The following is a 92,718-nucleotide window of genomic DNA, read 5'->3' as shown; positions in this document are numbered from 1 at the left end:
TAGGTGAAAGGAGTCAGTCGAAAGATTGGCTCCTTTTTTTGTTATATACACTAGCCGTTGTGGAGAGGCGGCGTGCCGCATCTTATCCTTTCGAAATGTGCCGGATTTTGGTTAATCCAGCACTAATTTTACGATAGCCCCGTAAGAGGGTACGTTCTTAAAAGCGTCTTGCAAAGGATATTCGCCAGCGTAGACCCGGGCACAAGTCAATACCCCGCCATGCGCGAACAGGCATACCTTTTGCAGCCCGCTTTTGCGAAGCTCATTCAAGAAGTCGCTAACCCGGTCGTATTGATCTTGTAGGGATTCACCATTTGGAGTCGGGTTATTAACCCAATCCTTAAACCAAGCCTCTGAGCGGGGATCGGAGGATAGCTCATTCCATGACTTCATTTCCCACTCCCCGAAATTCACCTCCTTGATACGGTCTTCTCTCTCCGCCTCCGGAAAGCCGCAATAATTAGCTAAGCGCACGCAGCGGGTAAGGGGACTTGTCCAAACCTTATCGAACGTATGATCGCTCAAGCCTTTTTTTACCTCTTCCGCCTCTTCCTCGAAGGTCGGTTTCAATGGAACATCGGTTTGCCCGTAGGCGTAGCCGGCGGGAACATCGACAGAGGTATGTCTGATTAAATAAATCTCCATAATTATATAGTTTGATAGATGATCACGAAACCCATATAGAAGCTTAACTCACTAAGAAGAAAAGTCGCTCCACAGCAGTCTCCCGTATATCCTTGTATCTTTCTCTTCATGAAAGAGGTAAGGAAATACCAAGTGATAACCGGGAATATACCCGCTAGTAAGTAAACAGGTTGGGGAAGCCATAATAATGGTAAGAAAGCACAAATGATGCTAAATACATATTCTCGAGAGGTCATTCGGCTATATACGGTCTTGTTCTTGGCTTCCTCCTCTTTCCTTGCGTAAGGCAGGCGATTGATGATCATGCTGGAGACGCCTTTGCAAAAAGGATCTCCAGCCAGTATGGCACATCCCGCTAGCTCGATCGGGAGACTGCTTACTAGTAGGTAGAATAGTCCGAAGTAGAAAATCAGTCCGATTACCCCATAGCTACCTATATGCGAGTCTTTCATGATCACCAATATGCGTTCCCGGCTCGTGCCGCCGCCGAAACCATCGAAGAAATCCGCCAGCCCGTCCTCATGCAGGCAGCCGGTTATCAGCAATCGGGCAATCATGGCGCATAAGATCGCCACGGATGGCGGAAGAATCAAGGAGGTAGCGTACAATACCAATACCGACAAACCAGCCGTCAGCCAACCGACCAACGCCCAATGGCTCACGATATTCTTGAAACAGGCCGCCGGAACCTCCGCCAACCGCCAGAACGGTAACCGAGTAAAGAATATAAACGCAGCGAGTATCCGCAACATATCAGAAATATTTGGTGATTGCCGCTTGCTTGAAACTATGCATCTCGTTGATCATGCGAACGGCGGAGTCGAGTATCGGGTAAGCGCATACCGAGCCGGAACCTTCTCCCAGCCGTAGCCCTAGATCGAGCAATGCTTTCGCCCCCAAGAAATCCAGTACCCGTTTATGCCCGGCCTCGTCGCCGCAATGCCCGAATACGCAATACGATTGCATTTCCGGATATAAGCGGGAAGCCACCAATACGCAATTCGTCATGATAAAACCATCCACGAGGATAATCATCTTCAGTTCGGCGGCACGCAACATGCCTCCTACAGCCATAACCATCTCATACCCTCCGAAGTAGCGCATTACATCCAAGGCGCTTCCATCCCCTTTGTAATTCTCCAACGAGCGTTTCAGTACGTTGTATTTATGCCGTACGCCCTCGCTGTCCAGTCCACTACCGGCCCCCACACAGTCGATCAATGGGATTTGCGTGAGGCAAGTCATCCACATGCTGGAAGCCGCCGTATTCCCGATACCCATCTCTCCGAAACTGATCACGTTACAGCCTTCGTTGTAACAATCCGTCACGATATCGGCTCCGTATTGAAGGGCTTTCTCCATTTCCTCCACGGTCATGGCCGCCTCGTGAAGAAAGTTACGGGTTCCTCCCTTGCGCACCTTGCGGTCGATAAGTTGGGGGATAACGGGGAAATCGAAATCCACGCCGCCATCCACGATCTTCAACTCAAACCCATGCTGGCGGGCAAGGTAGCAAACTCCCGCTCCTCCGTTCAAGAAATTATGGATCACTTGGCGAGTTACCTCCTTGGGAGATTTGCTTACGCCCTCGTCGGCGATGCCGTGATCCGATGCATAGATTACGTTCACGGGATGACGCAAGACAGGCGATAAGGTTTGCTGGATCAATCCCACTTGCAGGGCGAGCGCCTCGAGCGTTCCCAATGAGCCTTTCGGCTTTGTCAGATTATCGATCTTGTCTTGTAAAGCGGCCTCCAGCCCTTTGTCCGGGGCCTCGATGTGAAATTGTATCATGATAGTAGTATTTTATATAAGTCGTTGTTCTTATTCCTTGATCTTGACGGGGATTCCGCTGACCATCAAGACAACCTCGTCCGCCTTCGAGGCGATGTATTGGTTGAGCCAGCCTTGCATATCGGTAAATTTCCGTTGCACCTCGTCTATCGGCACACCTCCCATACCCAACTCATTTGTCACGAAGATCAGGTAGGCATCTTGTCGGGAGAGTTTATCGAACTCCGCTTTGAGGAGGGAGAGAGATAATTCCACGTCGCTTTGATTGTCGAAGAAGAAATTCGTTCCCCAAAGGGTTACGCAATCGATCACCACGACACGACCGGTAAGATCATGACAACTTAGGTATTTCTCCTCCTCTATATTGGTCCACTCGGGTCCACGGTCTCGCTGGTGGCGTTCCACCCGCTTCCGGAACTCCTCGTCCCAGATTCGGGAGGTAGCTAGGTAAACCGGTTTGGGCGACAGCGATAAGGCGAGCCTCTGTGCGTATCCGCTCTTGCCGGACCGCTGTCCTCCAGTCACTAAGATCACTTTCTTACTCATCGCCTTCGTGATTCCTGTTTTTCCGGTGGGCGGCACGTTTAGCCTTGTTGATCGGATTGTTCTTGCTCGTCTTCCGAAGGGCGGCCGATTTCGGGTTGGCGGCGATCCGCTGCGCCACCGCCGATTTGCTCAGTGCCTTTCCGAACTTGGGGCGTAAGGCATCCCGCAATAACTTCTCCTCGTCGGTAAGCTTGGCGGTCTTGGATTTCCAGCCTCCCTCTTTCTGCGCCTTACGGGCGGCAGCGTATTTATTGAACTTTCCGAACTTCTCCATTTTAGCGCCTTCATGGCCTCCCTTGTTCTCGGGTTTCGCTTTCCGGAGCGTGCCGAGTAATTCTTTTTCTTGCTGCATCTCCTTTTTCTCCTCCTCTTGCAGGCGGATATATTTCTCTACGTTCAAGCGTTCACCGTCCACCAATACGACATCCTCTGCCGTGACCTTCTGGCCTACGTGCGGTTGCTTGCCGTTTACGGTTACCCGTTCCATCTCGATGAAATTGTCCGCTTCCCGGCGTGAGCAAACACCGGCTTCGCTTATCAGTTTGTTTAATCTAATTTCCATATTATTAATATTATATTATTAGTAAAATAAGGGTGACGATCACACCCATCAACAGTTCCGTATTACTATTCACTTGAATGGCGATACGCATATCCTCGGTCGTGAAAGGCCTCGCGTTCGTTCCGATATAAGGCTTCTCCACCGGTTTGCCGAAATAATCGTGCGTCCCCCCGAACTGGCAGTCCAAGACCGCCGCCAAGGCCGCTTCTGGATAACCGGAATTAGGGCTTGCGTGTTCAGGGCCGAAACGCCGTACGAAATCCCTTTTCCCCCAATTATTGGAGACCAGCAACATCAAATAGGCCGTGAGGCGGGCCGGGATGTAATTGGCGATATCGTCGATTTGCGCCGCTATCCGTCCGAACTCAAGGTAACGCTCATTCTTATAACCGATCATCGAGTCCAGTGTATTCACCATCTTGTAAGCCATCATCCCCGGCAACCCCAGCAGGGCAAACCAAAACATCGGGGCGATCACGCCGTCGCTTAAGTTCTCGGACAAGGTCTCCAACGCCGCCGCCCGTATCTCTTGCGGCGACAAGTTCGAGGTATCCCTCCCCACGATCCGTGCCACTTGCCGCCGTCCTTCTTCCGTGCTACGGTCCACGGCCTCGAACACCGCCTTCACTTCCTTGATAAGCGTCTTTCCGGATAGGCAATAAAATACGCCGACAGCCGTCAGCAACCCACTGAACTGCGGATGTATGATCCAAGCCCACGACAATATTCGCTCGCAGATTAAATACACGCCAAGGATAAGCACGACTGCCAGTATGCCGCCTTTTAGGGCCCGCTCGGAGCCTTTATTCAACGCTTTCTCTCCGGCGCTGATCGCTTTGCCAAACCATACGATAGGATGGGGCCAACCTTCCGGGTCTCCCAGCAACCGGTCGGATAACCAACCGCCCAAAAAGGGCACGATCTTGAGTAAATTGATAGAATGATGTAACCAATACATATTGAATGTCATTGAAGGAACAAACTTAGACAAAAAAAAGAACATAAGGAAGCGGTAAGCGATTCTTCATCACACATTAGGCGAAAGAAACCTACATTTAAAGGATTTCGAGCGTAGACTTTCATATTCTATCAGCTGTTGTATGATCATCCACCATCCGTTGCATGATCTTCTAACAGTTGGTGGATGATCATACAACGGATGGTAGAAGATGAATAGGTACGGAGAAAACGGCTAAAGGATGCCTTTAGAAGCCTTAAATCTTCGGGAAGGGAGGGCTTGATATACGGGGGATTTCTTTCAATTTTGTATTTATTAACAAGAAAAGCGTTCTTACGGCCGGTTATTATTACTTTATTTGCTCCCACCGTATCGTGAAAGGAGTTAATCGAGATGACAGATGAAAAATCCATTTTAGAACAATTTGCCGCTGGAAATCATACCGCTTTCCGGGAATTGTTCATGCGTTACCATCTGAAAGTCTATTATTTCGTGCTGGGACTCGTGAAGTCCGAGAGTGATGCCGAGGACTTGACCCAAGAGATTTTCCTAAAGCTTTGGACGCATCGGAGTCGTTTCACGGAAGTGAGGACGTTCGGTTCCTACCTCTATGTGCTGGCGAAGCATACGGCGTTCAATTATATCGAATCCCGCCGGGTGAATCTCGTGAGCTTAGAGAGAGCCGGGGAGGAAGACGGGGAACGAAGTGATACGCCTTACGAGGATTTAGTTGCCAAGGATTTACGGTTGCTAGTGGATATGATCGTGGAGACCATGCCGCCACAGCGGAAGATGATCTACCGGATGAGCCGCGACGAGGGTTTGTCGAACACAGAGATCGCCGAGAATCTACAACTCTCGAAAAAGACCGTGGAAAACCACTTGAACCTAGCGCTAAAGGAATTGCGGAACGCGGTATTGACTTTCCTTCTTGTTATGATGTGTTAATAGCTTGGGGGTAAAGCGGGAAAAGGAGGTCCTATAAACAAGATAAAATAGAAAAGCAGGAATGAGTCCTATAAAAAAGATATTAAAATACTTTTTCCATCATTCGTTCTCCGGGGAGATGGTGGATCGGGTACATCAGCGATTGGCGGAGCCGGGAGACGAGCGGGAAAAGGAAGAGGCTTTACGGGATATCTGGAATGAGATCGGTTTCCCGGAGGCGGATAAGCGGAGCGAGATGGCTTTCGCCCGGTTGGAGAATGCATTGGGGGTGAGGCCCCGCCGCCGTCTGCGTATCCCGGCGTGGGTACGTATCGCCGCTATCTGGCTGATTCCTTTGTTGTCGTTGGGTGTTTCTTATTATCTATACAGGGATGCGCGGGATGTCAAGAAACTGGCTTTTATGGAACAGTTCGTGCCTTCCGGCAAGCGGGAGCGGATCACCTTGCCCGATGGTAGCGAGGTTTGGTTGAATTCCGGTACCTTGCTGCTTTATCCATCTGACTTTATTGGGGATAAGCGGGAGATCTATCTGGTGGGAGAGGGATATTTCAAGGTGCGAAAACGCCCCGAGCAGCCTTTCATCGTGCGGACGAAAGCGATGCGGGTACAAGTGCTGGGCACCGAGTTCAATTTATCCGCCTACCCGGACCAAGAGAAAATAACAACGACCTTGGAGGAAGGTTCCTTGAAGATTCTTCCCGATGATCCCTCGGTGGCTCCATGTATATTGAGGCCTAACGAGCAGCTTGTCTACATCCCTTCCCGGGGAAAGATGGACGTGCGGCAGGTGGTGGCCTCGGATTACTCGGATTGGAAAGAGGGAGGCTTGTTGTTTAACAACGACTCTTTCGAGGAAATCTTGAAAACCTTGGAACGTGTCTACAACGTGAAGGTGCATTTGCGTACTTCCGCTTATCATTCCAACCGGCTTACGATCCATTTCAATAAGCATGAGTCGTTGGAGAACATCATGATGTTGGTCAAGGAGATGATACCCGGCTTGGAGTATCAGATCAAAGAGGATGGGATCTATATTGATTGAGTTAAGGAGATATTAGGCTTTTATAATTCGTTAACGTTTTTCCGTTGGGTGCGCTCCTCGTTTCCCTTGTCCTAATAGCGAGTACGTACTACAAAGGAGATATAAATGTTTAACTAAAAAATCTAATATCGCATGAACAGGAATAAATCTATACGTGTCGCTATTCTTTGCCTGAGCCTCGCTATGGCTGGGAGCTTGCCTATCGATGCGCAGAAAGTGACCTTCCATGAAGGTTCGATCTCATTGAAACAGGCGTTTGAGAAACTAGAGTCAAGCTCTGCTTATAAGATAGCTTATAATGATAGCCAATTGGACGTGTCGAGAAAGGTCTCGATGGATCAGAAAGACATGGAAGTATTGCAGGTCTTATCACAGCTGTTAAAGAATACGGGATACACGTATAAAATAAACGGGAATTATGTGATCATCGTGCCGGAAGAGGTCAAGACTGTCAAGGGGAAAAAGCAAGTATCGGGTGTGATTGTCGATACGAACGGCGATCCTGTGATCGGGGCGAACGTGGTGGAGAAAGGAACTACCAACGGTACGATTACCGATCTCGACGGAAAGTTTACGCTAGAGGTAAATGACAACTCTGTCCTTCAAGTTTCCTATATCGGCTATAATACACAAGAGGTTTCGGCGAACGGAAAGACGAGTTTCTCTATCAAGCTGGGCGAGAATACACAAACATTGGATGAGGTGGTAGTCGTAGGTTACGGAACGATGAAGAAGAGCGACTTGACCGGATCGGTTACCAACGTAAAGGCGGAGAAGCTGTTGAGCAAGCCGGTGGTGAATGTTGGGCAGGCCTTGGCGGGAAAGGCTTCCGGTGTGGAGATCTTTGAGAATGGCGGTACGCCGGACGGGAAAGTACGGGTGCGTATCCGTGGTAATAACTCTATCAACTCATCGAATGAGCCTCTGTATGTGGTAGATGGCGTGATTGGCGTAAGCAATATCAATCTGTTGAATCCTAGTGAGATCGAATCCTTGGAGGTATTGAAGGATGCCTCCGCCACGGCTATCTATGGTGCCCGTGGAGCAAATGGCGTGATCATGATTACGACGAAACGAGGTATCAAGAACGAGAAAGCGCAGATCTCGTACGACGGTTATGTCTCTATCGGTAAAATGGCGAAGAAACTGGACTTGATGAACGCTTCCGAGTGGTGGCAGAATTACAATACCACGATGGATAACGGGCAGAAATATGATCCGGAAGGGTATGCGCAAGGCAAGTACAAGAAAGTGACGCCGGCGGATCTGCCGAATTTGTTCGATGCTAATGGTAACCCATTGTATGATACCGATTGGCAGGATGAGGCTTATCAAACGGCTATCAACCATAATCACCAAGTCAGCATCCGGGGCGGAGCCGATAAGACCTTGTATAGCGTGCATTTGGGATATATGCATAAGGATGCCTTGATGCGTAACGGTTTCCTAGACCGGTATAGCGGTAGGATCAACTTGGATTCCCAGCTTCGGGATTGGTTGAAAATGGGTGCCAATATGTCGTTCAATTATAATAAGGGAAACGATAATTACAAAAGTTATGGAGTAAAGCGTTTGGTACAGGAAGCTATTCCGTTGATTCCCGTAAAATATCCCGATGGCTCTTGGGGAAGCAACCGTGATTTCCCCGGTGCGGTACAGGATACACCTTCCCGGTATCTGGAAGAGATGGTGAACGAGACTTCCAATATCCAGACGATCGCCGACTTATATCTGGATTTCAAGATCACGGACGACTTGAACTTTAAGTCGACTTTCGCCGTAGATGCTAGTAATAGGAAACGTAATTATTATTCGGGTAAGGATCTGATCCAGTTCAGTAAGACGGCGGGAGGTATCGCTACGATAGAGACTTTGAAGGAAATGTATTGGCAGAATGAGAACTACTTTAATTATAATAAGGAGTTTAATAAAAACAATCGTATGAATGTGATGCTTGGAGCAAGCTGGCAGCAGCGAGTTGCCGAGAGCGTGGAAGCTACCTCGCAGAATTTCAGCGATGATTTTTACCAATGGCATAATCTGGGAGCGGGAACGGTGACGATACCGTCGAAATCGGAAGATTACGGTTGGTCTATCAACTCTTATTTCGCGCGTATCAATTATACCTTGAAAGACCGCTATCTATTTACGGCCACAGGCCGTTACGACGGATCGTCCAAATTCGGAAAGAATAATAAATACGCATTCTTCCCCTCTTTCGCCTTTGCGTGGAGAGCCTCGGAGGAAAGCTTCTTGAAAGGTGTCAATTGGCTGAATAATTTAAAGGTACGTACCAGTATCGGCGAGACCGGAAACCAAGAGATCGGCAATTACGCTTTCTACCAGAAGCTAGGCTCGGAGAATACCATTTTTGGTAATGACTATTATACGGCTCTATACCGCAGTACGTTCGGTAACCCGGACTTGAAATGGGAGAAGACCTTGCAATGGGATGCCGGTGTCGATGTGAGTGTATTGAATCAGCGTATCGATCTGTCTTTGGATTATTATTATAAAAAGACGAGCGACTTATTATTGGAGGCCCCGATCCCGGGAACTTCTGGATTGAATACGATCATGCGGAACATCGGCTCCGTGCAGAACCAAGGTTTTGAGTTGACCTTAAATACGCATAATATCCAAACGGATAATTTCAACTGGATGTCTACAGTATTATTTAACGTAAACCGTAATAAGATATTGAACTTAGGCGAGAATGATGAGGATATTTATCCGAAACCCCGCCATGCGCAAGGGGATATGCTGATCCTGCGTGTCGGTGAACCTGTTGGTTCGCTATGGGGATTGCGTCGTCTGGGAACTTGGGGGGAGGACGAGGCCGCTGAAGCGGCTAAATACAACCGCCTTCCGGGAGACGTGAAGTATGAGGACTTGAATGGCGACGGGAAGATCAATAGCGAGGATAATACGATTATCGGCTGTACCTCCCCGGACTGGACCATGACGATCTCTAATACGTTTCTTTATAAGAACTTCGATTTCTCGTTCGATCTCCGCTTCGTGTTCGGGAATGATGTCGTGAATTGCGCTACTCATAATGCTGAAGACCGGTCGGGTGTAGCGAATGGCTTCAAGTCGAATTTGAACGCTTGGACTCCGCAAAACCAGCATACGATGGTCGCCCAGCGTCGTCCGATGAAATCGTACTATGATTCTTATCCGGATTCACATTGGATGCAGAACGGTTCTTTCGTTCGGGGGCAGAACTTCGTCTTGGGATATACTTTCAGCAAGAGCTTGCTCCAGAAGATAAAGTTACAGGATTTGAGAATCTACGCGAGTGCTCAGAACTTGTTCTGTATTACGAAGTACAAAGGCTATGATCCGGAGGTTACGACCTATGAGGATGCTGCTTTCGGACAAGGTATCGACGACTTCAGCGAGCCTAAAGCACGTACTTTTACTTTCGGTTTAAATGTTAAATTCTAATGCGATTGAGTTATGAAAATAAATAAAATCTATATCGTCTCATTATGTGCGTTATTCTTGTCTTCTTGTAATAATTTCTTGGACGAGCAGCCTACCGGTACAATGACTACCGATTCAAAGTTGACAAGTAAGGAGTCCGCTTTGGCCTTGACGAATTCGGCTTATTTGAAGAATACGGTCTTTAATAAGATGACCCCGGGTTGGGGATGTAATACGATCTTATTGCTCGAATATATGACTGGCAAAGCTACTTCCGAGAATTCCCAATCGAATTATAAGGACTTTCAGGATCTACTGGTGAGTGATCGTTCTTTATATATCGAGGACTGGTGGCAAGATTGTTATGCAGGTATAGCGAACTGTAACCTCGCGCTTCAAAAACTCGGAGAGTTCGAGAATCTGGATGCTTCCTTGGTTAATGGCTACATGGCCGAGGTGAAGTTTATGAGGGCTTTGTATTATTTCTATTTGGTACGTATCTTTGGTGATGTCCCTAAGATTACGACCGTACAGTCGGAGTTGGGAGAGCTGCAAGTATCTCGTGCCCCGGTAAAGGAAATCTATGATGAGATCATTATTCCGGATTTGTTGGAGGCCGAGCAATCGGATCTGGCTTTTAGCGATCATACAGGGCGTGTCTCGATGGGAGCGGTGAAAGCGCTTCTTGCGGATGTCTATCTTACGTATGCCGGTTATCCTTTGCAAGGAGGTAAATCTTATTACGCGGAATCGGCTAAACGTTCATTGGAGGTTATAAAATCGAATGAGTATACGCTCTTCACGGATTATGAGAGCCTACGGCTTCCGTCGCAGAATAATAAGGGAGAGTTTATTTATCAAGTTCAGTTCTCCTTGAACAAGCGGCATAACGAGTCGGTACGTATCTTTTTACCTTCTCGTTCCGGCATTTCCGCCTACGATTTGGAATATGGTAGCCTGATCCCTACCAAAGAATTCGTGGAAAGCTTTGAGAAAGGAGATAAGCGTACGGAAGAGAAGCAATATTTCTTTACAAACTACAAGGGGCATCCGAGTAAGTTCTCTCCGGGAGCGGCAGAGTTGGAGTTTATGGATTTGAATGGCTATTATATCTATAAGTTTTTTGATCAAGTGGCTATTGATAATACGGCGAAGTCAGACTTGAACTGGAGTGTATATCGTTACACGGATGTATTATTAATGTATGCGGAAGCGCAAGTGAATGCGGATGGTACTCCGAACCAGCAATCCATCGATATCGTGAACCAAATACGAGGAAGGGCCGGATTAGCGCCGTTTAAGCAGACCAACGCAAGCGCATTCTTGGAGGAAGTCTGGGACCAACGTTACTTTGACCTATGTTATGAGAATAAGATGTGGTTTGATATGCTACGCACCCGTAAGATCCGGGATGATAAATCCGGGGAATATGTGGACTTTATCGGCTATAAGACGAATTGGGGTAAGGTGTATACGGAAACCCAGCTATTGTTCCCGATTCCATTAAGCGAACGGCAGGCGAATCCGAACCTGACTCAGAATCAAGGTTATTAACGAATAGAAAATAATATATGAAGATCAAGTTGTCTTTATTAGCCACCGGTTTACTATATGTGCCGGTGGTGTTCGCCCAAAAGCAACCCAATGTCGTGATCATTTTGGCGGATGATATGGGTTACGGGGATGTTGGATGCAATAATCCATATGCTAGGGTACGTACACCGGCCATCGATCAATTGGCCCGGAACGGTATCCGTTTTACGGATGCCCATTCTGCGGGTGCGTTGAGTGGGCCTTCACGCTACGGTTTAGTGACAGGACGTTATTTTTTCCGTACGCCGAAGAAGTCCGAGTATTGGGGGTACTTGTCTCCATATATCGAACCAGAGCGTTTGACGATCGGTTCCTTGATGCGTAATGCCGGCTATACGACCGCTTGTGTCGGGAAATGGCATCTAGGGCTCGACTGGCAGTTGAAAGATGACTCGAAACCACAGATTCTTACCCCTAAGAAATTTGGTTATACGAATACGGATTTCTCCGCCCCTGTAAAAAGAGGCCCTACGGAATTAGGGTTTGACTATTCTTTCATCCTTCCGGCTTCTTTGGATATGCCGCCTTATGCGTTCGTGCGTAATGACCGTGTCGTGGACCCGGATGTCATCTTGACGGCGGACGCTTATCCGAAGAAACAGGATGAGACGGTTTACGCTTGGGATCGTAAACATACGAACGAGAATGATATTTATTGGGAACGGGGCGTTTGGTGGCGTAACGGAGAGATGTCGCGCTCCTTTAAGTTTGAGGAATGTTTCCCGACAATCGTAGATGAGGGTATCGCTTTTATCGATCGGGAAGGACGAAAGGACAAGCCATTCTTTTTATATATGCCGTTAACCGGTCCGCATACCCCATGGCTGCCCACCGTTCAGTTTAAGGGATCTACTGAGTTAGGTACCTATGGCGATTTTATGGGCGATATCGATAATGTCGTGGCTCGGGTGAATGCCAAACTAAAGGAATTAGGTCTGGAGAAGAATACGATTGTCATTTTCGCCAGTGATAACGGAGGCGCATGGGAAGAGGAGGATATCCAGCAATACGGACATCAAAGTAACTGGAGCCGCCGTGGGCAGAAAGGTGATGCGTGGGACGGCGGTCATCATGTTCCGCTGATTGTTCATTGGCCGGATCATATCAAGCGCCCTGGGGTTTGTTCCCAAACGGTTGGCTTGGTAGATATATTGGCTACATTTGCGGATTTAACCGGGCAATCCCTTCCTAAAGGACAGGCAGAGGATAGCTTTAGCTTTAAGAAAGTATTGGATGGTGATATGAATGCCTCGACGAGAGACCAGATCATGTACTTGTCCGGCTCCGGCAAATTAGCGATCAAGAAGGGAGATTGGAAATATATCGATTGTCTGGGCTCCGGTGGTTTTACGGCTCCCGCCCGTTTATCCCCGGTGAAGAATGGACCGAAAGGCCAACTTTATAATATGCGGACCGATTCTTTGGAGAGTAATAATCTCTTCTTGCGTGAGAAAGGCATTGCGAATGAGCTTTCCGCGTTGTTGAAGAAATTGTTGGATCAAGGATATAGCCGTCCGCAATAAAGGTAATCTTGATTAGGCAAAAAGTTGAATCGAATGACAAAGTTAGGCGTATTGTTTAGTGTTTTGGGAGTGGGGGCCGGTTGTATTCCGGCCTTCGCTCAAAAACAGCTCCCCAATATCATCGTAATGTTATCGGATGACCAAGGTTGGGGCGATTTGGGCTTCACGGGGAATACCTTCGTGCAAACTCCTAATATAGATCGTATCGCTCATGAGGGAACGATCTTGGAGAATTTTTATGTCTGTCCGGTGTCATCCCCGACGAGGGCAGAGTTCTTGACCGGACGCTATCATGTACGGAGTGGCGTTAATTCTACGACCGGGGGAGGCGAGCGCTTTAATCTGGGAGAGAAAACGATCGCGGAATATTTCCGGGAGGCCGGATACGCTACCTCTCTATTTGGAAAATGGCATAGTGGTACGCAATATCCCTACCATCCGAACGCAAGGGGCTTTGAGGAATTCTATGGTTTTTGTTCCGGGCATTGGGGGAATTATTGGAACCCAGTGTTGGAGCATAACGGAGAGATTATTTCGGGCGAGGGCTTTATCATAGATGATCTGACCGATAAAGCCTTGGATTATATACGTGATCATAAAGAACATCCATTCTTTATGTTCTTGTCTTATAATACACCTCATAGTCCGATGCAAGTCCCGGATAGTTGGTGGAACCGTGTAAAAGATCGTACCTTGTCGCAGCGAGCTACTTTCCCGGAGCAAGAAGATACTACGTTTACGAAAGCGGCTTTAGCCTTGGCCGAGAATTTAGATTGGAATATCGGACGTGTATTGTCTTTGTTACATTCATTGGATTTGGAACAAGAGACGATTGTTATTTATTTCTCGGATAACGGCCCGAATAGTTTCCGGTGGAATGGTGGGATGAAAGGGCGAAAAGGCTCTACGGATGAAGGGGGTGTTCGTTCGCCGTTTTGTATCCGTTGGCCGGGACACATAAGGAAAGGGGCCGTGGAAACCCAGTTGTCCGGGGCTATAGACTTAATCCCTACTTTATTAGGTTTGGCGGGAATAGAATATACCCCGTTAAGGAAACTGGACGGAATCGATTGGGGACAGCGATTGCTGGATGAGAAAGCTCCTGCTATGGATCGGGTTTTATATAGTTATTGGGGAGGTAAGACGAGTGTGCGTATCCCATATTATCTATTGGATGCGGAAGGTTATTTATATAAAACGGATATAGATCGTGAGCAACGGAAGGATGTATCGGATAAAGAACCCGAGATATATGAGCGGATGAAGCGTTATTCGAATTGGTTTAAGGATGAGTTACTGGCGGATTTCCCGAAGAAGGATACCCGTCCGTTTATAATCGGTCATCCGCAGGAAACCTATTCAAAGCTACCGGCCCGGGATGCGAGGATATCTGGCCCGATCGAACGCTCCAACCGTTATCCGAATTGTTCTTATTTTACGAATTGGAAAAGCCCGGAAGCGGAGATAAGCTGGAATGTGGAGGTTGAGGAATCCGGCTTGTTCGAGGCTTTTATCTATTATACTTGCGATAAACGAAATATAGGCTCTACTTTTGAACTTCGTACGGACCGGGATGCCGAGAATCTTGTATTTACATTGGATCAAGTAAATGACCAACCCATGCTCGGTGCGGATTTGGATAGGGTTCTCCGGGAGGAGTCTTATGTGAAAGGATTTGCTCCTTGCTCTGTCGGTACGATTCCTCTATCGAAAGGTACGGCCACTTTATCCTTGCAAGCGAAAACGATCCGAAATGAGGAAGCCATGAATTTTTGGATGTTGGTGCTAAAACGAGTGAAATGAGTCTGAGATTGAAAAAAGTTGTATAACTATTTGCCAGTTATCAAATAATCACTACCTTTGCACCGCAAAATTTTTTATTAATCAATATTAAACAGCGTTTTATGAACAATTACGAAACCGTTTTCATTTTGACTCCCGTTTTGTCTGACGCTCAGATGAAGGAAGCGGTAGAGAAATTCACGAACCTTCTGAAAGCTCAAGGAGCTGAGATCGTGAATGAAGAGAACTGGGGCTTGCGCAAGTTAGCTTATCCTATCGACAAGAAGACAACAGGCTTCTACCAGTTGGTTGAATTCAAGGCAGATCCTAGTGTTATCGCTACGTTGGAGTTGAACTTCCGTCGTGACGAGCGTGTGATCCGCTTCTTGACTTTCCGTCAAGACAAGTATGCCGCAGAATATGCAGCTAAGAGAAGAAATCTGAAATCATCTAAAGAAACAGTAAAGGAGAATAATTAATTATGGCAGCAACTCAATCAGAAATCAGATATTTAACTCCGCCTTCAGTAGACGTTAAGAAGAAAAAATATTGCCGTTTCAAAAAGAACGGTATCAAGTATATCGATTATAAGGATCCTGAATTCTTGAAGAAATTCTTGAACGAGCAAGGTAAGATCCTTCCGCGTCGTATCACTGGTACTTCCTTGAAGTTCCAACGTCGTGTAGCTCAGGCTGTAAAGCGTGCTCGTCACTTGGCTTTGCTTCCTTACGTAACCGATTTGATGAAATAATTAATTAAGAGGAGACAGAATATGCAAGTTATTTTGAAAGAAGATGTAGTGAATTTAGGCTACAAAGACGATATCGTAACAGTAAAAGACGGTTACGGACGTAACTTTCTAATCCCCACGGGTAAGGCAGTGATCGCTTCAGAGTCTGCTAAGAAAGTATTGGCTGAGAACTTGAAGCAACGTGCCCACAAATTGGCTAAGATCAAGGAAGACGCTCAGACTTTGGCCGCTAAGTTAGAGGGTGTAGCTTTGACGATTGGTGCTAAGACTAGCTCTACAGGTACGATCTTCGGTTCTGTAACGAATATCCAAGTTGCTGAGGCTTTGGCTAAGGCTGGTTTCGAGAATATCGATCGTAAGATTATCTATATCAAGGAGTCTGTTAAGGAAGTAGGTAGCTATAAGGCTGTTTTGAAACTTCACAAAGAGGTTTCCGTTGAGGTTCCTTTCGAGGTTGTTTCTGAATAATAGATACTTTAATATATCATAAAAGAGGGTAGTTTCGAAACTGCCCTCTTTTTTTGTTTTAATTATAAAAAAAGACATCTGTCAATCAGCAAAAAAGCGCTACATTTGTTCCCGAATTTGCAATAATTTTAGAAAGTGAGCAAAAAGTCTTTTCTATATATTAACTTGCTATTTGCGTTGTTTTTTTTCTTGCCCGGACTTCAGGCGAGAGAAAAGACTTTTACGGTCGTGATCGATGCCGGGCATGGCGGTAAGGACCCGGGAGCTAGAGGGGCGAATATTAATGAGAAGGAGATAAATCTCGCTGTCGCCTTAAAATTGGGTCGATTGATAGAGAATAATGCGGAGGATGTGCGTGTGATCTATACTCGTAAGACGGATCGTTTTATCGAGTTGGACGAACGTGCGAATATAGCGAACCGCAATAAGGCGGATCTTTTCGTGTCTATCCATACGAATGCCGTAAAGCGTGGAAGTACCGTGCAAGGTACGGAGACGTATACGCTGGGTTTGGCCCGTAGCGAAGAGAACTTAGAGGTGGCTATGAGCGAGAACTCAGCGATCTTGTTGGAGGATAATTATCAACAACGGTATGAGGGGTTTGACCCGAACTCTTCGGAGTCATATATCATTTTCGAGTTTATGCAGAATAAGCATATGGAGCAAAGTATTAGTCTGGCTTCCGAGATACAGAAATCGTTCGGGGCTTGTAAGCGGGTGGACCGTGGCGTAAGACAGGCTGGTTTTTTGGTGCTTCGCAAAACGAGCATGCCCAGTGTTCTGGTCGAGTTGGGGTATATCTCGAATCGTCAAGAAGAGCAGTTCATGAGAACCGCCGCCGGACAAAATAAATTGGCGGAAGCGTTGTACGATGCTTTTTGCAAATATAAGAAGAATTACGATCGTCGTAAAGGAAATATTTCCGGAGCTGTCGTTGCTCCCGTAGCGAATGAGAAAACTCCGCCTCCGGGGAGCGAGGCTGATATCTTAAATAAAAAACAGCAAGCCACAAGACAGAAAACCTCAGTTTCTTCTACCACTTCCGTGAACAGGAACACGAAAGGAAAGGTTATATATAAGATACAATTCTTGACTTCCAATAAGAAGCTTCCTGCGAACTCCCGGTTATTTAAGGGGTACAAGAACGTGGATTTCTATGTGGAGAAAGGTATCTATAAATATACGTATGGCGAGACTTCGGATTTTAACTCGATTCGGAAGATGCGCCGAACGATCGCGAAGGATTTTAAAGATGCTTTCATCATCGCTTTTAAGGATGGGAAGAAGGTGAAATATTAATGATATAGGAATAAATTATACATTATAAATAAAGGAAATGAAAAGTGTATTCACTAAAGAGGCGAAGATCGGACTTGTGACGATCGTAAGTCTGGCGTTATTGTATTTAGGCATTAATTATCTGAAGGGTATTAACCTGTTTCAACCGGTGAACCATTACTACGTATCATTCAGCAACGTAAAGGGGGTGACGATTTCCAGCCCTGTATTTGTGGATGGTTTTAAGGTGGGATTGGTTCGTGATATTATTTATGACTATGATACGACCGGTAAGATCATCGTTGAGGTTAGTTTGGAAGATAAGATGAGGCTGAATAAGGGAAGTTATATAGCGGTTGTCAATACTTTCTTAAGCGGAGCTGAGTTGCATATCCATTTGAACACTTACGTGGATGACTTTTTGAAGCCGGGTTCTACGCTCGAGGGACGAATGGAAGAGGATATGATGCAATCCGTACAGGAGAAGATCTTGCCAAGCGTTGAGAACCTTTTGCCGAAGATCGACACGATCTTGGGTAGTTTGCAAACCTTGATCGCTCATCCGGCCTTGGCTCAATCCTTGAATCATATCGAAAAAACGACTAGCAACCTAGAGGTGTCTACCCGTCAGTTGAATCAGATGTTGAGTAAGGATGTACCGGGTATCGTGAATAACTTGAAGACGATGACGGATAATTTCTCGGAGGTGAGCGCCAACTTGAAAGAATTGGATTTGGCTACAACGGTCAATTCCATCAATGCGACCTTGGCGAACTTGAAGTTGACTACGGATAAATTGAACTCGACGGATAATAGCATCGGCTTGTTGTTAAACGACAAAGGATTGTATGATAATCTGAACAGCACGATGGACAACGCCTCTAAGCTATTGCTTGATTTGCGGGAGAATCCGAAGAGATACGTGCATTTCTCTGTTTTTTGATTATGTTAAAAAATCATAGCATAAAAGACGTTATTTAGAATCATTCTAATTAGACAAAAAGTTAGGGGACTCCTGCTGATTATACGCATAAGGCCTTTAGGTAAAGTGAGATAGATACTTCCTGAGGCCTTATTCCGTCACCGGACGTCAGCGTTTACGCTTTTGTAGAGGTCTCTAAAATAAAGGGTTTTTGAACGTTGGTCGATCTAAATAGCAGTAAATCAGATAGGTATTAGTAACTATCTGAATCTAAAAGGGATATTGAAAATTCATATTTACCAAACAAAATAGCACTTTTTTTTTCGGAATTAATTTCTAAACTTTGTAGTCCGAATGTAAAAAGTATTAGTGGGAGAGAAAGAAAACATGCAGACTGATTATCAAACATTGTGGAATAAGTGCCTTGCGGTCATAAAGGATATTGTGCCTAAGGCAGCTTTTGACACATGGTTCGTACCTATCGTTCCGTTATCATACGAAGACAAGAAGTTTACCATACAGGTGCCTAGTCAATTCTTCTATGAGTATCTGGAAGAGAAGTATGTTAATGTTTTGAAAGTTACATTGTATCGTGTAATCGGTCAAGGAACCATTCTTAACTACCGTATCATGGTGGATAAGACCACTGGTGGTACGGTTGATTATCCGGCGGAGAATGCTTCCACCGCTGTAAAGAAAGTCACTCCCAAGGACGCTAACAAGGCTCCGAATCCTTTTATGACGACTGCTCCGCAGGATTTGGACCCTCAGTTGAACCCGAAGTATAATTTTGATAATTATTTCGAGGGTACGAGCAATAAGCTGGTTCGTACGGCGGGTGAGGCTGTTGCCCAGAATCCGGGAAAGACTACGTTTAACCCGTTGTTTATTTTTGGTCCGTCAGGAGTGGGTAAAACTCACTTATGCCATGCGATCGGAACCCGTATCCGGGAGTTGCATCCGGAAAAGAAAGTGTTATATGTATCTTCGCATTTGTTCCGGGTACAGTTTACAGATGCTATCCGTAAGAATACGACTAATGACTTCTTGAATTTTTATCAAAATATCGATGTGCTGCTGTTGGATGATATACAGGAGTTGATCGGTATGGATAAGACTCAAAATACATTCTTCCATATTTTCAACCACTTGCACCAGTTAGGTAAGCAGCTTATCTTGACTTCTGATAAACCTCCTGTGGATTTGCAAGGTATGGAAGAGCGCTTGATCACCCGTTTAAAATGGGGATTGACGGCTGAGTTGAGCCGTCCGGATCTGGATCTACGTAAAAAGATACTGAAGAATAAGATCAACCATGACGGAATCATGATTCCGGATGAGGTCTTTAACTTTATCGCTAATAATGTGACGGAGAATGTCCGTGACTTAGAAGGTATTCTCGTCTCTTTAATGGCTAATGCGGTTATCAATAATCGTGAGATCGATCTGCCGTTGACGAAACGTGTGGTTAGCCAAGCGGTTCGGTTGGAGAAGAAACAGATCTCCGTACAGATGATTCAGGAGATCGTTTGCAAGTATTTCAACTTGGAGCAATCGGTTATCCAGACTAATTCCCGTAAACGTGAGATCGTGCAAGCCCGTCAGATCACGATGTATTTGGCGAAGAAATATACGGACTCCTCTTTTTCCCATATTGGAAAGATCGTAGGAAAGAAAGACCATGCGACGGTCTTGCATGCTTGTAAGACGATCAAAGACCAGATTGAGACTAGTAAGTCTTTCCGGTCTTCCGTAGAGGAAATCGAGGTCTTGCTCAAGAACTAAATTAAGAATCCCTATATAGTAGGATAAGGACGTCTCTTTAAAGAGGCGTCCTTCTTTGTTTTGGAAGATCCGTATAAGTGTTAAGTTTTCTTTTTGGAAAACTATTTGATGCTTAGTTTTGTTTAAGTAGTTGAAAATGTGGGGTTGCGAGTTTGGTTTTGGAAAACTTTTCAATAAGTATTCTTTTTAACGTAGGGTAATTTGGATAACTGGTAAAGTATGCGTAAACTTGCAGTCGCAAAATAAATATAATAATTGTGGATCGTAAAACTTACACTTTTGACGAAGCGTTTAAGGCTTCATTGGATTACTTTACCGGTGACGAGCTCGCCGCTAAAGTATGGGTAAATAAATATGCCTTGAAGGATGCGTTTGGAAATATCTATGAGGAATCTCCGAATGATATGCATCATCGCTTGGCAAGTGAGATTGCCCGTGTGGAAAAAAAGTATCCGAATCCGTTGTCGGAACAAGAACTTTTCGACCTGTTTGATCATTTCCGCTACATCGTTCCGCAAGGAAGTCCGATGACGGGAATTGGCAATGATTATCAAATTGCCTCACTCTCTAATTGTTTTGTTATCGGATTGGACGGGCAAGCGGATTCGTATGGTGCGATTATTCGTATTGACGAAGAACAGGTACAATTAATGAAGCGCCGTGGTGGTGTAGGCCATGATCTTTCGCATATTCGCCCGAAAGGTTCTCCGGTTAAGAATTCTGCGTTGACTTCTACCGGGTTGGTTCCGTTTATGGAACGTTATTCGAATTCCACCCGTGAGGTGGCCCAAGATGGCCGTCGTGGAGCTTTGATGCTGAGCGTTTCTATTAAACATCCGGACTCGGAGGCGTTTATCGACGCTAAGATGACGGAAGGTAAGGTTACAGGTGCAAATGTATCTGTGAAGATTGATGATGATTTCATGAATGCCGCGGTTAATGGCGGTACCTATAAGCAACAATATCCAATTGATTCGGATTCTCCCGTTTATGTGAAGGATATCGATGCTTCTGGCTTATGGAAAAAAATTATTCATAACGCTTGGAAATCCGCTGAACCGGGTGTGCTATTCTGGGACACGATCTTACGTGAGTCTGTACCAGACTGCTATGCGGATCTGGGGTTCCGTACGGTTTCCACGAATCCTTGTGGCGAGATACCTCTTTGTCCGTATGATAGTTGCCGTTTGTTAGCGATCAATTTATATTCATATGTGGTAAATCCGTTCACTCCGGACGCTTATTTCGATTATGATTTGTTCAAGAAGCATGTAGGTTTGGCCCAGCGGATTATGGATGATATTATTGATTTAGAGTCGGAGAAGATCGAGATGATCTTGGCTAAGATCGACTCGGATCCGGAATCCATGGAGGTAAGACAAACAGAGCGTCATTTGTGGGAAAAGATCCAACGAAAGACTTTGCAAGGACGCCGTACAGGTGTGGGCATTACGGCGGAAGGCGATATGATTGCCGCTTTAGGTTTGCGTTATGGAACAGAAGAAGCAACCGATTGTGCGGAACTTATACAAAAGACATTAGCTTTGGCCGCTTATCGTTCATCCGTAATGTTGGCGAAAGAACGTGGTGCCTTTGAGATATTCGATGCGAAGCGTGAGGAAAAAAATCCGTTCATCAACCGTTTGCGTGAGGCTGATCCTGTTTTATATGAGGATATGTTGAAATACGGCCGTCGTAATATCGCTTGCTTAACAATCGCTCCGACGGGAACGACTAGCTTGATGACACAGACCACTTCCGGTATAGAGCCGGTATTCTTGCCGGTATATAAGCGCCGCCGCAAAGTAAACCCGAACGATTCCGAGGCTCGTGTGGATTTCGTGGATGAGACAGGCGACGCTTTCGAGGAGTATATCGTATTCCATCATAAGTTTGTAACGTGGATGCAAGCGAATGGTTATTCGGCAAGTAAGAAATATACACAAGAAGAAGTGGAGGAGCTAGTTGCTAAGTCTCCTTATTATAAAGCGACTTCCAATGATGTCGATTGGTTACAAAAAGTCCGTATGCAAGGACGCATTCAGAAATGGGTGGACCATTCTATCAGCGTAACGATCAATTTGCCGAACGATGTAAGTGAGGAGTTGGTAGACTCTTTGTATGTTGAGGCATGGAGATGCGGATGTAAAGGATGTACTGTTTATCGAGATGGTTCTCGTTCCGGTGTCTTGATTGCGACAGATAAAAAGAAGAAAAAAGAGGATTGCAACTGCATGCAACCACCGGTTATCGTATCTACCCGTCCTCGTGAATTGGATGCGGATGTGGTAAAATTCCAGAATAACCGTGAGAAATGGATCGCTTTCGTCGGCTTGTTGAATGGCCGTCCGTATGAGATCTTTACCGGTTTGGCCGATGATGACGAGGGTATCATGTTACCTAAAAACGTTTCTAAAGGTACGATCATCAAGAGCTATGATGAGGATGGTAATAAGCATTACGACTTCCAGTTCAAGAATAAACGCGGTTATAAAATGACAATCGAAGGCTTGGATGGCAAGTTTAATCCGGAATATTGGAACTACGCTAAATTGATTTCCGGTGTGCTCCGTTACGGAATGCCTATCGATCAGGTTATAAAACTGGTACAGGGTATGGAGTTGAATAGCGAGTCTATCAATACTTGGAAGAATGGCGTGGAACGGGCCTTGAAGAAATATTTACCGAACGGCATGGAAGCGAAAGGGCAGAAATGTCCGAACTGTGGGTTGGAGACCTTGATTTATCAAGAAGGTTGTTTGATCTGCACGAATTGCGGAGCCTCTAAATGCGGTTAAATAATTGACTAAATCTATATACCATGAAAGTCACTTTTAATATAAACTTCCATACCGTTTGGGGACAGAAGTTATGTGTAGTGGGCTCCATACCGGAATTAGGCTCTTGGGAACCTGCTTTGGCTAAGGAGATGAATTACTCTGGGGATGGAAACTGGAAACTGGAACTGGATCTTCCACCCGATATAAAAGATATAGAATATAGATATTTCTTAAGTGTTAATGATAAGCAGATCTTTGAGGAGTGGGAGAAGAATCACCGGATTGTATTGGATGGACAATCTGATTCTTACATCCTTTATGATTATTGGCAAATCCGTCCGGATAATCTAGCCTTTTATTCTTCGGCTTTCACCAAAAGTTTATTCGCTCATCCCTGCAATACACATGAGAGGGTCGTTAGAAGTGGAAGAAAATTGGTGATAAAGATATCCGCTCCCCGGGTGGAAAAGAATCAGTGTGTAGCCATTACTGGAAATCAAGAATGCTTAGGTAACTGGCATCCGGACAAGGCTTTATTGCTGAGTTGCGATACTTTCCCGGAATGGCATATTGATTTAGACGCTGCGGAGATACGGTATCCTTTAGAATATAAATTTTTGGTTTGGGATAATGATTCCCGTCAACCTTTGTATTGGGAGAGTGATGAGAATCGTATTCTAAGTCTTGTTCCCCAGAAACAGGGTGAGACCGTTGTTATATCTGGTCTTTACTTCCGGGATAGCTTACCGTTATGGCGTTGTGCCGGCTCGGTTATCCCCGTCTTTTCCTTGCGCTCGGAAAAGAGCTTTGGAGTAGGTGATTTGGGAGATTTACACATGTTGGTGGATTGGGCTAGAAAGACGCACCAACGTATCATTCAAGTATTACCTATGAATGATACGACGATGACCCATACTTGGGTGGATTCCTATCCGTATAGCGCTATTTCTATTTATGCCCTTCATCCCATGTATGTGGATTTATCGGCTTTGGGGACCTTGCAAGATCCGGAGAGAGCTGCTTTTTATGCAGGGAAGCAAAAAGAATTAAACGCAAAAGATACGGTTGATTACGAGGAAGTACTGAAATATAAATTGGGTTATTGTCAAGAATATTTCGCAGGGGAGGGTAAGGCCGTATTAGATACGCCGGAGTTTAAAGAGTTCTTGGCGCAAAATGAGTCATGGTTGATGCCTTACGCTACTTATTGCTTCTTGCGGGAAAGTTATGGGACATCGGATTTCTCTCAATGGCAAGGTAATTCTACTTACAATAAGACACGTGTTCGCGCCCTATGCCGGGAAGATAGTGACGCATGGCCGGAGATCTCGTTCTCTTATTTCTTGCAATATGTATTGCACAACCAGTTCAAGTCGGTATCGGATTATGCCCGTAAGAATGGAGTTGTATTGAAAGGTGATTTACCCATTGGCGTGAGCCGCACTAGTGTAGAGGCTTGGACGGAACCGAAATATTTTAATATGAATGGTCAAGCGGGTGCTCCCCCCGATGACTTTTCCATGAACGGTCAGAACTGGCTGTTCCCGACTTATAACTGGGATGCGATGGAGAAAGATAATTTCTCTTGGTGGAAAAAACGCTTCGCTAAGTTAAGTGATTATTTCGATTGTTTCCGTATAGATCACATCTTGGGATTTTTCCGAATATGGGAGGTTCCTTGTGAATATGTGCAAGGGCTTTGTGGTCATTTCAATCCAGCGTTGCCGTTCTCGAGAGAAGAGATCGAGCAGTATGGATTGAATTTTAACGAGTCTCGTTTCACGACCCCACATATCAATCGACAATTCTTATCGGAATTGTTTGAGGAAAATACAGAAGAGGTGATAGGTGCTTATTTGGCACAATCCTCCTCCCGGCATTATGTGTTAAAACCGTTCTGTGATACGCAAAGGAAGATTGAGGCGTTGTTTGCGGATAAGGCGGATCCTGTTTCCCTACGGATCAAGAATGGCCTGTTTACGATTGCGAATGAGGTATTATTTCTTCGTGACCCAAGAGAGACCGATAAGTTTCATCCCCGGATCTCGGCGAATCAATCCTATATCTATCGGGAATTGAGTGGTTCCGACCGTTATGCGTTCGATCAGTTATACTGGCATTTCTTCTATCATCGCCATAATGATTTTTGGAAGGCGCAAGCGTTTAAGCGTTTGACACCGTTGGTTGCGTCCACGGAGATGTTGGTTTGTGGAGAGGATCTCGGTATGATCCCCGCCTCTGTTCCCGAGGTTATGAATAAGTTGCAAATACTAAGCTTGGAGATTGAGCGTATGCCGAAGAGCCCACAGCGGGAATTTTCCGATATGTTCAATCTGCCTTATCATTCGGTTTGTACGACTTCTACACATGATATGACTCCTCTTCGTAATTGGTGGAAAGAAGATCCGGAGAAGACACAGCGTTATTACAACCATGTATTGCAACGGATCGGTGAGGCCCCGGATGAATGTACGGCTGAAATCGTTGCCCAGATTATTTCTAATCATTTGAAGACTCGTTCCATGCTGACGATTATTCCGTTGCAGGATTGGTTTGCTATGGATGATTCTATCAAGCGGAAGGATATAGAATCCGAGCGTATTAACGTTCCTGCGAATTCAACGCATTATTGGCGCTACCGGATGCATATTACGTTGGAACAGCTTTTACAGGCTGATAACCTGAATAATAAGATAGTCTCGTTGATAAAAGAGGCTGGACGAAAATAAGAAAGACTAAGGGCCGTATCGAAAAGTGCGGCCCTCAGTCTATTTGTCCGCTTTCTTTTTCTCGGAACACATCGAGCAGGCTCCGTTGAACCGTGCGTTTGGTTCGATCTCTAGGGATTGGGTATATATATCTCCCTTGATAATTGCTGTTGATTTTAGAATAAGCTTTGCGCTTACTTTTACGGAGCCATCTACCTCACCGAGAATCTCAGCATTCTCGGATACGATATTGCCTGTTACGCTACCTTTGGGGCCGATAACGATCTTGCCGTTGCAACTGATATCTCCCTCTACTTTTCCATCCAAGCGAAAGTCTGTCTCTGTGATAATATTACCCTTTATCGTTGTCCCCGCAGCCAAGGCGTTGTGTAATCCGCCTGCGGAATTTTCATCTTTTTGTTTTATTCCCATCATAATGTGTTGTTACTTGGTTGACAAATATAAGACTATTTTTTTGCAGGAAGGTTTACTTTCTATACATTTACAGATAAATTAAAAGATTATGACAACAAAGATTGAATTACGAAGGATGACATTCTATGCCTATCATGGCGTGGCACCCCAAGAGACCCGGGTTGGGAATACTTTTATCGTAGATTTGATACTGACAGCTCCGTTGGAGAACGCGGTATGGAGCGACGATTTAAGCGATACGATCAATTACGCCACAGTATATGAAACCGTGAAAGCGGAAATGGCTATCCCCTCGAGACTTCTCGAGCACGCGGCGGGGCGTATCTTGAAGGCTTTGAAAGAGAGATTTCCACAGATCACGGAGGTGGAACTTGTCTTGTCTAAATTAAATCCTCCGTTTGGCGGAGATATTCATAGTGCCTCGATAATTCTTAAAGAAAGCTTTCTTTCTGTTTAGAAACTTTTATTTACCTTCGCGTTTGTAAAGAAGTGATGCGATATACTAAAAGCACAAATACGATAACATTATGGCATTTACCAACAACGTAATGATTGTTCGTCACGGATTGCTGGCGAAGTTAGTAAAGCTCTGGAAAGAAAACCGTCTTCTAGAAGAAATTGATCGCTTGCCGATCGAGTTGAGTCCCCGAAAATCGAAAGTGAGGGGCCGTTGCTGTGTACATAAGGAACGTGCCGTCTGGAAATACAAAACCTTGCCTTTGCTTGGTTTTGATATGCAGGACGAGGAAGATGAGTTGACACCGCTTTCAGAGTATGCGAAGCGTGCCTTGTTCCGCTCGGAGAATAAGAAGGAAAATATCATGTGTGTAGTGGATGAGGCGTGTTCCTCTTGTGTCTCCGTGAATTATGAGATCACGAATCTTTGCCGGGGGTGCGTGGCTCGTAGTTGTTATATGAACTGCCCGAAGGACGCTATCCGATTCAAGAAAAATGGTCAGGCCGAGATTGATCATGAAACTTGTATCAGCTGTGGTAAATGCCACCAAAGCTGTCCGTACCATGCCATCGTTTATATCCCGATCCCTTGCGAGGAAGTTTGTCCGGTTAAGGCGATCAGCAAGGACGAGTATGGGGTGGAGCATATCGACGAGTCTAAATGTATATATTGCGGTAAATGTGTGAATGCTTGTCCGTTCGGTGCTATCTTCGAGATCTCGCAAGTATTCGATATCTTGCAACGCTTGCGGAATAAGGAACAGATGGTAGCGATTGTCGCTCCGTCTATCTTAGCTCAGTTTAGCGCTCCGAAGGAAAAAGTGTATGGCGCTATCAAGTCCTTGGGATTCGAGGAAGTGGTCGAGGTGGCGCAAGGCGCTATGGAAACCACCCGCCATGAGGCGGAAGAATTGATCGAGAAATTGAAAGAAGGACAACCGTTCATGACCACTAGTTGCTGTCCGTCTTACGTGCAATTGGCCGAGAAACATATCCCGGATTTAAAGAAATACATCTCTTCTACCGGATCTCCGATGTATTATACGGCCCGTATCGTGAAGGAAAAATATCCGGATGCGAAGATCGTGTTTGTTGGCCCGTGCGTGGCGAAACGAAAAGAGGTGAAACTAGATCCGTGCGTGGATTTTACACTTACGTTTGAGGAAGTAGGTTCCGTATTGGAGGGATTGGGTATCAAGATCGAGGAGGCCCAGCCTTTCTCCGTATTATTTAACGCTGTCCGTGAGGCGCATGGCTTCGCCCAAAGTGGTGGTGTGATCAACGCCGTTAAGGTTTATTTGAAGGACGAGAACGTAAATGCCGTGCAGGTAGCCAACCTGACAAAGAAAAATGTGGCATTATTACGCGCTTACGCTAAAACCGGAAAGGCTCCCGCGCAGTTTATAGAAGTGATGGCTTGCGAGGGCGGTTGTGTGACCGGTCCTTGTACGCACGCCGATAAGACTGCCGGACAAAAGCAGCTTATTAAGGAGCTTACTAAATTCTAGACAAAATGATTAAAAAATTGGCTTTATTTGTCTCCTTGACGGGAGTTTTTCTATGTACCGCTTCTTGCGGACATAAAGAATTACTGTCGATGGGAGATTATTCCGTACAGGTATTTAATGATACCCGCGTACGTTTCGCTCCGGATGTATATCCCGCCGCTTTTAACGCTCCGGGACCGGACAGTATCTATCATTTGGTGAATGGCCGTATTATCTTGAAGAAGGTAACATTGCCGGAATATAAGCGAAACGTTTCCGTCAAACTCCGGGTTACGGTAGCTTCGAATGGAGATCGCTGGGATAAATCCGGCTCTTGTTTTGTATTGCCAAATGCCTCGGGCATTAATTTGTTGAATATCGCTAAAGGCGAGAAGGAGTTTCCTGCGGTGGATAGCGTGAAACTGGAGAAGATGATCGGTATCATCCACGGGACGGATTATCAACCTACCGTGGAATTGATGCGTTTCATGACTCCGTTCGGAGTAGGGCATTACAGTAGTCCCGAGGATAGCTTGACGAAACATCGTAAACCTGTGTATGTCGACCATTGGGAAGATAGCGTAAGCTGGGAGCAAGACATAACCGATTTGTATCCTCTTCTGGAAGGTGGCGCTTATGTTGGGATCTTTATCGATACATGGACACCGGAAGGATACGTCGCTAGCATGACGATCGATGTGGACGAGTCTGATCTGTCTTGCGACGCTTTGCCGAAGAAACATGTAGAGCCGTTGATGAATACGGTTTATTATATCGGGCAGGAATATCCGGATATATTCGCCCGGAAGGACGTGTCATTGGATTTTGATATTCCTCAAGGCGCACGTGATGTCCGTCTGAAATATATCGTTACGGGACATGGCGGTCATTCCGGTGGTGATGAGTTCGTGGAAAAACAGAATATTGTCTCTGTTGATGGAGTTCCAGTCTTGGATTTTGTTCCTTGGCGTACGGACTGCGCTTCTTTCCGTCGTTTTAATCCGGCTACCGGGGTTTGGTTGAGAAAGCGTCTGGCTGCCTATATCACCGAGAAGGGTTATTCGGAGAAAGAAGTAGAGGAACCCTTGGCGTCTTCGGATCTTTCCCGCTCTAATTGGTGTCCCGGATCGGACGTGATACCGGAAGAGGTGGAGCTGAAGGATATCCAACCCGGCCATCATACGCTGACGGTGAGTATTCCGGAAGCGGCAGAAGTGGATGGGAATAAGCTGAATCATTGGTTGGTCTCAGCCTATTTGGTCTGGGATGAGTAAATAATGTGACAATATGTTATGTACCAATGTGCCAATCATTCTCTCTTCAACTAATTGGCATATTGGCACATTAGCCAATTAAAAAATTATTGATATGGAAGACTTGTTACCTTTCGCCCTATTATGTTTCACTTCGTTTTTTACGTTGACCAATCCACTCGGTACGATGCCGGTTTTCTTGACCATGACCAATGGTATGAATGACCATGAGCGGAAAGCGATTGTCCGAAGGGCCACGATCGTGTCGTTCATCACCTTGATGGTTTTTACTTTCTCCGGTCAGTTCCTGTTTAAGTTCTTTGGTATCTCTTCGAACGGCTTTCGCATAGCTGGCGGCTTTATTATCTTCAAGATCGGGTTTGATATGCTTCAAGCACGCTACTCCAATGCGAAGTTGAAAGAGGAAGAGGTGAAAACCTATGCGGATGATATATCCATTACTCCTCTGGCGATCCCGATGTTGTGTGGTCCGGGAGCGATCGCCAACGCTATCATGCTTATGGATGACGCTTCGACATTCACCTTAAAGGGTACGTTGATCGGAATAATCGCATTGGTCTATTTTATCACATTCTTGATCTTGCAAGCTTCTACCCGGCTGGTACGTATATTGGGAGAGACTGGAAATAACGTGATGATGCGTTTGATGGGATTGATACTGATGGTGATCGCCGTGGAATGTTTCGTAAGCGGATTGAAGCCTATCTTGATCGATATCTTGCGTGAGGCGATGGGCTAACAAATTACCAGACCAGCTTCTTTCTGCGATGGGTGCTAAATATTGGAATAACCTTTTTTTATCCTCATCGCAATCGGAGATATTTGCTTTCCAGATAAGTCGCTCTGCTTGGAACGGGAGATACGATATGATATCATGGGTGTGTGTTGTTCCGTTTGAGATCGTGATCTTCTTGGATTTAGCATACAGGTTCATATCCTTCATTTTTTGCTGTCCTTCAGGTGTCGTATCATGAACTTCTTGTGTGAAATGAAGTCTGTTTATTTTTAACATGGCTAGGTGATCGATCAATTCTTTGAGATTATCCTTCGAGATGAGAGTGAAAGGTGTGTGTATTGCCACGGTCCGATTGCTGTATCGGGGGCCATCTAGTATGGTCATTCCCGGTACGTTCCATTGAATATTCTCTACCTGAGTTTGGTTGTTTATTGCTGGAGGAAGCAGAAAACGTAAGGTTTGCATTGCGTAAAAGAAACCTTTTTGTCCAGATGCTTTTATTAGAATACAAGAGGGGGCTATATTCAGTTTATAATGTTCGGTCGCTAGTTCTCTATCTGTGCGGAATATGATATTGGCTCGTTTGTCTTGTATTTTTATTTCCGGGGTGAATCCGGCGGAAAGCGTGAACAGATCGGTCAACTCCCGAGCGATCATAGCCTGTTTTTCATTTTCTACACTGATGAGAGTTGCCTTATTGAAGGTGAAATCACCTTTGTCTGATACACTTTGCAAGGGGAAAGGAATGATCTCCGGTTTTTCGTCCGGAAGGAAACATTTTACAAGTATCATAACCAAAATAATAAAATATATACCTGTTGTACGTAACATAAGAATAATTTTTAATGATATGCTTTTTTGTTTAATTTTTCACTTGCTGCAAATCTATGCTTTAAGGATATTTTCTTGGGTCCAAAATCGTCCGTGAAAATTCAAAAAACGTTTTTTTATACTCTGCAAGCCTTATATTTCGGACGATTTGGTATTTTTGCCGAACAATGGGTGATATACAACTATGCGAGTATTTTGGAGGTTTTTACAATTATATCTATTGCTGTTTTTTGTGTGTTTAGCGGAGTCTCTTTATGCAGCTCCTAAGTATTATTTTAAACAAATTTCTTTGGAAAACGGATTATCGCAGTCTTCCGTAAAATGTGTACTGGTAGATGAAAGAGGTGTTATGTGGATTGGTACCCGGTTTGGGTTGAATCGTTTCGATAGGGAAAAGATTACCGTTTATCAGGAGGAGAGAGAGAACCTGCATTCTCTTCCTTATAATGATATAGTTTTTTTGGAGGAAGATGCGGAAGGAAATATTTGGGTGGGGACTAGTCGCGGATTGGCATGTTTCGAACGTGATACCCAAAAATTTATGCGTCAGGAAATAGACGGTCAACCTTTGGTCGCTGCTTGTAGCCTCCTCATGCCGGAAGGAATCTATTTTTTAGGGAAGCAAGGTGTTTTTTGTTATTCCTATGCGGAAAAGAAAATGATCCGGTGTAAGTTCAAGGAAAGTCCGTTTGAATTTTCGCCTAATTATGTTTATTTGTATGACGAAAAAGAGAGGAAGGTCATACTGTCTTTTCTGGAAAAAGGGCTTTGGTGGTATTCGCTAGACACCGGAGATATGGAACGTGTGTCGTTTATCCCCAAAGGGAATATCCCCTCCATGTATATAGATTCATTCAAGAGAATATGGGTGGCTATCTATAATAAAGGTGTTTTTTGTTATGATCGAGAGGGGAGATTGCAGGAGCATTTGGAAACCCCGAAGAGATTGACTCATAATATCGTGCAAGATATGTGCGAGAAAGATGGCGAACTTTGGCTGGCGACGGACGGAGGTGGTATCAATATATATAATTACAAAAATAAGACCGTAAGAGCGATTATGCATCTTCCGGGCGATCGCCATTCGTTGCCGGTAAATTCTTTCGCCTGTCTGTATATCGATGATGAGGATAATGTTTGGGCGGGCAGTATCAGGGGAGGATTGATCGGCATCAAACCTGTTTTTATGACGACTTATCGGGATGCTCCTCCCGGGGCTTCTTACGGTTTGAGTTTTCAGTCGGTCACTTCCATGTATGAAGATCGTGATGGGAAAATCTGGGTAGGAACGGATGGGGGAGGTCTTGACTTGTTTGATCCGCAAAAAGAGACTTTCCGGAAATATCCTCAGACTGCGGGGATGAAGGTGGTGTCTATCATGCCGTATAGCGATTCGGAATTGTTGTTATCTTTGTTTGGTGTAGGGCTTTATCATTTTAATAAAAATACAGGAGAATGCCGGGAGTTTTTGTTAAATTGGGGGCATGTGCGAAAGGATTTATTCTTACGAGGTAATTCGATTCGTTTATTTCCTTTAGACGAGGACTGTTTTTGTCTTTTATCCGATAATCATTTGTCTGTGTATAATCGGCGGAAACAACAATTTGAGTCTTTACCGGAAGATCTGTTACCGCAAAGTTTGCTTGCACCCCGTTTCATACAAGGCGATTCTTGTTACATAAGTTCTTCTGCGGCTTTGTATGTGTTGGATATCCCGCATAAGCAACTACGTCCGTTATTTGTGAGGAATGAGGATATCGGTACGATACTTGCGGTAAAACAAGATAAAGATAACCGTTTTTGGTTGGGGACATCTTCCGGTCTATATGTTTATGACCGTCTCTCGGAAAGATTGGACACGGTTGATCAGGATCGTTTTATTGGGGTAACGTCTCTTGCGTTTGATCGTTCTGATCGCCTTTGGATAAGTACTCATGAAGGGTTGTATGCGTATGTACCGGATGAGAAGCGTGTAATCGTTTTTGGGGAATCTGACGGTGTCTTTACACGTGAGTTTCTTCCGGAACCTGCTTTTGAGGCTTCTTCCGGTAATATTTATATTTCTGGGGTGGAAGGGCTGGTTAGGATACGGCCCGACTATGACATTCATGAGGAAGAGGATTTTTCTGTAAGCATGATTAATTTGGCTTTAGATGGGGCTCCGATTCATCCCGATGGTATATCCGGGGAACAGGCTATTTCCATTCCGTGGGATTATGTTTCTTTTGGGTTAAGTGTTATCGTGAAAGAGAAAGATTTGATGCGGAAGAAATTATTCCGTTTTTACATCAAGGGAGACCGTGAGGAGTTGTTGGAGACTTCAAGCCATGCATTTACATTTCCGGCACTTTCTCCGGGCAACTATGAATTATGGGTTTCCTATAGCAAGAAGAATGGAGACTGGAGTGTTCCTTTGAGATTATTGACAGTAGATGTGGAGCCTCCTTTGTGGAGACGCGCTTGGTTCCTGATCGCGATGGGGATGATTGTGTTTGCGGCAATTGGAGGGATGATCTGGTCTGTCATGCGACGCAAAGAAAGGAAACTTGCTTGGGCCATGAAAGAACATGAACGAAAGTTTTATGAGGAAAAAGTCCGTTTCATGGTGAACATCAGCCATGAATTACGTACGCCGCTTACTTTGATCTATGCTCCGCTCAAACGTTTGCTGAAATCCGGAAAGGTGACGGATAAAGATGTATCCCGGCAATTGGATGGTTTGTTGTTGCAAACTTGCCGGATGCGGGAGATCGTCGATATGGTGCTCGATGCCCAGAAGTCTGATACGAACGGCGATGTTATGGATATTCGTTTTTACGATCTTAACGATTGGATACGATCGGTAACGGATGATTTTATCATGGAATTCGAAGCCCGTAGGATTTCTGTGCGGTTCCAGTTGGATGCTTCAGTAGAGAAAGTACCCTTTGATACTTCCAAATGCCGTGTCGTTTTATCTAATTTATTGATAAATGCGATGAAATTCAGCGATCCGGATACCTCATTAGTCATTGGTACGGAGCGTATGGATAAGAATGTGCGGGTTTTCCTTGCGGACCAGGGGATCGGATTGAGACATGTGGATATAAACCGTCTTTTTACCTGTTTTTACCAAGGTGAACACGACCGTAAAGGGAGTGGGATCGGGTTGGCTTATGCCCGGAAACTTATAGAGTTGCATGGCGGAAGTATAGGTGCTTACAATAATGAGGATGGAGGTGCCACTTTCTATTTCGACCTTCCTTTCACGCAAGCGTTTGTTGCCGCGGAACCGGATAGCGTTATCGATTTAAGCGTGAAGGGCACTGACAAGCCGGAAACAGATGTGTGCGGGGTACAGGTAGATACGGAGCTTGCTAAATATACATTGTTGGTGGTTGAAGATGAGATAGAGCTGCGTAACTACTTACTCGGTGTCTTGCAGGCAGAGTTTAAGGAGGTTTTTGTAGCCGGAGACGGGGAAGAGGCTTGGGAAATCTTGGGTCAATGTCAGCCGGATATTGTAATCAGTGATGTCATGATGCCTCGGACTGATGGTTTTGAGCTGTGTTACCGAATCAAGAACGACGTAGCGGTTAGCCATATTCCTGTGGTTCTATTGACCGCTAGGGTGGATCAAGCAAGTTCGGTAGAGGGGTATAAATCAGGGGCGGATATCTATTTGGCGAAGCCGTTTGATATAGATTCCTTGTTGGTGATTCTACGGAATATATTGAGACAGCGAGACCTACTTCGTGTGCGTTATCGTGAGTCCGGTTGTCTATTCTCTCCAAAAGAGGATGCGACAAGCAATGCGGACGAACAATTCATGTGTAAATTGAATACGTTGCTTCGGGAGAACTTGAGTAATCCGGATTTGAATGTGCCTTTTATCGCCTCTGCGATGGCGATGAGTAGAACGACGCTTTATAGCAAGTTCAGTCATTTGTCGGATGTCTCGGTTGGTGATTATGTGATTCGGTTTCGTATGGTCGAGGCTTCTCGGTTGCTTTCATCTCATAAGGATATCAGTATTCAGGAAGTAGCGGACCGTGTCGGTTTTTCCAGCGCTCGTTATTTTAGTACGGCTTTTAAACAAAGCTATGGGGTCACTCCAACCGAATATCGTCGAAATAATTAAGTGTTAGTTGCAGACTATTCTTTTCATAAATTCAATCTTTTTAGCAAAATCTGATAGATATCTCCTATAAACAACTTTTTGGGTGAGTCATATGTTTTAAATAGCTCCTGAATGAGGACATTATGATAGATTTTCTATGATAATTATTATTGTCTACCTATTGACATTTCGGGTTGGCTAGTGTAAAATTGGCTTAAAAAAGTATGGCTACAATAAAAGTAAAGTTTCGTCCATCGACGGTGAGAGGCAAAGCGGGTGTTGTCTGTTACCAACTTTGTCACAGACAGGAGAATAGGCAAATAACTACCGATATGCGGATATTTCCTCATTGGTGGAATGGGGAGAAACGAGAGTTGGTTGTTACGCCTGACAATGAAAAAACTATTTTTTCTTATCAGAAACGAATAAATGCGGACTTAGCTGCGATCCGGAAAATCATTCGGGAATTAGATGCTGTAGGGAATGAATACACCTTGTCCGATGTGATCGGGAGATTTCGATCTCCAAAAACTGAAACCGGAATGTTGGACTATTTGAGAAAAGAGATTGGACTCCTTCATGATAGCGGTCAATTCAGTACTTCCCGTAATTATTTACGAACATTGAACAGCTTTTCCTCTTTTTTAGAGAATTGTGATATACCTCTCACCGCATTAGACTCCGATACGGCTTGCAAATATGAGAAATGGCTATGGGGAAGGAGAGTGAGTAAGAATAGTAGCTCATTTTATATGAGAATCTTGCGTGCCGCTTATAATAAAGCTGTACAAGAGCAACTTGTGGAGCAAGCTTTTCCTTTTCATGAGGTATATACCGGGATCGCCAAGACATCGAAACGTGCCGTTAGTGAAAAGACCATTTTGAAATTGCAGAGACTTGACCTGTCTTATTCATCGGCTTTGGCTCTCTCCCGGGATTTGTTTGTATTCAGCTATAGTACTCGAGGGATGGCGTTTGTGGATATGGCTTATTTGAAAAAAGAAAATATAGGTAAAGGGGTAATTACTTACTGTCGCCATAAGACCGGTCAAAACCTGACGTTGCGTATTGAACCTTGTATAGAGGCGATCTTGAGACGATATCTATCGGACTCTTCGAAAACTCCCTATGTATTTCCAATCATTACCGATGAAAATCCGGATCGGGCTTATTTGCAATACCAAACGGGATTGAATTACCATAATCAGAAATTAAAGCGATTGGGGAAGTTAATCGGTGAGACATTGCCTCTATCTTCATACACTCCCCGCCATAGTTGGGCTACCGCTGCACGCAATCATAATATCCCTGTTGCGGTTATCAGCGCAGGAATGGGACATACCTCCGAGAAAACAACTCTTATTTATTTGGACTCTTTGGATAACTCGTTGATAGACAATGCGAATAATGGGATTTTAAAAGATCTAAATTCTACTGTCTCTTGGTAAGAAATCTTAGAAATACGTCGCAAATGTAATTATAATCTGCAAAACAAAAAAATAAAGGGGGGATTTTTGGATATAAATTGTATCCTCTGTTGATGTAACTCGTTAACAAATAGCGTATATAAATACGTTAATTGTTTTCTTCTCTATTATTCTTTGTCTGGTCTGGAAAATGAGAGTGTATACTTTTTTCGACAACAACCTTATCTTTTTTCGAGTATCAAATTGAGTAAACCGAGTAAAAAAGTAGTTTATATATATATTATATATTTGATAATAAGATAAATAACTATTTGTACTGTTTCTTACCAAGAAACGGTAGAAATATAGGGTTAGGGTTTCCCATTCACTGTAGTCAGGAATGGTCCTCATTTCGGAATTTTATATAAAAATAGCCGGATTAACCTTGATTGCTGTATATCCTTTAATCAAAAAATAAGGAAATACAGGAATGGAAGGTATATCCTCTTTGTACATGAATAAAAACGGTATAATTCATTGAAAACAATAACACTTGACGGCAACCATTGGTTTGCGCTAAAAGTATTTTATAACAAAGTTTTTGAGATCGAGGAATCCCTCAAGAAGGATGATATCGATTGCTATTTCCCTTGTGAGTATGCGGTGGTCATGCGGAATGGAGTAAGAAAGATCATACGTAAACCAATTATCAGTTCAATCCTGTTCTTTCATTCTACGACATTGCGTGCGATGGAGATACAGAGGCAATTCACGGACAAGGTGATCCTGTATACAAGAGATAAGGAATTGAAAAAGGTGCCACTTATCATTCCGGACCGGGAGATGAATATTTTCATGTTGGTCACGTCATCCGGCGAGAAAGGAATGGAATATTTGGGGGCTGACAGTACCAAGTTTTGTCGGGGAGAACGTGTGAGAGTGATTGACGGGAAATTCAAGGGGGCGGAAGGATATATCTGCAGGATCAAGAAAAACAGCCGTTTGGTTGTCGCCATTCAGGGGGTCTGTGCCGTAGCGACCTCCTATATCCCACAAAGCTTTATTCAAAAAATATGAGAACGATAATAGAGACCGGTCTTTTTTTATCAGGTGGTTTTTTGATATCCATTTTACAGGGATTGATACTTATCCCCAATATCTTGTTGATCTCCTATAAGAAACGATTGTTTGATCAGCCCGACGAGCGTAAGGTGCATTCCATACCTGTTCCCCGCTTGGGAGGTATCTCTTTCTTCCCGGCGATACTCGTGTCGCTCTGTTTGATAATCGGTCTGTTCCATTGCGTTGGGATTCCGATAGCTCGTTTGCTAACCGATCGAAGTTTGTTGGAGTTACTGTTTTGGGTCAGTGGTTGTATGCTACTTTATCTCATTGGTGTGGCAGATGATCTGGTGGGTGTCGGTTATCGTTACAAATTTGTTGTTCAGGTTTTTACGGCGATCCTATTGGTGTTGCCGGGGGCATGGATTAACTCGTTAGGCGGTTTGTTCGGAATTTATATGCTTCCTTCGTGGGTGGGTATTCCTTTGACGGTTTTGATAGTCGTTTATATAACCAACGCTATTAACCTGATTGACGGTATAGACGGCTTGGCTTCCGGCTTGAGTTGTATCGCGCTTACCGTATTGGCGGCTATCTGTATATCTAACGGATCTTATTTTTATGCATTGTTGGCGTTAGCTACGTTAGGTATATTGATACCTTTCTGGTTCTATAACGTTTTTGGCAACGCTCAGCGTGGGCACAAACTTTTCATGGGGGATACAGGAAGCTTGACGATCGGTTATATCCTCAGCTTCTTGGTAATACAACTAAGTGTCGTACATTCAGATGGGGAGGTCCGGACAAACCCTTATATGGTTATAGCATTCTCGACGCTCTTGGTTCCTCTTCTTGATGTCTTCCGTGTGGTGTTGCATCGATTACGTAAAGGCAGGAATCCCTTCTTACCGGATAAGAATCACATCCATCATAAGTTGTTGCGGACTGGTATGCGTGTCCGTACGGTATTGGTGACGGTCCTGTTAATCTCCTTCTTTTTCATAGGGATGAATATCCTGCTGTCCCCGGTTTTAAATCTTACTTGGTTATTGGTACTAAATATGTTGTTGTGGGCATTGATACATCTTATCATCAACCGGTGTATCATCCTTTACAAGGAAAAAAGTAGCATCAATGAAATCAATTAATTTTATATCAATAAGAGTTCTCATTATTCGTAACCGTTATGGCTACAAATATGGCTACCATTACGGCTACGCTGGATATACGAAAGAGGAATAAATAGGATGTGGTTTTTCAAAAAGCAGACCAGTCTTGTGGGAAGCGGTATTTTGGAGGGATTTACTGATTACCATTCACATATATTACCCGGGGTGGATGATGGTATACAGACGTTGGGTGAATCTTTGGATACGTTGGATTGTTTGGAGAAACTAGGAGTTAAATCTATTTGGCTTACTCCCCATGTCATGGAAGACATTCCCAACACGAGCGAGAAATTGAGAGAACGTTTCCAGCTTCTTCTTCAATATTATTCCGGAGGTATAGCTCTCCATTTAGCTGCGGAATACATGTTGGATAACTTATTTGAGGAGCGACTGGCCTCGGAAGACTTGTTGCCGATTGGCAAGGCTCAAAAACATTTGCTAGTGGAGACTTCCTATTTTAATCCTCCGATGGGATTAAATAATATTCTGCTTCGGATCAAGGCAAAAGGCTATATACCTGTACTGGCGCATCCCGAACGATATACCTATATGAATGAGAAAGATTATTGGCGATTGAAAGGTATGAACGTGAGGTTCCAATTGAATCTCCTTTCCTTGATTGGTGCATATGGTCCGGAGGTTCGAGGTAAGGAGGAGTGGCTACTGAAAAACGGCTATTATCAACTCTGTGGAACTGATATTCATAGCCTTAAGCTTTGGAAAGAAAGTGTTATGAAGAAAAGAATATCGGGAAATGTCTCTCGAATGTTGCAAGGCATCATAGCGACACATTTCCCGGGATAGTTAATGGAACAAGTAACGATATTCATCGCACGAGAAGCAGGGACAAGCTTTCTTTACGCCGGGCAAGTCACGATGCCCCACGATAAGCGCATGAGGAAAGAGCGTGTGGAGTTTCCACAGGAGTTCCCTCAATTGCTCCTTCTGTTCCGGGGTACGGGTATCGGCGGTTTTGCCGCTTTCATCCAATCCGCCTTCATAACAAATACCTATGCTGCAACGATTGAGTCCACGGACATGGGCACCTACTTCCAGCAGTCGGCGATGCTGTGTCACGATTCCACTCCTGCGGATATAGAAATGATAGCCGATGGTACGGAATCCCCGTACCTTATGGTCACGGAGAAGCTGTTCCACCGTATAGTCACGGTCACTTTGGGTAGCGGAACAATGTATGACGATGAAGCGGACAGAGTCCGCCCCATTCATCATTAATCCGCTTTCCACTTGCGTCAGCAGGGTACGCTCGTTGAGCGTCTCTTCTCCGCCGACAATCATGGGAAATGTTTCTTGCGTCATTGTCACTAGAATTTAGAAGTGAGAAACACAGGAAGATACACCTAATGCCGTTAAGGCTGCGATAATAGCCTGTACGATAGCTTGGACTATTTTCTTCCAATCGATTTTACTTGATTTGCTCATGTCTGTTCAAATTTTGAGGTAAATAATGTATAGTTTATGAAAATCAGATCTCACCGGGGCTTTCGGAATCCCCTTCCTCGGGAGTTACGATAGGTACCCCACCCTTAAAGTCGATTCTCACCAAATTGGTTTTCTCGGGCAGGAGCGCATAACGGAACGTCCCGTTAAGGATCGTATACTCGGCGTTAAACGCCGGTCGGATACTTTTCACCAGCTTGGCTGTCACCTCCTTGGGTGTGCTTACGCTTTTCTCGGTGAGCAACTCGTTGTAGAAGATGCCCAATCCGTCCAGCTTGATCTTGTAACCAAGCGCCATGTGGGTTTGGCAGAAATAAGCGAGACGTTCGATGACCCCGATCACGTCGGCTGGTGTCAAGGCCGACTCTTGTGCGATCTGGGTAGCCACCTGCTTGGTAGTGATTGTACCATAATAATAAGCTTGAGCACTGTAAACAGTTTCTCCCTTACGAGGGCCAATGTTCAAATCGATTTTTCTAGCATAAAAAGGCTGTGCCATAATGTTAAAATTTTAATAGTGAATACTCTGTTATTTTTATCAATGTCATTGACTGATACAAAAGTAAGGAAGTCGAAAACCTCACTTTCCGATGCTTTCGGTTTCATTCCGGTTGTTTCGTTTAAGGCATTTCCGAAGTGAATAACTAATGGCTTGTCAAGTGAATAACTAACGGCTATACCTAGTGAATAACTAGCGGCTCGGGAAGTGAATAACTAATGGCTTCAGTCCCCGCTTACGGTTCACCGAGATACTGTACGATGCCTATTTGCCTAGGTGTAAACGTCTTGTTATAAGTCTTATAGTACGCTCCTTTCAATTCGGCGATCAGGTGGGGGTTATGCTTCATTAAGTTGCGGAGGTTTGCGATGGCAGATTCCTCGTTGACCGTATCCGGAAAATAGAGCCTCGCCAACTCCCTTTTGGAGTACGGGCGGATTCGGAAATTCGTGTTGTTCATATTAAAAAAGAGTTTTAGGTGAAAACTGTTCATTGCTTTTACATCCGGATGATATTGCGAAACTATATAGTTTGTGACAAAGCGTGGAATATCTGCAAAAAATATCTAAACACTTCAAAAACAATCAAGGGGTAATTCTCTCCATATAATATACAATGAATAAAGAAGAATATAAAAAATCACTTCACCGTCATTATCCCGAAGAACCGGACAATGTGTTGGAGTTGGCATGGCATTTCCACGGTATGGAGAAAGCGAAGAAATATATAAAATTGTTGGAGACATGTAATCATAATGCCGATTTAGCGATAAAAGCCATTCGGGCGATGTACGTGTCGTGTGACATAGATGCGGTCAAGGCCGTTAGTGAAAAATTTATTACGGTTTTACTGCCTTTCACTTGTATGGAAAAAACAGCCAAGCCCCATTCCGTGACCTTCCATGTGCGGAAAATGCTGGACGATTGTGATGTAAAGGCTGAGCGTAAAACAGAGGAAGCTCGGTTACGACAAGCCTGTCTTACCCGGCAGCGAGCCAATAGTCCTTCTCGAACTGCGGATGTAACCATACAGATCCGGTTCCAAACAGATAATGAGGATTTGATTCGTCAAATCATGCAGTTGGCTTCGGCAAGTAATGCTGTACTAGTTAAGGTTGAAGAGAGTGATTTGGAAATTGGAGGTAACTATTGCGAATCGACACAGGGTTGGGATGATGCCCAAAATATCTCCATGTCTCTTAATGATTATTATAATGTTTCCCAAGTTTTCGATCCCCCCGGAACTTTAAATTGGTTTCAACTGGAGGGTGCGGCAAAAGATATGCTGGTAACTATCGCCAATCTACGTTCTATCTTTGGAGAAGAAGATCCGGAGGTGGAATACATATCTATATATAAAGGTATAAGAAGTTTGTCACTGAGTCATGCACAAAGATTGGCTGAGTGTGAGATGAGTGGTTGGTAGTCAAATTAGGGCTCAATCATAGTATAATCAGTACAGTGAAGTTACAAGATAAGTAGACTTGGGATTATCTGACGTTTAATTTTTAACATAACACTAGATAGGTACTATAAAAGTGCCTATACATTGGTGTATACTCTAATTTGAGCACTAAACGAAAATGATAAATGTTCTTGTAAATGCCTATGCTGTCAATCCTTATTGGGGCAGCGAACAAGGAATGGGGTGGAATTGGGTTGTCAACATCGCCAGATACTGCAATGTGTATGTGATAACTGAGGGTGAATTTCGGGATAACATAGAGGAGGCTATGATGTCACTTTCTCAAAAGGATCATCTTCATTTTTATTACAATCCACTTCCCACTAAAGTGAGAAAGATGTGTTGGAACCAAGGTGACTGGAGGTTTTACTGGTATTATCGGAACTGGCAAAAACAAACGTTGAAAATAGCGAAACAAATTATAAAAAATAACCGAATAGATATTCTTCATCAACTGAATATGATTGGATTTCGTGAACCAGGTTATTTGTGGAAGATCAAAGAAGTTCCTTTTGTTTGGGGACCCATCGGAGGGATGGAATTGATGCCAATGGAATATCTGCTAGGAGTTCCAATGAAGCAGAGGTTGTTTAATTATCTTAAAAATATAATTAACCAATATCAATACTTATATTCGTCAAGGGTTCATGCAGCCATTCAAAAAGCGGATATATTAATTTCCGCTGTAAAAAGTGTCAGTGATATCCTATCGAATCACTATCAGAAAAACAGTTTACTAATCAATGAAACTGGAATTGACTCCAATTCTACTTTTCGGAGAAAAACAAGTAAATCTGACGAGCCTTTTAAAATTATATGGATAGGAAAATTTGACTTTCGCAAACAACTTCCAATAGCGATTAAATCAATAACAGCCATGAATCAGCGGAATGTGGAACTGCATATTTGTGGTACAGGGAACGATGATGCCGTGAATGAAATGAAACGTATGGCCGAAATTTGTGGAATAGCCTCGAAATGCCACTGGCATGGGAATGTGTCTCATGATAAAATTCTGAAGATGATGGCTTCATCTGATTTGATGTTTTTTACTTCAATCATGGAAGCTACATCCACGGTGGTGCTTGAAGCCATAACGGTAGGATTGCCGATACTGTGTTTTAACACTTGCGGTTTTGGTCCTATAGTAAAAGATTTTGCAGGTATTACAGTTGAATTATCTAATCCTTATAAATCAGTTCAAGATTTTGCTCATGAACTTTCACTATTATATCAAAACCGAGCTGTCTTGAATGACATATCAACCAGAATGTTAGAAAAGAGACAAGAGCTAACATGGGAAGCAAAAGCAAAAAAGTTAGTAAGGCATTATGAGGAAATATTAAAAAAATAATTTCTTCTGACTGATTAAGTTTACTTATTGATTGTACAATAAACCTATTCATTATGTTATTATGAATACATTCTTTAATATCCACTACGAGTTTGACAAACAACGGGTTCATACTTCTATAGCACGGCAGCTGGAAAAATTAGGTTCTGACTATATCTGTGTAGTAGATGGTGTAGTGTTGGGCACAGCGAACAGGAAGTCTGACTATCTGAGAACAGTCAATGGTGGGATGTTCTCCATTTGTGACAGCAGTTACGTCCCGTTGTATATCCATTGGATTTACGGAAAGCGTTATGAGCAATATTGCGGAAGCCAAATCTTTATGGACATCATTCATAGCAGGAAGTACAGGATGATCTTCTTGGGAACATCACGAGCCATATTGAGAGGGTTGCAGAGCAATTTGTCAAAAGAAAACCCGGATGTGGCTGATATGACCTTCTTGGAACTTCCTTATATGTCGGTAGAGGAATTTGATTATGCCAACATAGCCAAAGAAATAGAAACTGACGAGGCTGATATTATTTGGATAGCTTTGGGAGCTCCTAAACAAGAATATTTTATGGATAGATTAAAGCCCCATTTGAAACGAGGGGTCATGATTGCGGTTGGGGCTGTTTTTAAATTCTATAGTGGCGTGGAAGCAAGGCGTGCTCCAAAGTGGATCATCAAATGGCACTTGGAGTTCGTGTACAGAATATTCAGAGAACCCAAGAAGCAATTGAAGCGGTGTGGAATGATTCTATTTACTCTGCCAGAATTGCTACTAAGGGAAATCGAACGAAAACGAAAAACGGGAGTATATAATAACAACTGTTTCTTCAGAGAAAACGATAATGAAACTAACGAAAAGGAATGATAATCCTTAACCCAATTGATTTTATGAAAGTATTTTACCGGAAATTAGACAAGTACCTGCTTGTATTGACATTCTTGTGCTTTTTAGCTTCTTGTTCTTCAAGTAAAAGAATAGCCTATTTTCAAGATTTGAAACCCGGAGAGAGTGAACTTTTCACTTCACTCTCTCCCCACTATATCAAAGTGCTCCCCGGCGATAAGATAACGATTCTGATAAACAGCAGGGAACCTCAGTTGGCTGAATTATTCAATTTGGCAATCACGGCTAAAGCTATTGGCACGACAAGTAATAATTCCGGTATTCTTTCATATACGGTTGATTTGGAGGGGTATATAGAATTTCCGGTATTGGGGGCAATAAATGTAAACGGAAAAACAAGGAAAGAAATCGCCTCATTGATAAAAGAGGAGTTGATTTCCCGCGAATTGTTAAAAGACCCTGTGGTAACAGTCGAGTTCGCCAATCTTTGCATCTCGGTTCTGGGTGAAGTGAAAACGCCGGGGCGCTATAGCATAGACCGGGACAAGGTCACACTGCTTGATGCTATCGGTATGGCCGGAGACTTGACCATCTATGGCAAACGGGACAAAGTATTTGTATTACGAGAGAATGGCGGCACACGGTATTCTTATAGCGTAAATTTATGTTCCGCAGAGGATCTGTTTTCATCCCCAGCTTACTATTTGCAACAGAATGACATTGTTTATGTGGAACCGGGTAATGTCCGTGCCAATCAATCCACGGTCAATGGCAATACGATTCGGAGTACATCTTTCTGGATTTCTGTGACCTCACTTATTGCCTCATTAATATCAATCTTTTTATAATTCGTATTTTATGGAAATTCCTAAAGAAGATAGAATAGACTTTATTAGAATAAAAGATTTTATTTCTCTTTGTATCTTAAATTGGAAATGGTTTGTGGTTTCCATATTGTTGATTACTAGTATGGGAGTAGTATATGTACTAAGATCCCCATCTGTTTTTAGTCGTACCATGACGATACAAATTCAAAGTGACATGCAAGGCAAATCGCTTCCCTCGAATTTCGAATCTTTTGAAGATTTAGGTATCATCCAGCCTAAATCGAATGTCTTGGACGAAATAGTTGCCCTGCAATCTCCTTCCATTATGACCGAAGTTGTGAAGCGGTTGAATCTATACATTCATTATGCCATTCCGGGAAGGTTTCATGGTAAGGAACTATATGGTCCTTTCTTACCCGTCTTGGTATCCATGCCCGATTGGCAGGGTAACGAGTCCGGAGAGTTTACTATGCACCTCCAAGGCAACAAAGTTAAGTTATCAGATTTTATCTGGAAAGGGGATGCGATTTCACTTCCTTCCGACATCAGTGCCACTCTTTCTGATACGATAGCATCTCCATTGGGACGATTGCTCATTGAGCCTACGCCCATATATACGGCCGATAACGAATATGTCCTGCATGTTACGATAGATCCCCTGTTATCTACGATAAGAAATTTCAACAACAAACTTACCGTCACGCAGTACAATGAAAAAAGCTCTATTGTGGAATTGATTTTCAAAGATACCAGCATATCTAGAATAGAAGAAATACTCAACATGTTAGTAGCTGTTTATAACGAGAATTGGATGAAAGACAAAAATCAGATAATGGTGGCCACCTCCATGTTTATCAACGAGCGTATTAATATAATAGAACGTGAGTTGGGAAGCGTGGATGAAAACATATCTTCTTATAAAAGTGAGAACTTGCTTCCGGATGTACAGGCAGCTTCTGACTTATACATATCACAGAACAGTGCTGCTGACGCACAACTCTTATCGTTGAACAACCAATTATATATGACTCGCTATGTTCGGAATTATCTGTTGGACAATGCCAACAAGGAGAAATTGTTACCTGTCAACTCCGGCATTGAGAATATGAGTATCGAAAATCAAATATCGGAATATAATGGGAAATTACTGCAACGTAATGGATTGATGGCCAATAGTAGCACAGTGAATCCGCTGGTTATGGATATGGACGAAGTTCTGGCTGAATTACGTAAAGCCATCATCGCTTCCATAGATAACCAATACCACAAACTTGAGATGCAGATAGGAAGCCTTCAAAAAGACAAAAGTCAGGTTACGGCACATCTTGCGGCAAATCCAAGCCAAGCTAAGTTCCTGCTATCTATTGAACGGCAACAGAAAGTGAAGGAATCTCTCTACCTGTTTTTACTTCAAAAGCGGGAGGAAAACGAACTGGCACAGGCATTCATCACCAACAATACACGTGTCATAACACCTCCTTATGGAAATGATATTCCTGTAGAGCCACAAAAGAGAAAAATTGTTCTGTTCGCATTTGTCCTCTCTTTATTGATACCAGCAACCATTCTTCTCATCAAGAAGAGTTTAGATACGAAAGTACGTGATAAAAAGGATGTGGTGGAACTTTCCTTACCGTTCCTCGGAGAAATTCCGCAGTGGAATTCCAAAAAGAGAAGAAAAAATTACTTTCACGGAAAGAAAACAGATTGGGACTCTCCAGCCATACTTGTTGAGAATGGAAAACGCGACATCATGAATGAGGCTTTCCGTGTATTGCGGACTAATCTGGAATTTATTGTGAATAAGGAACAAAAATCAAGAATAATTATACTGACTTCTTTCGTTCAAGGTTCTGGAAAAACATTTCTTACAATAAATACCGCAATTAGTCTGGCTGTCAAAGGAAGTAAAGTCTTGATTATTGATGGCGATTTGCGTAGGAATGCCGTATCCAAGTTTATTCACTTTCACAAAAAAGGGTTGAGTGATTATCTGGCTGGTGAATTCAATGACATCGAGAAACTTTTCATTTCGAAAATAGAACTGGATGCTGACTCAGAATACACTGATGAGAATGGGAAACGGTTTTTGTCCGATAATCTACATGTCCTTCCGGTAGGTACCATTCCGCCGAACCCGACCGAATTACTTCTCAACGCCCGTTTTGGACAACTGCTGGCGGAGGTGCGTACTCGGTACGATTATATTTTCATTGATTGTCCCCCTGTCAACATCATGGCGGATTCTCAGATCATTGGACAATATGCCGACTACACTATTTTTATAGTTCGGGCAGGTTTTCTGGATCGCGCCATGTTGCCGGAACTGGAAAAAATCTATCGTAAAAATACATATAAAAACATGTCGCTTGTTCTTAACGGGACTGACATGGGGGGTGGACACTATGGTTATAAATATGGATATCATTCTTATAATTACTATACAGATGAGAATTGATTATTGCATACCATAGCGCTTTGTAGATGAGGTTCGTTGCAATGACTGGCAATACGATCAGATAAAGGTTTTGAATATATAACAGGAAAGTAATAGATACTATGTCGACAACGGTCGCACGTGTAATTAGGAATACCGGTTATCTGTATGTTAGGATGGGCATCACTATGTTCATCTCTTTGTACACCACCCGTATCATTCTTCAGGCGTTGGGGGCTTCGGATTTTGGCGTATTTAATATCGTTGGGGGCACCATTGCGATGTTGGGATTCCTAAATATATCCATGGCAAGTGCCACACAACGCTTTATGTCCTACACCGAAGGTTCCGGAAACTATGAGAAGAAAACGGTAATATTCAATGTTAGTATCCTGTTACATTTCATTGTGGCAATTGTTGCGGGAATAGCATTGATAATCAATGGATATATTTTTTTTAACGGGATTCTGAACATACCCATGGAAAGAGCTCATGCCGCCCAAATAGTTTATGGGGGATTAGTGGCTAGTACGATGTTTACGGTCATGACTGTTCCATACGATGCGGTACTTAATTCCCGTGAGAATATGCGCTATTATGCTTTTGTAGGTATTCTGGAATCTGTCTTAAAACTGTTTGTGGCATTTGCCTGTGTATATGCATCGCATGACAGGCTGATAGTTTATGGGGTATTGATGGCATGTATTCCGTTTATCACTCTTTCTATCATGCTATTATATTGCCATAAACATTATGCTGAATGTACCTTGTCCATACAACATTATTTCGATCGGGATACGATGAAAGAAATGGCAAGTTTTTTCGGATGGAATCTGTTGAATACAATGATTGTAATCATTAGTATACAGGGACAAAGCGTTCTTTTGAACCACTTTTTTGGAACGCTTCTGAATGCGGCACAGGGTATCACGACTCAACTGAACGGGCAGCTACAAGCTTTATCATCGGGTATGACTAAAGCTTTGAATCCGGTAATTGGAAAGAGTGCAGGTGCCCATGATGGGAATCTGTTTTTGAAATCTGTAATTTATGGATCCAAATTCTCATCTGCACTATTTTCGATAATTGCGATTCCTGTATTTCTGGAGGCACCCTACATCTTAAAAATATGGCTAAAAGAAGTTCCAGAGTGGACTGTGGTGTTTATCCGTTTTCAGTTGTTGAAGACCTTTGTCGACATTTTGTGTGTAACCGTTCCAAGGGCAATAGAAGCCACTGGTCGTATCAGGCGTTTTAAGATATTAAGCAGTTTTACCAATATCATTCAGCTACCTCTTATATATATAGTTTTCCATATGGGTTTTCAACCTTATTTCATGTATATAATCGCATTGCTTTTTGGTGCGATAATGACTTATTCCATAGCTTTGTATTGCGCAAGAACTGATTGTAACATACCGGCTCGCTATTTTATCCTTAAAGCGATACTACCTGTATCCGCATCCGTCCTGCTCACATTGGTCATTGCATATCCGTGTATGATGGCGATTGCTGTAAATTCCATATCTTCCTTGGTCTTCTCGGTGACATTGACCATGTTAATATTTGCAGTCTCATTCTATTGCATCTGCTGCCAAAAGGAAGAAAGGAGAATCTTGTATAGCCTATTTATTTTGATAAAGACAAATAAAAAGGAATCATGAACTATTGGGAGGTATCATTGATGGACTGTCAGATAAAAATAACCGACAATAAAGCAGTTTGGAAAATTCAGGCAGCATTGGCTCTGATTTTTTTGCTTAACCCTTTTTTGGGGGTACTGTCAACATTGTTTTTTGTTTTTGTTTCAAAAGAAAAATCAATGGCATTCTACTTGGTCATTATTCTTACCTTGTTCATGTGGTGTTTGCAGTCTACACGGTCATTCCATTTAGGAGAGCCGAGTGACTGGGCGGGGAACTATTATTATAATTTTCATAATGCGGCAATAACCGACACACTCACTTATCTTTTTTTCACGACAAAGGAATATGCCTGGCAGGCATTTAATCTGATAGGCTATTATCTGTTTGACGGAGATTTCCTTTCTTATGCGAATTTCATTGTTGCTTTGACCTATATGTTCACATTTGCTGCCATTTATAAATTTTGGAACTATATTCAAGCTGACCCCCGTTTCCTTGTTGCTTCTTTGTGCCTATTTGCTTTTGTGACAGAAGTGAATGGCATCTGCAATAATTTGCTGCGCCAGCAGTTCGCCATGTCAATGATGCTGTATGCCATTATTGAAAGATGCACCAACGGACGTATTCTTTATCCTTTGCTGGTTATCTCTTTTTTCACGCATACTATGACAGGTTTTTTTATTCCATTCTTGTTTATTCGTTTAGGAAAGAAAGCTTCTTTTCGCTTTTACATCTACATCGTCTTGGGATTTGGATTACTTTACATCCTGTTTACCAACCTGTCCATATTTTCCTCCAGTAGCTTTTATGCATTCCAGCGGTTAGCTACCGCTTCAAATGCATATGCATTGAAAGATATTATACAGCCTTCGGCGGTATATCCGTTCTTGGCGGTTACGGTTATTCTTTATGTCAAAGCGTTTTTCTTTGATAGCGAACGGCGAAAGTGCGAACTTTATATTAACAACTTGTTCTTGATTTTGATTTCCATGTGCCTGCTCATGACCTCGATGCCGCTCATGCAGACCCGTTATTTCATCATCCGTTTCTTTTTCATGCCGTTAGTGGTTCCCTATTTCTTTACGGCAAAGGGGAGTTTATGTGACTATTATTTGATAACTGTTCCGCTGTGCTTTGCTTTCCGCTTTTTCAGCACACCATCTATTTGGTTGGCTTCTTCTAACGACATCGTGTATAGAAGTATTTTCGATTACCTGTGACAGATAAATAAACTCATGTACTTATATTGCATTTGTTATATTGCATTGGTGATTCTTGCGGGATTAACTGTTTTCAGACATCGGTGGAATGGAACACAGATATTGTTCAGTCCGTTCAATGTAGACCGAACCCTTTCCCTGCGGGGCATATTGGTTTTGTTAATCGTTTTGCATCATTTGTCCGGTGTCACTTCTTTTCCGGGCTTATCGCCGTCTTTTCGTATGCTTGTCAGTCAGTTTACCTTTTTCGGAGGAGGGGCCGTATCCATGTTCTTTTTCATAAGCGGATATGGTTTGATGGCTTCTTTACATAAGAAAGGGAAAATTTACTTGGACTCATTCTATAAAAAAAGGTTTTTGAAACTGTTACCGCCTTTACTCATTGCGACCTGTATTTTTATCTGTATAAGGATGTGTTTTGAACATCTGTCTGCATGGAATATTTGCTACGAAATGACTTTAGGCAACCCTCCTTTGCCCAATTCATGGTATATGTATGCACTTTTCATTTTATACATCTTTTTTCATGCCGTTTTTTCCATATGCGGAGTGCAAGGTAGAAAAGCGTTGAATTGGATGTGGATTGGCTCTTTTGCCTATATCGCTTGCATTTTATTGTTGGGCTGGGGTTATTGGTGGTATACGTCCGTCTTGTCCTTTAATATTGGTATAGAATATGCCTGTATGAGCCAGGGTGTTCAATCGTTTGTGCGGAAAAAACTGATCTCATTTTTTGTTGGATCAATATTGTTTTTGTTGGTTTTTATATTCATTTATCTCAGATTTGTCTCTGATGGAATGAAAATCGCTTCTCTCATCGCATTAAACGTCACATTGCCCATAGTGATGGTATGGGTGATTCAGGTATTAGGAATTGTAAACTTGACTAGTCTTAAATTTTTAGGAGGAATTTCCTATGAATTATATCTTGTACATGGTATTTTTATTTATTTATCGAAAAACTATTATTCTTATGGAGGTACATTGATAATAGTATGTTATACACTATCCATAGTAACGGCATTCATGCTAAATCGCGGATCGAAGTATATTAATAACAAAATTATAAAAGTAATATGATTTCTATTGTCATTCCTTTGTACAACAAAGCGCATACGATTGTGCATACTTTGAATGCGGTTTTCAAACAGGAGTATCAGGATTTTGAAGTCATTATAGTCGATGACGGATCGACTGACAATGGAGTGGGGATAATCCAGCAACATTTTCACGACAACCGGATACGGATATTTCATCAAGAAAATCAAGGCGTAAGTGTCGCTCGGAATAGGGGGGTAGAAGAAGCTCGCTGTGAATATGTAGCCTTGCTTGATGGCGATGACGAATGGCATCCCGATTATCTGAAAATCATGACCAAACATATTCAAAACAACCCCCGATGCGGATTGTTTCTATGTGCATTTATCGCTCAAGGTGCTTCTCGCTCTATTTATTGTATACCAAAAGGATTTGAGAATTATCAAGGAGAAATTAATCTGTTTCATAATGTTTCTCTGTTTGGGCAGACAAGCGGAACTGTCTTAAAGAAAAGCGTATTTAATCGGACGCATAGGTATATTCCACACATGATTTATCACGAAGATTATCTTCTTATACAAGCTGTTGCTTTGATAGCGCCAGTTTTTTATTGTGGTATTCCTTTAAATAAGTATAGGGGGGATGTGCCAGGTCAAACGACTCAAAACCCCAATACGCCTCAAGCTGAAGAATCCAAATTGATGTATTACAATATCGGTATGGAAGATAGCTTGCGGGTAAGTGAAAAAGGGAATGAATCTTTGAATATTTATCTTAGGTATTTTTTGTTTCATGACTTTAAAAGGAGACTTTCTCTTAAAGATAACGAAGCGTTGCTCCGTTTTATACAACGTCTTTCCTTTGATGTCAAAAAGTTGTTTTATCCTTTTGAGCTCAGCTTGATAGCGCATTATCCAAGAGTCGCTATTCTTTACATAAACCTGACGAAAGTTCGCTGGAGGTTAAGAAGGTATCCTACATGGGGTGATAAATGTGATTTGAATAAAATTAATCCACAATATTTAAATTGGTAAACAAATGACGTACATAGAAACAGTGCTATGGAGGAGCTTGCGTAAAATTTATGGCAAGATGACTGGATTTCAGAAATCAGCCGTCATAGTTGAAGAAACCGATCCTCTGAAAGCTTCGGATGCAATCTATACTTTACTTGATTCCAAGAGGCCTTGCATGATTGCACGCTTCGGAGCTACGGAAATGGCTTGCATTCTCAATTACTTAAGCATTCGCCAAGGAAAACCTCTTCTAAAAAAATATCTGAGAGGTGATGTCTCTGATTGGTGGTGGAACAAGAACGTCATGAACCAAATGCAAAATTGGAGTGGATTCTTCCCTCCTGACATTGAGCATCTTTCCCGGTTTTGCGAAATGATGCTTCAAGACGCTTCTTTGCTGGATATATGTGGGTCTTTTGAGACCGTACAGAGAGGATTACATATTCTCCGACCTTATATGTGCAATCCATTATTTATACCCTTATCTTTCTTTGATCCATTCGTAACATCTCGAGCTTGGTCAAGAGTATTGAAAGGGAAGAAGGTTGTTGTGATTCATCCGTTTGCCGAACTGATCGAAGCGCAATACGCCCGTCGTTCTGATTTGTTTGACAATAAAGATGTTTTGCCGGACTTTGAGCTAAGGACAGTAAAGGCTGTACAAAGTCTGGGTGGCGACAACCAAGGTTTCAAAGATTGGTTTGACGCACTGGAATGGATGAAGCGGGAAATAGGAAAAGCGGATTTTGATATCTGTCTGATAGGATGCGGAGCTTATGGATTTCCTTTGGCTGCACATGTGAAAAAAATAGGCAAACAAGCCGTTCATTTTGGCGGTGGCTTGCAATTGATGTTTGGTATCAAGGGTATTCGTTGGAAAAATCCACAAATTGCACTTGATGTGGGGCTTCCAGAAGATTGCTATTTGAAATATTTTTCTAATCCTGCATGGGTTAGTCCAGACGCATATCGTACGGTACATAGCGATAAAGTAGAAAACAATTGTTATTGGTGATTTATGTATGCTTTACTTCGATTAATCATGAAGACATACAGAAAATATCATTTTCATGTATGGAAGACATTGGTTGTAAACTTTAAGTTGCTTCCTTTCAAGCAAGCTATTCATTTGCCGATTGTCATTTATGGGAAAACGCAATTAATCATAAGTAATTCTTCGGTAAAGCTTCTCTGTTCTCCTCGTTTTGGAATAGTCAAGTTTGCCAAGAATCATGAATATTTTTATCCAACCCCAGCTCCCTCATTATTGTTTATGATAAATGGTACGATGGTACTAGAAGGTGACGTTCAATTCTCTTCAGGCTGTACTTTGCGCATCAATGATGGAATATTGCAACTGGGAGAAAATGTCTGTTTTTCAGGTGGATGTAAAATCTTATGTAACAATCGGATATTTATTCGAGCGTATAGCCAGTTCGCTTTCGATTGTGTTTGTTGTGATACGAACTTTCATTATATACTTCAGAAAGACGGCTTGGTAAAGGATTGTGTGGGAATTATCGAAGTGGGGAATAGGAACTGGATTGGAAATTCTACTACCCTTATGCGGGGTACTCAACTTCCCGACAATACCATTGTGGCAAGTAGGAGTTTTGTGAATAAGAGTTTTTTAGGTTACCATGATGATGGAATACTTATAGCAGGTAGTCCTGGTAAAGTGGTTCGATTAGGGGATCAGCGTGTTTTTTCCGCACAGAAAGAGATGGAAATCAGAGCTTTCTTCAAAAAAAGTAAGATGACTGAAATGTGGTTAGCTGAATCAGATTTTTTCTTTTATGAATGATGAAATGAAGCTGTAGTATATTTATTGAATAATTGTTGATCCACAAAGTAACTAAAAAGTTGTAATTCTATAAGCGATGAAAATATTGCATGTTTTATACGAATTGAAATTTTCTGGGGCTGAGATCATGTATGTTGATGCAGCCGATGAATTTAGAAGCCTTGGGTGTGAATTGTATGTTATAAATTCGGCAGAAAGGTTGGGTAAATATGCCGACATGTTTAAAGATGCAGGTTACAAAGTATATCATCTACCTTGTCCGAGTGGATTGATTACCAGATGGAGTTATTGCCAACAAATAGTCCGGTTGGTGAAAAAAGAAGGAATAGATGTCATTCATACCCATGCATCGAATATGAAATGGGATATGGCTTTGGTTGCATGTCTGGCGGGAATACGTTCTGTCTACACTTTTCATAGTTGCTTTAAGTCCAGACCTATTTCATACCTTTACCATATATGGTTAAGATGGAGTGCAAAGAATTTGTTGAGTTGTAAATTCCAAACGATATCAGATAGTGTGTACGATAATGAACGTTTATATTATCATAATGACACGATAAAAATCTATAATTGGTTTGGGAATAAACGATTCTTTCCGGCTGATAAGGCAGAGAAGCAAGCTGTTAGAAAAGAACTTGGCATCTCAAAAGATAGTTTTGTTATAATTTCCGTAGGAGGTTGTAGTGTTAATAAACGGCATCATGACATTATCAAAGCACTTCCCGATTTGCTAAAAGAAAAAAATAATCTAATGTATCTTCACCTTGGACAAGGAGATACTACCGAAGAAGAAAAAACTTTGGCAAGAAAACTTGGAGTTGAGAACAAAATTCGTTTTATGGGAAATCAAAAAGAGGTGAGAAAATTCCTTATTGTTTCTGATGTATATCTTATGACTTCACACTATGAAGGCATCTCCTTAACTACTATAGAAGCCTTGGCTTGCAAAATTCCGGCAATATTATATGATGTTCCCGGATTGCGGGATTTCAATAAAGAACAGTTGTGCTCTTTATTGATACCAGAGCAATCGACTGAGATCGTAAAAGCAATCAAAAAGCTAAGGACAAACAGTGGTGAAAAGGAAATGATAATCAAGAACGGATATGAAATGGTTATGAGAAAGTTTTTTCTGCCAACAAACGTAAGGCAAATATTCAAGTTATATCAAGGATCTTAAAATGGAACAGATAGAGGCAAACATAGCCGTATTACTGACAGTTCATGACAGGAAGAATAAAACATTGAGATGTTTGGAAAATCTTTATAAACAAGTATTGCCAAATTATTTGCGCCTCGATATTTATCTAACCGATGACGGTTGTACGGACGGAACACCGGAAGCGATTAAAAGGCAATTCCCGAAAGTTCATATTATCAAAGGTGATGGTAACTTATTTTGGAACAGAGGAATGTATAGGGCATGGGAAGAAGCTGCCAAACAAGATTATAATTTTTATCTATGGTTGAATGATGATAGCTATTTATTTGACGGTGCGTTGTTTACTTTGTTAGATAATTCTGCAAAATGCAATCATCAGGCCGTAATAGTAGCACCAATGAGGTTAAGGGAAAAAGGCGTTACTACGTATAGCGGATATGATGGTTCGCAAAAAATAACTCCTAATGGAAAGTTGCAGGAATGTGAAAAGTTTAATGGAAATTGCGTTTTGATACCACAATGTGTTTTTAAAAAGGTTGGCAATCTTGATTGGACTTATCGTCATGCCATTGGAGATATTGATTATGGATATAGGGTACGGAAAGCCGGCTTTAAGAATTATGTTGCTACTGGATATCTAGGCATTTGCGAGAGCAATCCAAAGTTGCCTGCATGGGCAAGAAAAGAGATCCCGTTCATTAGGCGGATAAAAAATCTTTATTCCCCCTTAGGGTATGCAGAACCGATACCTTTTTTCCTTTTTGAAAAAAGGCACATCGGATTTGTGACAGCCGTCAAGCATTTTATTACAATTCATATAAGAGTTTTATTTCCGCAATTATGGAAACAATAAATAAATCCATGTTTGTTTTTCAAACAGATTCGGATATTGTACGTAATGTGTATGATAGCCAACACAACTATCTGATTGAGTATAATGAACAATGTAAGGATAAAACGTATTGTGCTGTCTATTTTTGCAGCAATGATCTATATTATCCAAACGTTGAAGATATTTTCAGGAAAAGGATTGTAGAGAAAAACTTCTTTGAATGGTATAATTTAAGGATAGAAAAAGCGTATAAACATATTTTTGTTCGTGATGTATTCAAGCAGTGGTATTTGTCCGGTATCAACCAAAGCATTGATTCTCCGGAAAGACTAATCGAATTTCTGAAAAATGAAACCGATGGATACCGTACTATCATGTCTGGCAGTTCAGCAGGTGGTTATGCGGCCATTTTGTATGGTTCCATCCTCAAAGTCGAAAGGGTATTTGCTTTCAATCCTCAAGTAGAATTGACATCCCTATTAACAAAGAGTAATGAAAAGACAAATCCGCTAATCTTTAGATTAAAGGATGGTCCTTATAGGAAGTATTTTGATATTGTCCCATTTATTATGCCTATGATGAATATTTATTATTTCTTTTCCAATCAATCCAGATGGGACATCGAGCAGCGGTCATATTTGGGAGACACAAAGGGAATCCATTTACTGCCATTTAGATCAACACATCATGGTATCCCTTTCTTGAAAGTGGCTCTTCCTGTCATATTAAATATGGAAGATATACAATTAAAGAAGTTTGAGAACAAAATTCAGCATCCGCTTATATTCACGATGAGACTTGTGGGATTGAGAAAAACAATCATAGGATTCTTTTCACAGGTATATGCGACATGCAGGAAAAGACGTTAAAAGATAGTTATGAATATAGCAATTGTTGGTACAGGTTATGTCGGATTGGTTTCTGGCACCTGCTTTGCGGAAATGGGTGTTCATGTCACTTGCGTGGACGTGAATCGAGAAAAAATAGAAAACTTACAGAACGGTCGGATTCCTATTTACGAACCCGGATTGGATGAAATGGTGATGCGCAATTTTCGTGAAGGAAGGTTGAGCTTTACGACCCATCTAACGTCTGTCTTGAATGATGTGGACATTGTGTTCTGTGCCGTGGGGACACCTCCCGATGAAGACGGAAGTGCCGATTTACGATATGTATTGGCAGTGGCAAAACAATTTGGTGAGAATATTCAGAAATATACCCTGCTTGTCACCAAATCAACAGTTCCTATAGGGACTGCCCAAAAAGTGAAGGCTGTTATTCAGGCAGAGCTTGATAAACGATGTGTGAATGTTCCCTTTGATGTAGCTTCCAATCCTGAATTTCTAAAAGAAGGAGCAGCCATCAAAGATTTCATGTCGCCAGACAGGGTTGTGGTAGGAGTGGAATCGAAAAGAGCCAAGGAGTTGATGGGTAAACTTTACCGTCCTTTCCTGCTGAACAATTTCCGGGTAATATTTACCGATATACCCAGTGCGGAAATGATAAAATACGCAGCAAACTCTATGCTGGCTACCCGTATCAGCTTCATGAACGATATTGCCAATTTATGCGAATTGGTGGGAGCTGATGTGAATATGGTGCGAAAGGGAATAGGTTCGGACAGCCGTATCGGAAGCAAGTTCCTTTACCCGGGTTGCGGTTATGGCGGTTCGTGTTTCCCGAAGGATGTTAAAGCTTTGATAAAGACCGCAGAGAAGCATGGATATGAAATGAAGGTGCTAAATGCGGTGGAGTCTGTGAATGAAAAGCAAAAGAGTGTACTTTTCAATAAATTGTTCAAGCATTATAAAGGGGCTTTGCAAGGGAAAAAGATTGCTGTTTGGGGACTTGCCTTCAAACCGGAAACAGACGATATGCGTGAGGCGACTTCATTGGTCACTATTGATCGGTTGCTGAGGGAAGGATGCAAAGTACGGGTGTATGATCCTGTGGCAATGGAGGAATGCCGTCGTCGTATGGGCGGGGGTGTGGAATATGCCGCAGACATGTATGATACTGTCTTGGAAGTGGATGCTTTATTGATACAGACTGAGTGGAAACAGTTCCGGCTACCCAATTGGAGCCTATTACTGAAATTGATGAACAATCCGGTCATCATTGATGGGCGGAACATTTATGACGCAGAAGAACTTCAACATTTGGGCTTTGATTATTACTGTATAGGAAGATGAATAAGTTGAAAGCATTAGTCTTTTACCAGTACCTACCTCCATGGAGGATTGATGTGTTTAATGAGATGGGTAAATATTATGACATGACCATCGCATTTACGGATGCTGACAGTGAGGGATTCACCTATAACAGGAAAGAATTGCTGGAAAAACTGGAGAATATTAAGGTCCTTTTCTTGACTAAAGGATTCAGGATTGGAAATAGGCCTGTACGTCTGGGAATTTTCAATTTAATCAAAAAAATAGATCCCGATGTCATTTTCTCCCATGAGTATTCCTATACAAGTATTTTGGTAGCCTTGTATAAGCAAATGGGGCTATTTCACTACAACTATTATCTGACAACATCTGACAACTTGAAAATGGCCGAAATATCTTCCGGATTGAAGGCTAAATCCAGGAGCTATGTATTGACCCACAGCAATGGGATTATAGTCTATGGTGATGCTGTGAAGCAATGGTATCAAAGAAGATTCCCCCGATTGCGGATAGAGGTATGTCCTAATATACAGAATCCTCAAACATTGTTGGCTTATCGCTCACAGTTTCAACCTATCCTTCAAAAATACATTCAACAATATGGTTTGGCAGGGACTTCTGTTATTCTTTACACAGGTAGGTTAGTAAAAGCAAAAGGGTTGGATTTGCTGTTAAATGCGTTTGCAAAAGCACAAATCGTAAATTATAGATTGGTCATTGTAGGTGAGGGGGAACTATCAGAAAGCTTGCAACAACAAGCAAAGCGACTTGGGCTGAAAGACAAAGTGGTTTTTGCCGGATTTCATACCGATGTCGGTTTGTATGCATGGTATGAAATAGCCAATTTTTTTATTCTGCCGAGTAGGTATGAACCCTTTGGCGCTGTTATTAATGAGTCTTTGGTTTACGGATGTCCCGTGGTGGCAAGCAAGTATATCGGTGCCACGGATTTTGTGACCAAAGGCAATGGAATGTTATTTGATCCCATGAATGAAACAGAATTCATTTACATAATAAGGCAAGCCTGTCGGAAATATTCCAATAAGCCTTTATCTAGGGCAAACTTGATGCCATGCTCTTTTGACAATTATGTATCTGCTTTTTATAATATTAATCGAAACAAGTGAAAATAGATTATCATAACATGCCGAAAGGGGCAGGTATGACAACGTTTGCCATACGCTACATAATGAACATTGTTCGAACATGGTATTTATTTCATTTGAAATATCCATGGGTGAAATACAATGGTTTCGTGAGAGTTATGGCTCACACTACTTTTGCCAGAGGCATGAAAATAAGTATTGGTCATAACGTCCAGTTTGGAGAATATTGCAATATCGCTTCTGATGTCGTATTTAAAAATAATATCTTGATAGCCGGACGTGTTTGTTTTGTCGGAAGAAATGATCATCAGTTTGATACTGTGGGTGAACTTATCTGGAATAGTTCAAGAGGGTACAATGGCATAACGATTGTTGAAGATGATGTATGGATAGGGCATAGTGCTACAATCGTGGGCGGTATCACTATCGGCAAAGGGGTGGTAATAGCGGCTGGAGCTGTAGTGACACAAGACATTCCGGACTGTGAAATTTGGGGAGGTGTCCCTGCAAAGAAAATAAAGGATCGGTTCTCGACAATTAGTGAGAAAGAACATCATCTACGATATATTAAAAGGATACAAGACAATAAAAGAAAGAATTAATATTACAATGATAATAAGCGGACTGCTTCACATAAACTTTCAGTATAATGGACTATCAAGATCTATGAATATGAAAAGATAAACATGAAAATAAAATGAGAAAAGTAGCATTAATTACTGGTATTACCGGCCAAGACGGTTCCTTCTTGGCCGAATTCCTTTTGGAGAAAGGATATGATGTACATGGCACCATTCGCCGCTCATCTGTTGATTTCAGGGAACGGATCGCGCATTTGGAAGGCCATCCCGCTTTCCATCTTCACTATGCGGATCTAGGGGATTCCACGAGTCTCTCGCAGGTGGTGAAGAGGGTAAAGCCTACGGAGATTTATAACCTCGCTGCGCAGAGCCATGTGCAAGTCTCTTTTGATTCACCGGAGTTCACGGCTGATGTGGATGCTACCGGGGTATTACGTATTCTAGAGGCGGTAAGGCAAAATGATCTTACGGGTACTTGTCGTATTTACCAAGCCTCTACTTCCGAATTATATGGGAAGGTGGAGGAGGTTCCTCAGAATGAGAAAACGCCTTTTCATCCGTATAGCCCCTATGCGGTGGCGAAGCTGTATGGTTATTGGATCGTAAAGGAGTATCGGGAGGCTTATCATATGTTTTGCTGCTCGGGTATCTTGTTTAACCATGAATCGGAACGACGAGGCGAGACTTTCGTGACTCGTAAGATCACGTTGGCTGCCGCACGTATCGCGCAAGGGAAACAGGACAGGCTTTTATTGGGTAATTTATCGTCGCTTCGTGATTGGGGGTATGCCAAGGATTATGTGGAATGTATGTGGCTGATCCTTCAAAATGAGAAACCGGAGGACTTCGTGATCGCTACGGGTGAGCAACATTCCGTACGGGAGTTTTGCGAATTGGCTTTCCGTTATGTGGGCTTTGAATTGTACTGGCAAGGTGAGGAAGAAAATGAGAAGGGAATCGACCGCAAGACGGGAAAGGTGCTGGTGGAGGTATCTCCCGATTTCTATCGTCCCACCGATGTGGTTAATCTTTGGGGAGATCCATCGAAAGCGAGACGTGAGCTGGGGTGGAATCCGCGAAAGACTTCTTTTGAGCAACTGGTGAAGATAATGGTGGACGCGGATATGGCGAAGGTGGCCGTGGAACGTGCCTCTGCGCATGTTCGTACTAATTTGGCTGAGTATCTAGAGAAGGGCATCGTGAAATGATGGAGAAGAACGCTAAGATATATGTAGCCGGCCATAGAGGATTGGTCGGCTCTGCCATTTGGGAGAATCTGGAAAGAAAGGGATATGAGAATCTGGTAGGACGTACGCATAAAGAGCTGGACTTATTGGATGGCATCGCTGTCAAGCGCTTTTTTGATGAGGAACAGCCGGAGTACGTGATTCTCGCAGCCGCTCATGTAGGGGGGATTATGGCGAATAGTAAGTATAGGGCTGATTTTATCTACCGGAACTTACAGATTCAGCAGAACGTGATTGGTGAGAGCTTTCGCCATGGGGTCAAGAAATTGTTATTTTTAGGTAGCACTTGTATTTATCCACGTGATGCGGAGCAGCCGATGCGAGAGGACGCTTTGCTGACTTCTCCGCTGGAGTACACGAATGAGCCGTATGCGATCGCCAAGATCGCAGGGTTGAAAATGTGCGAGAGTTTTAATCTGCAATATGGTACGAATTATATCGCTGTGATGCCGACTAATTTATATGGCCCGAATGATAATTTTGATTTGGAACGTAGCCATGTATTGCCAGCTATGATACGGAAGATCCATTTGGGCAAGTGTTTGAATGAGGGAGATTGGCAAGGTGTTTGCCGGGATTTAGATGCCCGTCCAGTGGAGGGTATTGATGGACATTGCTCCCAAGAGGAAATTCTTTTGGTTTTGGCTCGTTATGGGATCTCTTCGGATAAGGTGGAGCTATGGGGAACTGGTAAGCCGCTTCGAGAGTTCTTATGGAGTGAGGAAATGGCAGATGCGAGCGTATATATCATGGAACATGTGGATTTTAAGGATACTTATTCGCAAGGAGATACTGATATCCGTAATTGCCATATTAATATAGGTACCGGGAAGGAGATTTCGATCGCTACTTTGGCAGATTTGATCGTGAGAACAACCGGTTATCGAGGTAAGGTAGAGTTCAATCCCACAAAACCGGATGGAACTATGCGTAAATTGACCGATGTGACCAAACTGCATGAGTTGGGATGGCATCACCGGGTGGATATAGAGGATGGCGTGAGAAAAATGTATTATTGGTATCTAAGCGCTGTTATAAGATAAATGATTGCTTATGGATACGCATGTTGTTATTGCCTGAATACCTTGTATTCGGTTTTTATATGTATCTTTGTGAGAAAACAATAGATATATGATAGCTGAAATTAAATTCAAGAATATGTTCTCATTCAGAGATGAGACAGTTCTTAGCTTTGAGGCAGATAAGAGTAAGGATTTGGAGTCATATCATGTTGTTGAGCTGGCTCCGGATGTAAAATTACTTAAGTTAGCTGTCATTTATGGAGCCAATGCCTCAGGAAAAAGTAATATTATTAAGGTTTGCGATTTTATAAGGTCCTTTATAACTTGCACTCCACTTAATAAAGCGGAGCTAATTAAGATTGTTCCGTTCTTGCTAAATAGAACAAGTAAAGAACAAGCATCAGAGTTTTCTGTTTCATTTTATGCCATGAATGGAGACAAGGCTATCAGATATGTCTATTCCGTATTGTTGGAGACTACGCACATTGTCCGGGAAACCTTGATTTATTATCTCAGTCAACAACCGGCCACTGTTTTTGAACGTAGCATGGAAAACAATGTCTCTTCCATCAAATTTGGTCAAAAAGTTAAAATCAGTACGGCTGCAAAAGAGGAAATAACCTTAAAGTGTTTACCTAATATGTCTGTCTTTGCAGCTTACATGCAGGTAAATACCAATATTGCAGAAATGGAAACAGCCCTTCAGTATTTGACTAAACAAATGATGCCTGCGATAGTACCTACATCATCACTTAGCCGCTATGCAGAAGAGGCAATTAAAAAAGAAACTGCCAAAGAATATATCCTAAGGTATTTGCAGGAAGCAGACTTCAATATTTCGAATATTTCTTCAAAAGAGCAGGAGACTAAAAAGGGAGTAGTAAATTATACCATGTATCAGCACAAGGTCTCTTCCGGGTTGGGGGGGAATGATTACTATGAGTTCCCGGAGTTGTATGAATCAGATGGTACCATACGAACATTCGGCTTGGCATCCCAGATACAAAATAGTATTGGAAGCAATGCATTCCTTGCTGTAGATGAAATAGAATCATCTCTTCATCCTAAGTTGATCGAATATATGATTGAACGTTTCTTGAAGGAGTCAAAGCAAGCTCAGTTACTGCTTACTACTCATTATGACGGTCTGTTGGGGGAAGAGGATCTGCTTAGAAAAGATAATATCTGGTTCGCCGAGAAGAACACAGATGGAGCCAGTGTACTATATCCTCTAACTGATTTCAAAGGCTTGAATAGAATAAGCTCTCTACAAAAGGCGTATAAGTTTGGTAAATTTGGGGCAGTTCCTAATCTATAAATACCGGCCTTATGAGAAAAGTTAGAAAGAATATTGCCACTAGACAAGTCATTCATATTGTGGGTGAAGGACTGACTGAATTGTTTTATTTCAGTCATCTTAAAAAGTTTCTAGGCTACAGATACTCTATATCTCCACGTCTGTTTGAGAATAATAGTATCGAGAAGATTGATAAAAAGATAAAGGAGCTTCTAAATGAAGATGTATTTGTAATCTGTGTTTTCGATGCCGATGTTAGCAGACGATCAGATGCTGAAAATAGGAAGATGGCAGCTCTGAAAAAGAAATATGAGAAGAATGGTAATGTTATTCTGTGCGACAGTTTGCAATCAATCGAATATTGGTTCCTTTTGCATTTTGAGGATACTTGCCGTCATTTCCTAGATTCAGCAGCTACAGAAAGGGCTTTGAAGCGCTATCTTCCAACATACGGCAAAACACGTAAATATCTGGAAAAAGATAGCTGGGTAAGGGATATGATTGCAGATGCAAAAATGATTAAAGCTTGTGAACTTGCTGAGAAGTATCAAGGTCGAGATTCATATAGTGAGATTTATAAAGCTATTAAAAAAGTAAAAGAATAGTAATCCATAATCTATTCTCTATCTTATCTCCAAGCTCTCCGGTCTTCTTTTTCTCCTTAGGGGAAGTAAGAAGGCCGGTTTCTTTATCGTCTATCCTTTATCGCTTTGAATGTCCTCTTCCTTTTTAGATAAAATGCCAGAATTAAACTGTCCCGCATAAGTTCCGGGATGGTGCTCAGTGTACTTTTCTCCAGATTCTCTTTACGCTTGGGCGCATATTCCGGCTTCAGCTGGTGATAGGCTTTCCGTGCCTCATAAACCGCTTTCGCATTTTGGATATGACCTTCCATCAGAAACTTAGCGGCGGCGATATAGTCCAGCCAAAAGCGAATGCGCATCACATGCTTTAAATCAGCTTCCCGGGAGTTCTTATAAAGCATCAGCAAACTATTCCGGAAATTGAGGAAGGTCTTGCGGGGACTTTCCGCGTTCAAGGTGGCTCCACCGACGTGGTAAACGATGGATTGTGGGACGCATACCAACCGATATCCCCGTGAACGTAAACGCCAGCACATATCGACTTCTTCTTGATGTGCGAAGAATCCGGCATCTAATCCCCCGACTTCCTTATACGTAGCCGTACGAACGAATAAGCAGGCTCCTGTCGCCCATAAGATATCGGCGGGAGTGTCGTATTGCCCCTCGTCCTTTTCCACGATATGCAAGATTCTCCCCCGACAAAATGGATAGCCGTATTTGTCAATGTATCCTCCGGCCGCACCCGCGTACTCGAAGTATTCTTTATTTCGTTGAGCCCGTATTTTGGGTTGGACACAAGCGATTGACGGATCAGAGTCGAGAGTGGCAATCGGGGCATCTAACCAATTGGGAGTAACTTCTACGTCGCTGTTTAATAAAACGCAATATTCATGGTCGAGCCTTTTGAGCGCTTGATTATATCCTTCGGCAAAACCATAATTCTGGTTGAAGGAGATAATGCCAACGGTCGGGAATTTTGCTTTCAACATCTCGATCGAGTAATCGGTGGAACCGTTATCTGCTACGATAACCTCCGCCCATTCCGGAGAGTTGGATACGACGGAAGGAAGGAATTCCTCCATTAGCTTTCTTCCGTTCCAGTTTAAGATGACAATCGCTACTTTTTTCATCCTTGTTGCTCGTGTTTATGTTTCCAACGTTTATGGGTCCATAGCCAGTAGGCCGGATCACGCAAGATCATTTTCTCTAAAAGTCGTGCGTATCGCTCGGTGATGTAATTCTCCGGAGTCTCTTTTGGATTCTCCGTAATCAGCTTCATGTCTACGGTGTAATATCCTCTTTTTACTTTTTGGGTATCGAGGAAGATCACAGGCAGGTTCAGTTTCCGTGCGATACGCTCCGGACCGGTTAATATGGCTGTATCTTGATGAAGGAACTCGGTCCAATAATGCAGGTTGGCCTTGCTGGGTGTCTGGTCCGCCAAGAAGATGACGACAGATTTGGTTTTGTCTTGTTTTAACTTGATGATATCCCGTATCGTATCGTTTTTCTTGATGCCGAAAGAACCGAACTGTGTCCTGAGATCGGCGAATAGCTTATCAAAGGCCTTGTTGTTTAACGGACGGTATATCTGATAGATGCGTGAGTCCTCGAAACGGGTGGTCGATCCGGAGAACCATTCCCAGTTGCCATAATGCCCCATCGTGAGGATGAAGCAAGTATGGCCTTTCTCCATAAGTTGGTCAACCAATTCCGGGTTCTTCAGATAGGCTCGCTGTTGTATCTCATCCAGAGAGATATGGGCCAATTTAATCGTTTCCACGATATAATCGGCGAAATGATGGTAGAACCGGCGTTCCAACTGACGCCACTCAGCCTTGGATTTATCCGGGAAAGAGGCGGTTATATTACGGCGCACTACTTTTACCCGGTATCCGGCTATCTTATAGATAAGGACATATAGGATGTCTGATAACACGTATAAAGCTCGCATGGGAAGTAAGGCGTGTACTTTTACCCAGCTATAAAGAAAGGCATATTGTATTTTATCCCACATCTTAGTTGACGGTTGATGATTGATTGTTGACTATTAATGCGGTGCGATCCTCATTCCAGCCGCCTAGTACGACTTTGCGGGTCTCATTGACCAAAGCGGCATCATAAGGGATTTCTACCTTTATATAGTTCTCGGTGAAACCGTGCATTTTGCCGTCTTTCTTGGTGTGTTCGAATAAGACATTCGCTTCTTGTCCGATATGGGCCTCATAAAAGGCATGAAGTTTCTGGTCTGAGATATCCAAGAGTTGTTGACTGCGTGCGTGTTTGGTCTTTGGGTCTACTACATAATCGATCTTCAGCGCTTGGGTACCCGGGCGTTCCGAATAACTGAACACGTGCAGTTGGCTTATATCCAAGCTATCGATGAATTGGCGGGCCTCCTCGAAGTACTCGTCTGTCTCGCCACGGGTTCCAACGATTACGTCTACGCCAATGAAAGCATGCGGCATTACTTCCTTGATCTTTTCGATCTTATGACGGAAAAGAGCGGTGTCGTAACGGCGGCGCATTAATTGCAAGACAGCATCGCTACCGCTTTGTAAAGGGATATGGAAATGAGGTGCGAAACGTTTGCTGTGAGCCACGAAGTCTATTGCCTCGTCGGTAATCAGATTCGGCTCGATGGAAGAGATACGATAGCGTACGATTCCCTCTACCTCATCCAAAGCCCGGATTAAGTCGATAAAGGTCTCGTCGGTACTTTTGCCGAAATCCCCGATATTTACCCCTGTCAATACGATCTCCTTTCCTCCTTTACGTGCGACTTCCTGCGCCTGTTCCACCATGCTGGCGATCGTCCCGTTCCGGCTTCTTCCGCGGGCGAAGGGTATGGTGCAATAAGAGCAATAATAATCGCATCCGTCTTGTACTTTCAAGAAATGACGGGTACGGTCGTCCGCCGAGCAGGAAGGGGAGAAGGAACGTATATCCTTGCTTTGTGAGGCGATAACAGTTCCTCCGTGTTCTTTCTTCTCTAGGTTCTCCAGATATTGAAGGATCTCTAATTTCTGTTCGGCGCCAAGAACCAAGTCCACGCCTTCTATATGGGAGACTTCCTCCGGCTTCAACTGTGCGTAGCAACCGGTCACCACGATAAAGGCACCGGGGTGTTGCTTGCTGATCCGGCGGATCGCTTGCCGGCATTTCTTGTCGGCTAGTTCCGTTACGGAGCAAGTATTCACCACGCATATATCCGCTTTTTCCCCGGGACGCACCTTGCGTACCCCTTGTTCGGCTAATAGCTTTCCAATGGTAGAGGTCTCCGCGAAATTTAGTTTGCAACCCAGCGTATAATAAGCGGCCTTTTTATTGTTAAATACGGTCTGATCTATCATTTTCGATTTAGTTAGAGTGCAAAGGTACTAATTAAGCCCGGATTAGTAAAGAGTTCGGATTGAGATGGACTTAAAAACTCTTTACTATTGCATAAATAGTTTTCCGGAAGCCTATCTATTCTTCTTTACTATTGGATATATTCTACAAACCACGTCGTGGTCTGTGCGATTCACGTCGTGGTCTGTATAAACCATGACGTGGTCTGTAAAAACCATGCCGTGAACTAAGGAATAGATACAGTCAAGCAACATTATTTATGAAGACTTGTTATCGAATAGTCCTTGCTGCGGCCTTGTTTTGTTTATTGTGCCGATAGAGGAAATACGGTAACTAGGGCTCCACTAAGATTAATACCGGATTGTTATCATTCTCGGGTTGCTCCCAATCGATTAGGTAACGGTTGTCGTTTGAGATGTATTTGGGAGTGAAATAGGCTTCTTCGGGAAGTTCAAATGAGTTTTCCGGGTATATGAATTGTACATAGGCTAATTGCTTCTCCGCTATATCATAATATAATGTATAGGTATCTTTATCGGAGAAGTTATGCATATAGAGCCGGTCTCCGATTTGCCCGGGTATGACAGGGATCGTCTTTGTCCTGAACAGGTCGTTTTTTATATCGTCTATCGTGATATTATAACGGAGTTCCTCGGGCGTTCGGTATTTACCTAGATCGAGGACGGCATAAGGAGTTAGCTTCATGTCGTTGGAAACTTTAAATATCGTATCGCAGAACAACTCCTTAAATGCGGCAATCTTATTTCCGTCGAAAGGACGGAACTCATAGGTAAATGTCATGACGAAAGGAGGTTCTGTATAAGATTTATAGTAAGGTATGCTATCCGATATGACTGTATCTTGGCAAAAATAGAACCGAATGGGTGCGTTGCCAGAGAGGTTGGGTACGTGACCTAGGATAACGTTCGTCTTAGGGAGTGGATAAAATCCCCGGATGTTCTTATCCGGAATTTGAATGGTTTGGTGGAATTTCCCTTGCCAATCGTATACCTTTATTCGGATGGGGCTATCTTTTATATAAATAAGATGATCATGAGGTTCTAGTCCGGATATACGACTAAACTCATCCGGACCTCCTCCTTGTTTGCCGATATCGTATAAATATTTTCCTGCCAAGTCGAAAACAGAAGCTCTGTTATCATGCTGCACCAATAGCTTATCGCCGTGTTTAATAATGCGGGAGATGTATTTGATCAAGATTGAGTCATTCGTTTGCAGAGGGATGAATTGGATGGATTTCGCCCATTTCTTTAAGGCTACTTCTTGAGGTTGATGGTCAAAAACAGTTGCTAGGTCAATTGTTATACATTCCTCTGATTTCTCGCTTGTGCCGGTACAAGCGGTTAGTAATATCGCAAATATAATAAGCCATTTATTCATAAAAATATCTTTGTCCTAAAGTTAATAGGACAAAGATATTTAATTTATTTCGAAATATTCGTAGTATTATGAAGATTTTGTACTGTTATTTCCAATCCACTAAGGATGATTTAAAATAGTTCCAATCGGCCTTTTCCCATAAGGGGGCTTGCGCGCCAAGTCTTACTTTATATTCGTCCCAATGTGTGTTCTCTACTTTGGACCAACCTTTTTCGGCGACACCTGCCAAACGGGGCATTAACAGGAATTGCAGATCTCTGAAATTGGTGATCGTCTCGCACCAGATAGCGGCTTCTATACCCGCTACATCTTTTTGAGGATTCTCTACAGTTGGGTTGAAGGTCATCGGGTCCCAGTCGTACATTTCTTGGATCGTTTGTTTCTCATAGGCGGCCATACCTAAACGTTCTTGCTCCGCGTTTTGGGTGGAGTCCGCACTTGGTTCCAGATATTTATGGTCCAGATAAACGTAACCGCTCGGCGAGAGAATCACTTTCGCTTTTTTGGATATACCAAGTCCCGGATCTTTTGGTGCCTCTTTCATGAATTCGGCGAATAAGGCCATGATCTCTTTATATTCGGCAGGTATATTATCTTTTTTCTTAGAAGAGTCCTCGCTTTTTTGCTTCAGATAAATCCAGTGCTGGATGACATCGCCTTCCGAGATATCCGCACGGGCGGTTTCTTGCCAGCCGACCATTTTCTTTCCATTCTTCAGTACGATTTCCCGTGTCTTATTTATAAAACGGACGAACTTATCATGGGGTAAGCCGATCGCCTCGTCGCCTCCGATATGAATGTAGTTTCCGGGTGCTAAAGCGGCTAGCTCCGCGATAACATCCTCCGTAAATTGCATCGCTTTCGGATCGTCTACATCGAGGGCATTGAAGGCCTGCCCCGGGATGTTAACCTTGGTCTTGAATTTAACCGCGTTCTTGAAATCCGGATAGGCGGCGAATACGGCAGCTGTATGCCCCGGGATATCCACTTCCGGGATGATCGTGATGAAGCGTTCGTTCGCGTAATTCACGAGATCCTTGAATTCCTCTTGCGTATAATAGCCACCTTTTCTGCCGTTGTTGGGAAGTTGACCTCCTATTTCCGCTAGCTCGGGATATTTCTTGATCTCGATACGCCAACCTTGGTTATCGGAAAGATGCATATGCAGTACGTTCATCTTATATAAGGCGACCATATCGATCACTTGTTTCACTTCCTCGGGATCGAAGAAGCAACGAGATACATCGAAAGAGAGTCCGCGCCAAGCGAAACGAGGTGCGTCCTTCACTTCCAGTAGCGGTAGATAAATCTTCTCGCCTCCGGGCTGTAGGTTACCACCCACGATTTGTTTCAAGGTAGTGATACCTCGATAGATACCTTCTAGGGTAGTGGCCTTGATGTAGATGTTTCTCTTTTGGATGGAGAGGGAGTAAGACTCATCTACGGGGACACTATCTTTCGGACTCAATCCATAAGCTTTTGGCAGGTCGGCGAACTCTTTCGGATCTGTCAACTCGAGGAAGATGATGCAATTCGATTCTTTGTCTGAGGCAGAAGCCAGCTTGATGCCGGACAACTTTTCTATCTCGTTGGATAGCAACTCGCCCATACCCTTTAAGGATTCGTCCGCATAACCGATCTCGATGCCGGGATGAATCGTGAATGTACCTTCGCCTACTGTCATTTGGGCCGGAGCGGGGATAATGCTTACGCTTCTTTCTCCAACATCTGGGGATGAACAGGCGATAAATGTAATAAAACTACAGAGGGTCAATGCCCATGCGAGAGTGATTCTTTTCATTCTTATTTTAAATTTATAGGTTATATCATGGCAAAAGTAAGGATTTGTTTTTACTTTTACGCGAATTTCACAAAAGTGTGCTATGATCAAAGAGAATTTCATTAAGATTTACGAGGAGAGTTTCAAGGAAAACTGGGCCTTGCCGGCATTAACGGATTACGGGAAAAGTAAAACCTTTACTTTCGGTGATGTAGCAACGGAGATCGCACGTATTCATCTTTTATTCCATGAGTGCCAAGTCCGTCGTGGAGACAAGATCGCGTTGATCGGTAAAGACAGCTCCCGTTGGTGCATCGCTTATATGGCGGTTGTTACTTATGGGGCGATTATCGTGCCTATTCTTCAGGACTTTAATCCGAATGATGTACATCATATTATTAACCACTCGGAATCTGTCTTTTTGTTTGTTAGCGACCGGATTTGGGATTCTTTGGAGGAAGATAAGATAGAAGAGGTTCGCGGTGTATTCTCTCTTTCCGATTATCGTTGCTTGCATCAACGGGATGGAGAGAATATCCAGAAGTTGATGAAATCGCTGGATGAGAAGATGACCGAGAAATATCCGGATGGCTTCACCCAAGAGGATATCAAATACGCTGAGTTGGATAATGACAAGGTGGTAGAGATCAACTATACATCGGGTACGACCGGATTTAGCAAAGGGGTTATGTTGACGGGGAATAATTTAGCCGGAAACGTGACGTATGCCCGGACACTGGATCTATTGTTCCGGGGTGAACGTGAGTTATGTTTCCTGCCTCTGGCCCATGCCTATAGTTGCGCTTTCAATTTATTGGTACCCATGGCATTCGGTGTGCATGTCTATTTATTAGGTAAGGTGCCGTCTCCTAAGATCTTATTAAAGGCATTCGAGGAGGTGAAGCCGAACTTGATCTTGATGGTTCCCCTGATTTTGGAGAAGATCTATAAGAAGATGATCCTTCCTCAGTTGAATAAGCGAACCTTGAAGTTGGCCTTGAATATCCCACTGTTGGATTCACGTATCTATGCGCAGATCCGCAAACATTTGGTGGATGCCTTGGGAGGACGTTTCCGTGAAGTGATCGTGGGGGGTGCCGCCATGAATCAAGAAGTAACGGATTTCTTGTATAAGATCAAATTCCCGTTCACGATCGGTTATGGTATGACGGAATGTGGCCCGTTGATCAGTTATGACCATAATAATGAGTATGTGCCCGGTTCTTGCGGACAGATCTTGAAAGGGATCATGAAAGTCCGTATCGATTCGGAAGACCCTTATAATAAGGTAGGCGAGATTCAAGTATCGGGCGAGAACGTAATGAAAGGCTATTATAAGAATGATGAGGCAACCCAAAATGTCTTCACGGAAGATGGCTGGCTAAGGACTGGTGATTTGGGTACGATCGATCATGACAACCGTATTTTTATACGTGGACGTAGCAAGACGATGATCTTGGGCGCTAGCGGACAAAATATTTATCCGGAAGAGATTGAATCCAAATTGAACAATTTGCCATTCGTGATGGAGAGTTTGGTCGTGGAGAAAAACGGGAAATTGATCGGGATGGTGTATCCGGATTACGATACGGTGGATAGTACGGGTATCTCGCATACGGATCTTCCAGTTATCATGGAACAAAATAGGATAGAGTTGAACAAGCTCCTGGCTCCTTACGAAACGATCTCGGAGATACAATTGTATCCGACAGAATTCGAGAAAACACCGAAGAAAAGCATTAAGCGTTACCTGTACAGTAATTATTGATAAATAAATAGAAAGCAAACGCAGCTAATATTCAGCATATTGTAAAAGCGGTAGAAAATAATTCAAAAAAAAACGTCTTATGTTGTACAACATATATGATTAATACATACATTTGCATCGTTTTACAACAACAAGATATTATAGACCGTTTAAATTAAGAACAAAATGAAAAAGTTAGTTGCATTTGCTGCTGTTATCGCAGCTGTATCATTCGCATCTTGTGGCAACAAATCTGCTGAATCTACCGAATCTGTTGCTGAAACAGAAGAGGCTACTGTAGTTGAGGAAGCTCCTGTAGTAGAAGAGGATGCTGCCGCTACTGATTCTGTAGCTGTTGAGGTTACTGACTCTGTTGCCGTAGAAGCTGCTCCTGCTGAATAATAATCAGTAAACGAGTTTTGAGGACAGTCTGTATGCGTTGAACATACAGACTTTTTTTGTTTATAAACCATAGATAATGATATGAGACAAATTTTACTTCTTCCATTGGCCGCTCTATTGGCTATGCCGGTATTCTCGCAGACTCCTGCCGATACGACGCTTACGATCCGGAATATAGAGATTCAGGGTACCCGTTTCGCCGGGTTGAGCGAGAGGGGCGGGATGAAAATCTTGCGGGTAGATAATAACTTGAGTAGCGTTACCAATACGGCGGCGGATGCTTTTCGCCAATTGCCTTCTGTCATAACCGATATGGAAGGAGCCGTTACATACAGGGGCTCCGGTAATGTCGGGATGCTTGTCGATGGAGTTCCTTACGGTTTGCTGGAAGAATATAGCGGTGACGTGCTGATCCAACTTCCCGCCCTGTTCTTTAACCAGATCTCATTAGGGGCATTTCCTCCGATTAATGCGGTGCCGGATGGTGATGTGGGCATACTCAATCTGGTGCCTCGTATGTATGGAACGGGAGATTCCCCTCTATATGTTACGCTTGGGGCGGGATGGAATGAGCGATATAACGCAGGAGCGGTATTGAATTTGCATCCCGGAAAATTCCATATCAACGCGAAATACAATTATAGGAGGGAATACCGGGAACGATCTTTCAGCAAATCGACCGCGACCGCTAAAAACCGGACGGAGATGAATAATAATGCCACGGCTCGTCCGGACGTACATGTGGCGGATATGAAAGTAGACTATGATCTTTCCGCGAAAGACCGGATCACCGTGCATGGCCTGTATCATTTGATGGATTATAGCCGGTATGGACGCATTAACAACCGGGTATTCAACCCGAAAGGGGAGCAAATGAAGTACGTGATCCGTAACCGGTATAACGACCAGCGTCAGGAAGCTTATGCCGCCGAAGCGTATTGGAACCATGAGATTTCGGAGAATCAAGGTTTTTATACCGTATTCAACTATAATAATTTCTCGTATGATGAGGATAATGATTTCAAGAATGAGAATCCTCAAAACGGGAATATCGTCTCGGAGGATAACCAATCTATCGACCATACGAAACATAATTATTTCTGGGGATTTGGATATGGGCAGGAGATCGATGGTTGGGATTTCAAGCTTGGTTATATAGGTCGTGCGCGAAACGAGGATTATCTGACGGCTGCTTTTGATAAGGTGGACGGTAGTTTTGAGCTAAGTCCGGCGAAATCGTATAATTACGATTTCAAACGTTATCTGAATTTGATCTATGCGGACGTGGTTAAGAATTGGGGCGCTTTTAACGCGGAGATAGGGATACAGGCGGAATTTAGTCATTTTAAGATGAATGAGTTTAGCCCTTCTTGGATCAACGACCCTTATTGGCAGGGGATAAAAGGCAAAGAGAACAAGAGCTCTCGTTTTCATTTGTATCCTCGTGCCCGTTTTACTTATGAGGTGAATAAGAGCAATCGTTTAAGCTTGAGTTATCAGCAACGGGTGATTCGTCCGAATGGCAGCTATTTGTGCTCTTTCTTGAATAACAGTGATCCTACCCATATCATACAGGGGAATCCGGGCTTGAAGGATGAGTTTATCCATAACGTAGAGCTAGGATATCTGTTTTCGGCTCCCCGTTTTCGTTTGACTCCGGCTATTTATTACCGGAATCGTACGAATCGTATCATGGAAACCGCTAGCCAAGTAAATGACGAGACGGTTTGGAAGAAAGAGAATATCGGACATAGCCAAGCAGTCGGAGCCGACTTGTCCGGTAGCTGGAATCCGGTACGTATCTTGACGGTCGGTTTCTCCGGGGATATCTATCGGGACGAGATCGATGGGCGTACGATAGGCTATGGCGAGAAGAAATCCTTGGTTTGCTGGGATGTGAAGGGGAATGTGAACGTAAGTATTACGCCGACTACGGATTTTCAGGTAGACGGCTTCTACGTTTCCGACCAGCTTACGCCTCAAGGTAAGATCAAAGGCCGTTATAGCGTAAATGCCGGTCTCTCTCAATATTTCCTCAATCGTAAATTATGCGCGAACTTAAGTATCAACAATATATTCGATAGTTTAGAAGAAACAACGATTATTGATGCCCCGAACTTAGAAATGACGCAAAAGCGCAATCGTGATGCCCGGGTAGCTTGGCTTACGTTGACTTATCGTTTATAAAGTAGGTTCCGTGCCCTGTGTTCCATCTTGTTTGTGCTTTTGGATGAACAAGATGAAACGCATGGAACGGTCGTACGTGAAATAATTCCAGATCCAGTCGATCAGTACAATTAGCTTATTCTTGATTCCTAAGATGGAACGTAAATGTACGAGCATCCAAACCAACCATGCCGTAAATCCGTGTAATTTCACCTTATTTAAATCGGCAACCGCTTTATTCCTGCCGACAGTAGCTAAAGTTCCCAAATTCTTATAATGGAAAGGCCTCGGTTTTTTTAGAGCCTCGATCCGTTGTAGATTTTCGGCTAATAACTCACCTTGCTGAATCGCTACCTGAGCGACTTGCGGATGTCCGTTCGGGTAATCCGGTTCTGCCATCCAGCAGACATCTCCTATGGCGAATATATTGGATAAGCCTTTTACTTGATTACATTCATTGACGATAATCCGTTCCCCCCGGGTCAAGAGTTCTCCTTCGATATGATCGAAATGCACCGCTTTCACACCACTTACCCAAAGTAAGGTTCTAGTGGGTATGGTTTGTCCGTCATCTAAGAAAACGTTCCCATCCTTATAGTCCACGACACGCTTCTGAAGAATGATGTTAACGCCCATATCCTCAAGGAAGCGTTTAGCGTTGGAGGAGGCTTCCGGAGACATGGCCCCTAGTAATTTAGGGGACCCTTCTATCAGATAGATATTCATATGAAAGTTTCCTAGATCCGGATAGTCTTTCGGCAAAACAAACCGTTTCATCTCGGATAAAGCGCCGGATACTTCTACACCTGTAGCCCCTCCACCTACAACAACTATATTTAGCAAAGCTTGCTTCTCGTCCGGGTCCGTACAAGTAGTCGCTTTCTCTAAATTAATTAATAAGGTGTCTCGTAAAGCTAACGCCTCTTCTACCGTTTTCATGGGTAGAGACTGTTCCTCGATCGTTTTGTTTCCAAAGAAGTTGGTGATAGTTCCAGCGGCGATTACAAGATAATCATATTCCAATTCGCCGATGGAGGTTTGAATGGTATGCCCTTTCGGATTGACGCCATATACCTCTGCCAACCGGAAGTAAAAGTTCTTTCTCTTCTGGAATATCTTTCGATATGGAAAGGATATTTCATTATATTCTAAGCCGGAGGACGCTACTTGATAAAGCAGGGGAGGAAACTGGTGATAGTTGTTCTTGTCGATTAAGACTACTTGAAACTTGCTCTTTTTCAATTTCTCAGCTAGTTTTAACCCCCCAAATCCGCCCCCGATAATTACGACCCGCTTTTTGTCTGTGTAAGGAATGTTGAAGCCCATGATCTAAACGCTTTTTTTATATAAACATAGAAAGAAGCGAATTGGTTCTTCCGTTAATTATTAATGAATGTAAGCGGGTAGAGGCTTTATTTACAGGAAGGTTTATCGTGTTTCGGGGAAATACGTTTCTTTACCTTCCGCTTCAATCGCAAAAACTGCAATATGGAAAGTATACGCATCAAGATTATGAATAAGATAACCCCTAGCAAAATATAGCAAATTATCGGCGATGTCATTTTACCCTCTTCTTCACAAATTTTATCCCAGTCTTTAATTTGGAATAGTAAAACATAAAAAAATATGGTGGTCATTATACACTATCTTTTATTAGATCATCCATACGGATAGGTGTCTAAAATCAATGAGGCAAAGATAAATGAGTATAACTTATTAGGAGTTATACAACTTGACAATTTAAATGTATATTCTGATAGGGGGTGTTTTTTACAACGATTTAAGTTTTTTCCTTAGCTCCGTGGGACTATATCCAAAGCGTGCCTTGCAAAATTTGTAGAAATGCGAATGCGAGGAGAAATCGAATTCATCTATTATATTCTTAAAATCATCCTCGCTGTTAGCTATGGCGACCAATAGTCGTTTGGATTTCTCTTGCATCAGCCATTCGTAGGCTGGAATACCGAAAACTTTTTTAAACTTCATCCGAAAGGAATTTACTCCGTAACCTATCATTTGAGCTAGATCTGTTACTGTTTTAGCTTTTATATAATTCTCGGCGATGAGTCTCTCAAACTCTGCTGAATGCGTACTTGATAAATAGAAAAAGTAGTCTAATTCCTCTTTTCTATAAAGCTTTTTCAGTAAGTAGAATAATTCCGTTCTCTTTAATTCATACAGAGGGTAGTTCAGGAAATTATTTTCAAGATATTGTCCGACAAGTTCTAGAAAACCGTATAAAGGTTCCACTATTTTCAGTTCTATCCACTTAGAGATAGGTTGAGGTAATATTCCGTACGGATGTTGGTAATACGGTAATTCATTCATCGTTAAACTGTCAAAAAAGAAAATGATGATTTTTGAACCTAGGGTGATATCATATGTATAATTTTCAAATGATCTTAGAAAGATCATATACTGTTCACCGATTGTTTTCTTTTCTTCTTTAGTGGAATATATAGTTATGGATCCGCTTAAGATAAAAATAATCATATCGCTGGATAAACCAGATAAGGTTTGTGTTATTTCCTCTGACATCAATATGATACTAAAGCCAGCGTGTAAGATTCGGTTTTCAGATGTTTCCGGAGAAATTCTGTTAATAAGCTTGTTCATGAAATTATTGTTATTTAGTTTGTTATACAAATATTTCCCCCTTCAGTAAATCTAGATGCAAAAAAAGCGCAATGTATTAGTATGGTCTGTATACAAACTATCATTTTTTGTATACATTATGATATGAATGAAAAATAAATAGGAATCAGAGGAGGTCTCTGATTCCTTGTAAAATAAGATCTCCCATTTTTTTATGGGAAGAATTAAGTTTACTAATACTTTAGGAGGGTAATTTCTATTATCACAATAGAATGAAATAAAAACTAAATACGTCTTACAAATGAAAATAAGACATTACGTATGAACAAGCTTGAATATTATAACGTATTGTGTTTTATTTTCTAAGTCGTTTTATTTATCCGTGCGGAATGGAAGCACCGGTAATCCTTGTATGTTTTGCAAGTTGCCAATTTGGAAATTCCGGAAACCATAACGAGCGGCTATTGGGGCTTTTACGCCCGGAGCTGAGATAATAACGGTTTTCTTGTTAGCGTCTATAGTTGCGTTTGCCTTGTGGAAACGCATGTCTTTTCCGGCTATCTCGAAGCCTATGATCCCGTTATCTCGATTGAAGCCATCTTCCGCATTCTTGAAAAAAAGAATGATTTTATCTTTATCTATTTCCATATGATCGTATTGGGGGCCCTCACAAGCGATGGTTGTATAACCATAGGTTTTGTTTAGAGCCATATAACAAAGACGCTCACCGATCTTTTGTTTCTCTTTGGGGTGTATTTGCCGTTTCTCGTAATCCTGTACCAGATCGTTTGTGGAAACAATACCGCTATTGGGGATCAACCGGGTGGCTTTGTATTGCTCTTCACGAAGGTACGCGGCTTGGTCTCCTTCTCCATATTCGTAAGGGGCGATTTCTACCAGATAGAAAGGTAATTCTCCTTGTCCCCATAATCCTCTCCAATGTTCTACCATTGTCGCTAGGCGTTTAGCGTAGTCCGGGTGTCCGACATTTGACTCTCCTTGATACCATAGGAAACCTCTGACCGTATATTTGCTGGCTGGTTTCAGCATTCCGTTATACATGATCATGGGTTGTAGCATCGGATGGATTTTCTCATCGTTACCCGCTAAGGATAGATCGATATCGCTATAATTCCGCAGGATGTCTTTGGGCAACCAACCTTCCACTGTGGAGCCGCCCCAGCTACAATTGATGATACCTACCGGCACGTTCAACACCTCGGTCAACAGGGTTGCGAAGAAATAGGCGGTAGCTCCGAACTCCGGGGCGTTTCGCGGATCACATACTTTCCATTCGCCACCTACCGGATAATCTTTCGGTTCCAAGGCTCCGACCCGTTGGATCGTAGCGTAACGGATCGAGTTCTTATATTTCCCGGATGTAGCGATAGCGTGGTTACCTCCCTCGATAGGGCAGTGCCAGAAACCTCTTAATGGCATTTCCATATTAGATTGGCCGGAACCGAACCATACCTCGCCGATCAGAAGATCATGCAAGACAATCTTGTCTTGTCCATTCTCTAATGTTAACTGTTGCTTTTCGAAACTGGCCGAGGGCGTCTGAACCCAGATTTCCCATCTGCCTTGATCGTTTACTTGGGCCGTGTATTCCGTATTGTCCCAAGAACTACGGACTTTCAGGCTTGAATTTGGGGTTGCATTTCCCCAGAGCCGTACTTTAGTGGCTTGTTGGAGTACCATGTTGTCGCCTACCAAAGCTGGCAGCTTGATCTCGGCCCGGAGGTTCACCAAACCGAGAAGGAGGCCGATCGCCATCCAATAGAATTTGTTCATATCGCTTGTTTTTTTTGATGTCGGAAACTTCCGACGGTTGTTAATCTGATAAAAAAGAGCCGGCAGGCGGTCTTTCGGACGGCTATTCGCCGGTAAGTCGTTCGATAATCTCCATACACATCCGTCCGTTGTGATAGGGACATTTCCAGAAACCGGCCTTGTCATCCTCGCGATTGATCTCGTGATCGAGCGATACGCTCCAATGCCATTCCCCTTGTTCCTTGTCGATCAAATAACGCTGAATGAATTTCCAGCATGTATAGGCTGTGCCTAAGGCAGGCTCATCTCCGAAATGTTGATACAAGTTGAAATGACCCACTACATTCTCGGCTTGCACCCACCAATGCAGGTCCGTGTCGGCTTTCTTCTCATCCGGGTGATACTCGTAAATGAGGCTACCGTTCGCTAATAACCCGTCTTCGGCCGCTATCGCTATCTTTTGAACCAAAGGCTCTACTTTCTGAAGGATCTCGTTGTTTCCCAATTCGATAGCGGCCTCATGCAGTAACCAAGATGCCTCTATATCATGACCGTAGGAGATGATACGGTATTTGCTTTCCCAATCCTCGTTGAAAAAGAGGTTTAAATGATAGGTACGGTGATCCAAAATCTTGTCGGTGAAAATCAGGATCAAGTTTCGGAGTTGTTTTTTGAGGTGCTCGTCTTTCCATACCCGGTACAAGTTGGTATAAGGTTCGAGGATATGCAGATGGGTATTCATTGTTTTTTTCTCATTCTCATCCTTGTCGCTGAGTCGCATATCCTCTATCAGTTTCCAGTCTTTCGTAAAGGCTTCCATATAACCGTTCTTTTCCGGGTCGAAACTATATTGTTCGATCGCCTTGAAGAGACGGATCGCATAATCCAACGCTTCTTTATCTCCGGTAGCCCGGTTGTACTCGCTTAATCCGTAGATAGCGAATCCTAAGGCGTAGATTTGCTTTTTGGTTTGCACCGGTTGACCGGTATAGTCTAATTCCCAGTAAATACCCTCGAATTCTTGGTCGTAGAATTTATCGATAAGGTAGCGTTTTGCACGGGTCGCCGTTTCCAGATATTCCGGCTTTCGTAATAAACGGTATGCGGCGGAGAATGTCCATAGGATACGGGCGTTCAAGATGGCGCCTTTAGGGGCATGTACGACTCGTTGGCCGTTTCCCGTGATTTGCCCATGGAAACCACCATACTCATTATCAATCATTCGGTTCATCCAAAAAGGGAGGATATTGTTCTCTAGCTCCCATTGAACCTCGTTTTGTAAATCTTCGGTGATTTTATTCATTTGTTTCTTTTCTTTTGGTTTCTAATGTAGCGGTGATTTCCTTCATCTTTGTCTCGCTAAGCGGATAGAAAGCGATAAATACAACAGACAGGATCGTACCTACGGCCGGTAAGAAACTGAGGAACATCTTGATTCCGCTAATCGTTTCCTCGCTTTGTACGGTATTGGCCTGAAATCCGAAGAAAGCGAGCAGCCAGCCTGTGATAGCCGTGCCGATCGCCCATCCGAATTTCTGGCTCATAGACGAGGAACTGAAGATCAATCCTGTGGCACGGTTCCCGGTTTTTAGTTCTGAGTAATCCGTGCAATCGGCGTACATGGACCAAAGTAAGGGGAAAATACTACCGGCGCAAATACTGATGAACACTTGGAACGTGAATATCAGGGCTAGATCCGTCTTGTCGAGCCAGAAAAAGAGGATGCTTAAGACCGAGGCGATCAGCATGGAGCCCATATAGGTTCTTTTCTTTCCGATCCGGTTGCTTAATGGGGCGGCCAAGATTACTCCGATAATGTTTGCCGCCTGTCCTACCGCCAGATATAATCCGCTTAAGACGAAGGAGACTCCGAAAAGAGATACATTGGCATAGGCTTCCTCAACGATAAAGTATTTGAAATAATATACGGTAGCCCCGTCGCGGATGGAATTGAAAACCAGAGCGGAGACACCTGCTCCCAATAGTATCCACCAAGGCTTGTTGCGCAATAGGTCTCTCAAGTCATCTTTTAACGAGCCTTGTTGCTCTTTAATCGGTTTTACCCGTTCTTTTGTCCATGCGAAACATCCATAAAAGAGAATGGCGCACAGGATAGCGATAACTACGACCGCTAGGGTCCATCCATGTTGTTGATCCGCCAATTCATCGCTATTTCCGCTAAAGAAACGCACCATCGGCATGAATAGCAACAGGGCTATAAAACTGCCGATATAGGCGAATACCATGCGGTACGTAGAAAGGGTATTACGGTCTTGCGGCAATGGACTCATTACTCCAAGCAAGGATGCGTAAGGCACGTTTATGGCGGAGTACACCATCATCATCAAGGAATAGGTGATATAGGCATAGATCAAATTACCTGTTTGTCCGAAAGAAGGAGTCGTGAAAGTGAGCACTCCGATAGCGGCGAACGGGATCGCCAGCCAAAGCAAATAAGGGCGAAATTTTCCCCAGCGTGTTTGCGTACGATCCGCCGCGACGCCGACAATCGGGTCAAAGACCGAGTCCCATATACGAGTTATCAAGAACATCGTACCTACGGCTGCTGCCGGTAATCCGAATACGTCCGTATAGAAAATCATCAAGTAAGCGCCAAACAGTTTCCAGAACATGGACGATGCCATGTCCCCGAAACCGTAGCCTATCTTCTCTGTTAGTTTAATCATATGAGTGGTTTTTGTAGGTTATTTCAGGAGTGGAAGATTTCGATCGATCAGCTTTTTCAGCGTCTCGACAGATGCGGTCGTAGTCAGCCCGTCGGCCGGAGTGTTCATGCAGTAATCTACCAATTTATCGATTGTGGATACAGCCACGTGCATACGGGTATCGGAGGATGCGTAGTAAATATATACGGTTCCATCCTCATCCGCGATCCATCCGTTAGAGAATAAAACGTTGGATACATCGCCGATCCGTTCCTCATTTTCCGGAGCCATGAAATAGCCGGCGGGTGTGGCGATAGGTCTCGTGGGATCTTCCAACGCGGTCATATACATATAAAGCACGTAACGTAATCCGGCGGCGCATCCCCGTACGCCATGGGCGAGATGTAACCAGCCTCTCGGTGTTTTGATCGGGTGGGGGCCTTCGCCATTTTTCACTTCCTTGATCGTATGGTAGTAACGTTGGTCGATGATGGTTTCTTCCTTGACTTCGGCGTGCGTGATATCATCAATCAAGGCCCATCCGATACCACCGCCACTTCCCGCGTCGATAAATCCGTCTTGGGGGCGGGTGTAAAGGGCATATTTACCATTTACGAATTCTGGGTGTAATACGACGTTACGTTGTTGGCTCTTGGTCTTTAAATCCGGGAGACGTTCCCAGTTTCTCAAGTCTTTTGTCCGGGCGATAGCTGCCGTGGCGGTTGCCGAGGATAGATCTCCGGGAGCTGCGTTCGGGTCATGGCGCTCGGCGCAAAAGATTCCGTAAACCCAGCCGTCTTCATGAGCGGTTAGGCGCATGTCGTAAATATTCGTGGCCGGGACAAGATCGTCCGGCATGGTTACCGGGTAATCCCAAAAACGGAAATTGTCTACTCCGTTCGGGCTTTCGGCTACGGCGAAGAAGGATTTACGGTCGCTTCCTTCTACACGTACCATTAATATATATTTACCATTCCATTTGATTGCGCCGGAGTTCATGGTTGCGTTCATGCCGATGCGTTCCATCAAGTAGGGGTTTGTCTTTTCATTTAAGTCATATCTCCAGAAGATCGGGGTATGTGCGGCTGTCAGTACAGGGTGTTGATAACGGGTGAAGATTCCGTTTCCGTCTTCTAAAGGGATATTTTTCCGGCTTAACAAGGTTTCGTGTTTAGCGAAGAGTTCGTTTACTTTTTCTTGAAATTGTTCCATGATGTTTTTGCTTTAAATGATATTATCAGATGGTGGGAGACGGGGCACGCCCCGTCTCTACAACTGGATATGACGTGATTTATCTGGTTATGTATGATGTTATTTATATAGGTTGATATCGGAGGCGAACAATGTTTTCGGATTTTCAAAGAACTTCTTGAAATCCTCGGCAGAGGCTTGTCCGGGATAAGGGCCAAAGAAGTGAGTGACTTTTTCACGGGCGTTTCTCCATACCAATACATAAGCGACCGGATATTTCTCCATGGCAGGCAGCAGGGTTCCCGTCCACCATGTGGAGTCTGGTATCCCTTCGTAGCCGGTCTCCGTGACCGCTATGATCTTATGGTTGGCTTTGCCTATGCTGTCTATTACTGAAAGACTGGTATCCATGCTTTTCAAGAAGAAATCCTTATCTTCCCGTTGGTAAGCGTCGAAGCCTAGGACGTCGATCAAGTCATGTCCGGGGTAACGTTCCAGATAAGACGCTTGATCCTGCGGCTCTGTACCTGTGGAATAAGCGTATACGATCTGGTCTGTTGCTCCGTGAGCGTTTAGATAATCGGCGGTCATTCGCCATAGCGCCTTGTATTCATCCGTGGTACATAAATTCTGTCCCCACCAGAACCAACTTCCGGTGTGTTCGTGCCAAGGACGGAATAGGACGGGAATCTTGGTGCCATCGCTTGTTTTCAAGGAAAGGATGAAATCATTCACTTTGCCTAGCCAACTTTGGAATTTCTCATAGTTCTCCCCTTCCGGAAGGATCGATTTCACGACAGCATGGTCTGATACGTCCCAAGCGTCCCCTCCGGTTTTAGGGTTACGGGGATGCCAACTTAAAGATACCAAGCCTCCCCGGTTATATTGGTTGATGATTTCCTTGCGTATTTTCTCGAAAGGTACTTTATCAAGGCTTTTATCTCCCCCGAGTTCGATCTCTCCAAGATCAAAGCTGATAACGGCCGGATAATCGCCGCATACTTTTCGCACGTCTGAGCCTCCTTCGTCAAATTCCCATCCGATCCCATAAACCGTATCATCGTGATGTCCGAACATGATTCCTTTTTGTGGAATCGCACGTAGGTTCTCTATTAAACGTTCTCTCGGCGAACCCTGTTCGCTTGTCGGCTCTAGTCCTTTCTTCGATGGTGAACAGGCGATTAATGCCCCTAGGCATAACATGGTAATTAATTTCGTGTTCTTCATGATAACTGTCTTTCTTTATGAACGCGAATGTAAGAGGTATCGGGCAGACAATCTAGTATTATTTTATCGGATAGTGGTATTATTTTTATTTCTTAGCTTGTACCTGTATACGTTCTTTCGAGGTTATCTTCTTCTCAAATACCCTTGTGTCGATCTTGATAGGCTCGCTCGTGAAATCCGGGACATTATAGGAATAGACAGAGCGATCGTAATAGGTTTCCGGATCTTCCTGGGGAAGGAGAAAGGGCTTGCTTATCTTGCCATTCTCATCCATGCTAGCCAGATAAAGGCGGGTATAAAGGCCGTCACCCCGGCGGCTACTGAAGACAAACCAGCGGGAGTTGCTACTCCAGTTGTGAAAGCTTTCGGTGTCATCGCTATTTACTTCGGATAGCTTGCGGAGGTCTCCGCTTGTCAAGTCCAGTAACCATAGATCCGCCTCTTTATGCCAGATCGAAAAGTTTCCGTAATCGGATAAGGTGAACATAATATATTTGCCGTCATAGGAAGGACGGGGGAAAGATACGCTTTTCCCTAAAGCCTCAGCGTTCACCAATGTATCGATACGGCTCCCGAATGTACCGGCAGAGGGATCAAAATCTATACTACATAAATTATATCTTATCTCTTTATATTCTTCGGGAATCTTTTTAGCCTCGGCGGAACAAAAGTAAAGCGTACGACCATCCGGGGAGAATGCGGGGAAGGTCTCGAACCTGTCTTTCTTTTGCAAAGAATCGCAAAGAAGTAGACGATGATCTGCCGGATGGTAAACGACTACATCAGATTCCAAATCCAAGACTTCTACCCGCTCGTCCTTAACCGTATGGAACGATTGCCGGGTGTTGTTCGTGGAATACGCTATATATTCGCCTCCGGGATGCCAGTAGGGATAGACGCAAGCGGCGATTGTCTGATCTGTTTTCGTGTTGAGGTATTCATCCTTATTGCCGGTTCTCATAAAAGTAGCTCCATGCGTTCCTCGGATGTGAAGACTGAAATGGCTCGGGTCCGTACGATTGAAGGCATGGCAGTTTACGCACATACCTTTGACCAGCGTGTTTTCCACCAAAGGTCTTTCTTTATGAGACGATAGATCACGCTCATAAATACCCATACGGCTATAGACTTCATAACCGGGAGCGATCTTTCGGTATACTAGGCCGTAATCGATCGGGTGGGGGCTGATGTACATGGGGAAAGGTTTGTAAGTACTCCATTTACCCTTTTGCTTGATACTGACAGTAAAGAGTAAACTATCGCCTTGATTGGAGTTGAGCAGTTGCTTCCACTCTTTTTCCGGGAAATTGACATGCTTCGCGTTTATATGTACCTCTTTGCCTTGGTGCCCTTTTACGATAACATCTATCCGTTCATAGGAGGTATCCGTATAAGAGAAATTCATTGGAGCTATCGTGGCGGGAACTGTTACCCCGATATAATCCGGATAGATGGACGGGTATTTCTCTATTTGTTCGGGGGATACCACCGAATCCCCACAAGCGGTAAATAACGCTATACATATACTATATAATAAGATAAGCTTTCTCATGGCCGTTTATTTTCTGAATAATAAGTAATACCAAAATGTCTTCTCGTATTTCGGGCGAAGGATAGGCTCGGAGTCTTTCTGCGTCATATAGACACGGGCGAACTCGCTTACCCCTTCCAATACGTTGCGGGAGATGCTCCAAGGAAGGCCTTGGAAATTAGGATGCTGCTGTGTCCAAATGAAAATCAATGCCTCTTGATAAGAGATGGGTATGTGGTTATAGCCCAGATCTTTTCCCAGCGGATAATATTTCATGAAACGTTCCAGATCCTTCTTTTGCAAGACATAGGCTAACATATACTCGAAAGCCATCCGGTTACTTTTGTTATGTTGCAGCAATAAGCCTAGCATGACATCCATTTCCGTGTCGCTAAACAAGAAATCTTCCGTATATCGGGCTTTTCTCAACCATCCCCATTCGGGATGCTTCTCTATCTTTTCATCGTTATTTAGGTAGCTCATGGCATGGGTCGCCCATTTCTTATAGAACAAGGTATGCTGCAAAGCCCGCAGGTATTTGGCGGCGACAGCGTATTGTCCATTGATCAAGTTGGTCTCGGCCAGACGCATATAGGCACGTCCGCTTTTCTTATAGTCGGGGATAGCCTCCATCGCCTCGAACATATAGCGCTGTGAGGAGTTGATCATTCCCAGATGATAGAATATCTCGCTGGTTGGGAGCGGTGAGGTAAAATCTCTTTGGAAGGTCGGGATCAATCCTTCCGTTCCATTCTGGTAGAAATGGAACATGCGATCCCCTAATTGTCCGGTCTTGGCGAGAGCCAGATTTAAGCAGGTCACGGAGAAGGGGGAATTAGGCTCTTTGTTTTCTGCCGCCTTGATGATCTGGTTCCATTGTTTCATGCGGGTGAGGTAGTCGTATTTCATAGCCTCCTCCTTATCCGAATTGCTGGCGGCGTGAATCCATGTGCCACCACCGATAAGGAGCAGGGTGGAGATAATACCCATCCATGCCTTAGTGCTCTTTACGGGTGGGGGAAGTAAAGCAAGTGCCCCGGGGGTTATGGCAACGGTAGCAATAACAACTAACAGGGTGTTGGGAACGATCATGGGGAAACGATAATAATCGATGCCGGTCATGAGGCTAAGCAATGGATATTGCGTAAGGCTTTGTGCCAATAGGGGGCATAGGATTCCAAGCAAGATGTAGATAGGAATCCAAATATAGGATTTGTTGTATGTGGCTGGCACGGATTTGATGCAATGCCCGATTATTACTCCGATCACGAAGATGAAATAGGCCCCACCACCTACCACCCAGTAGAGCACCGGCATCATTAGGAGCGTATAGATAATTCGTCCCCATGAATGAGCGGTTTTTCGCTGGATGACTAGAGCGAAGAGGGCGAGAGTTATGGAGACGGGGAATGCCAGCAGGGCATTCTCATCACATAAAAATACCCAGAGCAGGATGGAAGGGAGAAAGCTGAGCGGATACCAAAAGTCGGAAGCCCCCATTTGTTTGGCCAGCCAGTTTATTTGCCGTTGGATAAGCACGATAACGATCGCCAAGATCGTAGCCCCTGCCCAAGCGAAATAATAGAACTGCGTCAGGAACTCCGCTATATATTCAGCGATGCCTCCGGGATGGAGACATTTGTCGATTCCATATTCCGGCGTGAATAGGAATAACTGGAATTGCTCGTGGTAATGTAAATGATGAGGATAATAAAGTCCCCAAAACAGGCAAATCGCACAGCCGAATAATAAGGAGGCGATTCCTCTTATGTATCTATATTTACGTGTATTTTCCATGATTCTATTATTTAAAAGTCTCAGCTTCCTCGTCGTAGTAGATCTCTTGTACATCTTCAGCGTCGAAAGGAAGCTCGCTAGTGGATAATTCAGGTATATTATAAGATTTTAACGTGATATCGTAATGTTCCGGATCCTCTTGCGGGAGTACGAACGGTTTATAGGCTTTTCCCGTACTATCCACGTAAGAGAAATAAGGCTTTCCGTATAGTCCGTCATCCCGCTTACTGGCAAAGACAAACCAATGGCTGTTAGAGGACCAGCTATGGTAGGTATCCGATTTATCGGAGTTGACGGCAGGTAAGGTATCTATCTTCCCGGTCTGGAGGTTCATCATATGCAGGTCTGTTTCTCGGTGCCAGATCGGGAAGGTTCCATAATCGGCTACCGTGAAAAGCAGGTATTTACCGTCGGGCGATATCTTGGGATGGCAGGCGGAGCCATTATGCTTCTGGGCATCCCATACGGTCTCGATCCGTTGGCCCCATTCCTTGGTATCTTTATGGAAAGATATGCGGCATAGGGAATATTTTAGGTTATGGATACTATCGGGCAACGGCTGGATGGGAGCGGAGCAATAATAGATCCAGTTCCCATCGGGCGAGAAAGTTGGGAAAGTCTCTAACTCATCCTTCCGGCTAGTCAATGGGGAGGTGATGAGTTGTTTCTTTCTGAAATCTGCGACCATTAGGTCGGAGGTCGTATCATAGACTTCCAACCGCTTACTCCCTAACGAATGAAAAGCAGGGATGATAATATTCGTGGAAAAAACAGCGAACTGCCCCGATGGATGGAAATCGCCATAAACAGCCCCGTTTGGCAGATTGTCGTTGCTCAGTTTCAACTTCCTCAAATGTCCGTTACGGTTCAGCAGGGTGCCTCCTTGCTTTCCCCGTAAATGGAACATGGATAAACTTCCTTTCTTATTTCCGTAAATATGGCAGTTCATGCAAGAACCGTCGGTATCTTTGTTGTCGGCGATAATCCGTTCTTCAAAAGAATTAATCTCCCGTTCGCATAATTGGATTTTGTTCCATACCTCGTAACCCGGTTCGATAAGCCGGTAGCTTATATAACTATCCAGTTTCTCCGGAACTACTTGCCAGTAGAAAGAGGGGTAACGGAGCCATTTACCCTTGATACGGGCGACTACGGTTATTTGCAGGCGGTTGCCCACTTCCTGCTCTAAAAGGCTTTCCCATAGGTTTAAAGGGAAAATAGCTTTCTTTCCGAAAGATAATTGTATCTCTTTTGATTCCCCTTTCAAAGTTACTTGCATAGCGTCCGCATCGTTTCTCAATAAGAAGTTGAGAGGGGCGATATTCGTGGGAATCATGATATCCGTATAATCGGGATACATAGGGATTGGGTCTGTGGTATCCTCTATTTGCTTCGGGGTAGGGGCACATCCTGCCAGCAAGCAGATTATCCAGACGAGGTAATAGGTTATGTTCTCTTTCATGATTCTTACTTCTTTCATGGCTTACTCTCCTTTCCGGGCTCTGTGGTCGCAAAATGATAATAGAACCAATAGGTCTTGCCGTATTTCTCTTTCAAACTCGTGTCCTTTGCCTCATAAAGCCGGGTATAATCGGCGAATTCTTTCGCTATCTCTACCGGGATTTGGTATTTTATAAGCTCTTCCGCACGGATATTACCTTGGCGGGCGAGATGGATCAGCAGGGCCTCGGCGAAAATGGGACTAGAGACCTTACCCGGTACATAATCTTCTACAAAAGAACGGAGATCTTTGGAGAGTAAATGATAGCAGAGTAAATATTCGTAAGCACGGAGATTGCCGGCGTTCGAGGCGACTAAGTTCTGTAAGGAAGTCACGGCATCGTTACCGGAACGTAGTTGGTCTTGGGTCGGGATGTCTCTGCGTTTCTTCTCCAGCCACTCCTTTACTTGCGGGGTTTGCTGACCGGGTATTCTCTTTTCGGCCCAGCTTTTATGAAGGAGTGTCTTGTCTAATATACGTAGATATTTAAGAGCTGCCTCATCATCCCCATTGACCAGATTGATCTCAGCCAGCCGTTTGATCATACGGCTACCCGAATTGCGAGGAGAGAAGATCATACTTAGCATGGCGCAATGCTCGGCCATAGTCATATCTCCTAACGTGAACCATAACTCGTTGGCGAATAGGATAGAGAGAAAAGAAGCGGATGGGTTCACGGGAAGGATCAACCCATTCGTACCCGGTTGATTCCACGCTAGGAGGTTCCGGGAGAGAGATACGGGTGAGTTGATCTCGGATGGATGCGTGGCATTGTACAGGTTCCGGTAATAGGTCACCCAAAGGATTTGGCGGTCTGTCTCGAGATGTTTCCTCATCTTTTGTATATTTCCGAAATAATGTTCCACATCGAGGCTGAGTACATACTCCCGGTCGAGATCCGGCTTACTCCACCAAGTGGTAGCGGGATATTGGGTCGCTGGAAGAAGCAATATACCAACTGCGAGCAGGGCACTTAGCTTTTGATGGTGCGCTATGATTCCGGCGGCCAGCATAAGGGCCAGACAGAGCCATGCCCCGTACCCGAAGCACCAATAGCAAAGAAGCATGGCGGGAATGCAGGTAAGAAGACGTTGCCCCTCAGTTTGGCTCCGGCTATATAACAGGAAAACACCTTCTGCTCCGATCAAGGAGAGAGTTGCGGATAACGGATAGGCGAGTCCGCAAGACCTTCCGGCCTCCCATAATACAAGTAGTATCATAAGAGGAAGGGCGTATCTCTTGCTGACGAATTGCCGGAATGTCCGATAGGTAAGCAGGGCAAATAAAGTTAAGACAACGCTTAGGATGAACGGGCCTCCCCCGATATAATAAAAGAATTGCGTGAGGAAATCGCCGGTGAGACAAGCCAGCCACGCTTCCTCCTGAAAATATCCACGGAGAAACTCACCGCTGTACAAGAACAGCATCATTTGCTCTTTGTGGAACAAATGATAGGGGTACATCCAGAAGAAGAAAGCGAAGATCGCTATCGCCAGTACCGCTAGCGTGATCGACAGATCCTGTTTAATGATTCGCTTCATCCAGTTCCTTTCGTTGCTCTTCGGTCAAGGAGGTTTTTATCATCTTATAGAGGAATTTCCCGACCGTTTGGTTGATATGTTCTTTCATGAACGCATAATTAAAAGCTTGCGTCTCTACTCTCAAGGAATCCCATGTCTGCTTGATGCGGGTGGAATCTTCCGGCGAGCAAGTCTTAAGCGCTGTCCATAGGGCATAGGATTCGCTATTGGTCTTTTGCTTCCGGTCTTTCCAATGCTGCAAGGCGTCGTTTTGCGGTGTACCGGAGGCCGAGCTGATGGAGTCTATCCGTACTGAGGTCACACCCGGTTCCGTTACGACCAGTAGCTCTTGGAACTTGAGACGCAAAAGGATGCGCATACGGAGGACTTTCATCTCTTCTCCCGTTCCTTGGAAAGTAAACCGTGCGTTCTCTATTCTCGTAGAATCGATATTTTCGATTGAGGCGTTTTCCATGGGTGCCAGATAAATCCATTCCCCATCCTGCTGCGCAGTGGGTAAGGTGCCTTCTATGATGTATTGGGAGTCGTTAGATTGACAGGCAAATAGGCACAACAAAGTGAATACTCCTATAAATAGATATTTCATCGATCGTGTTCATTAGTAATTAGAGACTCAAAGTTTAGACTGCGTAAAGTTAGTGTTTTTTCGGAAAAAGGAATGATGTTTTTTTGACAAAGGGTGATACTTAATTTACGTAGCTGTTGGGGAGGAATGAAAAAAGGAGAACGCTGATTAAGACATCCTCCCTTTTTATGAAATAAAGAACAATTAAGCGTTTAGGACTTTCTTGAAGCGATGGATAAATTCCTTGGCCTCATCCATCGTCAAACAAAGCGGAGGAAGCAGACGGATCGTATTCGTTCCGGCTACGCCCGTGAACACTTTCTCCTCAAAGAGAAGTTTGCTACGCACTTCCTTGATAGATTCCTCGAACTCGATACCGATCATCAAACCACGGCCCCGAATTTCCTTGATACCCGGAAGTTTATGAAGCTCTTCCAATAAATAGGCACCCACTTTCGCTGCGTTATCAATCAAACGCTCGTCTTCCATTATATCAAGAACGGCGATAGCGGCTGCACAAGCCAAATGGTTACCGCCGAAAGTAGTGCCGAGCATACCATAAACCGGCTTGAATTTCGGACTGATCAATAACCCACCCATCGGGAAGCCATTGGCGATACCTTTCGCTACCGAGATCAAATCTGGCTTGATACCGGCATATTGATGCGCGAAGAATTTACCGCTTCTTCCATATCCGGATTGAATCTCATCCAAGATCAGACAGGCATCATAAGTCGTACACAGGTTGCGTAACTCACGCATAAAATCATCCGTTGGCAATTGGATGCCACCTACACCTTGGATACCTTCGATGATCACGGACGATACATCCCCCTTCTTCAACTCTTCCTCTACGGCGGAAGCGTCGTTCAATGGAAGATAAGTAACCGCTAGATCCTCATTTACCGGAGCGATGATCTTCGGGTTATCCGTGACACGTACGGCGGCGGAGGTACGCCCATGAAAGGCGTGCTTGAATGCGATCACCCGCTTCTTCCCGTTATGGAAAGAGGCGAGCTTTAACGCATTCTCGTTCGCCTCCGCTCCGGAGTTGATCAAGAACAACGAATAATCATCGTAGCCGGAAGCCTTCCCTAGCTTATCCGCTAATTTTTGTTGCAAGCTATTGATAACCGAGTTCGAGTAAAAGCCTAATTTATTTACCTGCTCGGTAATCGCCTTTACGTAAGTAGGGTGGCTGTGCCCCACCGAGATCACGGCATGGCCGCCATATAAGTCGAGGTACTCGTTTCCCTCGCTATCCCATACATGGCATCCTTTGCCTTGTACGATCTCTATATTAAATAATGGATATACGTCGAATAAATTCATCTTTGTCGTATTTTTTAAAACGCTGAGGGTTTTAAGTGTAAGCCAACCGTCTCCTCCAACCCGAACAATAAGTT

At 43.5% G+C, this 92,718-nt stretch carries 77 protein-coding genes and 1 pseudogene (1 of these 78 cut by a window edge); 47 read left to right on the top strand and 31 right to left on the bottom strand.

Annotated elements, in window-relative coordinates:
* Window positions 1–111 precede the first annotated feature (111 nt).
* The 6 genes from cobC to cbiB are packed head-to-tail and all read right to left on the bottom strand — an operon-like array spanning window position 112 to window position 4,517.
* Complete coding sequence (cobC, locus tag DW205_RS13615) at window positions 112–645, bottom strand: alpha-ribazole phosphatase (RefSeq protein ID WP_005855050.1); 534 nt, start codon at window positions 643–645, stop codon at window positions 112–114.
* 2 nt (window positions 646–647) lie between these two features.
* On the bottom strand, window positions 648–1,397 hold the full coding sequence (locus DW205_RS13610; RefSeq protein WP_005865455.1) for an adenosylcobinamide-GDP ribazoletransferase: 750 nt from the start codon (window positions 1,395–1,397) through the stop codon (window positions 648–650).
* A gap of 1 nt (window position 1,398) precedes the next feature.
* Complete coding sequence (gene cobT / locus DW205_RS13605) at window positions 1,399–2,439, bottom strand: nicotinate-nucleotide--dimethylbenzimidazole phosphoribosyltransferase (protein ID WP_005865457.1); 1,041 nt, start codon at window positions 2,437–2,439, stop codon at window positions 1,399–1,401.
* A gap of 30 nt (window positions 2,440–2,469) precedes the next feature.
* Window positions 2,470–2,985 (bottom strand): bifunctional adenosylcobinamide kinase/adenosylcobinamide-phosphate guanylyltransferase, encoded by a 516-nt coding sequence (locus tag DW205_RS13600; RefSeq protein ID WP_005865460.1) that lies wholly within the window; start codon window positions 2,983–2,985, stop codon window positions 2,470–2,472.
* Window positions 2,978–3,547 (bottom strand): S4 domain-containing protein, encoded by a 570-nt coding sequence (locus DW205_RS13595; RefSeq protein ID WP_005865462.1) that lies wholly within the window; start codon window positions 3,545–3,547, stop codon window positions 2,978–2,980. The genes DW205_RS13600 and DW205_RS13595 overlap by 8 nt, the downstream gene beginning before the upstream one ends.
* 10 nt (window positions 3,548–3,557) lie before the next feature.
* On the bottom strand, window positions 3,558–4,517 hold the full coding sequence (gene cbiB / locus DW205_RS13590; RefSeq protein WP_005865464.1) for an adenosylcobinamide-phosphate synthase CbiB: 960 nt from the start codon (window positions 4,515–4,517) through the stop codon (window positions 3,558–3,560).
* Window positions 4,518–4,898: 381 nt separating this feature from the next.
* Between cbiB and DW205_RS13580 the strand changes: the two genes are divergently transcribed.
* From DW205_RS13580 to DW205_RS13515, 14 genes are all read left to right on the top strand, one after another.
* On the top strand, window positions 4,899–5,453 hold the full coding sequence (locus DW205_RS13580; RefSeq protein WP_005865466.1) for an RNA polymerase sigma-70 factor: 555 nt from the start codon (window positions 4,899–4,901) through the stop codon (window positions 5,451–5,453).
* 61 nt (window positions 5,454–5,514) lie between these two features.
* Window positions 5,515–6,495: a FecR family protein gene (locus DW205_RS13575; protein ID WP_005865468.1), complete on the top strand. Its 981-nt coding sequence runs from the start codon at window positions 5,515–5,517 to the stop codon at window positions 6,493–6,495.
* 132 nt (window positions 6,496–6,627) lie between these two features.
* Window positions 6,628–9,945 (top strand): TonB-dependent receptor, encoded by a 3,318-nt coding sequence (locus tag DW205_RS13570; protein ID WP_005865470.1) that lies wholly within the window; start codon window positions 6,628–6,630, stop codon window positions 9,943–9,945.
* A gap of 12 nt (window positions 9,946–9,957) precedes the next feature.
* Entirely contained in the window at window positions 9,958–11,478 is a 1,521-nt protein-coding gene (locus DW205_RS13565) for a RagB/SusD family nutrient uptake outer membrane protein (RefSeq protein ID WP_005865472.1), read from the top strand.
* Between the two features lie 17 nt (window positions 11,479–11,495).
* On the top strand, window positions 11,496–13,040 hold the full coding sequence (locus DW205_RS13560) for an arylsulfatase (protein WP_005865474.1): 1,545 nt from the start codon (window positions 11,496–11,498) through the stop codon (window positions 13,038–13,040).
* 33 nt (window positions 13,041–13,073) lie between these two features.
* Complete coding sequence (locus DW205_RS13555; protein WP_005865476.1) at window positions 13,074–14,843, top strand: arylsulfatase; 1,770 nt, start codon at window positions 13,074–13,076, stop codon at window positions 14,841–14,843.
* Window positions 14,844–14,944: 101 nt separating this feature from the next.
* The gene (gene rpsF, locus DW205_RS13550) at window positions 14,945–15,301 is read left to right on the top strand and encodes a 30S ribosomal protein S6 (protein ID WP_005865478.1); all 357 of its coding nucleotides are present in this window, start codon (window positions 14,945–14,947) and stop codon (window positions 15,299–15,301) included.
* 2 nt (window positions 15,302–15,303) lie between these two features.
* Window positions 15,304–15,573 carry a 30S ribosomal protein S18 gene (gene rpsR, locus DW205_RS13545; protein ID WP_005637107.1) on the top strand — a complete coding sequence of 90 codons (270 nt, stop codon included), beginning with the start codon at window positions 15,304–15,306 and terminating at the stop codon, window positions 15,571–15,573.
* A gap of 21 nt (window positions 15,574–15,594) precedes the next feature.
* Window positions 15,595–16,041 carry a 50S ribosomal protein L9 gene (gene rplI / locus DW205_RS13540; protein ID WP_005855078.1) on the top strand — a complete coding sequence of 149 codons (447 nt, stop codon included), beginning with the start codon at window positions 15,595–15,597 and terminating at the stop codon, window positions 16,039–16,041.
* Window positions 16,042–16,176: 135 nt separating this feature from the next.
* Window positions 16,177–17,340 carry an N-acetylmuramoyl-L-alanine amidase gene (locus tag DW205_RS13535; RefSeq protein WP_005865481.1) on the top strand — a complete coding sequence of 388 codons (1,164 nt, stop codon included), beginning with the start codon at window positions 16,177–16,179 and terminating at the stop codon, window positions 17,338–17,340.
* A gap of 37 nt (window positions 17,341–17,377) precedes the next feature.
* Window positions 17,378–18,262 carry an MlaD family protein gene (locus DW205_RS13530; protein ID WP_005855082.1) on the top strand — a complete coding sequence of 295 codons (885 nt, stop codon included), beginning with the start codon at window positions 17,378–17,380 and terminating at the stop codon, window positions 18,260–18,262.
* A 366-nt stretch (window positions 18,263–18,628) separates the two neighbouring features.
* Window positions 18,629–20,026, top strand: coding sequence for a chromosomal replication initiator protein DnaA (dnaA, locus tag DW205_RS13525; RefSeq protein ID WP_008774487.1), 1,398 nt, complete (start codon window positions 18,629–18,631; stop codon window positions 20,024–20,026).
* Window positions 20,027–20,283: 257 nt separating this feature from the next.
* Window positions 20,284–22,824, top strand: coding sequence for an adenosylcobalamin-dependent ribonucleoside-diphosphate reductase (locus DW205_RS13520; protein ID WP_005865484.1), 2,541 nt, complete (start codon window positions 20,284–20,286; stop codon window positions 22,822–22,824).
* Between the two features lie 23 nt (window positions 22,825–22,847).
* Window positions 22,848–25,535 carry a 4-alpha-glucanotransferase gene (locus tag DW205_RS13515; protein ID WP_005865486.1) on the top strand — a complete coding sequence of 896 codons (2,688 nt, stop codon included), beginning with the start codon at window positions 22,848–22,850 and terminating at the stop codon, window positions 25,533–25,535.
* A gap of 39 nt (window positions 25,536–25,574) precedes the next feature.
* On the opposite strand, the gene DW205_RS13510 is transcribed toward DW205_RS13515, so the two are convergent.
* Window positions 25,575–25,946, bottom strand: a complete 372-nt coding sequence (locus DW205_RS13510) for a polymer-forming cytoskeletal protein (RefSeq protein WP_005855088.1) — start codon at window positions 25,944–25,946, stop codon at window positions 25,575–25,577.
* A gap of 91 nt (window positions 25,947–26,037) precedes the next feature.
* Here DW205_RS13510 and folB point away from each other — a divergent pair, with 91 nt between their 5' ends.
* The 4 genes from folB to DW205_RS13490 all read left to right on the top strand — a co-directional run bounded on the left by folB (window position 26,038) and on the right by DW205_RS13490 (window position 29,905).
* Window positions 26,038–26,406 (top strand): dihydroneopterin aldolase, encoded by a 369-nt coding sequence (gene folB / locus DW205_RS13505; RefSeq protein WP_005855090.1) that lies wholly within the window; start codon window positions 26,038–26,040, stop codon window positions 26,404–26,406.
* Window positions 26,407–26,476: 70 nt separating this feature from the next.
* Entirely contained in the window at window positions 26,477–27,913 is a 1,437-nt protein-coding gene (locus DW205_RS13500) for a monomeric [FeFe] hydrogenase (RefSeq protein WP_005855092.1), read from the top strand.
* Between the two features lie 5 nt (window positions 27,914–27,918).
* Window positions 27,919–29,166: a PNGase F N-terminal domain-containing protein gene (locus DW205_RS13495; protein ID WP_005865491.1), complete on the top strand. Its 1,248-nt coding sequence runs from the start codon at window positions 27,919–27,921 to the stop codon at window positions 29,164–29,166.
* Between the two features lie 94 nt (window positions 29,167–29,260).
* Complete coding sequence (locus DW205_RS13490; protein ID WP_005865493.1) at window positions 29,261–29,905, top strand: MarC family protein; 645 nt, start codon at window positions 29,261–29,263, stop codon at window positions 29,903–29,905.
* Window positions 29,906–30,331: 426 nt separating this feature from the next.
* Here the strand turns inward: DW205_RS13490 and DW205_RS13480 are convergent.
* Window positions 30,332–30,694 (bottom strand): annotated as a pseudogene (locus DW205_RS13480) (glycoside hydrolase family 20 zincin-like fold domain-containing protein); the annotation flags it as partial.
* A 223-nt stretch (window positions 30,695–30,917) separates the two neighbouring features.
* Between DW205_RS13480 and DW205_RS13475 the strand changes: the two are divergent.
* From DW205_RS13475 to DW205_RS13450, 5 genes are all read left to right on the top strand, one after another.
* Window positions 30,918–34,853 carry a two-component regulator propeller domain-containing protein gene (locus DW205_RS13475; protein ID WP_005865496.1) on the top strand — a complete coding sequence of 1,312 codons (3,936 nt, stop codon included), beginning with the start codon at window positions 30,918–30,920 and terminating at the stop codon, window positions 34,851–34,853.
* A gap of 203 nt (window positions 34,854–35,056) precedes the next feature.
* Window positions 35,057–36,280 carry a site-specific integrase gene (locus DW205_RS13470; RefSeq protein WP_005865498.1) on the top strand — a complete coding sequence of 408 codons (1,224 nt, stop codon included), beginning with the start codon at window positions 35,057–35,059 and terminating at the stop codon, window positions 36,278–36,280.
* Window positions 36,281–36,775: 495 nt separating this feature from the next.
* Window positions 36,776–37,315, top strand: a complete 540-nt coding sequence (locus DW205_RS13460; RefSeq protein WP_005865503.1) for a UpxY family transcription antiterminator — start codon at window positions 36,776–36,778, stop codon at window positions 37,313–37,315.
* Window positions 37,312–38,448, top strand: coding sequence for an MraY family glycosyltransferase (locus DW205_RS13455; RefSeq protein ID WP_005865505.1), 1,137 nt, complete (start codon window positions 37,312–37,314; stop codon window positions 38,446–38,448). Before DW205_RS13460 ends, DW205_RS13455 begins: the two co-directional genes overlap by 4 nt.
* A gap of 99 nt (window positions 38,449–38,547) precedes the next feature.
* Window positions 38,548–39,273: a tyrosine-protein phosphatase gene (locus tag DW205_RS13450; RefSeq protein ID WP_005865508.1), complete on the top strand. Its 726-nt coding sequence runs from the start codon at window positions 38,548–38,550 to the stop codon at window positions 39,271–39,273.
* On the opposite strand, the gene DW205_RS13445 is transcribed toward DW205_RS13450, so the two are convergent.
* The 4 genes from DW205_RS13445 to DW205_RS13435 all read right to left on the bottom strand — a co-directional run bounded on the left by DW205_RS13445 (window position 39,274) and on the right by DW205_RS13435 (window position 40,922).
* Window positions 39,274–39,789: an N-acetylmuramoyl-L-alanine amidase gene (locus DW205_RS13445; protein ID WP_005865510.1), complete on the bottom strand. Its 516-nt coding sequence runs from the start codon at window positions 39,787–39,789 to the stop codon at window positions 39,274–39,276. It abuts the gene before it with no gap.
* A 12-nt stretch (window positions 39,790–39,801) separates the two neighbouring features.
* Entirely contained in the window at window positions 39,802–39,912 is a 111-nt protein-coding gene (locus DW205_RS22145; protein ID WP_005865512.1) for a smalltalk protein, read from the bottom strand.
* A gap of 43 nt (window positions 39,913–39,955) precedes the next feature.
* Window positions 39,956–40,429, bottom strand: coding sequence for an HU family DNA-binding protein (locus tag DW205_RS13440; protein ID WP_005865514.1), 474 nt, complete (start codon window positions 40,427–40,429; stop codon window positions 39,956–39,958).
* A 235-nt stretch (window positions 40,430–40,664) separates the two neighbouring features.
* Window positions 40,665–40,922, bottom strand: coding sequence for a DUF4248 domain-containing protein (locus DW205_RS13435; RefSeq protein ID WP_008778092.1), 258 nt, complete (start codon window positions 40,920–40,922; stop codon window positions 40,665–40,667).
* 122 nt (window positions 40,923–41,044) lie between these two features.
* Between DW205_RS13435 and DW205_RS13430 the strand changes: the two genes are divergently transcribed.
* From DW205_RS13430 to DW205_RS13330, 21 genes are all read left to right on the top strand, one after another.
* Window positions 41,045–41,854, top strand: a complete 810-nt coding sequence (locus DW205_RS13430; RefSeq protein WP_005865518.1) for a hypothetical protein — start codon at window positions 41,045–41,047, stop codon at window positions 41,852–41,854.
* Window positions 41,855–42,011: 157 nt separating this feature from the next.
* Window positions 42,012–43,247, top strand: a complete 1,236-nt coding sequence (locus DW205_RS13425; protein ID WP_005865520.1) for a glycosyltransferase family 4 protein — start codon at window positions 42,012–42,014, stop codon at window positions 43,245–43,247.
* 61 nt (window positions 43,248–43,308) lie between these two features.
* Entirely contained in the window at window positions 43,309–44,106 is a 798-nt protein-coding gene (locus tag DW205_RS13420; RefSeq protein WP_005865522.1) for a WecB/TagA/CpsF family glycosyltransferase, read from the top strand.
* A 23-nt stretch (window positions 44,107–44,129) separates the two neighbouring features.
* Window positions 44,130–44,933, top strand: coding sequence for a polysaccharide biosynthesis/export family protein (locus DW205_RS13415; RefSeq protein WP_005865524.1), 804 nt, complete (start codon window positions 44,130–44,132; stop codon window positions 44,931–44,933).
* 10 nt (window positions 44,934–44,943) lie between these two features.
* Window positions 44,944–47,370, top strand: a complete 2,427-nt coding sequence (locus DW205_RS13410) for a tyrosine-protein kinase family protein (RefSeq protein WP_048928346.1) — start codon at window positions 44,944–44,946, stop codon at window positions 47,368–47,370.
* 101 nt (window positions 47,371–47,471) lie between these two features.
* Window positions 47,472–49,013, top strand: coding sequence for an MATE family efflux transporter (locus DW205_RS13405; protein ID WP_005865528.1), 1,542 nt, complete (start codon window positions 47,472–47,474; stop codon window positions 49,011–49,013).
* Entirely contained in the window at window positions 49,010–50,215 is a 1,206-nt protein-coding gene (locus DW205_RS13400) for an EpsG family protein (protein ID WP_005865530.1), read from the top strand. The genes DW205_RS13405 and DW205_RS13400 overlap by 4 nt, the downstream gene beginning before the upstream one ends.
* A 15-nt stretch (window positions 50,216–50,230) precedes the next feature.
* Window positions 50,231–51,295, top strand: a complete 1,065-nt coding sequence (locus tag DW205_RS13395) for an acyltransferase (protein ID WP_005865532.1) — start codon at window positions 50,231–50,233, stop codon at window positions 51,293–51,295.
* Window positions 51,292–52,287, top strand: a complete 996-nt coding sequence (locus tag DW205_RS13390; protein WP_005865534.1) for a glycosyltransferase family 2 protein — start codon at window positions 51,292–51,294, stop codon at window positions 52,285–52,287. The genes DW205_RS13395 and DW205_RS13390 overlap by 4 nt, the downstream gene beginning before the upstream one ends.
* A gap of 58 nt (window positions 52,288–52,345) precedes the next feature.
* Window positions 52,346–53,284: a hypothetical protein gene (locus tag DW205_RS13385; protein ID WP_227793851.1), complete on the top strand. Its 939-nt coding sequence runs from the start codon at window positions 52,346–52,348 to the stop codon at window positions 53,282–53,284.
* Between the two features lie 27 nt (window positions 53,285–53,311).
* Window positions 53,312–54,073, top strand: coding sequence for a hypothetical protein (locus DW205_RS13380; protein ID WP_227154287.1), 762 nt, complete (start codon window positions 53,312–53,314; stop codon window positions 54,071–54,073).
* Between the two features lie 76 nt (window positions 54,074–54,149).
* Window positions 54,150–55,256 carry a glycosyltransferase family 4 protein gene (locus DW205_RS13375; RefSeq protein ID WP_005865540.1) on the top strand — a complete coding sequence of 369 codons (1,107 nt, stop codon included), beginning with the start codon at window positions 54,150–54,152 and terminating at the stop codon, window positions 55,254–55,256.
* Window position 55,257: 1 nt separating this feature from the next.
* Window positions 55,258–56,091, top strand: coding sequence for a glycosyltransferase family 2 protein (locus DW205_RS13370; RefSeq protein WP_005865542.1), 834 nt, complete (start codon window positions 55,258–55,260; stop codon window positions 56,089–56,091).
* Window positions 56,079–56,939, top strand: coding sequence for a hypothetical protein (locus tag DW205_RS13365; RefSeq protein ID WP_227793850.1), 861 nt, complete (start codon window positions 56,079–56,081; stop codon window positions 56,937–56,939). Before DW205_RS13370 ends, DW205_RS13365 begins: the two co-directional genes overlap by 13 nt.
* 9 nt (window positions 56,940–56,948) lie before the next feature.
* Window positions 56,949–58,262 carry a UDP-glucose/GDP-mannose dehydrogenase family protein gene (locus DW205_RS13360; protein WP_005865546.1) on the top strand — a complete coding sequence of 438 codons (1,314 nt, stop codon included), beginning with the start codon at window positions 56,949–56,951 and terminating at the stop codon, window positions 58,260–58,262.
* The gene (locus tag DW205_RS13355) at window positions 58,259–59,368 is read left to right on the top strand and encodes a glycosyltransferase (protein WP_005865548.1); all 1,110 of its coding nucleotides are present in this window, start codon (window positions 58,259–58,261) and stop codon (window positions 59,366–59,368) included. The genes DW205_RS13360 and DW205_RS13355 overlap by 4 nt, the downstream gene beginning before the upstream one ends.
* Window positions 59,365–59,949 (top strand): DapH/DapD/GlmU-related protein, encoded by a 585-nt coding sequence (locus DW205_RS13350; protein ID WP_009018610.1) that lies wholly within the window; start codon window positions 59,365–59,367, stop codon window positions 59,947–59,949. The genes DW205_RS13355 and DW205_RS13350 overlap by 4 nt, the downstream gene beginning before the upstream one ends.
* A gap of 95 nt (window positions 59,950–60,044) precedes the next feature.
* A complete protein-coding gene (gmd, locus tag DW205_RS13345) occupies window positions 60,045–61,136 on the top strand; it encodes a GDP-mannose 4,6-dehydratase (RefSeq protein WP_005865553.1) in 1,092 nt (363 codons plus the stop codon).
* Window positions 61,136–62,218 carry a GDP-L-fucose synthase gene (locus DW205_RS13340; RefSeq protein ID WP_008778095.1) on the top strand — a complete coding sequence of 361 codons (1,083 nt, stop codon included), beginning with the start codon at window positions 61,136–61,138 and terminating at the stop codon, window positions 62,216–62,218. The genes gmd and DW205_RS13340 overlap by 1 nt, the downstream gene beginning before the upstream one ends.
* An 88-nt stretch (window positions 62,219–62,306) precedes the next feature.
* Window positions 62,307–63,515, top strand: coding sequence for an ATP/GTP-binding protein (locus DW205_RS13335; protein WP_005865557.1), 1,209 nt, complete (start codon window positions 62,307–62,309; stop codon window positions 63,513–63,515).
* Window positions 63,516–63,526: 11 nt separating this feature from the next.
* A complete protein-coding gene (locus tag DW205_RS13330) occupies window positions 63,527–64,099 on the top strand; it encodes an RloB family protein (RefSeq protein WP_005865560.1) in 573 nt (190 codons plus the stop codon).
* An 83-nt stretch (window positions 64,100–64,182) separates the two neighbouring features.
* Here DW205_RS13330 and DW205_RS13325 read toward each other — a convergent pair whose 3' ends face one another.
* The 5 genes from DW205_RS13325 to DW205_RS13305 form a co-directional block, all read right to left on the bottom strand.
* Window positions 64,183–65,208, bottom strand: coding sequence for a glycosyltransferase family 2 protein (locus tag DW205_RS13325; RefSeq protein ID WP_005865561.1), 1,026 nt, complete (start codon window positions 65,206–65,208; stop codon window positions 64,183–64,185).
* Window positions 65,205–66,095 carry a lysophospholipid acyltransferase family protein gene (locus DW205_RS13320; protein ID WP_005865563.1) on the bottom strand — a complete coding sequence of 297 codons (891 nt, stop codon included), beginning with the start codon at window positions 66,093–66,095 and terminating at the stop codon, window positions 65,205–65,207. Before DW205_RS13320 ends, DW205_RS13325 begins: the two co-directional genes overlap by 4 nt.
* Before the next feature lies 1 nt (window position 66,096).
* The gene (mtaB, locus tag DW205_RS13315) at window positions 66,097–67,431 is read right to left on the bottom strand and encodes a tRNA (N(6)-L-threonylcarbamoyladenosine(37)-C(2))-methylthiotransferase MtaB (RefSeq protein WP_005865565.1); all 1,335 of its coding nucleotides are present in this window, start codon (window positions 67,429–67,431) and stop codon (window positions 66,097–66,099) included.
* A gap of 331 nt (window positions 67,432–67,762) precedes the next feature.
* Window positions 67,763–68,830: a 6-bladed beta-propeller gene (locus DW205_RS13310; RefSeq protein WP_005865567.1), complete on the bottom strand. Its 1,068-nt coding sequence runs from the start codon at window positions 68,828–68,830 to the stop codon at window positions 67,763–67,765.
* A gap of 85 nt (window positions 68,831–68,915) precedes the next feature.
* On the bottom strand, window positions 68,916–70,631 hold the full coding sequence (locus tag DW205_RS13305; protein ID WP_005865569.1) for a family 20 glycosylhydrolase: 1,716 nt from the start codon (window positions 70,629–70,631) through the stop codon (window positions 68,916–68,918).
* 82 nt (window positions 70,632–70,713) lie between these two features.
* Between DW205_RS13305 and DW205_RS13300 the strand changes: the two genes are divergently transcribed.
* The 3 genes from DW205_RS13300 (at window position 70,714) to DW205_RS13290 (ending at window position 74,946) form a co-directional block, all read left to right on the top strand.
* Window positions 70,714–72,378, top strand: a complete 1,665-nt coding sequence (locus tag DW205_RS13300) for an AMP-binding protein (RefSeq protein ID WP_005855185.1) — start codon at window positions 70,714–70,716, stop codon at window positions 72,376–72,378.
* Window positions 72,379–72,543: 165 nt separating this feature from the next.
* Window positions 72,544–72,759 carry a hypothetical protein gene (locus DW205_RS13295; protein WP_005855187.1) on the top strand — a complete coding sequence of 72 codons (216 nt, stop codon included), beginning with the start codon at window positions 72,544–72,546 and terminating at the stop codon, window positions 72,757–72,759.
* An 81-nt stretch (window positions 72,760–72,840) separates the two neighbouring features.
* Entirely contained in the window at window positions 72,841–74,946 is a 2,106-nt protein-coding gene (locus tag DW205_RS13290; RefSeq protein WP_005865572.1) for an outer membrane beta-barrel family protein, read from the top strand.
* Here the strand turns inward: DW205_RS13290 and DW205_RS13285 are convergent.
* The 14 genes from DW205_RS13285 to argC all read right to left on the bottom strand — a co-directional run.
* Window positions 74,941–76,251 carry an NAD(P)/FAD-dependent oxidoreductase gene (locus tag DW205_RS13285; protein WP_005865574.1) on the bottom strand — a complete coding sequence of 437 codons (1,311 nt, stop codon included), beginning with the start codon at window positions 76,249–76,251 and terminating at the stop codon, window positions 74,941–74,943. The genes DW205_RS13290 and DW205_RS13285 overlap by 6 nt on opposite strands.
* Window positions 76,252–76,695: 444 nt before the next feature.
* Window positions 76,696–77,541 carry an AraC family transcriptional regulator gene (locus DW205_RS13275; RefSeq protein WP_005865576.1) on the bottom strand — a complete coding sequence of 282 codons (846 nt, stop codon included), beginning with the start codon at window positions 77,539–77,541 and terminating at the stop codon, window positions 76,696–76,698.
* 351 nt (window positions 77,542–77,892) lie between these two features.
* Entirely contained in the window at window positions 77,893–79,314 is a 1,422-nt protein-coding gene (locus DW205_RS13270; RefSeq protein WP_005865579.1) for a sialate O-acetylesterase, read from the bottom strand.
* Between the two features lie 82 nt (window positions 79,315–79,396).
* Entirely contained in the window at window positions 79,397–80,596 is a 1,200-nt protein-coding gene (locus DW205_RS13265; protein ID WP_005865581.1) for an AGE family epimerase/isomerase, read from the bottom strand.
* A complete protein-coding gene (locus DW205_RS13260; protein WP_005865583.1) occupies window positions 80,589–81,980 on the bottom strand; it encodes an MFS transporter in 1,392 nt (463 codons plus the stop codon). The genes DW205_RS13265 and DW205_RS13260 overlap by 8 nt, the downstream gene beginning before the upstream one ends.
* A gap of 18 nt (window positions 81,981–81,998) precedes the next feature.
* Window positions 81,999–83,171 (bottom strand): glycosidase, encoded by a 1,173-nt coding sequence (locus DW205_RS13255; protein ID WP_005865585.1) that lies wholly within the window; start codon window positions 83,169–83,171, stop codon window positions 81,999–82,001.
* Window positions 83,172–83,270: 99 nt separating this feature from the next.
* On the bottom strand, window positions 83,271–84,377 hold the full coding sequence (locus DW205_RS13250) for a glycoside hydrolase family 26 protein (RefSeq protein ID WP_005865587.1): 1,107 nt from the start codon (window positions 84,375–84,377) through the stop codon (window positions 83,271–83,273).
* A gap of 85 nt (window positions 84,378–84,462) precedes the next feature.
* Window positions 84,463–85,929, bottom strand: a complete 1,467-nt coding sequence (locus tag DW205_RS13245) for a PD40 domain-containing protein (protein WP_005865589.1) — start codon at window positions 85,927–85,929, stop codon at window positions 84,463–84,465.
* Window positions 85,930–85,935: 6 nt separating this feature from the next.
* A complete protein-coding gene (locus tag DW205_RS13240; protein ID WP_005865591.1) occupies window positions 85,936–87,705 on the bottom strand; it encodes a DUF6057 family protein in 1,770 nt (589 codons plus the stop codon).
* 7 nt (window positions 87,706–87,712) lie between these two features.
* Window positions 87,713–89,185 (bottom strand): PD40 domain-containing protein, encoded by a 1,473-nt coding sequence (locus DW205_RS13235; protein ID WP_005865593.1) that lies wholly within the window; start codon window positions 89,183–89,185, stop codon window positions 87,713–87,715.
* Window positions 89,182–90,747, bottom strand: coding sequence for a DUF6057 family protein (locus DW205_RS13230; protein WP_005865595.1), 1,566 nt, complete (start codon window positions 90,745–90,747; stop codon window positions 89,182–89,184). The genes DW205_RS13235 and DW205_RS13230 overlap by 4 nt, the downstream gene beginning before the upstream one ends.
* Complete coding sequence (locus DW205_RS13225; RefSeq protein ID WP_005865597.1) at window positions 90,731–91,333, bottom strand: DUF4369 domain-containing protein; 603 nt, start codon at window positions 91,331–91,333, stop codon at window positions 90,731–90,733. Before DW205_RS13225 ends, DW205_RS13230 begins: the two co-directional genes overlap by 17 nt.
* A gap of 183 nt (window positions 91,334–91,516) precedes the next feature.
* On the bottom strand, window positions 91,517–92,644 hold the full coding sequence (locus DW205_RS13220) for an aspartate aminotransferase family protein (RefSeq protein ID WP_005865599.1): 1,128 nt from the start codon (window positions 92,642–92,644) through the stop codon (window positions 91,517–91,519).
* 14 nt (window positions 92,645–92,658) lie between these two features.
* On the bottom strand, window positions 92,659–92,718 hold the final stretch of the coding sequence (gene argC / locus DW205_RS13215) for an N-acetyl-gamma-glutamyl-phosphate reductase (RefSeq protein ID WP_005855221.1). It continues 909 nt past the right edge of the window; 60 of the gene's 969 nt are visible here — the last part of the coding sequence; its start codon lies beyond the right edge, outside the window — the gene reads right to left on this strand; it ends in the stop codon at window positions 92,659–92,661.

This window comes from Parabacteroides sp. AM17-47 (assembly GCF_003434625.1).
Taxonomy (GTDB): domain Bacteria; phylum Bacteroidota; class Bacteroidia; order Bacteroidales; family Tannerellaceae; genus Parabacteroides; species Parabacteroides distasonis.
Note: the sequence above shows the minus strand (reverse complement) of the source record. Positions and strands in the feature narration are given on the sequence as shown.

What these genes read in the sequence shown, in the direction of transcription:
- cobC (WP_005855050.1), bottom strand. Translation starts at nt 645, where the DNA reads ATGGAGATTTATTTAATCAGACATACCTCTGTCGATGTTCCCGCCGGC.
- DW205_RS13610 (WP_005865455.1), bottom strand. Translation starts at nt 1,397, where the DNA reads ATGTTGCGGATACTCGCTGCGTTTATATTCTTTACTCGGTTACCGTTC.
- cobT (WP_005865457.1), bottom strand. Translation starts at nt 2,439, where the DNA reads ATGATACAATTTCACATCGAGGCCCCGGACAAAGGGCTGGAGGCCGCT.
- DW205_RS13600 (WP_005865460.1), bottom strand. Translation starts at nt 2,985, where the DNA reads ATGAGTAAGAAAGTGATCTTAGTGACTGGAGGACAGCGGTCCGGCAAG.
- DW205_RS13595 (WP_005865462.1), bottom strand. Translation starts at nt 3,547, where the DNA reads ATGGAAATTAGATTAAACAAACTGATAAGCGAAGCCGGTGTTTGCTCA.
- cbiB (WP_005865464.1), bottom strand. Translation starts at nt 4,517, where the DNA reads ATGACATTCAATATGTATTGGTTACATCATTCTATCAATTTACTCAAG.
- DW205_RS13580 (WP_005865466.1), top strand. Translation starts at nt 4,899, where the DNA reads ATGACAGATGAAAAATCCATTTTAGAACAATTTGCCGCTGGAAATCAT.
- DW205_RS13575 (WP_005865468.1), top strand. Translation starts at nt 5,515, where the DNA reads ATGAGTCCTATAAAAAAGATATTAAAATACTTTTTCCATCATTCGTTC.
- DW205_RS13570 (WP_005865470.1), top strand. Translation starts at nt 6,628, where the DNA reads ATGAACAGGAATAAATCTATACGTGTCGCTATTCTTTGCCTGAGCCTC.
- DW205_RS13565 (WP_005865472.1), top strand. Translation starts at nt 9,958, where the DNA reads ATGAAAATAAATAAAATCTATATCGTCTCATTATGTGCGTTATTCTTG.
- DW205_RS13560 (WP_005865474.1), top strand. Translation starts at nt 11,496, where the DNA reads ATGAAGATCAAGTTGTCTTTATTAGCCACCGGTTTACTATATGTGCCG.
- DW205_RS13555 (WP_005865476.1), top strand. Translation starts at nt 13,074, where the DNA reads ATGACAAAGTTAGGCGTATTGTTTAGTGTTTTGGGAGTGGGGGCCGGT.
- rpsF (WP_005865478.1), top strand. Translation starts at nt 14,945, where the DNA reads ATGAACAATTACGAAACCGTTTTCATTTTGACTCCCGTTTTGTCTGAC.
- rpsR (WP_005637107.1), top strand. Translation starts at nt 15,304, where the DNA reads ATGGCAGCAACTCAATCAGAAATCAGATATTTAACTCCGCCTTCAGTA.
- rplI (WP_005855078.1), top strand. Translation starts at nt 15,595, where the DNA reads ATGCAAGTTATTTTGAAAGAAGATGTAGTGAATTTAGGCTACAAAGAC.
- DW205_RS13530 (WP_005855082.1), top strand. Translation starts at nt 17,378, where the DNA reads ATGAAAAGTGTATTCACTAAAGAGGCGAAGATCGGACTTGTGACGATC.
- dnaA (WP_008774487.1), top strand. Translation starts at nt 18,629, where the DNA reads ATGCAGACTGATTATCAAACATTGTGGAATAAGTGCCTTGCGGTCATA.
- DW205_RS13515 (WP_005865486.1), top strand. Translation starts at nt 22,848, where the DNA reads ATGAAAGTCACTTTTAATATAAACTTCCATACCGTTTGGGGACAGAAG.
- DW205_RS13510 (WP_005855088.1), bottom strand. Translation starts at nt 25,946, where the DNA reads ATGGGAATAAAACAAAAAGATGAAAATTCCGCAGGCGGATTACACAAC.
- folB (WP_005855090.1), top strand. Translation starts at nt 26,038, where the DNA reads ATGACAACAAAGATTGAATTACGAAGGATGACATTCTATGCCTATCAT.
- DW205_RS13500 (WP_005855092.1), top strand. Translation starts at nt 26,477, where the DNA reads ATGGCATTTACCAACAACGTAATGATTGTTCGTCACGGATTGCTGGCG.
- DW205_RS13495 (WP_005865491.1), top strand. Translation starts at nt 27,919, where the DNA reads ATGATTAAAAAATTGGCTTTATTTGTCTCCTTGACGGGAGTTTTTCTA.
- DW205_RS13490 (WP_005865493.1), top strand. Translation starts at nt 29,261, where the DNA reads ATGGAAGACTTGTTACCTTTCGCCCTATTATGTTTCACTTCGTTTTTT.
- DW205_RS13475 (WP_005865496.1), top strand. Translation starts at nt 30,918, where the DNA reads ATGCGAGTATTTTGGAGGTTTTTACAATTATATCTATTGCTGTTTTTT.
- DW205_RS13470 (WP_005865498.1), top strand. Translation starts at nt 35,057, where the DNA reads ATGGCTACAATAAAAGTAAAGTTTCGTCCATCGACGGTGAGAGGCAAA.
- DW205_RS13455 (WP_005865505.1), top strand. Translation starts at nt 37,312, where the DNA reads ATGAGAACGATAATAGAGACCGGTCTTTTTTTATCAGGTGGTTTTTTG.
- DW205_RS13450 (WP_005865508.1), top strand. Translation starts at nt 38,548, where the DNA reads ATGTGGTTTTTCAAAAAGCAGACCAGTCTTGTGGGAAGCGGTATTTTG.
- DW205_RS13445 (WP_005865510.1), bottom strand. Translation starts at nt 39,789, where the DNA reads ATGACGCAAGAAACATTTCCCATGATTGTCGGCGGAGAAGAGACGCTC.
- DW205_RS22145 (WP_005865512.1), bottom strand. Translation starts at nt 39,912, where the DNA reads ATGAGCAAATCAAGTAAAATCGATTGGAAGAAAATAGTCCAAGCTATC.
- DW205_RS13440 (WP_005865514.1), bottom strand. Translation starts at nt 40,429, where the DNA reads ATGGCACAGCCTTTTTATGCTAGAAAAATCGATTTGAACATTGGCCCT.
- DW205_RS13435 (WP_008778092.1), bottom strand. Translation starts at nt 40,922, where the DNA reads ATGAACAGTTTTCACCTAAAACTCTTTTTTAATATGAACAACACGAAT.
- DW205_RS13430 (WP_005865518.1), top strand. Translation starts at nt 41,045, where the DNA reads ATGAATAAAGAAGAATATAAAAAATCACTTCACCGTCATTATCCCGAA.
- DW205_RS13425 (WP_005865520.1), top strand. Translation starts at nt 42,012, where the DNA reads ATGATAAATGTTCTTGTAAATGCCTATGCTGTCAATCCTTATTGGGGC.
- DW205_RS13420 (WP_005865522.1), top strand. Translation starts at nt 43,309, where the DNA reads ATGAATACATTCTTTAATATCCACTACGAGTTTGACAAACAACGGGTT.
- DW205_RS13415 (WP_005865524.1), top strand. Translation starts at nt 44,130, where the DNA reads ATGAAAGTATTTTACCGGAAATTAGACAAGTACCTGCTTGTATTGACA.
- DW205_RS13410 (WP_048928346.1), top strand. Translation starts at nt 44,944, where the DNA reads ATGGAAATTCCTAAAGAAGATAGAATAGACTTTATTAGAATAAAAGAT.
- DW205_RS13405 (WP_005865528.1), top strand. Translation starts at nt 47,472, where the DNA reads ATGTCGACAACGGTCGCACGTGTAATTAGGAATACCGGTTATCTGTAT.
- DW205_RS13400 (WP_005865530.1), top strand. Translation starts at nt 49,010, where the DNA reads ATGAACTATTGGGAGGTATCATTGATGGACTGTCAGATAAAAATAACC.
- DW205_RS13395 (WP_005865532.1), top strand. Translation starts at nt 50,231, where the DNA reads ATGTACTTATATTGCATTTGTTATATTGCATTGGTGATTCTTGCGGGA.
- DW205_RS13390 (WP_005865534.1), top strand. Translation starts at nt 51,292, where the DNA reads ATGATTTCTATTGTCATTCCTTTGTACAACAAAGCGCATACGATTGTG.
- DW205_RS13385 (WP_227793851.1), top strand. Translation starts at nt 52,346, where the DNA reads ATGACTGGATTTCAGAAATCAGCCGTCATAGTTGAAGAAACCGATCCT.
- DW205_RS13380 (WP_227154287.1), top strand. Translation starts at nt 53,312, where the DNA reads ATGAAGACATACAGAAAATATCATTTTCATGTATGGAAGACATTGGTT.
- DW205_RS13375 (WP_005865540.1), top strand. Translation starts at nt 54,150, where the DNA reads ATGAAAATATTGCATGTTTTATACGAATTGAAATTTTCTGGGGCTGAG.
- DW205_RS13370 (WP_005865542.1), top strand. Translation starts at nt 55,258, where the DNA reads ATGGAACAGATAGAGGCAAACATAGCCGTATTACTGACAGTTCATGAC.
- DW205_RS13365 (WP_227793850.1), top strand. Translation starts at nt 56,079, where the DNA reads ATGGAAACAATAAATAAATCCATGTTTGTTTTTCAAACAGATTCGGAT.
- DW205_RS13360 (WP_005865546.1), top strand. Translation starts at nt 56,949, where the DNA reads ATGAATATAGCAATTGTTGGTACAGGTTATGTCGGATTGGTTTCTGGC.
- DW205_RS13355 (WP_005865548.1), top strand. Translation starts at nt 58,259, where the DNA reads ATGAATAAGTTGAAAGCATTAGTCTTTTACCAGTACCTACCTCCATGG.
- gmd (WP_005865553.1), top strand. Translation starts at nt 60,045, where the DNA reads ATGAGAAAAGTAGCATTAATTACTGGTATTACCGGCCAAGACGGTTCC.
- DW205_RS13340 (WP_008778095.1), top strand. Translation starts at nt 61,136, where the DNA reads ATGGAGAAGAACGCTAAGATATATGTAGCCGGCCATAGAGGATTGGTC.
- DW205_RS13335 (WP_005865557.1), top strand. Translation starts at nt 62,307, where the DNA reads ATGATAGCTGAAATTAAATTCAAGAATATGTTCTCATTCAGAGATGAG.
- DW205_RS13330 (WP_005865560.1), top strand. Translation starts at nt 63,527, where the DNA reads ATGAGAAAAGTTAGAAAGAATATTGCCACTAGACAAGTCATTCATATT.
- DW205_RS13325 (WP_005865561.1), bottom strand. Translation starts at nt 65,208, where the DNA reads ATGAAAAAAGTAGCGATTGTCATCTTAAACTGGAACGGAAGAAAGCTA.
- DW205_RS13320 (WP_005865563.1), bottom strand. Translation starts at nt 66,095, where the DNA reads ATGTGGGATAAAATACAATATGCCTTTCTTTATAGCTGGGTAAAAGTA.
- mtaB (WP_005865565.1), bottom strand. Translation starts at nt 67,431, where the DNA reads ATGATAGATCAGACCGTATTTAACAATAAAAAGGCCGCTTATTATACG.
- DW205_RS13310 (WP_005865567.1), bottom strand. Translation starts at nt 68,830, where the DNA reads ATGAATAAATGGCTTATTATATTTGCGATATTACTAACCGCTTGTACC.
- DW205_RS13305 (WP_005865569.1), bottom strand. Translation starts at nt 70,631, where the DNA reads ATGAAAAGAATCACTCTCGCATGGGCATTGACCCTCTGTAGTTTTATT.
- DW205_RS13300 (WP_005855185.1), top strand. Translation starts at nt 70,714, where the DNA reads ATGATCAAAGAGAATTTCATTAAGATTTACGAGGAGAGTTTCAAGGAA.
- DW205_RS13295 (WP_005855187.1), top strand. Translation starts at nt 72,544, where the DNA reads ATGAAAAAGTTAGTTGCATTTGCTGCTGTTATCGCAGCTGTATCATTC.
- DW205_RS13290 (WP_005865572.1), top strand. Translation starts at nt 72,841, where the DNA reads ATGAGACAAATTTTACTTCTTCCATTGGCCGCTCTATTGGCTATGCCG.
- DW205_RS13285 (WP_005865574.1), bottom strand. Translation starts at nt 76,251, where the DNA reads ATGGGCTTCAACATTCCTTACACAGACAAAAAGCGGGTCGTAATTATC.
- DW205_RS13275 (WP_005865576.1), bottom strand. Translation starts at nt 77,541, where the DNA reads ATGAACAAGCTTATTAACAGAATTTCTCCGGAAACATCTGAAAACCGA.
- DW205_RS13270 (WP_005865579.1), bottom strand. Translation starts at nt 79,314, where the DNA reads ATGAACAAATTCTATTGGATGGCGATCGGCCTCCTTCTCGGTTTGGTG.
- DW205_RS13265 (WP_005865581.1), bottom strand. Translation starts at nt 80,596, where the DNA reads ATGAATAAAATCACCGAAGATTTACAAAACGAGGTTCAATGGGAGCTA.
- DW205_RS13260 (WP_005865583.1), bottom strand. Translation starts at nt 81,980, where the DNA reads ATGATTAAACTAACAGAGAAGATAGGCTACGGTTTCGGGGACATGGCA.
- DW205_RS13255 (WP_005865585.1), bottom strand. Translation starts at nt 83,171, where the DNA reads ATGGAACAATTTCAAGAAAAAGTAAACGAACTCTTCGCTAAACACGAA.
- DW205_RS13250 (WP_005865587.1), bottom strand. Translation starts at nt 84,377, where the DNA reads ATGAAGAACACGAAATTAATTACCATGTTATGCCTAGGGGCATTAATC.
- DW205_RS13245 (WP_005865589.1), bottom strand. Translation starts at nt 85,929, where the DNA reads ATGAGAAAGCTTATCTTATTATATAGTATATGTATAGCGTTATTTACC.
- DW205_RS13240 (WP_005865591.1), bottom strand. Translation starts at nt 87,705, where the DNA reads ATGGAAAATACACGTAAATATAGATACATAAGAGGAATCGCCTCCTTA.
- DW205_RS13235 (WP_005865593.1), bottom strand. Translation starts at nt 89,185, where the DNA reads ATGAAAGAAGTAAGAATCATGAAAGAGAACATAACCTATTACCTCGTC.
- DW205_RS13230 (WP_005865595.1), bottom strand. Translation starts at nt 90,747, where the DNA reads ATGAAGCGAATCATTAAACAGGATCTGTCGATCACGCTAGCGGTACTG.
- DW205_RS13225 (WP_005865597.1), bottom strand. Translation starts at nt 91,333, where the DNA reads ATGAAATATCTATTTATAGGAGTATTCACTTTGTTGTGCCTATTTGCC.
- DW205_RS13220 (WP_005865599.1), bottom strand. Translation starts at nt 92,644, where the DNA reads ATGAATTTATTCGACGTATATCCATTATTTAATATAGAGATCGTACAA.